The organism is Micromonospora sonchi, from assembly GCF_014646235.1.
GTDB lineage: Bacteria > Actinomycetota > Actinomycetes > Mycobacteriales > Micromonosporaceae > Micromonospora > Micromonospora sonchi.
The window spans coordinates 57,245-168,239 of record NZ_BMNB01000003.1; the positions used below are offsets into that span (position 1 = coordinate 57,245).

Consider the following 110,995-nt stretch of genomic DNA (forward strand, 5'->3'; position numbering starts at 1 on the left):
GTGCGCGAAGCGAGGTGACGACGTGGGGACGGCACAGCGACCGGCGCCTCGCGCTCACGACCAGGAAAGCGGGCAGAGGTGAGTGTCACGTCCCGCGCGGACGGCGCGGCGCCGGAGCGGACCGGCCTACGGGTGGCGTACGGCGGGACGACGTACCCGGCCGAGGAGATCGCCCGCGGTGCGGCCTACGAGTTGTTCAGCGCTGACGAGGCAGCCGGATTCGAGTGGATGCCCCGGCCGAACTCGACGCTGCCGTGGCGACGGTTCGTGCACGTCACCGAGGTCACCGCCGTGCACGGGGCGACCGAGCCGGTTGAGGCACCGGAGGCGCCGCTGATGGTGCCGCTGCATCGCGAGCGGGGCTGGTCGGAGGTGCACCGGCTCGCCCAGCAGCCGGCCGCCGCGGACGATCCGCTGGTCGCCACGGTACGGGCGTCGGCGAGCCTGCGGCGGGGAACGCGGATGATGAAGATCCTCTCCGCCCGGCAGCTCGCCGGATACGTGCGGGGTTGGCTCCCGCACGGCTTCTGCTATCGCGAGCACGACGTGGCGCACCTGCGCACCCCCGCGACCACGGGCGTGCTGCGTACCGACGGCGGCGACGGCCGGGACGGCGGGGACGTGACGTACGCGCTGCGGTGGCGCGCCGCCGACCCGGGCGACTACGACGTGCCGGCGGGCGCCGCGTACCGGGGCCTGGCCGCGATGAATGCCCGCGACCGGTTGGGACCGGCAGTGCTGGGCACGGGTTTCACGCCGAGCAGTCATCACCTGCTGCCCGAGTTCGTCACCCGCGACTTCGCCGAACTGCCGATGCCGGCCAACGCCACCCTGCTCGCGTACCCGGCCGAGGGTGTCGAGGTGATCCTCTACGTCTACCAGGCGGAGCAGCACGGCTGGCTGCGCATGGTCGGGTCGCAGTGGCGGCACCTGCTGGCGGCGGTGCCCGGGCTGTCCCCGGAGCAGGAGTACGTGCCGATCGGGGATGCGCCACGATCGACGCGGCTGGTCGGCACGTACGCGGGCGGGGAGTACGAGGCGGTGGCCGACCCCCCTGACGGTTTTCGCGTGCTGGCGTTGACCCGGGCCGCCCGGTACCCGGTCGACTCGGCGAGCCGGCGGCTGCGGCTGGCCGCCTGGCGCGGGGTGCCCTGCCTGGTGCTTCGTGAGGAGTCGGGTTGGCTACGGCTGCGCTTGCGCCGCCCGGATCCGGACGCGGTGGCCGCCCTCGGGGCACAGTGCTACGAGCGGGGCGTCTACGAGACGTGGGCACCGGGCGCCGAGGTCATCGCCGACCAGATCGTGGACCACCCGTATCTCCTCTGACGGCGGATCGTGCGCGGCGGCGGGCCAGCGCCGGGCCCGGCGGATCGTGCGCGGCGGCGGCCAGCGCCCGGACGGCTGCCGATCCGCAGGAATACCGGTCCTCGGCCGGGGAAGGCTCGGTCTCCCGCCCCTGGACAGGAGGACGCGATGCCCTTCATCACCGTCGGCACGGAGAACTCCGCGCCCATCGACCTGTACTACGAAGACCACGGTTCCGGCCAGCCGATCGTGCTGATCCACGGGTTCCCGTTCAACGGGGCGACGTGGGAGAAGATCTCCGGGCCGCTGCTCGCCGCCGGATACCGGGTGATCACGTACGACCGGCGCGGTTTCGGCAATTCGGCGCAGCCGGCTCTCGGGTACGACTACGACACCTTCGCCGCCGATCTCGACGTGCTGATGACGGAACTGGACCTACGTAACGCGATCCTGGTCGGCCACTCGATGGGCACCGGCGAGGTGACCCGCTACCTGGGCGCGTACGGCTCGGACCGGGTGGACCGGGCGGTGCTGCTGGCGCCGCTGGCGCCGTACCTGAAGCAGGCGCCGGACAACCCGGAGGGTGTCGACCCGAGCCTCTTCGAGGGGTTCAAGCAGGCGATCATCGCCGATCGGTTCGCCTACCTGACCCAGTTCTGCAACAACTTCTTCAACTACGACGAGAACAAGGGCAGGCTGGTCAGCGAGGAGGCGTACCGGGCGCACTGGGAGATCGGGGCGCGCGCCTCGGCGAAGGGCACCCACGACAGCGTGGACGCCTGGGGCACCGACTTCCGGGCCGACGTGTCGCGGATCGACGTGCCGGTGCTGATCGTGCAGGGCGACAAGGACATGGTGTTGCCGTACCCGAAGACCGGGCAGCGGCTTCAGCCGATGCTTTCCGACAGCCGGCTGGTCACCCTCAAGGGCGCCCCGCACGGCACCCCGTGGACCAACGCCGACGAGGTGAATCAGGCGATCATGGAGTTCATCGGGTCGCCGGCGATGGCCCGCGCCTGACCGGTCCCGAGCCTGACCGGTCTCGGCCGGTGACGCGACGGGCGCGACCTCCGCCGAGGTCACGCCCGTCACGCGGGTGCGGGTCAGCCGCCGAGCCGGGCCAGTTCCTCGTTGACGATCGAGGGGTCGAGCTTGCGGAACACCGGCTTGGGCGCCGCGAGCGGCCGGCCCACCTCGATCGGTACGGACTCCCACCGCGCGCCCTGGGTGTAGTCCCCGGTCAGCACCGGGTAGCCCGGCCCGCCGTCGAGGTCGGCGACCTCCTCGATCACCGGCATCGGGGCGTGCACCCCGGTGCCGCCGAGCAGCTCGTGCACCTTCTGCGCGGAGTGCGGCAGGAACGGGGTGAGCAGTGTGTTGGCGTCGCTGACCACCTGGAGGGCGACGTGCAGGATGGTGCCCATCCGGGGCTTGTCCGCCTCGCCCTTGAGCTTCCACGGCGTCTGCTCGGAGAGGTACTTGTTGGCCTCGGCGACCACCTTCATCGCCTCGCCGATGGCCTGCTTCTGCCGGTGGTGGGCGATCAGGTCGCCGACCGTGGCGAAGCCGGCGCGGGCCACGGCCAGCAGCGCCTCGTCGGCCTCGGTGAGCCCGTCGGGGCCGACCGGCGGGATTGCGCCGAAGTTCTTCGCCGCCATCGAGACCGACCGGTTGACCAGGTTGCCCCAGCCGGCGACCAGCTCGTCGTTGTTGCGCCGCAGGAACTCGGCCCAGGTGAAGTCGGTGTCGTTGGTCTCCGGGCCGGCCACCGCGATGAAGTAGCGCAACGCGTCGGCGTCGTACCGCTCGAGGAAGTCCCGGACGTAGATGACCACCCGGCGGGAGGAGGAGAACTTGCGTCCCTCCATGGTCAGGAACTCGCTGGAGACCACCTCGGTGGGCAGGTTGAGCCGCCCGAGCTGGCCCGGCTCGCCGTCGCGGCGGCCCTCACCGGAGTAGCCGGCGAGCAACGCGGGCCAGATGATCGAGTGGAAGACGATGTTGTCCTTGCCCATGAAGTGGTAGGTCCGGGCGCCACCGCCAGCTCCGCTGGCAGACGCGGCAGCGTCCGCGCCGTCCTTCGAGTGCCAATACTTCCGCCACGCCTCGGGGTCGCCGGTGCGGCGGGCCCATTCGATGGACGCGGAAAGGTAGCCGATCACCGCGTCGAACCAGACGTAGATCCGCTTGTCGGTGCGCTCACGCCAGCCGTCGAGCGGGATGGGCACCCCCCACTCCAGGTCGCGGGTGATGGCCCGGGGATGCAGGTCGTCCAGCAGGTTCCGGGAGAAGCGCAGCACGTTCGGGCGCCAGCCCTGCCGGGTGTCCAGCCACTGCCGCAGGACGTCGGCCAGGGCGGGCAGGTCGAGGAAGAAGTGCTCGGTCTCGACGAATTCCGGCGTCTCACCGTTGATCTTGGATCGGGGGTTGATCAGGTCGATCGGGTCGAGCTGGTTGCCGCAGTTGTCGCACTGGTCACCGCGGGCGCTGTCGTAGCCGCAGATCGGGCAGGTGCCCTCGATGTACCGGTCGGGCAGGGTCCGGCCGGTGGACGGCGAGATGGCACCCATGGCGGTCTTCGGCACGATGTAGCCGTTCCTGTACAGCCCCTCGAACATCTCCTGCACCACCGCGTAGTGGTTGCGGGTGGTGGTGCGGGTGAACAGGTCGTAGGAGAGGCCGAGGCCACACAGGTCCTCCACGATCACCCGGTTGTACCGGTCGGCCAGCTCACGCGCGGTCAGCCCCTCGGCGTCGGCCTGCACCTGGATCGGGGTGCCGTGCTCGTCGGTGCCGGAGACCATGAGCACGTCGTGGCCGGCCATCCGCATGTACCGGGCGAAGACGTCGGAGGGAACGCCGAAACCGGAGACGTGGCCGATGTGGCGCGGGCCGTTGGCGTACGGCCAGGCGACCGCCGCGAGAACGTGACTCATGACCAGCAAGCGTAGTGACCCGCCCGGGGTGGCCGCGAACCAATACGGGTGCGCGGCCCGAGTCGGGCCGACCGTCAGTCCGATTTGTCGCCGACACGCTGTCTGAGCTGCCCGATCGGGCGTGCCCGTCGGTGTCCAATGAACCGCGTGACTGGCAGCAGAGCCGCCCGCAGCCCCGAGGACGGCCTTCCCACCGAGCCCTGGCCGGATCCGGCCGCGCCGGCGCGTACCCAATCGGTGGCGCCGCCCCACCCCCGGACCGTGCCCGCGGGCGGCGAGGAGTCGGCCGGGCCGGAGCTGGAACCGACCACCGGCGCGCCGGTGGACGCGCTGCCCCGTCGGGTGCCGGTCCGGCCGGCCGGCGGCCGGCACATCCCCGACGCCGGCACGCCCGACGACGACGTGTTCTGGGCGCCCATCGAGGAGGTGCACTGGGACGGTACGCCGGTGCGGCCGGAGGCGCCCGGCGACGGCGGCTCGCGGTGGCGCCGTGTCTGGCGGGGGCGCCGTCGCCGGGCTACCAGCAACCACCCCCCGGATCCGCTACCGGGGCTCGCCGCGCTGATCGGGCTGAGCCTGGCGGCGGCCTTCTTCGCCTGGGTCAGCGCCGGTCCGTTCTGGGTGGCGATCGGGCATGCCACCCCGGGCACGGTGGTCGTGACGGGGTGCTCCGGCGGCGGACTGACCCAGCGGTGCCGGGGCATCTTCACCGCGGCGGACGGCACGTTCCGCAGTCACGGGGTACGGGTCAGCGGGGTGCCGGCGCACCGAACAGCGGCCGGGGGGAGTCTGCCGGCCCGGGTGACCGGCCCGGACGGTGGCATCGCGTACGTCGATCGCGGGTTCGGCGTCCACCTGCGTTGGCTGCTCGGCCTGCTGGCCGTGCTCGGTTGCGGCGTGGGCATCGCGCGGTGGACCGGCGCGACCCGGCTGCCCGAGCCGCGCGCCCGGCGCTGGGCCGTCATCGCCTCGCTCGCCGGCCCACTCATGATCACGATCGGCTTCCTGGCCGCCGCCTGGTAGCCGGCTGCCGGCGTTCGGCAACCCCGGCAGCCGGTGTTAAAAAGGGGCCCTTCCTCTACCGGAGGCGTTAATAAGGGGCCCTTCCTTACATCTGATGCACGACGGTGTACACGTCGCGGCGGCGCAGGTTGAGGGCGCTCGCGACGGCGGTGATCGCGTCGCGTCGGCTGAGGCCCGCGGCCTCGCGTTCGGCCACCGCGGCGCGCAGCGCGTCGTCGTCGGGGCGGGTCGCGGGCGCGGCCGGGGCACCGGCCACCACGAGGGTGATCTCGCCGCGCGGGTCGCTCTCGGTGGCCCAGCGTGCCAGTTCGCCGAGGGGTCGGCGCAGCACCTCCTCGTACGTCTTGGTCAGCTCCCGGCAGAGCGCGGCGGGCCGGTCGGCGCCGAACGCGTCGGCCAGGGCGGCCAGGGCGGCGGCGACCCGATGCGGTGCCTCGAAGAGGACCAGGGTCCGCTCCTCGGTGGCCAGCGCCCGCAGCCGGGAGCGGCGTGCGCCCGACGCGCGTGGCAGGAACCCCTCGAAGCAGAACCGGTCGCAGGGCAGCCCGGACAGGGCCAGGGCCGTCGTGACGGCGCTGGGCCCGGGGGCGGCGGTGACCGGGACGCCGGCGTCCAGGGCGGCCCGGACCAGCCGGTAGCCGGGGTCGGAGACGCTCGGCATCCCGCCGTCGGTGACCAGGGCGACGAGCTGCCCGGCGGCGAGCATCTCGACCAGTTCCGGGGTACGCCGCTCCTCGTTGCCCTCGAAGTAGGAGACGATCCGCCCGGGGATCGTCACGTCGAGGTCGCGGGCGAGCCGGCTCAGCCGCCGGGTGTCCTCGGCGGCGACCACGTCGGCGGCGCCGAGGACGTCGCGCAGCCGGGCGGAGGCGTCAGCGGGATTGCCGAGCGGAGCGCCCAGCAGCACCAGGCGACCGGAACCGGTCATTTCACCCACAGGTCCGCCACTCCTTCATCGACGCTCGTACCGGATTCAAGGACGACGTATCTCGTTGGCCCCTTTGCAGCCTACGATCGCCGAGTGACGAGCGCGTCGACAGCACAGAGCGCCAGCCCGGACCAGCCGGATCCGGTGGTCGAGGCGGCCACTGCCGGCTCCACCGACCCGACGCCGCGTGGCGTACCGGAGATAATCCGGCGCCGGCTGGCCACCGTCGAGGGTCGGGTGGACGGATACTCGTGGCTCGCCACCCTGGTGGTGGTGGCGATCGCGGCGATTGTCCGCTTCGCCAACCTCAGCCATCCGCCCGGCAAGATGTTCGACGAGATCTACTATGCCCGCGACGCCTGGGCGCTGATCGACAAGGGCGTGGAGTGGAACTACAAGGACGGCGGTCCGTCGTACGTGGTCCACCCGCCACTGGGCAAGTGGTTGATCGGCTTCGGCGAGTGGGCCTTCGGCTACTCCGACGCCGAACACGGCATCTCGGTGCCCGGACACCTCTGGACCACCTCGCCGGAGTTCGGCTGGCGCTTCTCGGCCGCGCTCATCGGCACCCTGTCGGTGCTGCTGCTGGTCCGGATCGGCCGCCGGATGTTCCGCTCGACGGTGCTCGGTTGCGCCGCCGGTCTGCTGCTCGCCCTCGACGGCTTCCACCTGGTGCTGTCCCGCACCGCACTGCTCGACATCTTCCTGCTCTTCTTCGTGCTGGCCGCGTTCGGCGCACTGGTGCTCGACCGGGACGCGACCCGCCGACGCTGGGCCCACGCCCTGGCGGCGGGGATCGATCCCACCGCACCGGGGCGCGCCGGTCGCCCCCCGGGCGGGTGGCGGAACTGGCCCTGGTGGCGGTTTGCGACCGGGGTGCTGCTCGGTTGCGCCTTCGCGGTGAAGTGGAGCGCGCTCTTCTTCGTTCCGGCCTTCGCGCTGCTGATGCTGCTCTGGGACGTCCGCGCCCGCCGCTCCGCCGGGGTGCCCCGGCCGTGGCGGGCGACCATGCTCGACGGGTTTCCGCAGATGGTGCTCGCCGGCGTGCTGATGCTGGTCACGTACGTGGCGACCTGGTCGGGCTGGCTGTTCAGCCAGGAGGGCTACTACCGGCTCGCCGAGCGGTATCCCGGGGCGGGGCTCAGCGACACGCCGGTGATCGGCCCGCTGTGGAACCTGGTGCAGTACCACCAGGCCGCGCTGGGCTTCCACAGCCAGCTCGACGATCCGCACAAGTACCAGTCGTGGCCGTGGCAGTGGCTGCTGTTGGGCCGCCCGGTGGCCTTCCACTGGACCGGCGAAGGCAACTGCGGGCAGGCGAGCTGCGCCGAGGAGATCCTGCTGCTCGGCACACCGCTGCTGTGGTGGTCGTTCCTGGCCGCGCTGGTGGCGCTGGTCTGGCTCGGCCTCGCCCGGCGGGACTGGCGGGCCGGCACCATCCTGCTGCTCGTCGGCGCGGGGTTGCTGCCGTGGTTCTGGTTCGCCCTCGACGGCCGGACGATGTTCTCCTTCTACGCCGCCCCCGCGCTGCCGTTCCTCGTGTTGGCGGTGGTCTACGTGCTGGGCGCGATCGCCTCACCGGCCGGCCCGCGCGATACCCGACAAGTGGGCGGTGCCGACGACGAGGCCAGCCGGGACCGCCAGCTGATCGGCGGGGTGATCGTCGGGGCGTACCTGGTGCTCGTCGTCCTCTGTTTCGCCTACTTCTATCCGATCTTCGTCGGCCAGGCCATTCCGTACGACGAGTGGTCGACACGGATGTGGTTGGACGGCCGCTGGATCTGACCACGGTGACGGCCCCGGGTCGACGCCCGGGGCCGTCCGTGTGCGAACACGATGAAGGGCCCACCCGCCGAGCGCGTGGGCCCTTTCGGACACAAAAGGGCGCGCCCCGATCGCCTGCCACGGGGGAAGCGGGCGATTGGGGCGCGCATCAGCAGCTTAACCACCCATGACCAGCGGCACAACGGGCGGCGTGGGTCAGATTTCCGACCAACATCGATCAAGGCGGAGATTGCCGTCGCCGACCACCACCGGGTGACCGGCCACTGACCCTGTGCTCACTCCTTCTTCGGTCGAGGGGGCAACCAGCCGAAGAATCGTTCCTGCAGCGTGATCGACCCGCGACCCCTCAGGTCCTCGGCGGCGGCCGCCAGGCAGGCCCCGAGGTAGACGCTGAGCATCGCCCGGTCGGCCCCGTACTCGCTCAGGAGCCGGTCACGTTTGACCTCGCAGGGCCAGTCCGCGCCGCAGGACCCGCACGTCCAGTCGGGCGACACCGGGGCGTGCTCGCCCGGTGCCGCCGCGGCGCTCCCGTCCCCCTCGGGCACCGTCACACCCGTATGATCCGCATTCGTCACGCTTCCTCCGCCTCCACCCTGGACGGCGGACGAGCACCCGCCGTCGATCACACATCACCCCCACACCAACCCAGCAGCGTCCGGAGACGCCCCGGCGTTACTCCGTCGCGCGGTCGGTCACCGCGATCGCCGCGCTTCACCACCAGGAGCATTCGCCACCGCCGATCGGCCTTACGTGGCCGAACCGGGTTGCCGGTACGCGGTAGCGTCAAGCGGTTCGCGACCGCCATCAGGTGCCCGAGGAGTACGGTGAGCCACCCCCAGCCCCCACCGGGGCCGCACGACCCCTACCAGCCGAGTCAGCCGCCCATCTCGGGTATGCCGTACCCGCAGGGCGCTCCCGAGCAGACGAGCGGCCCCTATCCGCCCAGCGTCCCGTACCCGCCGGGGGGCGGCTACCCGCCGGGAGGCGGCTACCCGCCGAGCGGTCCGTACCCGCCCGGTGGCCCCGGCGCTCCGCTCGGCCCACCGCAGCCGACCGGCGGCGGCCGGAAGGTGCTGATCGTGGTGATCGTGGTGGCGGTCGTGGCGCTGCTCTGCTGCGTCGGCGGCATCGCCGCGCTCGTCGTCGGATTGAAGCAGACCGCCGACCAGGTGTCCGAGGCGCTGCCCACCCCGGCCGCCAGCTACGCTCCGCCGGCGCCGGCGACCAGCGCGCCAGCCCGGAGCACGCCGCCCACCCCGTCCGAAACGACCACGCCGGCCGACCGCGGCGAGACGTTCAACATGAAGCCCGGCGACACCCTGGTCATCACCGACGACGACGGCACCGTCGAGGTCACCGTGACGAAGTTCCGTACGGTCACCAAGGCCTGCCAGTCGTTCGCACCCAAGCCCGAGAAGGGTCGGTACCTGATCGCCGACGTGACGGCGAAGGTGACCAAGGGCACCGGGTCGATCAACCCGTTCTACTTCGAGTGGGTGGCCGACGACGGCACCACGGTCAACGGGCTGGTCGGCGCGCTCTCCGGCTGCGGAGACCCGCTCGGTTCGGGCAACGAACTGCGGACCGGCAGCAAGCGTTCCGGCACCGTGGTCTTCGACGTCGCCGACACCAAGGGCACCCTGGAGTACCAGCACCTCTTCGAGACCGCCGGCTCCTGGAAGCCGTAGCCGGCACGCCATCGAAGGCAGAGGAGCGGACCGGCGCGTTTGTCCTGATTGGACCTCGCTACACTCCGCCCGGTGATCAACAAGAGATGGTCGTCAGCCGTCCTGCTGGGGCTGCTGGCGGCAACCACGCTGGCCGGCCCGGTGCCGGCCTCCGCCGACGACGACAGGGCGGAACCTATCGCCGAGCCGCCTCGCGTCCAGCTGGTACTGGACGTGAGCGGCTCGATGCGGGCCACCGACATCGACGGACGCAGCCGGATATCGGTGGCGCAGCAGGCGTTCGGCGAGGTGGTGGACGCCCTGCCCGACGAGACCCAGCTGGGCATCCGGGTGCTCGGCGCCACCTACCGGGGCAAGGACAAACAGCAGGGCTGCCTGGACACCCAGCAGATCGTGCCGGTCGGCCCGGTGGACCGCGAGGCGGCCAAGGCGGCCGTTGCCACGCTGCGCCCGACCGGGTTCACCCCGGTCGGGCTCGCCCTGCGTGAGGCCGCCAAGGACCTGGGCACCGGCAGCACCGCCCGGCGAATCGTGCTGATCACCGACGGCGAGGACACCTGCGCCCCGCCGGACCCGTGCCAGGTGGCGCGGGAACTGGCGGCGCAGGGCACCACGCTGGTGGTGGACACCCTCGGCCTGGCCCCGGACGAGAAGGTACGCAAGCAGCTGCTCTGCATCGCCGCCGCCACCGGCGGCACGTACACGGCGGCGAACAGCGCCAACGACCTGACCGATCGGCTCAAGCAGTTGGTGGACCGGGCCCGTGACACGTACGCCACGACGCCGGCGAAGGTCGACGGCACCGAGGCGTGCCCGGACGCGCCGCTGCTCGCACCCGGTGTCTACACCGACCGGGAGAGCTTCTCCGAGCACCGCTGGTACCGGGTGCCGGTCCGGCCCGGACAGGAGCTGCGCGCCTCGGTCAGCATGGCGCTCGACCGGCCGGTCAACCTGGACTACGGCGTACTGCTGCGGGCCACCGCCGCCGACGGCCGGGAACTGGTGCGCGGCGTGGACGCGGGCAGCGGCCGTATCGACGTGATCTCGGCCGGTCTGCGCTGGTCGGCCGGGGCCGACGACGAGACGGACGAGCGCGATGCGGACGCGCCCACTCCCACCGCCCCCGCCGTCACCACCGTCTGCCTGGTGGTCAGCAACATGTTCGCGCCGCAGCCGGGCACCGCCAAGAACCCCGGCATGCCGGTCGAACTCACCGTCGACGTGGTCGCCGCGTCACCCACCCCGGATGGCCCGGACCTGGGCCGGGGCTGGGTGCTGCTGCTCCTGCTGACCGTGGCCGGCCTGCTCACCGGGCTCGTCGCTGGCTGGCTCACCCGCTGGTGGGTGGCGACCTGGAGGGAGAACTGAGGATGCGTACCCACTCGGCAACCCTGACCGCCCGGCTGGCCGCCGGCCTCGCGCTGGCCCCGGCCGCGCTGCTGGCCGGCGTCGCCCTGGCCCCGGCCGCGGCGCTCGCCGCGCCCACTCCGATCCCCTCGCCCGGTGCCGTCACCGTGACCAAGGCCGGCACCTCCTTCCTGAGCGCCACCCCGGTCGCCGCCGGCCAGCCGGTACGGGTCGGCGCGTCGACCGGCGAGTACCTCTACTGGTCGTTCCCGGCCGCCGCAGGCGAGACCCACGAGATCAACGCCACGGTCTCCCTCGCCGCGAACCGCAGCGGCCGGTCGACCTGGGCCGTCGAGGTCTTCGACGGCCTACGTCGCCGGCAGGCGTGCACGGCCGGCGCGCAGACGCCGACCGCCGACGCCTCGGCGAGCACCGTGGCGATCGGTTGCACCCTGCGCCGGGTCCGGCCCTGGGCCGAACCGTGGTCCGCCGATCCGCTGCCCGGCACGTACTACGTCCGCCTGACGGTGGTCGACGTGCCGGAGCCCGACCTCGGCCTGCCGATCGACGTGGACCTGCTGATCTCCACCACCGGCGACGCCGACACCTCCCCGGAGGACGGCAAGCTGGAGGCGCCGCTGGTGCCGCCGGCCAACGCCGGCACGGTGCTCGACGCGGTGCCGACGGCTGCCCCGGAGGACTCCGACGACGACGGCTGGAACCTCGACCTGACCGGCTGGCTGCCCGAGGCCGGCTCCCGTTGGGTCTGGACCACCGCCGGCGGCATGCTGGCTGCGGTGGCCGGCGTGGTCGGCTTCGCCCTCACCCGCCGGTCCGCCCGGCGAGTCGTCAGGTGACCCTCCCCACCGGATGAGCCCCGCCGGCAGGTCGCGCCCAGGTGCCCGGGAGTGACCTGCCGGCGGCCCTCGTCGGACAGACCCTGATGCGCCGATGCGCGGGTCGGGGTGGCAGGTGGGCCGCTCGATCGGCTAGCCGTCGGATCTGATCTGCTGGGTGATCGACGGGTCGGTGATCTCGGCGTCCTTGGCGAGCAGCATCGCCTTGCTGAGAATGACGGCCAGCATGCCGTCCCCCTCGAACGGCAGGAACTGCTGCTCACCGGCGCGGCCGGCGGCCCGGTCCGGCACGATGCAGAGATAGCTGTCGTTCGGACTCATCAGGATGTTGCCCGACCCCAGGTGAATCCGGTACGTGCGCAGGTCGCCGTCGACCACCAGGAACCGGCCGTCGACACGGGCCCGTCGACCCACCGCCAGCCGGGGCAGCAGCCGGGTCAGCAGATCGCGCCGGGTCTCGGCGGTCGCCGACAGTTCCCCGAAGCTGTACGACGACCAGTATTCCCGGAACCGGCCCTGCGGGCCGCCGTCCGACCAGGTCGGATCATTGCCGACGCTGGCAACCCCGACGAACAGGTCCACGTCGCGCATGATCTCGCTGAACACCAGCGGCGGAACCTGGTCCAGCGGCAGCGGGTCGGCTGGTCGGGCCTCGGTCCACCGAGCGCCCGTGTAGCCGCCACCGGAGGCGTGTGACCAGTTCTGCGCGGCACCGATCGGATAGAAGCGCACCTGATCGGTGACGAGCCGAAGGTACGACCCGCTCTCGGTGGTGTCGTCGCCGTACTCGCCGCCGACTCCCTCCACCCAGTACTCGGCGCGCAGGCCCCAGCCGGGCAGCTCACGGCCGGTCGCCGGGTACGAGTCGTCGACCATCAGCCGGAGCCGGTCGGTCCAGCCCCGGACCGCGGCCAGCGCATGGTACTGGTGTTGGCGCAGGATGTGCCCGGCGAACCGGTTGGAGTAGGTGCCGGTGGCCTCTTCGGCCGGGGTGAGCAGGTAGACCTCGCGATGTGCCTGCTTGAACGGCTGGACGATGCGGTGCCGCTCCAACCACTCCCGCCAGCCGACGACCTCCGGCACCGGCCGGCCGATCGGGTGCCAGATCCGCACCTCGGCATCGTCGGCGGCGGTCACCGGGGTGTCGTCCACCGTACGCAGCGCGCCGTCGGCCCAGCCGCAGGGCACCCCGTCGACCAGCCAGAGCAGCCGGCGGGCCAGCGCGCCGACCAGCGGATGGTCGAGGTAGCGCTGCCGCCAGGTGGCCAGGCTCCAGGTGCGCTGGGCCAGGAAGAGCGCGTCCAGCCGGGCCGTCTGGGCGGCCAGCATGCCCGTGATCTCCTTGACGAGTCCCTTCAGCGCGGTCAGCTCCGCCGCGTGGTCTCGGCGGACCGCCGCCGGTGGGCTCTTCACCTTCCGCCCGGACTCGTTGTGCCAGGTCAGGGTGGCCCCGGCGGACCCGATCAGCAGCTCCACGCGGCACCCGCCGAGGCTGACCTCGTGCCGGCCCACCTCGGTCAGGCCGTAGTCCGGGACGGCCAGCTCCTCGATCTCGTCCCGGCCGACGCCGAGCGCCGCAGCTCGGGCGTCCAGCGCCTTGTCGATCTCCTTGCGGGTGCCCTTGTGGGTGACCCGGGCCGACAACCGGGCGAGCTGCGCCAGCGCCGCCTCGCCGTCGAGCCGCCCGAGCACCCCGACCGCCGCGTTGGCGACCTTCGGGCAGGCCGGCCCGATCCCGGGCAGCCGGCGCAGCATCACCTCGGCCAGGCCACCGATCCGGCGGACCTGCTCGGGCGCCGGGTCGGCCCGCTCGACCAGCCAGAGCAGGCCGCGCAGCAGGTCCGCGTTGATGGCGGACGGTGGGTGTTGCGGGGTACGGGAGGCGGCGATCAGCCACCGATCGAGGACCTGCCTCGCCTCGACCGGGTCGAACCCCGCCAGCTGCCGGATCGCCTCCTTGGACCAGCCGGCCGACGGCCGAGCGGTGGTGGCGGTGCTGGCGTGCCCGACCAGCCGCTGCCAGGCCGGATCGAGGGTGGGCAACTCGGTCAGGATCTGCTCGGCCCACGGATCGTCCTGGTCGAGATGCGGCCCGGTCAGCCCGACCACCAGTTGCCGCAGTCGTTGGCTCTCGTCGGACCGGTCGACCAGCACCGCCACCAGGTCGGCGGAGAGCGGACCGGTGGCGGCCAGGCCCCGGGCCACGGTCTCCAGCGCGGCCGGCGACAACGAGTACGGCTCCTCGACGGCGTACGCGGCGAGATCCTGAAGCTGCTCCGGCGTCAGGTCGGCGGGCAGTCGGCGGGACAGCTGCCCGATCAGCTCCAGCACCGACCAGATCCGCGTCTGTTCCCGCCGGTGCACGCCGATCATGGCCAGCATCAGCCGGGACACGTCCGGCCGGGACAGCGCGCGCAGCGCGGCGGACACCTCCGGATCGTCCCCACAGCGCCGGGCGTGCGCGTAGAGGTGCTCGGCCAGCGCGGCCAGGTCGTTCGCGGCGACCAGGTCGCGGGCGCGGGTGGCGTACCAGACGGTGTCGGTGGTGGTGGTCATCAGCCACCCACCAGCGGGACGAGCTTCAGGAAGGTGACCTCGGTGTCGCGGCGCAGGTCGACCTCGTCGTCCAGCTCCTCCACCTGACGGTCGCCGACCAGCACCACGAAGCCGTTACGGGTGAACGCCTCCTCGGCGAGGGCAACCTGCCGCTGCGCGTCGACCCGGCGGTGGGACCGCTCGGCCGGCTCACCGTTGAGCGTCCGCTCGATCGAGGTGGGCTGCACCAGCAGCCGGCGCGGTGCCGGGGTGGCGGCGTTGTGCTCGGCCACCTCCTGGTGGATCCGCCGCCGGATCAGCTCACGCAGCGTCAGCCGCTCCTCGAAGATCCGCAAGGCCCAGGCCGGGGTACGCGCACCGGCCGTGCTCTCGTCCACAAAGGTCACCGTCGCCATGCCGCGGGAGTCTAGGCACGCCCCCCGACACTCACGTCAGTCCAGCGCGAAGGTGGCCGACGCCCGCCCGGCCGCGTCCGAGACGCTCTCCAGGTACAGCAGCCCGTCGCGGTGCCGCACGTACTGGCCGGGGAAGTTGACCGACTCCAGCGACAGCTTCGCCGCGTCGGCCAGACCGGCCCGGCGGGTGAACGTCGCGTCCTGGCGGAACAGGTTCGAGCCGTCGTTGCGCTCGACCCAGAGCTGATGGTTGCGGTGCCGCAGGTAGTAGCCGGGATAGTTGGTCGACTCCAGCGAAACGGCCGTCGGATCCGCCAACCCGCCGACGATCCGGAACTGGGAATCGGCCAGGTTGGTGACGTTCGGCTCCAGCCGCACCCGGAACTCCCAGTGCCGCAGGTAGCGGTCCGGCAGGTCGTGCGAACGCAGCCGGACCGGAGTGACGCCGTCCGGCACCGGTACGCCGAAGTTCGGCGTACCGTCGGCGTTCCAGTAGACCCGCTGGATCCGGGTCCGCCGGTTCGGGTCGCTCAGCGGATCGTAGCCGTTGCCGAGGTACCGCTCGTAGTTGCGGGAGTGGTAGACGATCACGTCGCTGCCGTCCTCGGCGACGGTGAAGGAGTTGTGCCCCGGGCCCCACTGGCCGGTCCGGCTGTCGCTGGCCAGCACCGGCGTGGCGCGCTTGGACCACGAGGCCGGGTTCAGCAGGTCACTGCCCGCCGAGGCGGTGAGCAGCCCGACGGCATAGCTGGCGTCGGTGGCGCTCGCCGAGTAGGTCATGAACACCCGGCCGTTGCGGATCAGCACCGCCGGTCCCTCGTTGACCCGGTAACCCCGGGTCTCCCAGGCGTACGTGGGGGTGGCGATCAGCGTCGGGGTGCCCGCGTACGTCCAGGGGTTGACCGCGCGGGCGAGGTAGATGTTGGAGTTGCTGCCGGCGTACTCGGCCCAGGCCAGGTAGCGCTGGCCGTTGTGCACGAAGGTGGTCGCGTCGAGCGAGAAGCTGCTGCGCGCCGGTTGGAGCTGTCCACGCTCGACCCACGGCCCGTCCAGCGGGTTCGCGGCGGTGCTCTCCAGCACGTACGGCCGGATGGCCCAGATGTCGTCGGTCCGGCCGGCGGCGAAGTAGACGTACCACCGGCCGTCGATGAAGTGGATCTCGGGTGCCCAGATGTGCGCGCCCATCTCGCCGGTGCTGTGCCTACGCCAGATCACCCGCTCGGTGGCGGTGGCGAGCCCCTGGAGCGTGGTCGCGCGGCGCAGCACGATGCGGTCGTACTCGCCGACGGTCGCGGTGAAGTAGTAGTAGCCGTCGGTGTGCCGGTAGACGTGCGGGTCCGCGCGCTGCTCGGCCAGCGGGTTGGTGAAGGTCACGGCGGCGGCGAGCGCCGGGGCGGCCGGTGCCACCACTGCGACGGTGGTCGCCGTGACCAGGGTGGTGAGGGTGGCCGCCAGCTTCCTGCCGAGGAGCTTCAGTCGCATGTCTCGTCACCCCTCGTTACCGTGCCTCGCAAACCGTCAACTGATTGATAACGTTCACATCCCGGCGACGTCAAGAGATCGACGCGCAACGGTCATTGTTCGGTCGGGCCGGTGGTGCCCGGCACCCGATGCCGGGACATGTCCGAGTCACCAGGGGACGACGCCGTCGTCGTTGAAGAACGAGCCGGTCGGGCCGCCGTCGGGCAGGGTGGCCAGCCGGATCGGAGTTGCCGCCGCCTCCCGGGGTGACCGGCCCTGGAAGCCGGTGAAGTCGGTCGCGACCAGGCCCGGACAGGCGGCGTTGATGAGGATGCCCGTACCCGCGAACTGCCGCGCGTAGTGCACGGTGAGGGCATTGAGGAACGACTTCGTCGGCGAGTAGGCCGCCATGACCGGGCCGACTTCGATGTTCGGGTCCGTTTGCCAGGTCAGTGATCCGACGCTGCTGGAGATGTTGACAATGCGCGGGGAGGCGGAGCGCCGCAACATCGGCAGCATCGCGTTGGTCACCCGGATCACGCCGTAAACGTTGGTGTCCACGACCGCGCGGACGACGTCGAGGTCGAGCGTGGTCGGATCCTGCACCCATCCCGGTCCGGTCTCTCCCGAGATGCCGGCGTTGTTGACCAGGACGTCGAGGCGTTGAATCAGTTCGGCGGCCTCGGCGGCGCTCCGGTCGCTGGTGACGTCCAGGGGGACCGCGAACGCGTCCACTCCATCGACAAGCAGCTTCTGCACGGCCGCCTCGCCCCGCGCACGGTCGCGGGCCCCCACCCCCACCCGGTAACCCCGCGCGCCCAGCCCGGCCGCGATCTCGTATCCGAGTCCCTTGTTCGCGCCGGTGATCAGCGCCGTCTTCTTGTCACTCATGGCGCCGATGGTGGCTCGGCAACAGGTGCCGCCGTTACACCGTTTGGGTGCGCTGTCATACCCGTCCGGTATCACCGCAGTATCGTCGTTTCGTGGACACGCTGGAGACCCGTGAGCTCAGGTACTTCGTCACGGTCGCCGAGGAACTGCACTTCAGCCGGGCAGCCGAGCGCCTCGGCATTGCTCAGCCGCCCCTGTCCCGGGCGATTCAGCAGCTCGAACGGCGCCTCGGTGTCACCCTGCTGGAACGCAACCGCCGGGGCGTCACCCTCACCGGCGCGGGTCAGGTGCTGCTCGACGAGGCCCGTGCCATCCTCGACGCGACCACCGCAGCCGCCCGCCGTACCCGCCGGGCCGCGTCCGCCACGAACCACCTGACGTTGGCGACGAAGGCCGGCGCGAATCACGAGCTGTTGCGGAAGCTGCTCGAAGCCCATGCCGCCGAACCTGGCGCGGTCGAGGTCGACGTGCTGCTGTGCGGCATGGGAGAACAGGCGCGAATGCTGCGCGACGGCCGCGCCGACGCCGCCCTCATGCAGCGGCCCTTCGACGATCTCGCCGGGCTCGACACCGAGGATCTGCTGATCGAACAACAGATCGCCATCCTGCCCGCCGGGCATCCTCTCGCCGGGTGTACGTCTCTGACCATGGCCGACATCAACGACGTACCGGATCTGCCGGTCGCCCGCTGGCCCCGCCAGGACGGCAGCTACGAACCCGGCCCGGGCCCCGAGATCCACGACCAGTCGCAACTGGCTCAGCTGATCGCCCTCGGGCGCACCATGGCCGTGCTCTGCGCCTCGTCCCGATCGTGGCTCTGGAACGCGCACGCCGCCGTCCCCCTGACCGACGCACCGCACGTCACCACCGTGCTCGCCTGGCCCCCGCACAGCCGCTCCCGGACCGTCGCCGGGCTCGTCCGCACCGCAACCCAGCTCCGACAAGAGCCCACCCTGGCGGCGTGAACGCGGCCGACTGGATACCGCTCGATCGCCTCACCTGGTCGAGCCGTCCTCAGGCCGGACCGGTTCGACCGTTCAGGCGGTGGCGCCGCCGTCGACGGCGATCGACGCGCCGGTGATGTGCCGTCCGCCGTCGCCCACCAGGTGACTGACCGTGGCCGCCACGTCGGCCGGTGCCGCGTACCGGCCCAGCGCGATGTGCGACCGCTGCGCGTCCGCGTCGGTGCTGTCGGCCGGGTTCATGTCGGTGTCGGTCGAGCCGGGCAGGACCAGGTTGACGGTGATTCCGCGCGGGCCGAGTTCGCGGGCGAGGGCCCGGGTCAGCCCGTTGACCGCGCTCTTGGTCATGGCGTACGCGCTCACCCCGGGGGCCGGGACGCGACTGGCGAAGCTGCTGCCGATGTTGACGATCCGCCCGCCCTCGCCCATGTGACGTACCGCCGCCTGGGTGGTGAGATACACCCCGCGCACGTTCACCGCGACGGCCCGGTCCAGGTCGTCGAAGCTGACCGACTCGATCGGCCCGCCCGCGAACACCCCGGCGTTGTTGACCAGGATGTCCAGCCGCCCCAACTCGGCGACGGTCCGCTCGACCGCACCCACCACCGCCGCCGGGTCGGCGCTGTCCGCGCTGATCGACAGACCGGTGCGCCCGTACGCCTCGATGTCCGCCACCACGGCCTTCGCACTCGTCTCCGCGGCGCGGTAGGTGAACGCGACATGGATGCCATCCTCGGCCAGCCGTCGCGCGACGGCGGCACCAATACCACGGCTGCCACCCGTGACCAAGGCAACCCTGCCGGCAAGTCGGACCGTCATGTCGCAATCCTGACAGTCGACTCAGGACATACGCCAATCGGGGCGCTGGTCCGCTGATCTCCAGCGCCCCGATCAGGGACGACTACTCGCAGCCCAGCCCATCTTCGTACTGCGCGGGGGGCTTCCCGGCGGCCACCTCGTCGGCGACCTTCCAGAAGACCTCCGGCCAGGCGCCCTCGTCCTTCATCTGGTGCAGGGCCTGCCACTTGTGGCTGCTGCGCAACGCCTCAGCGGCCCGCTGGAGCGCGGCATCGTCGCCGGCTTCCTTCGCACGCAGCCATTCGGCGATCCACCCGCAGCCGACCCGGCCGATCACCTTCGCGCCGAACTGGTAGGCGTCGTTGGTGCCCAGGTCGTTCAGGGAGGTGGGGTCGAAGCCGGGAGGCAGTGGCACGTCGGCGAGTATCTTGGCCGTCTGCTCGCTGACCCGCTCCGGTGTGACGATCTCAGCCGGAAGCGCGGCGAGCCACGTGCGGGCGTCGACGCGGACCACGTCGGCGAGAACCCGGTCGAACTCGCTCCGCGTCCAGGTGCTGCCGGTACGCAGCTCGACGAAGGAACCGTCACGGGGACGGAGCATGACGGCGAAGTCGCTTGCGCTGTACCGGAACAGGTCGGCCGGCCAGCCATCGACCTTCACCGGTTCCGGCTCGCTGACGTGGAGCCGATCCTTGTGGTAGCCGTCGTACTGGTCGGCCGGATACCAGTTCATCTCCAGATACCGTCCGCCGTTGCTGAAACCGATGGTGCCTACCTTCTCGGCGAAGCCGTACACGGTGGTCGCCGTCCAGCCAGGCTGGTCGATCAGCAGTCGCGGGTTCTCCTCGGCCGCCTTCAGCACCATCGCCGAATAACTGGTCGGGTCCATCGCCTCCGTAGCGGTAGGCGGGGTCACCGGCTCGTCCGACCGGTCGCGCAAGGCCGAGACGACCAGGACACCGGCGAGAAGAGTGGCTGCGACGCTCGCGCCGGCGAGGCCGCTCAGCACGGCGCGGCGCGGGCGCGGGCGCCTGCCCGGCGGTTCGGCGACGGCTTCGAGAGTCGGTACGGACATGATCTCCTCCAGGAGGCTCTGCGCGGCCCCGTCGAGGTGCTTGATGATCTCCGGTCGGTAGGGGTCGGCGTCTCGGACCATCCGGTCCATCTGCTCGTCGGTCATCTGCCCTCCTCCCAGGTGCCTGCTGGCATGACGTCGAGTACATGTCCGGGCGGGCCGAGATCGTCACCGACGAGATCTCGGAACCGGGCCCGGGCACGTGACAGCCGGCTGCGGACCACAGCCGGGCTGACGCGCAGAACCGCGGCGGCCTCACGCGGCTCCAGCCCCTCCCAGAAGGTCAACATCAACACCTCCCGGTCCAACTTCCCCAGCCGAGCCAGCGCAGCCTGCACGGTGAGTCGTTCGGGCACCTGGCTGCCCGGGTCGACGGCGACGGCGAACCGGATTCGTTGCCGCAACCGGTCCCCCAGCCGGTCCCGGCGCGCTCCGGCGCGATGGTGGTTGGCCAGCACCCGCCGGGCCACCCCGTACAGCCACAGCCGGACCTCTGCCTCGGGCGGCAGGTCACGGCTGCGCCGCCAGGCGACGAGAAAGGTGTCGGCAACCACGTCGGCCGCGTCCTCGGGCTGCTCGACGCGCCGCATCGCGTACGCCAACAGCGGCTCGAAGTTGGCCGCATAAATGCGTCGGAAGCGTTCCTCGTGCTCGATCCCGGAGCCCACGCCTACTCCATGTCCGGTCGAGCACCGATCGTGACATGCCTGGCCCACCCCGTACGCCAAAAAGGCCGTCTCCGACGGGCGGAAACGGCCTTTGAGCTGGGTGGAGCTGAGGGGATTTGAACCCCTGACCCCCTCGATGCGAACGAGGTGCGCTACCGGTCTGCGCCACAGCCCCTCCGCCGGCGGACCGGCGTCGGTCCCACCCGGCTGACACCGGGCGGGCCGGCGACAAGGCTAACAGGTCGACCACCCCCGTCGCGAACCGCCCCGCCCGCCGGATCTAACAAGATCCACACAGTTTCGCTGAAGATGCGGCCTCGACCACCGTCGGAGGCAGCAACTTCGGCGAAGTTGCGGGTCGTGCACCTGCCGGTCCCGGGCGACATCGCGGTGCCACGCGGGCTAGAGATCAAGTCCCGCGGCCGCCTGAGATGTTATTGGGGGAGACCGGCGATAGGTGGTGGCGGCGAGATCCAGGGGTGGCGGCGCCGTGCCTGGGGGTGGGTGGCACGGGTTGCGGCATCTCGGGGTGTTCGGGTGCTCAGGGCGGGCACGGGTTGCGGCATGTCGCCGTCTTCCGTCCTTCGAATGGCACGGGTTGCGGCATGTCGCCGTCTTCCGTCCTTCGAATGGCACGGGTTGCGGCAGGTTGGGCCTTCCGGGCCGCTTGAGACCGCGAGTTGCGGCGCCCTGCGAAAAGGCCGCGAGTTGCGGCGCCCTGCGGAAGGGCCGCGAGTTGCGGCGTCCTGTGGCACGCGACGGGGCCGGTTACGGACGTGTCTCATCGCCCAGCCGCCGACGTGACAGGATCCGCCCCGCCGCCACCGCCCTTGCTTACATGCCGCGGCCGGCTTCGTAGGGGCGGCCGCGGAGGCCGCCGGTGCGGCGGTAGGAGACCGAGCCGCCGCTGGCCGCCGCCGGCAGGTCGGCGGGGCGGTCCAGGCCCATGGCGGTACGGCGGACGGACTCCCGCTGGGCGGCCAGGCGGCGCTGCGCCTCGCGGCGGGCGGCGGCGCGGCGGGCCTGTTCGCGGCGTACCTCGGCCTGGCGGGCGGCCAGCCAGGCGGCCTCGCGGGCGCGGGCGCGGCGTCGGCGGCGTTCGGCCACGGCGCGGGCGCGCAGGTGGACGACGTACACGATCAGCAGGGTGGCGGTGACCGCGAAGCTGATCCAGAACCCGGGACCGACCACCACCACGCCGACCAGTTCGACGCCGTTGAGCAGGACCAGCGCGGCGAGCACCCGGCGACGGCGGTAGATGGCGGGGGTGTGCGGGCGGCGCCGGTCCGGACGGTGACGGGGCCGACTCGCGGCGGGCGGCACGGCGCGCAGCCGGCTCTGCCGACCGGGGCGGCCTGCGGCGGGTGGTCCGGAAACCGGCGCGGCCAGCCCGCCCGAGCGGGCCTCCTCGTTGAGGGTGACCACCAGGCTGCGAGGTGCGTTGACCGGGCGCCGACCCGGGACAGTGCGGCGCCGTCGACGTCGCTCGAGCACCCGCGCCGTCGACTGCGCCCGCTCCGCCACCAGCCGCTCGGCGGCGTCGTACCGGCGGACCAACGCCGGGGCGAGGGCGAGCAGACCGGCGGCGGCGAGGACGGCGAGGAGCACCGAGGTCGGCACCCTCACCCCTCCCGTCACCGAATTCGGAGCAACCGCCGCCCGGCCGCAGGATCTTCCACCGGCCGGCGCCGGCGGCGTGAATCGTGCAGGTCGGGCAGCGCTTGCCGCAGCTTGCAGTTACCTGAGGTTACGGGTCACCGCCCCTGGAACAACCGCGCCGCGCCGATCCCGGACGTGGGACGCCTCACCGGGCGTTGGCGCGCAGCCGGTGCCAGCGGGCCAGCAGGCCGCCCTCGGCGGCGACTTCCTCACTGGTCATCGCGTACCCGATGTGATCGCGCCAGGCACCGTCGATGTGCATGTAGCGCGCGTGGTACGCCTCCTCGCGGAAGCCCAGCTTCTCCACCACCCGGCGGGACGGCCGGTTCTCCGGGCGGATGTTCACCTCCAGCCGGTGCAGGCCACCGGGGCCGAAGGCGTGGTCGACGGCGAGCGCCAGCGCGGTGGGGATCACCTCACGGCCGGCCACCCGGCGGTCCACCCAGTATCCGACGTAGCCGGAGCAGAACGCCCGGCGCACGATGTTGCCCACGTTGAGGTGGCCGACGAACCGCTCCGCGCCGCCCTCGCACAGGCAGACCGCGAACGGCATCCCCTCGCCGGTACGCGCCGAACGCCGCTGGTCGCGGTGGATCCAGCGGAAGGTGGCCGGCGAGTTCAGCTCGGCCCAGTCACCGGCCAGCGACGATTCCCAGGGGGCCAGCCAGTCGCGGTTGGCGCGACGCACCTCCGACCAGGCGGCCGCGTCCGAACGCCGGTAGGGCCGCAGCAGCACCGGACCGTCGGCGAGCACCACCGGCCAGCCGGGTGCCCGTCTGAACCGCACCGATCCTCCAACCCCGAGCGTCAGCGGCGATTCACCGTCGGCGGTCCAGCAGCAGCACGTCCACGGTGGAACCGGCGGCGGCGGCGGTCACCCGCTCGCCAAGGACCAGAAGGCCATTCGCCTCGGCCAGGCCGGAGAGGGTGAACGGGCCGCCGTCGAGCGGCTGGACAGTGTATCCCCCACCACGCCGTTCGGCGACGTGGGCGGGCCGGAACTCGCGCAGCCCGGCCGGTGAGGAGACGGTCTCCAGCAGATGCGCCCGTACGCTGGGGCGAAACACCGGCTCGGCGCCGGCCAGCAGGTTGATTGCCGGGCGGGCCAGCACCTCGAAGCCGATCATCGCGGCGCCGGGGTCGCCCGGCAGGCACACCACCGGCACCTCCTCGGCGCCGACGGTGCCGAACCCGAGCGCGGTGCCCGGGTAGAGCGCCACATCGGTGAAGGTGACCGGGCCGCCCCGGCCGCCCTCCCGACGGGACAGGATCCGGCGGACCATGTCGCCCGGCCCGGTGCCGGTGCCGCCGGTGGTGATGATCAGGTCGGCGCGCAGGGTCTGGTCCTCCAGCAGCCCGCGCAGCCCTTCCGGGTCGTCGTCACAGATGCCCACCCGGTACGCCAGGGCGCCCGCCTCCGCCGCCGCGGCGGTCAGCGCGTGCGAGTTGGCGTCCACCACCTGGCCGGGCTGGCTGCCCCGGCCCACGTCGACCAGTTCGTCGCCGGTGGCCACGATGACCACCCGTGGGCTGGGGCGGACCACCACGTGCCCGATCCCGGTGGCGGCGAGCACGGCGACCAGGGCCGGTGAGACGTACGTGCCGGAGCGGGCGAGCACGTCCCCGGCGGCCACCTCCTCGCCGGCCCGGCGTACCCCGTACCCCCGTTTCGGGACGCGGAAGATCTCCACCGCGGCCATGCCCTGGTCGGTCCACTCCACCGGCACCACCACGTCGGCGGTGATCGGCAGCGGCGCGCCGGCGGCGACCGAGAAACACGAGCCGGGGGTGAGCCGGACCGGCCGCCAGCTCGCCGCGCCGAGATCACCGACCACGTTGAGCCGCACCGTGCGGCCCCCCGGCCCGCCGGACTGGGCCGGGACGTATCTCACCCCCCGGGCCCCGCCGGCGATGTCCTCCCAGCGCGCCGCGTACCCGTCGACGGCCGCCTGGTCGAAGGCCGGGAAGGCGTGCGGTGCGACGACGTCCTCGGCGAGGACGTTGCCGTACGCCTGGGTGAGGTCGAGGTCGAGCGGAGGCAGCGCGCGTAACCTGCGCAGCACGCTGCCCAGGTAGTCGGCGAGCCGCGTCAACCCGTTTTCGGCCGCCTCGGCGTCGGCCGGCGCGGTCATGTATTCGGACCGCCCGACGCGTCGGTGTTGACGAAGTCGGTCAGCCACTTGCGGAACTCGGTGCCCAGGTCCTCGCGTTCGGCGGCGATCTGGACCACGGTCTGCAGGTAGCCCAGCGGCATGCCGGTGTCGTAGCGGGTGCCCCGGTAGACGATGGCGTGCACCGGTGTGCCCTCGGTACGCAGCAGTTCCATCGCGTCGGTCAGCTGGATCTCCCCGCCGCTGCCGGGCGGGGTCCGGCGGATGGCGTCGAAGATCTTGCCGGGCAGGACGTAGCGGCCGAGCACGGCGAGGTTGCTCGGCGCCTCCTCCGGTGTCGGCTTCTCGACCATGCCGGTCACCTTCACGACCTCGCCGATGTCGGTCAGCTCGGACTCCGCCGGCTCGACCGAGGCGATGCCGTACCGCTTCGTCTCGGCCGGGTCGACCTCGAAGAACGCGAGCACCACGCCACCCGTACGGGCCTGGAGTTCCAGCATGGCCGGCAGCAGCGGCTCGGAGGGCTTGACGAACTCGTCGCCGAGCAGCACCGCGAAGGGCTGGTCGCCGACGTGCGACTCGGCGTACCCGACCGCGTGGCCGAGGCCGAGCTGCTCCGGCTGCCGGCAGGTGTAGATGGCGGCCAGTTCCTCGGTCCGCTTGACGGCGGCGAGCAGGTCGGGCTTCTGCGCGAGCCGCTCCTCCAGGTCGGGGCGGCGGTCGAAGTGGTCCACCATGGATGTCTTGCCGCGGCCGGTGATCAGCAGGACGTCGCCGATCCCGGCCTGGGCGGCCTCCTCGACGATGTACTGCAACACCGGCCGGTCGACCACCGGTAGCAGTTCCTTCGGGACCGCCTTGGTGGCCGGCAGGAACCGGGTCGCCAGACCGGCGGCCGGGATGACCGCCTTGACGGCACGGGGGCGGCCGGTGGCGGCGGCCGTTGAGGGGTTCGCTGAGTGCTCCGACATGTCGCGAGACTATCGGCCAGGGCCGTAACTCGGCGGGTGAGGACCAGAAGACGCGCCGCCCGCCTGACCGGTTCTGCCGGTGCCGGCAGAACCCACCGCGGTGGGTTCGCCGCCTCGGTGGGCGCGTGCCGCCCGCCAGGTGTCCCGGCCAGCGGCCTTGGCCGCGTAGAGCGCCTCGTCCGCCGCCTCCAGCACCCGCGGACCGGTGTCGGCGTGGTCCGGATAGACGGCGATGCCGATGGAGACCGTGACCGGGATCGACTCCCGGACCCCGGCATGTCCGACCACCGGGACCGGGGCGGTGCGGATGGCCGCGCCGAGCCGTTCGGCGACGATCGCCGCGCCGCGGACGTCGGTCTCCGGCAGCAGCACCACGAACTCCTCCCCACCCTGCCGGAAAGCGAGATCCACCTCCCGGATCTCGCCGCGTACCCGGCTGGCGAACTCGACCAGCACCGTGTCACCGGCCGCGTGGCCGTAGGTGTCGTTGACCTTCTTGAACCGGTCCAGGTCGAGCACGAGGACGCTCACCATCCGACCGAAGCGGCTGGCCCGTTCCACCTCCCGTCGCAGCGATTCGCGCAGGTAGCGGTAGTTCCACAGCCCGGTGAGCGGGTCGGTGAGCGACAGTCGCTGGGTCTCCTCGTGGACGCGTACGTTGTGCACCGCCACCGCCGCATGCCCGGCGAAGGTACGCAGGGTGGCCAGGTCGTCGTCGTCGAACTCCTCCCCACCGAGCCGGTCGTAGAGGGCGAGCACGCCCAGCGCCGGCGCGGCCTTGGCACCGGTCGCGGTCGGCGGGCCCTCGGTGGGTCGCGCCGCCGGGCCGGCCAACGGCACCGCGATGTACGTCCGGCAGGGCGGCTCGCTGGGCGGCCCCACGTCGGCCGCCAGGCGGCCCCGGCAGGGTTCCCCGGTCACCGCGACCGCGCCGATCACCCCGCTGCCCAGCGGCACCCGGACCGGTCCGGTGCCGGGCCGCTGCCCGTCGAATCCCTCGGTGCATTCGGCGACGAGGCCGTCGTCGGACGCGGTGAGCAGCACCGCGCCAGCCCGGGCACCGATCGCCGCGAGCGCGCTGTGCAGGATCACCCGCAGGATCCGCTGCAGGTCGTGGGTGCTGGCCAGGGTGTCGCCGAGCACGGCAAGGTGCCCGCGCAACTGGTTCCGGCTGCTGGCCAGCGCCGCCAGATAGCCACCGGTCTCGCGGGTCAGCCGGTTGACGGCGTCGGCCAGTCGACCGATCTCGTCGCCGTCGCGTACCGGAATCCGGGCGGTCAGGTCACCGGCGACCACCCGGTCCACCGCACCGGCCAGTTCCACCAGCGGTCGGGTGGCCACCCGGGCCAGCCGCCAGGCCACGACCACCCCCAGCAGGGCGGCGAGCAGCACCACCCCGACCAGTACCGCGTACAGGCCGGGCGGCTGGTCGCTGGGCACCGAGAGCACCAGCGGCAGCGGCTGCCCGGCGGCCGGGCCGGCCCGGCGGAGGTAGCGGCCGTCGGTGGTGCTGGTGACGCGATCGTCGCGCAGGGACGCGGCGGCGGCGAGCACGGCCTCCCGGCCGCCGGGAGACTCGGTGCTGTGGGTCACCCGCGCCGGTGGGACGGCGTTGTCGAGCAACGTCACCGCGACCCCGGTCACCGCCGCGAGCCGCGCCACGAACGCCGGGTCCACCGGATGCGCCGCGGCGACCGTACCCAGCGCCGCGCCGGTGGTGTCGCGTAACTCCACCCGGACCACCAGCGCCCCGACGGGGCCGCCGAACGGCGCCGATGCCGCGCAGTCCCGCCAGGGCGCCGGCGGCGCGTTCGGGGTGGCGTGGCTGACCCGACCGGTCACGTCGGTGACCTGCACGGCAGCGGCGAGGCCCCGGTTGACCACCTGGGCGGCGACGCCGGCGTGGTCGGTGGTGACGGCGACCGCGTCCGCCGCGGCGCGCAGTTGCTGGCAGAGTGCGTCTATCGAGGTACGCACGGCTGCGGCGGCCACCGCCAACCGCTCGGTGGCACGGCTGCGATCCACCGCCGCCACGGTGGCGGCGACGAAGGCGCCGCCGAGCAGGACCGGACCGAACGTCACAGCCAGGAAGGCTGCGGTCAACCGCCCGCGTAGCGTCAACACCTGCCCCCGGAAGTTGCGACCGTCGCCTGCGATGCTGACACAGAGCAACCGAGATGGAGGCGTTGCGTGAGGAGTGTTGCGTGCCGGAATTTGCGCAGGACGCGGAAGTGACCCATGAGGCGAAGCGGGAGCGGAGGGTCTGGCTGCTCGCCCGCCGCCGGGCCCTGCCCGAGGCCGTCCGGCGGGACGCGGCGGCGCGGGTGCAGGCCGAGCTGGTCGCCCTGGTACGCCGCCTGCGGCCGGGCCGGGTGGCCGCGTACGCGCCGGTCGGCACCGAGCCCGGCGGACCGGACCTGCCCGCGGTGCTCGCCGACGCGTTGCCGGCCGGGGCGCAGTTGATCCTGCCGGTCCTCCGCGACGACCTGGACCTGGACTGGGCGGCGTGGACCGGGCCGGCGGCGATGGTGGCCGCCGGCCGGGGCATCCGCGAGCCCGCCACACCCCGGCTCGGGGTGACCGCGATCGCCGCCGCCGAACTGGTCGTGCTTCCCGCGCTGGCGGTGGATCGTCGCGGCGTACGCCTCGGCCGGGGCGGCGGCTCGTACGATCGGGCCCTGGCCCGGTTGGCCGCGGCCGCCTGCACGGTGGTGCCGCTGTACGACGGCGAACTGCTGGACGTGCTACCCGCCGAGCCACACGACCGGCCGGTACGCGCGGTGGTCACCCCGACCGGTGGTCTGCACCAGCTGGCGCCCCCCTCGGGTGTCGTACCCCACACTTCCGCTGGACGAATCGGGGGACGATGACGCACCATTGGCACTCGAATACGTCGAGTGCCAATCGGCTGTGCCAGATCCGGAGGAGAACGTGCCCACGTACCAGTACGCCTGCACCGCGTGCGGTCACCAGCTCGAGGCGGTGCAATCCTTCTCGGACGACCCGTTGACCGACTGCCCGGCATGCGAGGGGCGGCTGCGGAAGCTGTTCAATTCCGTCGGCGTCGTGTTCAAGGGCTCCGGCTTCTATCGCACCGACTCCCGCAGCTCCGACTCGGAGACCGCGTCGGGCACCGCCACGAGCAAGTCCGAGAAGTCCGACTCGTCGTCCTCCGGCTCGACGACCTCGACCTCCTCGTCGACCGGCTCCACCGGCGGCTCCTCGGCCGGAGGCGCGAGCAAGGCACCGGCCACCGCCACCACCTGAAGCAGCAAGGAAGGGCCCCTTATTAACGCCTCGTGCGGTAAAGGGGCCCCTTCTTAACACCTGCCACCGCTCAGCACGTGCCGCCGAAAGCGCTCAGCACGTGCCGCCGAAGCCGGCGCTTCGCTCAGTCCCAGTGCGGCGGGCGCTCGGCGAGCAACCGGTCGTCGTTGCCGCCCGCCGGCTCACCCCAGCCACGGTCGGTGTCGTCGGAGGTCTGCTCGGGCAGCACCACGAAATCGTCACTCAGGTCGACGGTGCGGTCGTCGTCGCTCCGCCTGCCGGTATCCCGCGTACTCACGAGCGGCAAGGGTAACGCAGCCCGCGGCGGCGCGGCCTGACCGCCGGGTAGCGCAGCAGTTGGTAGCGTCGCAGGGCGTGACGCCCCCCCGCTCCGGCCCGGCACCCGACGATCAGTGGCGCCGACCCGATTCCGGCGCCGGGTCAGCGCCCGGCGTCCCGGCTGGCCACCCCGCCCCGGCAGATCGCCCCGCCCCGGCGGGTGGCAGCCCCGGACAACCGCCGGCGCTCGGGCCGGCCGGCTACCTCGGGCCACCGCCCACCATCGCTCCGCCGGCCGGCTGGCGGCCGGAGGTGCACCTTCGGCCGAACCCGCCCCGGCAGCTCCCGGCGCAGGACATGACCGCCCTGGATGCCCAGGAGCAGCGAGCGCAGCGGGTGACCTGGGCGGTGGGCCTGGTCGCCGCCGCCGTCCTGCTGCTGCTGGTCTGCCTGCTCTGCTCCCGGGCGCTGCGCTGAGCCAGCAGACCGGGCCTAGTCGAAGGTGTTGCCCCAGACCATCTCGGCACCCGAGTGGCCGGCCAACCAGGTGTAGACGACGGCGAGCACGCCCAGCCCCACCACCACGACCGACAGCACCGGCGGCACCCAGCGCGGCAGCTTCGGTGCCCGGGGGTGGCCGCTGGTCGCCACCAGCAGCAGGATGACGGCCACGGCGAGCCCCAGCGTGTAGCGGAGCAGCAGTCCGCCGTACTCGGCGTGCTCGTTGATCTTTTCCAGGATCTCCCCCGAGAAGCCCCGGGCGATCTGCTGTTCCTGGAACGCCTCGCCGGATTCCTCGGCGATCCAGGCGGTGACCGGCGCGACCACCGCCAAGGCCACCACCGCCCAGTCCAGCCGCGACCGGAACCGCGGCAGCGCGATGTAGGCGACGGCGAGCAGCACCAGCAGCGGAACGAAGACCACGACCGCGTGTACGACCAGCACGTGCCCGGGTAGACCCAGCACCTTCTCGAACATCGGACCTCCGGCGGTAGGTGGTGATGGAACGTCAGGGTACGGCGGTGCCTTCCGCCCGCCCAGGACTCTTCTGGTCACACGCGAAACCGATCGGCCGGGTTCAGCCGGATCGATGCCGGTCGGGCCCGCCGGGCGCCTGAGGGCCGGTTGTCGCGCCACGAGCGCCGTGCTGTCATTGACGTATGTGCGCAGGGGAGGAACTTCTCCGGTCGCGCGGCCTGCGTGTCACCCGGCCACGCCTCGCCGTGCTCGATGTCCTGGCCGAAGGGGGCCACCTGGAGGTCGAGGAGATCACCCGACGGGTACGCCAGCGCCTCGACTCCGTCTCCACCCAGGCGGTCTACGACGTGCTGGGCGCCCTGTCCCGCGCCGGTCTGTCCCGCCGGATCGAGCCGGCCGGCAGCCCCGCCCGCTACGAGGCCCGGGTTGGTGACAACCATCACCACGTGGTGTGCCGAAGTTGCGGCGAGATCGCCGACATCGACTGCACGGCCGGCAGCACCCCCTGCCTCGACCCGGGCCCGGCCCACGGCTTCCAGGTGGACGAGGCGGAGGTGACCTTCTGGGGGCGCTGTCCCGCCTGCCAGGCCCGCCGCGCCGCCGACGACTGACGCGCTCAGCCCTGGGTCGGGGGGCGTTCCACGGAGGCCCACGGGTCCTTTTCCGGTGCGGCGGCACCGGCGGGGCAGGTGCGCCGGTAGTCGCACCAGGCGCACCGCGGCCCGGGCGTGGTCGGGAAGGCGTCATCGGGGTCGGCGCCGTCGGCCACGGACCGCTCGGCCGTCATGATGTCGCGAGCGGTCTCCTCGGCCCGGGTCACCTGCCGCGCCAGCGACTCGGCGCTGTGCTCGTGCGCCGCGATCGTGCCGCTCGGAAGGTGGTGCAGTTCGACCCGGCGGCAGGGCCGACGGAACACCCGCTCGGCCGCGTACGCGTAGAGCGCCAACGCCTGCGAGCCGCGCGCGTCGTCGGTGTCCAGCGCGGCACGACCGGTCTTGTAGTCGACGATGGCCAGCTCCGGGCCGTGGGTGCCGGCGCGGGCGTCGATCCGGTCGGCACGGCCGTTGAACGCCAGCACGCCGGTTTTCACCGCCACCACCCGCTCCACCCCGACCGGTTCGTCGGCCGGATCGAGCCCGTCGACGTACGCCTCAAGCCAGCCCAGCGCCCGCCGGTAGACGTCGCGTTCCTGCTCGTCGTCGCGGTAACCCTCGCGCACCCAGGTGCCCTTGAGCAGCGTGGGCAGCACCTCGGGGCGACGCCGGTCGGGCGGCAGGGCGTACCAGTTCTTCAGGGCGGTGTGCACGCTGGCACCGAGCGAGTTGTGTGCCCACGGCGGCCCCTTCGGCGGGGCCGGGCGATCGACGTAGGAGTAGCGGTAGCGCCGCGGACAGTCGGCGTACGCGCCGAGTTTGCTCGGGGTACAGACGAACAGCCGCTCCGGCATGCCCTCGAAACCGAGCTGCTCGGGCTGCGCGTCGCGGGGTCGGGGCGCACGACCGCCGGCGGGTCGTCCGGTCGGGGAGGTTCGTCGCACGCCGATGATCCTGCCATCCGCCCCCGACACTTGCGCCGGCCGGTCAGGCCGCCCCGGTGAAGTCGGCCACGAAGGCGAAGATCGCGTCCGCGATGAGCTGCACGGCGATCGCGGCCAGCAGCAGGCCGGCGATCCGGGTGACCACCTCGATCCCGCCGGGACGCAGGACCCTGACGATCCCGCCGGAGAACCGCAACACGATCCAGACCGTCAGCATCACCGCGACGATGGCGATGGCGATGGCGAAGTGGTCCCCCGCCGACTCGGCCTGCTGCACGAAGAGCATCGTCGCCACGATCGCGCCGGGCCCGGCCAGCAGTGGCGTACCCAGCGGCACCAGGGCGATGTTGGAGGTGGTCTGCTTGGTCGGGTCGTCGGTCTTGCCGGTGAGCAGCTCCAACGCGACCAGGATCAGCAACAGCCCGCCGGCCGCCTGCAACGCCGGCAGGTCGACGTGCAGGTAGGCGAGCAGGGTCTGGCCGGCCACCGCGAAGACCACGATGACACCGAGCGCCAGTGCGACCGCCTGCCAGGCCGCCCGGTTACGCTCCCGCGCCGACAGCGGCCCGGTCAGCGCAAGGAAGATCGGCATCATGCCCGGCGGATCCATGATGACCAGCAGGGTCACGAAGACCCCGCCGAAGAGATTGAGATCCACCCGGTCACCGTAGCCGCGACGGGCGGCATCGAAACCCAGGTCAGCCCGAAGCGACCTCGATCACGCCGGACGAGGCGGCGACGATCCGCTCGTACGCCTCGGATTCGGTGGTGAAGGCGCCCAGCCGGACGGTCTTGTGGGTGCCGTGAAAGTCCGACGAGCCGGTCACCAGCAGGCCCAGCTCGGCGGCGAGGCCGCGTACGTGCGCCCGCTCGGCGGGCGAGTGGTCCTCATGGTCGGCCTCCAGTCCGGCCAGACCGACCGCCGCCAGCTCGGCGATCAGCTCGTCCGGCACGACCCGGCCGCGCCGGGTGGCCCGGGGGTGGGCGAACACCGGCACGCCGCCGGCCGCCCGGACCAGCCGGACGGCCCGGAAGACGTCGATGTCCTCCTTGGGCAGCCGGTACCGCTCCCCCAGCCAGTCCGGTCCGAACGCCTCGCTGGTGGTGGCGACCAGGCCGGCCCGGATCAGCGCCCCCGCTATGTGCGGCCGGCCCACCGTCCCGCCGCCCGCTCCGGCCAGGATCTCCGGCCAGCTGACGTCGATGCCGTCGGCCCGCAGCAGCGCGACGATCCGCTCGCCCCGTTCCGCGCGGGCGATCCGTACCCGGGCCAGCTCGGCGACCAGCTCCGGAAAGTCCGGATCGAAGAGGTACGCCAGCAGGTGCAGCGGCACCGGCGGCTGTTCGCCGGACCAGCGGCAGGACAGTTCGGCGCCCCGTACCAGCCGCGGCCCGCGCGGCAGCGCCCGCAGCGCCGGCTGCCAACCGGCGGTGGTGTCGTGGTCGGTGATCGCCACCACGTCCAGCCCTTCCTCGGCGGCGGCGTGCACCAGCTCGGCCGGGCTGAGCGTGCCGTCACTCGCGGTGGAATGGGTGTGCAGGTCGATCCGGGCGATCATCGCCCGAGGCTACCGGGCTTCGGCCTCAGTCGCCGCTCACCACTACCGGGCGTATCCCGTCGGGAAGGCCGGCAATGACGAGTGGATCGGCGGGTCGACCGGCGGTCACCCGGTCGACGTCCATCCGGACCAGGCGGCCGGCGGCATCGGCGTAGTAGGCGGTGCCCGGCGCGCTCCAGATCACCTCTCCGGTGGCCGCCGGCCCCGCCGGAACCGGATCGACGGACGGGTCGAGCCGACGCAGGTCGACCAGTACCACCCTTTCCTGCCGCCCTGACCTCCCGTTGACCAGTAGCCAGCGTCCGTCCGGCGACACCGCGCCCGGCCCGTCACCGCCCAGCTCCGGACCGCATTTCGAGCCGGTCGGGGCGAGGCCCGCCGGGTTGAGCACGATCACGCAGGTATGCCCGGGCGACTCCCCGGTGACCTCACCGACGAGGCGCCCGTCGGGCAGCGTGCCGAAGATTCGGGTGCTGACCCGGTCGGTGCCCGGGTCGAGCTGGCCGGGTTGCAGACGCCACAGCACGTGCCCGGGACGGCCGGGAGCGAGCCGCACCAGGACGGCACCGCCGACGAACCGCAGCGGCACGGCTTCGGCCGGCGCCTCGGCGCGTACGGTGGTGATCAGCTCCTTGTTCACGACCCTGGCGACGGCCAGCGCCGTGCCCTGCTTCCAGGCGACCTGCTGGCCCTCCTCGTCCAGGACGATCTCGTCGGCGCCGCCGAGCAGCACCCGGGCGGTGCCGTCGGGTGCCACCGCCCAGAGGTAGCGACCGGCCAGGCTCGGTGGCCCGATGACCAGCCAGCCGCGATTGTCGGCCAGGCGGTGCGCGCGCTCGACCCGGCCGGTGTCGACGAGGGCTATCCGTCGTCCCTGCGCGGTGGCGATCGTCGCGTCCAGCACCAGGTCGACGTCGGCGAACGGGGTCTTGGTGTCGGGGCTGGTCGTCGGGCTGGTCGGGGCCCCGGTCACCGTCGACTCGAGGTCCGGCTCACCGATCACCACGGTGCCCCCGGCCGGCGGCCGTTCCCCGCTCAGTTGCATCGCCGCGGCGGTGGCGAGAACGACCACCATCGCGGCCAGACTCGTGCCGGCCGCGGTCCGGCAACGTTGGATGCGGTTCGCCCGGCGGATGATCGCTGTGGCTGGGTCGCCGGCGGGGACACGCGGCGTCGCCGCCTGCCGGACCAACACCTCCCGGACGGCATGTTCCAGTTCGTTCTGCCCCACGTTCAAGGAACGGCTCGGAGCCCTCTCCTGGTTGTCACGGTCTCCGGAACCAACGCTCACCGACGCTCTCCCGCCAGGGCGCCGCTCGGCTGCGCGACGACCGGCGGCCGCTGTCCGGGCCGACCGGAAAGATCACCGGTTGGCCGGGGCGCCGGCTGCACCGCGTCGGCCACGCCGTCCGGCGCGGCGACCGGCTCGGCCAGGGCCGTGGCGCCGAGGGCCGAACCACCGGGCCCGCCCCGCGGCGCTTCACCGGTTCGCCGCGCCGCGGTCGGCCCGGATCGGCCGGCCGTCGCCATTCCGCCGGGACGGCGGGTCACCGCCGACGCGCCGGGACGGCGGGTCACCGCCGACGCGCCGGAACGGCCGGTCACCGCCCGCGTGGCGTCGGCGGGCGGGGCCTCGGAGCCGGGGAGCACGAACGCATCCTCGGTGCCGATACGCCGACGCAGGGTGGCCAGCGCCCGGGAGGTCTGGCTCTTGACGGTGCCCGGTGAGATGTCGAGCAGGGCGGCGGTCTGCGCCTCCGACATGTCCTCGTAGAAGCGCAGCACCAGCACGGCACGCTGGCGGGCGGGCAGTGCGCGCAGGTGCCGCCAGAGCACGTCCCGGTCGAGTTGCTGCTCGATCACGTCGGCGGCGGCTCGCTCGGGCATCACCTCGGTCGGGCGCTCGCCGTGCCAGCGGCGTCGCCACCAACTGGTCGAGGTGTTCACCATGACCCGGCGGGCGTACGGCTCGATCGCCTCGATCCCGCCGAGCCGTTTCCAGGCCAGGTACGTCTTGGTCAAGGCCGTCTGGAGGAGGTCCTCCGCGGTGCCCCAGTCCCCGGTGAGCAGGTACGCGCTCCGCAGCAGCGCGCCGGAGCGGGCCGTGACGAAATCACGGAACTCGTCCTCCAACGGGTCGCTGTCGGCCACGCGCCACCTCCGTTCCTGGTTACGTCCAGGCAGCCTGCCATGCCGAACCAAGCGGGTCGAGGGCGAGAGGTTTTACGGCAGCTCCGATGTGCGGCCGAAAGATTTCAAGCGCCGTCGTCGGCCTTGGCCTCGTCCTGCTCCTTGCCCAGCCGCGCCTCGACCGCCTGCGGCTCGTACATCTCCTCGACGACGCGCAGGTAGAGCTCGTTGGGGTTGGGCAGGTTCTTCACCTCGCGCAGCGCCTGCTCCTGACCGGCGGACTCCAGCACGAAGGTGCCGTAGTTGAGCGCGCGGCCGGCCGGCGACTGCTCGTACTTCATGTCGGTGACCCGGGTCAGCGGCATCATCGCGACCCGTCGGGTGATGATGCCGTTGACCACCATGACCCGCTTGTTGGTCAGGATGAAGCGGTCGTACCACCAGTCGGCGACCCGCCAGGCCACCCAGCCCATCACCGCGAACCAGAGCAGGACCGCGATCGTGGTGAGCGCCCCGACGTCCTGCCCGGCGAGGAAGCCGGAGAGGTAACCGAGCACGAAGGTGGCGGCGATGCCGACGATGAGCGGGGTGGTGAGGTGGATCCAGTGCCGCTTCCACTCACCCCGGTAGCGCTCGGTCGGGAAGAGGTAGCGCGCGACCAGCGAGCTGGGTTCGTCCTCCAGCGGTAGGACCCGGCGCGGGGTCATCCCACTGGCATCGGCTCGCAGCCCCGCCAACTCCTCCTCGGAGATCTGCGGCGGCTGGTAGCCGGCCTCGGGGTCCCGCACCCAGGCTCGCCCCGACCGGCCGTCGCCGGGGTAGTCCGGCCCGTCACCGTAGCCCGCGTCGTCGGAGAAGACGGGGTTGTCGGAACGGCGGGGGCCGGAGCCGTAGCCCGGACCGTCGTCGGGATCGATCCGGGGGATCGGCTCGGTGTCGCGCTCCCGGCGGGCCCGGTCGGGGTCGTCGGGATCGAAGGGTGGGCCGGCGGGGCTTCCCATCGGCGGCTAGGCGACCAGGCTGGTGAAGAAGTCGCCGAAGCCCTGGGCGATGTCCATGATCCCGCCGCCCAGTGACTTGAACACGTCTGCGGCGGAATTTGGCCGGTAGGCGACGAAGAAGATCAAGAATGCGATTCCGGCCCAGGTGAGGACCTTCTTGACCATGGCGGGCCATCCTCTCGCGCGGCGCCGGGTCCCATTACCGCAGCGGCACCCAGAGTATCAGCGTGGTGTCTTACCGTGAATATCTGCGTCCGTTCTCCGACATTCCGGGGGGCTTGTCAAGCCTTCCCGTGCAGATACGGAGACGGTGCGCCGTACACGAGCCCGGATGGCATCCACTCGACCAGGTCGTGCAGCACCACGTCCTCCGCGAGCAGATGCCCCGCACTCGCCGGCCAGGCTATCGCATACAGCCACAATCCCCGAGCCTCGCCGGCGTACGCGCTTCGATCTGTCAACGAATTCACCAGCCACAGTGGAGTGGGATGGCCGCCCACCCGGATCCCCGCCCGCCCGACATGCCCGGGATGCCCAGGCCCGGGCTCGGTCAACGCCTCGGCCAGCTCCGGTCCCGCGTCCGGGCCGGGCACCCCCGCGTACCGCGCCCCCAGGCCCACCCCCGGATCCTCGGCCACGAAGACCAGGTCGGCGGGGCCGCCACCGAGCGGCGCCGGGCCGGCGCAGGCGACGGCGGTCGCGCGCACTCCGAGCCGTTCGTCGCCGGCCCAGGCCACGCCGGTCGTGGTCCAGCCCGGCGGCAACGGCCACGGGCACCACAGCGGCACCGCCGGCCGTCGCCGTTCCCCGTCCGCCTGGATGCGCTCGACGACGCTGGCCACGATCTCGGCGCCGATGCGCTCCGGCACGTGCAACGGTGCCACCGGACCGCAGTCGAGGCACCGGGACTCGGCGTGCATCAGATCCGGCGGCCGCACCGATCCACCACATCTGGGGCAACTCACCGCAACACTCATCACCCCACCGTCACCCCGGACCGGCGAGCCGTCAAGCGGAGCGGCCTCATTGCCGTGCCGGATCGGCCCACCGCCGGTCCGGCACGGTCCGCCGCCCGGACCGGCTTTCGGGGCGGTCGCTCAGTCCGGCGGCGGGCCGGCGTACGCGCGGATCCACGCGTGCATCGCGATCCCGCTCGCCACGCCGGCGTTGATGGATCGGGTCGAGCCGTACTGGGCGATGGAGAAGAGCTGGTCGCAGGCGTCCCGCGCCGCGTCCGACAGTCCCGGACCCTCCTGACCGAACAGCAACGCGCACCGCCGGGGCAACGTGGTGGTCTCCAACGGACGGGAACCGGGGAGGTTGTCGATCCCGACCAGCGGCAGGCCCTGCCCGGCGGCCCAGGCGGCGAACTGCTCGATCGTCTCGTGGTGCCGTACGTGCTGGTAGCGATCGGTGACCATCGCGCCACGCCGGTTCCACCGGCGGCGACCGACGATGTGCACCTCGGCGGCGAGGAACGCGTTGGCGTTGCGCACCACCGTGCCGATGTTGAAGTCGTGCTGCCAGTTCTCGATCGCCACGTGGAAGTCGTGCCGCCGGCGGTCCAGGTCGGCCACCACGGCCTCCCGCCGCCAGTACCGGTAGCGGTCGACGACATTGCGCCGGTCGCCTTCGGCGATCAGGTCCGGGTCGTACCGAGGATCGTCCGGCGGATCTCCGGGCCAGGGCCCCACGCCGACGTCGAGCTGCTCACCGGTCACGATCACGCAGGTTACGCCCCGGCCACCGGGCCCGCGTCGCCCGCCGTCCGGACCCGCCCGGCACCCGGAAGAAAGCGCGCGCGGGACGCTAACGGAGTCCCAGCGCGACGCCGAGCCGGTCGAGGAGACGGCGTTCGACGGGGGCCAGCGCCGCGCCCGGAAACGCCGCCGATGCCGTGACGCAGACCCGGGCCGCGACCGACTGCACCCATTGCCGGTACGCCGCCGAGTCGGCCGGGTCGGCGCGACGGTCGAGCACCCGGACCACGGTGCGGCAGGCGGCGAGCACGTCAACGAGATCGGTGCGCGCGGCGGAGAGCGGCGCGCCGTCGTGCCGGGCGTAGATCTCGGCCACCACGGCCCGGACGAGGTCGCTGTCGAAGGCCCGACCGGCCGCCACCGCGTCCAGTCCGGCGACACCGGCGCTCACCCCCCGGGCCGGTCGTCCCGGACCGGGCTGGGCAGCGGCCACGATCACCCGGCCCGGCAGGCCGGTCAGCAGATCCCACTCGGTCGTCGAATAGGGGCCGGCGTTGGCGCTCATGGCGGGACCTCCGGCGCCAGCATATGCGCCCGGGCGGGACCCGAACCTGCTTCCGCCGGGAACCCGTGCTCGCGCGTCGAGCGAAAGGTGCGATGCCCGCCTCCGCGGCGTCCTCGATCAGGTGATCGGCACCGCCACCCGGACCGCCGACCGGGTCCGGACGCAATGAGCGGCGGGGCCCTCCCCGGCACCCGCCGCCCACGCTCTGATGCTTCAAGATTCTGCCGTACGCCCGTCCGGTCGCACAGAGACCCGCGTCACATTTATCTTTTTGTTACATTACAGAGAGTGATTGATCATCTTCCATCAAGCGATCTCTGCAGGTCGGATCGGCGCTCGTCAGCGCCGAAGTTACCTGCTCGTAGCGTGATCAACGATCAATCGAGGTGGAAACGCTCCCATCACGGCTGGTGACGCAAATGCGACGTGCATTTGCAGTTTGCGCGCCACCCGCAGGACCGACGGTGATCGATGCGGACAAAGCCCCCAACGGGTCCGGGCAACCGGGTTTCGGGGGCAGCGGGGCGGGAATGCGATAGGTCGCGGCCGGGTTCAACCAGACGTAGGTGTTCCGCGTGATCGGAGAATTCGCATGGCAACCGTCGAGCTGACCACGGCCAACTTCGACCAGGTGACCGAGAGCGATGGCATCGTGCTGGTCGACTTCTGGGCCGAGTGGTGTGGCCCCTGTAAGCGATTCGCCCCGGTCTACGAGCGCTCATCGGAGAAGCACTCCGACATCACCTTCGGCAAGGTGGACACCGAGGCGCAGCAGGAACTCGCCGCCAAGTTCGACATCCGGTCGATCCCCACGATCATGGCCGTCCGCGACGGCGTGATCGTCTTCGCCCAGCCGGGTGCGCTGCCGGAGTCGGCCCTGGAGAACCTCATCGAGCAGGTCCGCGCGCTGGACATGGACGACGTACGCAAGAAGCTCGCCGAACACAAGCACTGACACCGCGTACCACCGGCGGCCAGGCCTCGGTCGGGACCTGGCCGCCGTTGCTGCTGCCCGGCATGGCCACTCCGCCCCTCGGCACGGCTGGGACACGGCCCTCCGTTGGCAAGCGTGCCGTATCTTCTGTCTCCGATGGATACGTTGACGAGCCGTGGCCGCGCGGTCCGGGTGGGAGCCACCGCGCTCGCCCTGGCCGTCCTGCTGGCCGGCACCCTGTGGGGCGACGACGACCACTTCCCGTTCGGCCCCTTCCGGATGTACTCCACCTCTGATGCGCCGAGCGCGGACGCCCGCGACACCCGGGTCGAGGGGATGGACCGCACGGGCAGGCTGGTCGACCTCGGGGAGCGCGCGACCGGCATCCGCCGAGCCGAGATCGAGGGCCAGCAGGCGCGCTACGTCGCCGATCCCGACCTGCTACGGGAGGTGGCCGAGGCGTACACCCGACGAAACCCGGACGCCCCGGAGCTGGCCGAGGTCCGCATCGTGATCCGTTGGCACGACATCACCGACCGCCGGCCCACCGGCCGGTGGTTCGACGAGACCGTGGTCCGCTGGCAGGTCATCCCGTGAGCCGCTGGTTGACCGAGCCGGTGCCGCGCGGCCGCGTCGCCGCCTTCCGCACCCTGGTCTACCTCTTCATCGTCGGCGACCTGCTGATCTTCACGCCCTGGGTACGTTCCCGCGTCGACGTCTCCGGTGACCTGTACCAGCCGCTCTTCGTCGGGCGCGTACTGCCGCTGCCGACCCCCACCCCGGCACTGGTGAACGTGATCTTCTGGGCGTTGCTGCTGCTCGCCCTGCTCGCGGCCACCGGTCGCGCTCCCCGGCTGCTCGGTTGGACCGTCTTCGCGCTCTACCTCGAGTGGATGATCGTTGCGATGAGCTACGGGAAGGTGGACCACGACCGGTTCGCCCTGCTCGTCGCGCTGGCCGTGCTGCCGACCGCGGGCCGCGCCCGACACGGGGATCAGACCAGGAGCGAGGCCGGCGGCTGGGCGTTGCGGGTCACCCAGATCGCGGTGATCTGCACCTACTTCCTCGCGGCCTGGGCAAAGTTCCGCTTCGGTGGCCTGGACTGGGCGATCGGCTCGGTGCTGGCCAAGGCGATCATCCGACGCGGCACCGAACTGGCCGACCTGATCGCGCAGGTCCCCCACCTGTTGCTCGTCGCCCAGTTCGGCATCCTCGCCTTCGAACTGCTCAGCCCGTTGGTCTTCGTGCTACCCGACCGCTGGCGGCTCGCCACCGTGGGGTTCTTCTACTCGTTCCACCTGGTCACCATCGCGACCATCACCATCTCGTTCGCCCCGCACCTGGTCGCCATGGCCAGTTTCCTGCCCCTGGAGAAGATTCGTCCGCTGGTCGCGCTGCGGGGGCTCCTGGCCCGCCGATCCGGCCACGGCAGGCCCGGGGCCGCCGCGCCAGCGGCCACCCCGGCCGACGGCCGACCAGAGGAGGTCCCCGCCGGTCAGCCGCCCGGCGGGCCGTAGAGACGCTCCCGGTCCGCCTGCGGCAGGGAGCAGGCTGCCGTACCGCCGGGCATCCGGTGCCGGTTGCGGGCCACCCAGCGGTACACAGGCCAGGCGGCGGCGCGTACCGGCGCGAAGCGGAGCCCGGCCCCGGCGATCCGCCAGACCCGGCCGCTGCTGCCCAGCAGGGCGGCGATGGCGTCCGGGCCAGCGGCGCGGCTGCCGTCGAGCCCCACCCACTGCACCGCCTCGTCGCACTCGGCCTCGGTCAGCCCGAGTTCGTCGAGATCGGCGAACTGCCAGGGCAGCACCCGGGCACGGGTCGGGATCCGGCGCTCGACGAACTCGGCACAGCGGGTGCAGAACGCGCAGTCCCCGTCGTAGACGAAGGTCGACCTCTCCATGCCTCCATCCTCCACCGTCACGGCCCCGATCCAGGCTCCGGTGTCTGCCGCGCCACTTGCACCGATGTCGTACGTATGTTCGAATAGGGCTCATGCGCTGGGAGAACCTCACCGCTCCCCCGGTCGAGGAAGTTCCCGGCCGGGCAGCGCCGGCGGCGCCACCCCTGCCACTGGCGCTGCCCGGCGCGATCGTCCGCACCTTCGACACCCCAGCCTTCGCCGGCATGACCTTCTACGAGGTGCGGGCCAAGTCGATCCTGAACAAGGTCCCCGGCACCTCCCGCGTCCCCTTCGAGTGGACGATCAACCCCTACCGGGGATGCAGCCACGCCTGTGTCTACTGCCTGTCCGGTGATACGCCGATCCTGATGGCCGACGGACGCACCAGGGCAATGCGGGATCTGGAGGTGGGCGATCGCATCTACGGAACGGAACGGCAAGGCGCATACCGTCGTTACGTCGTGACCACCGTCCTTGCGAAGTGGTCGACGGTAAAACCGGCATACCGAGTCGTGCTGAAGGACGGAACGACCCTGGTCGCGAGCGCCGATCACCGCTTCCTCACCGAACGGGGTTGGAAACACGTCACCGGCACCATGAGCGGAGAGGGGCAGCGACCGTACCTCACCACCAACAACCGCCTGATCGGCACCGGGCGCTTCACGACCGGGCCCAAGGAAAACGAGGCCTACCGCCGCGGCTATCTCTGCGGCATGATTCGCGGCGACGGCCACCTGGGCACCTACGTGTACCCGTACGGCACCGTGCACAGGTTTCGGCTCGCGCTTGCCGACGAGGAAGCACTGCAACGCACCCAGCATTACCTGTACGGGTTCGGGGTGCCCACCAAGTCCTTCTCCTTCACGCCCGCAAGGTCGAATCGCCGAGCGATGAGAGCCATCCGTTCCAGCAGCGAAGCGAAAATCAACGTCATCCGAGATCTGATCGCGTGGCCCGGGCGGCCCGACGACGACTGGTACCGAGGTTTCCTGGCGGGCATTTTCGACGCCGAGGGCAGTTGCAGCGAGGGTATCCTGCGGATATCCAACGGTGACGACGCCATCCTCGCCCGGGCAGCAGACGCGCTGCGCCACATCGGCCTGTCCGCCGTGCTCGAGGACCGTGGGCTGGCTAACCGGGTTCGCACCCTGCGGGTCACAGGTGGCCTCATCGAACGACTGCGATTCTTTCACCTCACGGATCCCGCCATCACCCGCAAGCGGTCGATCGAGGGAGCGGCGGTGAAGTGCCGAGCCAGGCTCAGTGTCACCAAAATCGAACCGCTGGGGCTGGACCTTCCCCTCTGGGACATCACCACGGGGACCGGCGACTTCATCGCAGATGGGGTAGTCAGCCACAACTGCTTTGCTCGAAACACGCACAGCTACCTTGATCTGGACGTGGGGGCGGACTTCGACCGGCAGGTGGTCGTCAAGGTCAACGCGGGCGAGTTGCTGCGCCGGGAGTTGTCCGGGCCGCGCTGGCGGGGCGCGCACGTCGCGATGGGCACCAACGTCGACTGCTACCAGCGGGCCGAGGGGCGTTATCGGCTCATGCCGCCGATCATCGAGGCGCTGCGCGACTTCGCGAACCCGTTCTCGATCCTCACCAAGGGCACCCTGATCCTGCGGGATCTGCCGCTGCTGCGTCAGGCGGCCCAGGTCACCCGGGTCGGTGTGTCGTTCTCGGTGGGCTTCCTCGAGGAGGGGCTGTGGCGGTCGGTCGAGCCGGGCACCCCGAGCCCACAGCGACGGCTCGACGCCGTACGCCAGTTCGCCGACGCCGGCTTCGAGGTGGGGGTGCTGATGGCACCGATCCTGCCCGGCCTCAGCGACTCCGACGAGTCCATCGACGCCACCGTCGCGGCGATCGCCGCCGCCGGGGCCACCAGCGTGACACCGCTGCCGCTGCACCTACGACCCGGCGGCGCCCGCGAGTGGTACGCACACTGGCTGGACCGGGAACACCCCGACCTGGTTCCCCGCTACCGGGAGCTGTACGCCTCGGGTGCCTACGCGCCGCAGCCGTACCAACGGGAGTTGGCCGCACGGGTACGCATCGCCGCCCGCCGCCACGGCCTGCACCGCCCTGACCGGGGTGACCACCGTCGGGCGTCGCCGCCCACCGCGCCGGAGCCAGTGCAGCTCAGCCTGCTCTGACCGGCAGCGCGCGTCGGCGCGTCGGCGCGGTGGCACGGTGGCGCGGCGGACGGTGGGCCGTGGCGCGGTGGCACGGCGGATGGTGGGGCGGCGGCACGGTGGGCGGTGGTACGGCGGACGGTGGGCCGTGGCGCGGTGGGCGACTGGCGGGCGGAGCCGGCACGGCACGGTTACAGTCGGCGGGTGCGTTCCCCTGAGCAGATCCTCGCCGACTCCGCCGTGATCGCCGTCGTCGGCGCCTCCCGCGACCCGAGCAAGGCCGCGCACCGCGTACCGGCCGAGATGCAGCGGTACGGCTGGCGGATCGTTCCGGTCAACCCGACCGCCGACGAACTGTTCGGCGAGCCGGTGTACCGATCACTGGCCGACATACCGCACCCGGTCGACCTGGTCGACGTGTTCCGTCCGGCCGAGGATGCCGTCGACGTCGTCCGCCAGGCGGTGGCGATCGGCGCACCCGCCGTCTGGTTGCAGCTCGGGATCGTCTCTCCCGAGGCACGCCAGATAGCCGAGGAGGCCGGCATCGACTATGTCGAGAACCGCTGCCTGGCCGTCGAGCGAGCCGCCGCCAATCTCACCCGACTGGGCTGAACTCGGCCGCTCGGCGGGGCCGGGCGGATGCCGTTGCGCCCGGACCGGTGAGCGACGCCAGTCGCCGCATCTCGGGACATCCCAGCCGGTGAATGGCACGGATTGCGGAGTCTCGGGCTGTCCCTGACTTGTGGCGGGCGGTGACCCGAAGGTCGTCATGTCGGTCTCGGGCCCTGTCGAGCTGAGAGCGCGAACGGATCGCGGTGACCGGCGGGCGGGCGGGTGGCGGCGGCTGGGGGTGCGTCATGGCGGTGACCGGGCCTGCCGCTCGGCTGAAGCGTCGTGATAGCGCAAACGGGTCAGCTCGACAGCAGCCGACAGCGACATCCTCTGGGCCCAGCGAGGTTGACAGCGGACATTTCCTGCCAAAAAGGCTCGGTGCGGCGGGTAGCGTCCGGCAGTGTGAGCCAGCCGCCAGAACCGGACCAGCCGCCGTCGCCCTACGAGCCGCCGTCGGGCGAGCAGCCGCCGTCAGGCGAGCAGCCGCAGTACGGGCAGCCGTGGGGTGAACAGCCGCAGTACGGGCAGCCGGCCTACGGGCAGCCGTCGTACGAGCACCCGGGGCAGCCGCCGCACGGCCAGCAGTGGGGGCAGCAGCCGCCGTACGCCCCACAGGTGCCCTACGGGCAGTACGGCCCGCCGGCACCGCCCGGCGGCGGTCGTGGCACCAACGTGCTGGCCGTCCTGTCGCTGGTCTTCGCGTTCGTCTTCGCGCCCGCCGGCATCGCCCTCGGACATCTGGCCAAGCGGCAGTTGCGCACCAGCGGCGAGGAGGGCGACCAGTTGGCCACCTGGGGCCTGGTCCTCAGCTACATCTTCACCGGGTTCTACCTGGTGTTCTGCTGCGGCTGGCTCGCCCTGGCGCTCTGGGCCGGCTCGGACGGCACCCGCACCTGAGCCAACGGCGTCCGCTCAGCGGAACCGGGCCTCCCGCACGCTGTTGCCCCCGTCGACCACCAGCATCTGACCGGTGATGTAGGACGCCGCCGGTGAGCAGAGGAAGGCGATCGCGGCAGCCACCTCGTCCGGCGTGCCCGGGCGACCCACCGGCGTACCCAGGCCCTGCTTGATCTCCGCCAAAGTGGAGGCGGCGGTGTAGATGGTGCCCGGGGCCACCGCGTTGACCGTCACCCCGTCGGCGATCATCTCCATCGCCAGCGCCCGGGTCAGCCCCACCACGCCCGCCTTGGCGGCCGCGTACGCCGCCTCGGTGGGCAGCGCGTTGACCGGACCGGCCGTCGCCGCCAGGTTCACGATGCGGCCCCAGCCCCGCTCGGCCATTCCGCCGATGAACGCCCGGCTGCACAGGAACGCGGTGGTGAGGTTGCGGTCGATCTCGCCACGCCACTCGTCGTAGCTGAGCTGGGCGACCGGACGCAACACCTCCGGGCTGGCCCGGCTGGCCAGGCCGGCGTTGTTGACCAGGACCTCCACGTCGCCGAGCTGTTCGGCGACCGCGTCGGCCAGCGCGCCGACCTCCGCCTCGTCGGTGAGGTCGGCGACGAACCCGATGACGCCGAGTTCGCCGGCGCGCTCGTGGATGCGTCGGGTGGTGGAGACGATCGCTACCCGGGCGCCCAGGTCGGTCAGCCGCCGCGCGGTGGCGTACCCGATGCCGTCCGGGCTGCCCGCACCGGTCACCAGGGCGACCTTGCCGTCCAGCCGCATGGTCACCGGATCGGGCAGCGGGGCCGGTGAACCGTCGCCGCCGGGCCCCGGTGCCGTGCCAGCGCGGGAGCGTCGCGCCACGCCGGGCCTGCTCACGTCCCGCCTCGTTCTGCCGCCGGACCGGTCCGCCGCACGCGCGTCAATGCCCATGCCGAGATCCTGCCCTCTGCCGGGGCGTCGAGCAATGCGGCACCCGTTACCGGGCGCGTCGAGGGTTTCCCGGTGATGGCTACCCTGACTGGGTCCGAGCATCGTGACGAAAGTGAGCCCGATGACACAGCCCCCGCCGTCCGGCGGCTGGCCCGACCCCGCGTCGACCGGCCAGCCTTCCAGCCCGCCGGCCGATCCGACCCTGCCGGTGAGCCCTCAGCCCGTACCGCAGCAACCCGCCGGGTACGACCCGCCGACCGTCCAGTACCAGCCGACCGACCCGTACGCCGGGACGCAGGCCGCCCCCGCCCCGGGCACCGCGGGGTACCCGCCCGCCGGCTACCCGCCGCCGCCCCAGCCCGGCTACGGCTATCCCCAACAGCCGGGCTACGGCCATCCCCAGCAGCAGACGAACACGCTGGCCATCGTCGCCCTGGTCCTCTCCCTGGTCGGGATCGGCTCGTGCATCACCGCGCCGATCGGCGCGATCATGGGTCATGTGGCCATGCGCCAGATCCGGGAGACCGGCGAAGGCGGCGAGGGCATGGCGAAGGCGGCCATCATCGTCGGCTGGATCCTCACCGGCCTGCTCGCGCTGGTGATCATCGGTTACGTCGTGGCGATCGTGATCGCCATCGCGAACTCGTCCACCGCCTGAACGCCGAGGCGCCCGCCCCGACTCCGGTCCGGGTGGGCCCTTGGGGTGGTCACCCGGGCGGTGTGAAGGTCGAGGTACGCCTCATGCCGGCGGCCCGACCCTTGGCCGCGATCACCAGCGCCATCTTGCGGGACGCCTCGTCGATCATCTCGTCACCGAGCATGACCGCGCCGAGCATGCCGCCCGCCGCCGAGGTGTAGTGCTCGTACGCGTCGAGGATCAACTCGGCGTGGTCGTAGTCGGCCTGATCCGGCGAGTAGACCTCGTTCGCGGCGTCGATCTGCCCGGGGTGCAGCACCCACTTGCCGTCGAAGCCCAGGGCTGCCGAGCGCTTCGCTGCCTCGCGGAAGGCGTCCACGTCCCGGATCTGCAGGAACGGGCCGTCGATGGCCTGCTTGTCGTGCATCCGGGCGGCCATCAGGATCCGCATCAGGATGTAGTGGTACGGGTCGCCCGGGTAGTCCGGGATCAGCCCGCCGACCGCCAGCGACCTCATGTTGATCGAGGCCATGAAGTCGGCCGGGCCGAAGACGATGGTCTCGACGCGGGGCGAGGCGGCGATGGCGTCGACGTTGACCAGGCCGGCGGCGTTCTCGATCTGCGCCTCGATGCCGATCCGGCCCACCTGGAGGCCGAGCGTCTTCTCCAGTTGGGTGAGCGTCAGGTCCAACCACTGCACCTGGACGGCGTCCTGCACCTTGGGCAGCATCACGCAGTCGAGGTTGGCGCCCGCCCCCTCCACGACGTCGATCACGTCCCGGTACGTCCACGGCGTGGTGAGGTCGTTGACCCGTACCGCCCGGGTCTTTCCCGCCCAGTCACCCTCGTTGAGCGCCGCCACGACGTTCTTGCGGGCATCCGCCTTGGCCAGCGGCGCGACCGCGTCCTCCAGGTCCAGGAAGACCTGGTCGGCCGGCAGGCCCTGGGCCTTGCCGAGCATCTTGACGCTGGATCCGGGCACGGCCAGGCAGGACCGGCGGGGTCGCCCAACAACAGCCATCGATTGCGCTCCTTCCGGTACGGCCCGATCCGGCGATCGCACAGGCACGTGTGACGCCACGGTAACCTCATGCCGTGACCGGGGCGAATGAACCTGTGGACGAACTCACTGAACGTCGGCTGGTGGTGGTGACCGGCGCCAGTTCCGGGATCGGGCTGTCCGCCGCGATCGGCCTGGCGTGTCGGGGCGACCAGGTGGTGCTGGTCGGTCGCGACCCGGCCCGGTTGCGCGCCGCCGCCGACGAGGTGCGCGAGGCGTCCGGGGAGCGGCCCGAGGCGTTCCGGGCCGACTTCGCCATGCTCGACGACGTACGGCAACTGGCCGAGCGGCTACGCGCCGCGTACGACCGGATCGACGTGTTGGCCAACAACGCGGGGGCGATCGCGCTCCACCCCGTCACCACGATCGACGGTTTCGAACTGTCCATCCAGGCCAATCACCTGGCCCAGTTCCTGCTCAGCAACCTGTTGGCCGACCGGGTACGCCGGGTGGTGGTCACCGCCTCCGCCATGCACCGCAGGGGCGTACTCGACCCGGACGATCTCAATGCGCAGCTGCGCCGCTACCGACCGTTGACCGCGTACGGCACCAGCAAGCAGGCGAACATCCTCTTCACCGCCGAGGCGGCGCGGCGCTGGCCGGCGGTCGCGTCGTACTGCTTCCATCCCGGCGTGGTGCGGACCCGGTTCGGCAACGAGAGCCGGGTGGTGGCCCTGGGCATGCGGCTGCTCCCGCTGCTGCGCAGCCCGGAGAAGGGTGCACAGACCCTGGTCTGGCTGGCCAACCAGAACCGATCCCGGCTGGTCGACGGCGGCTACTACGCCGACTGCCGGCTCCGTCGCCCGCTTCGCAAGGCGGCCGACTCCCAGCTCGCCGCCCGTCTCTGGACGGCCAGCGCCGCCGCGGTCGGCCTGCCTGTCAGCGGCGGCGCGGCAGGCTGACCGGCCGACCTCAGTCGCGTACCGGTGTCGCGACGGTGGTGGGGGCGGACGAGGCGCGGCGGGCCGTCCGGGCGCTGGAGAGCACCACCACGGCGACGCCGGCCAGGAGCAGCGCCAGACCCGGCAGGGTCGCCGGGGCGGGCAGCTGTCCCAGCCAGGCCCAGCCGATCAGCGCCGCCCCGGGCACCTCCAACAGGATCAGCACGCTGATCGTGGTGGCCGGGATCCGCCGCAGCGCATAGCTGAACATCGAGTGACCGAGCAGTTGGGCCCCGGCGACCAGGGCCAGCACGGCCAGCCAGGTCCCGGTGTCGAAGCCGCCCAGGGGCACCCGACCGACCAGGCAAACCACCAGCAGGATCAGCGCGCACACGCCGTAGCAGATCGTGGTGTAGGTGGTGGTGCTGACGGTGGCCCGGGCGCGCTCGCCCAGCGCGACGTAGACCGCCCCGAACATGCCGCCGGCCAGCGCCAGCAGGTCTCCGGCGAAGGCCGCGCCGGAGACGGTGAAGTCGGCGCCGGTGGCCAGCATCGCGCCGACGACCGACACACCCACGCCGGCCCACACCCCCAACGGCAGCCGCCGGCCCTGGGCCCGGGCGATCAGGCCCTGCCAGACCGGCTGGGTGGCGACCAGTGCCGTCGCCGCGGCGACCGAGGTCAGCTTCGCACTCGGCATCCAGGTGGCGAAGTGGGCCGCCAGGGCCATCCCGGACAGTACGCAGAACATGGCGTCCCGCCGCCCGGCACCGGCCAGCCACCGGAACTCGGCCCGCCGATGGACCAACGCGAACGGGCTCAGCGCGGTGACCGCGATCAGGTTGCGCCAGAACGCCACGGCCAGGGCGGGGGCGGCGGCAAAGGCGATCAGCGGGGCGGACGAGGAGACGGCGACGACGGCGAGCGTCAGGGCTCCGGTGGTGAGCAGGTCCAGCGGTGGCCGGTGCGGTTCGGCAGGCACGAGGTGAAATCCTCACACGTCACCGGCCGGCACATTGCGTCAGGGGTCGCTCACGGTCCCGCACAGCACCGCCGTGACCAGGCATTATTCGACGTGCGTCAGCGGCGCCGGACCCGGTGCAACCGGAACGGCCGCCGGGTCGGACGGACCACCGGTGCCGGCCGGGGCGGTTCCGCGAGTGATCCGTCGGGCAGCTCCGCGCCGTGTATCGGCGCTCCGTCGGGCGCCAGCCGGAGCAGGGCGCAACCGTCGGCGGCCCAGCGGGCCACCAGGTCCACGGTGGGACCCGACGCGTTCAGCCGCTTGGCGCCCACCAGCGGGGCCAGCGTCTCCCACTCGTCGGTCCCCGGGGCCACCCGGGTCACCCGCGCCGGCCAGGTCACGATCCGGCCGCCGTGGTCACCGCGGAGCGTCACCTGCGCCTCGTCGGCCTCGGCCAACCCCGGCGCGGCCTGCTCGCCGGGCCCGGTGACCACGAACAGCGCGTTCTCCAGTGGCACGCACCACAGGGCGAACGACGGGCCACCGGCCACCGCGACCCAGGCCACGGATGCCTTCTTCATCGCTTCGTCGACCAGGGGAATGCGATCGCGCTCGTCGGTCACCAGGACATCCTCTCGTACTCGCCCGTCGACGTCGGCGACGTCAGCCGACGAACGGCGGGACCAGGATCTCTCCGCGCGCCACCGCCATCACCTGGCCGGCGACGGTGGCGCCCACAGCCACCCCGCCGTCGGCGGTGACGGTGCAGGCCAGCGACGACGGCCGGCCCATCTCGACACCCTGTTGGACGGTGTACGACGAGGTTCGGTCGGCCGGCAGCAGGCCGCTGGCGACCAGCCACACCCCCAGGCCGAGCGCGGCCGATCCGGTCGCCGGGTCCTCGGGCACACCGAGGCCGGGAACGAAGACCCGAGCGTGGGCGGTTTGCGCGGCGGCGTTCCAGGAGAAGACGCTGACATGCTCGATCCCGTACCGCCGTGCCGCCGCCGCGTCGACCTGTGCGCGGGCGAGGGCGTCGGGGCGCACCGGCAGGAACGGGAACTCCAGGCCGCAGCCGGCCACCCGGGGCGGCGGGCCGCAATGGTCCTCGGCGGTCAGTCCGGCCACCTCCAGCAGCGGCTCCGGATCCAGTTCGGGGCCGAGGGTGGGGCTGCCACCGGTCAGCGTCGCGCCGCCCTCGGTCACGTCGATCGGCAGCACTCCGGCCTGACACTCCTGGGTGATCTGCCCCACACCGAACAATCCCCGCCGGCTGGCGGTGACCGCCGCGCCGACGCTGGGATGACCGGCGAACGGCAGTTCCTCGGTGGGGGTGAAGATCCGGGCGCGGTAGGTGGCACCGACCTGGGTGGCGGGCAGCACGAAGACCGTCTCCGACAGGTTGAACTCCCGGGCCAACTGCTGCATCTGCTCGGTCGCCAGCCCCTCGGCGCCGAACACGACCGCGAGCGGGTTCCCCGCGTACGGACGGTCGGTGAAGACGTCCACGATCTCGTAAGCCAAGGTCGACATGTTGATAAACCCTAGGCCCTTAGGCTGGTGCGCGTGAGCACGCCGATCCGGGTATACCTCGCCCGTCTCGCCGGAGTGGCCGTCTTCGATCCCAATGGCGATCAGGTTGGCCGGGTCCGCGACGCGGTGGCCCGGCTGCGTCCGGCCCAGCGGCCGCCCGAGGTGGTGGGGCTGGTCGCCGAGATGCCGATGCGTCGGCGGATCTTCCTGTCCATCAACCGGATCACCTCCATCGATGCCGACGCGATCGTGCTGGGCAGCGGCACGTTGAACCTGCGCCGGTTCGAGAAGCGTCCGAACGAGCTGCTGGTGCTCCAGGAGTTGCTGGACCGCCGGGTGCAGGTCGAGCCGGAGGGCCGGGCGGCGACGGTGGTGGACGTCGCGATGGAGCGCAGCCGTGGCGGCGAGTGGTCGCTCATCCGGTTGGCCGTCCGTGAGCAGACCGGCCGGCTCGCCCGTCGGGGCAGCCTGCAGCAGGTCGAGTGGGAGAAGGTACGCGGGCTCAGCGGTGTCGCCGACACCCGCGGCACCGCCAACCTGCTGGCCATCCTGTCGGACATGCGCCCGGCCGACCTGGCGAACGCGTTGCAGGACCTGCCCGACGCCCGACGTAACGAGGTGGCCGCGGCCCTGGACGACCAGCGGCTCGCCGACGTCCTGAGTGAGCTGCCCGAGCGCGACCAGGTGGAGATCCTCGCCGCGCTGGGCCGCCGGCGGGCCGCCGACATCCTGGAGGAGATGGATCCGGACGACGCGGCCGACCTGCTCGGCGAGTTGCCCCCGCCGGAACAGGACGTGCTGCTCGACCTGATGGAGCCGAACGAGGCCAATCCGGTACGGCAGCTGCTGAAGTACACCCCGGGCACGGCCGGCAGCGTGATGACCTCCGAACCGGTCATCCTGCCGCCGGACGCCACTGTGGCGGAGGCGTTGGCGCGGATCCGGGAGCCGCAGCTGTCCCCGGCGGTGGCCGCGCAGGTGTTCGTGGCCCGTACGCCGATGGCCACCCCGACCGGCCGCTACCTCGGCATGGTGCACTTCCAGCGGCTGCTCCGCGAGCCGCCCGCCGATCTGCTCGGCGGGGTGGTGGTCAACGACATCGACCCGTTGCGCCCGACCACTCCGCTACCGGAGATCACCCGCCGGATGGCCACCTACGACCTGGTGGCCATGCCGGTGATCGACCGGAACAACCGGCTGGTGGGCGCCGTCACCGTCGACGACGTGCTGGACCATTCGCTGCCCCGGGACTGGCGGGATCGCGCCGGCGCGAGCACCACCTCGGAGGCGACGATGAACCCGGCCACCGCCACCAGGGAGCGCCGCGATGGCTGATCAGCGACGCGCCGAGCGGCTGGACCTGCCTCGGGAGCCGCGCGGGGTGCGGCTGCCCCGGGTCGATCAGGAGACCTTCGGCCGGTGGGCCGAGGGCATCGCGCGCGGTATGGGCACGGCGCTCTTCATCGTGTACATGACCCTGGTCCTCGCGCTCTGGTTCGTCTGGAACACCCTCGTCCCGGAGGGCCTGCGCTTCGACCCGTACACCTTCACCTTCCTCACGCTGATCCTCTCCATCCAGGCGTCGTACGCGGCACCGCTGATCCTGTTGGCGCAGAACCGCCAGTCGGACCGGGAACGGGTGGCGCTGGAGGAGGATCGGCGCCGGGCGACCATGCAGAAGGCCGACACCGAGTACCTGGCCCGGGAGATCGCCGCGCTGCGGATCGCGTTGGGCGAGGTGGCGACCCGGGACTTCGTCCGCTCGGAGCTGGTCCGGCTGGCCGAGGAGCTGGACGAGGTGACGCTGCGCCGGCGGCGGCTGGAGCGCCGGCAGCGGACGGAGGCCGTCCCGCGTACCGGTGACGGCGACGGGCTCGACGAGCCCCTCGACGAGCTGGATGACGACCACCCCGGTGGCGGAGCCCGCGACCAACCCGGAGGAGCCCGCGACCAACCCGGTGACGGAGCCCGCGGCGGCCCCGGGGCGGGGCGCCCGCCGGAGAGCTGATCGACTCGTCACACCGGGCACCGCTGGTCCGGTCCCGGATCCCGACCGACGTAGCATTGCGGGCATGTCAGCTCCCGTCAGCACCGTCAACGACGCCGTCCAGGCCGCCCTGGCCACCGTCAACGACCCGGAGATCCGCCGGCCGATCACCGAACTCGGCATGGTCCGCTCCGCCGAGGTCGGCGAGAACGGTGTGGTCCTGGTCGAGCTGCTGCTCACGGTGGCCGGCTGCCCGATGAAGGACAAGCTGCGCACGGACATCACCGACGCGGTGAGCACGGTGAGCGGGGTCACCGGCGTCGAGATCGAATTCGGTGTGATGAGCCCCGAGCAGCGCCAGGAACTCCAGGCCAAGCTGCGCGGCGGCGCGACCGAGGAACCGGTCATCCCCTTCGCCCAGCCCGGCTCGCGCACCAGGGTGTACGCGGTGGCCAGCGGCAAGGGCGGCGTGGGCAAGTCCAGCGTGACGGTGAACCTGGCCGCGGCCCTGGCCGCCCGGGGCCTCTCCGTCGGTGTGGTGGACGCGGACATCTACGGACACTCCGTGCCCCGGATGCTCGGTGCGGACGGCCGTCCCACCCGGGTCGAAGACATGATCATGCCGCCCCAGGCGCACGGCGTGAAGGTCATCTCGATCGGCATGTTCACCGACGGCAACGCCGCCGTGGTCTGGCGCGGCCCGATGCTGCACCGCGCGTTGCAGCAGTTCCTCGCCGACGTCTACTGGGGCGACCTCGACGTTCTCCTGCTCGACCTGCCTCCGGGCACCGGCGACGTGGCCATCTCCCTGGCCCAACTGCTGCCCAACGCCGAGATCCTGGTGGTCACCACGCCGCAGGCCGCCGCCGCCGAGGTGGCCGAGCGGGCCGGCGCGATCGCCCTGCAGACCCACCAGCGGGTGGTCGGTGTGATCGAGAACATGTCCTGGCTGGAGCTGCCGGACGGTTCCCGGATGGAGGTCTTCGGTGCCGGCGGCGGTCAGACCGTGGCCGACTCGCTGACCCAGACCATCGGCGCACAGGTGCCGCTGCTCGGCCAGGTGCCGCTGGACACCCGGGTCCGGGAGGCGGGCGACGACGGAAATCCGATCGTGCTCGCCGAGCCGGACTCACCGGCGGCGAAGGCGCTGGACCAGGTCGCCGACCGGCTCGCGCTGCGACGCGAGTCACTGCTCGGCAAGCCGCTGGGCCTCAAGCCGGCCGGTCGCTGACCAACCGGGCCGGCCCGCACGCCCCGGCCATCGGCGCAACCGGTGGCCGGCGGACCGGCGGTCAGGTCATCTCGTCGTAGCCGGCTGCGCGGGGAGCCGGGGCCGCGCCGCCGGCCGGTGCGGAGCCGGACGATGAGGCAGCGGGCGTACGGGGATCCGCCGCGGTAGCCACCTCCTTGAGGTCGTTGTGCACGTTCGTGACGTCCGCGCGGAGGTCGTCGTAGATGCCCTGCAACGGCTTCCGGATCGCCTGCTCGTCCTCTTCGCTGAGCAGGTGCTTGCGGATGAACGCCTTAGGGTGCAGATCCTCCAGTTGGATGTCGGTGCCGAGTTCCTTGCTCAGGTCGCTGGTGGCGTTGCGGGCCATGTTGCGCAGATTTCGCACCATGCGCAGCCCGTCGGCGATCACCGCCGGCAGCCGGTCGCCGAAGATCAGCAGCGCCAGCAGCAGCAGCGCACCGACCTCCCACACGTTCAGATTCTCGAACACGCTGGGCCTCCTCCCCGGCTACCGAGGCCAGGGTACGCACGTCGGGCCCCGGTCAGAAGAGGGCGAGTGGTCACTTCACATCCGCGGCGAGGGTCACCGAGGCGTTCTGCCGCGTGCTGCCCCGGCGGTACTCGACGGTCACCACCGAACCGGGCGCGTACTTGCGGACCAGGGCGATCAGGTCGGTCGGCTCGCTCATCGGGCGGCCGTTGAGCTTCAGGATGACGTCACCGGCCTGGAGCCCGGCGCCGGCCGCCGGCCCGGACGGCTCGACCGCCGCGAGGCGTACGCCCGAGCCGCCGCTGCCCGAGCCGGGCCCGCCGACCTGGGCGCCGATCACCGTACGGCGGGCCTTGCCGGTGCCGATGATGTCCTGGGTGATCCGCTTGGCCTGGTTGATCGGAATGGCGAAGGCGAGACCGATGTTGCCCGCCTCCTGACCATCCGACACCAGCGACTTGATGGTGGAGTTCACCCCGATCACCCGCCCGGCCGCATCGACCAGCGGTCCGCCCGAGTTGCCGTGGTTGACCGCGGCGTCGGTCTGGATCGCGGCATAGTAGCGTGTCGGCCCGCCGGGCTCACCGGCCTGCATCGTCCGGTCCAGGGCGCTGACGATGCCGGCGGTGACCGTGTTGGCCAGCGAGAGCGGCGAGCCCATGGCCAGCACCGGGTCGCCCACCGCCAGCGCGTCGGAATCGCCGAACTCGACCGGGCGCAGCCCGTTGCGGGAGACCTTGATCACCGCGATGTCGGACTCCGGATCCTGGCCCACCACCCTCGCCGAGGCGGTACTACCGTCGTTGAAGATCACCGACGCCCGCCCGCTGCCGCCCGCGACCACGTGATCGTTGGTGATCACGTGCCCGTCGGCGCTGGCGATGAAGCCGGAGCCCTCGCTCGTGCCACCCACCCCGGCCACCCGGACGGTCACCACGCTGGGCAGGACCCGCTCGGCGACCCCGGCCAGCGACTCCGGCGGCCGCTGCGCGAGCGTGGGGGCCGAGCCCTCAGGGGCGCCGAGGACCGGCACGACCGCCCCGCCACGGACGGCGAAAACGTACCCGAGGGCACCACCGAGCGTGCCGGCCAGCAGGGCGCTGACCAGCGTGATGAGCATCAACTGGTGCAGTCTCGGCCGCCCGGACGCGTCCGGGTCGGTGACCGGTTCCGGCTCGGATCCCGGGGCCGGTGCCACCGGTATCACCACCGCCGCCGGGGCATGCGGGTCCCGCCACGGATCGGCGAGCGCGTCCGACCACCATGGCGACGCCGCCGCGGGACCGCTCTGCAACGGCGACGCGGCCGGCCAGCCGCCCTGCTGCGGGGTCGCCGACGAACCCACCGGCGGGTGCCCGGGCCCCGGCTGCCCCGCCGGTACGCCGCTCCCGCCGGGCTGGCGCCAGTCCCAGCCGTCGGTCACTCGGTGCCTCCCACTCCGTCCCCGGTATCCACGTCCCACGATCGAGCGCCGCCCGTGAGCGGTCGACGGGACACCGCTTCCAGGATTGCACGGATGCGCTCCGCGGGTCAGGGGTTGTCACTGCGGGTGGATGCCCGGCTGCGGCCCTGGCGGGCCGCCTCTAGAGTCACAGTGCCCACCCGCCCCGCACATCATGCTCGCCGCCCGGAGGTGTCCCATCGCCACGGTCGCCGGTTCCGGCAGTTCGACGAACCCGACGTCGCAGTTCACCGAGTCGTACGTCACGGAGGATCTCGTGCTGCGCACCGCGCGCAGCCTCGCCCGCGAAGTCGGTCTCGACGCGGTCACCCCCGGCGCGGGTGCCGCGTTGCGCCTGCTCGCCGCCGCCGGCAACGCCCGTGCGGTGGTCGAGATCGGCACCGGTACCGGGGTCAGCGGCGTGTGGCTGCTGCGCGGCATGCGCGCCGACGGGGTGCTCACCACCATCGACGTCGAGGTGGAACACCAGCGGATCGCACGCCGCATCTTCGCCGAGTCCGGATTCGCCGCCGGCCGGACGCGGATCATCACCGGTCGGGCGCTGGACGTCCTCCCCCGGCTCGCGGACGGCGCGTACGACCTGGTCTTCGTCGACGCCGAGGCGACCGGCTTCACCGCCTGCGTGGACGCCGCCCTGCGGCTGCTGCGCCCGGGAGGTGTGCTGGTGCTCAACGGCGCGTTCGCCGGGGGCCGGATCGGCGACCCGGCGGCACGCGACGCGGACACGGTGACGGTGCGCGAGACGGTCAAGGCCATCCGCGAGTCGGAGCACTGGATTCCGGCGCTGCTGCCGGTGGGCAGCGGGCTGCTCGCCGCAGTCAGGTGCTGAGCCACCCGGTCAGGCGAGCGTGGCCAGCCAGCGCAACAGCCCGCGTACGCCCCAGCCGGTCGCGCCCCGGGTCAGTTCCGCGTCGTCCCGCTCGCACCAGGAGGGCGCGGACATGTCCACGTGCAGCCATCGCTCACGCAGGTCGCCGGTGAACTCCCGCAGGTAGAGCGCGGCGAGCACGGACCCGGCACCCTGGGTGGGCGCGCTGTACAGGTCGGCCGAGTCGCTACCGAGGTGCTCGACGTAGTCGGCGGTCAGCGGCATCCGCCAGGCGGACTCACCCGCCGCGTCGATCGCGGCCAGCAGGTCCTTGGCGAGCTGGTCGTTGTCGCTGTAGAGGGCACCGGTACGGGTGCCGAGCGCGACCGCGTTCGCCCCGGTCAGGGTGGCCAGGTCGATCAGCAGATCCGGCTTGAGCTCCTGCACGGCGTACGCCAGCGCGTCGGCGAGGACCAACCGCCCCTCGGCGTCGGAGTTGGTCGTCTCGCTGGTCAGCCCGCCGTAGTGGCGGACGATGTCGCCGGGTCGGAAGGCGTCGCCGCTGACCATGTTCTCGGCCATCGGGACGAGCGCGGTGACCCGGACGGGCAGCCGCAGCGCCGCTGCGCCGAGGGTGGCCGCGATGACGGCCGCCGCGCCGGCCATGTCCTTGCGCATCAGCTTCATCGCCGGCACCGGCTTGATCGAAATGCCGCCGGTGTCGAAGGTGATGCCCTTGCCGACCAGCACCACGTGGGTGGCGGCCTCGGCCGGCTGCCAGTCCAGTTCCACCAGGCGCGGGCCGCTGGCCGAGCCGCCACCGACGGCGAGGATCCCACCGAATCCCTCGGCGGCCAGTTGCTCCGGCTCGCGCACCCGCAGGCCCAGCCCGGGCAGCTCGGCGGCGGCCTCGGCGACCTGGCCGGCGAACCACTGCGGGTTCTTGACCGAGGAGGGGGTGTTGGTGAGGTCCCGGGCCAGCCGGGTCATCCGGGCGGTCGTCCGGGCCAGTTCCACCGCCTGCTCGTGGGCGTCGGGATCGGCGACCGCCAGGTCGACGCCGGTCAGCGCGGGGGCATCGGCGTCGGCGCCCAGCCGGAACCGGTAGGAGCCGAGCAGCAGCCCTTCGACAAAACCACGGACCGCCTCCGGCGACACGCCCGCCGGCATACTGAATGTGACATACGTCTCATCCTTGGCCGCTCGGACCAGCGCCGCCCCCGCCGACCGCCAGGCGGCCTCGTCGCCCTCGCCGATTCCCACCAGCAGCAGCCGGGTCGGAACAGCACCCGGTCGCAGCTGGTCGCGGACCTCACCGGCCCGGCCGGTCAGCCGTGCGAGGGGGGCCAGCGCGGCGGCGGTGTCGGCCACGCCGTCGGGCAGCGCCACGGCGGCCGGAACCGGCTCGGCCGGCGCGTCGTCGACGCCACCCGGTCGGACGGGCAGGGCCACGGTGGCGAGCCGGTCCGGCTCGGCGGTCAGACGGATGGCGAGCACGCGGAGCCGTACCTCCTGAAGAAGATCGCGGGTCGGACGCCCACGAAATGGTGTGGAGGCCCTGAGCCACCGGCGGTACCGGTGGCTCAGGGCCGGACGAAACCGTCCGCGGCGGCGAACGTCGCCAACGGACCGGCCTTGATCAGCCGGTGGCCGCCTTCAGCGCGTCGCTGAGCGCCGTCGCCTCGTCGGGAGTCATCTCGACGACGAGCCGGCCACCGCCCTCCAGCGGAACGCGCATGACGATGCCCCGGCCCTCCTTGGTGACTTCCAGCGGACCGTCGCCCGTCCGCGGCTTCATCGCCGCCATGTTGTCTCCCCTCAGACCTCTACGCCAGGGTCGGTGGGTTGCCCCACAGCCACTTAGTCATGACCACCCGCACAGCGCGCGGGAGTTGTCGACCAACGATTTTCCCTGATGAACACCGCCGGACCCAAACTGAAGCAGCATTGATGTAACAGCATCTAGCTTATCCTGAGACGGCCTGTCACAATGTGCGGTCATGCAGGCACGGTCGGCACTCTTCGACCTGTACGGCGACCACCTCCGGCCCCGGGGTGGCCGCGCACCGGTCGCCGCCCTGGTCAAGCTCCTGGCACCCCTCGGGATCGCCCCACCAGCCGTCCGGACGGCGGTCTCCCGAATGGTCCGCCAGGGCTGGCTCGAACCGCTGAAGCTGGCCTCCGGACCGGGCTATTCGATCACACCGAAAGCGGCTCGCCGATTGGACGATGCCGCCTCCCGGGTCTACCGCACCGGCCGGATCACCTGGGACGGCCGATTCGACCTGCTGGTGCTGGACGCGCCGACCGCGCGCCGGGAGCGTCAACGACTCGCCGGCAACCTGCGCTACCTCGGCTACGGCACGCTCGACGAGCAGACCTGGGTCGCCACCCGGCCGGCCGAGGACGTCGACCTGCTGCTCAGCGAGGCGGGCGTGCGCTTCGAGCGGTTCAGCGCCGCGCACGCCGCCGGCACTCCCGGCGCGATGGGCCTGGTCCGCCGGGCCTGGGACCTGGCGGAGATCGGCCGGGCGTACGAACGCTTCGTCGCCGAGCAGCGGGCGGCGCTGGCCGGGATCACCGTCCGCAGCGGCGACGAGGACGCGTACGCCGCCCGGTTCCGGTTGGTGCACGCGTGGCGTACGTTTCTCTTCCGGGACCCGCAGCTGCCCCCGGCCCTGCTGCCCGAACGCTGGCCCGGCATCGCCGCGGCGGGCTTCTTCGACCGCCACGCGGCCCGGCTCCGGCCGGCCGCGGACCGGTACGTCGAGCAGTGCCTCGACGGCGGTAACCAGCCAGCCCGACCGAAGGATCGCCAGACGTGACCGACCCGCTGCTCGTGGACCGCACCGACGCCGTCGCCACCCTCACGTTGAACCGCCCGACGGCCATGAACGCGCTCGACGTGGCGCTGAAGGAGGCGCTGCGGGACGTCCTCGCGCAACTGGAGGCCGATCGGAGCTGCCGGGCGGTGGTGCTCGCCGGGGCCGGCGGGTCGTTCTGCGCCGGCCAGGACCTGCGCGAGCACGTGGAAACCCTGGAGACGGGAGCCGGCAACCCGCTGGACACCGTCCAGGCCCACTACAACCCGATCGCCGCCCGGCTGGCCAGCCTGCCCAAGCCGGTGGTGGCCGCGGTCCGGGGGATGGCCGCCGGCGCTGGCGCCTCGCTGGCGTTCCTGGCCGACATTCGGGTCGGCGGCCCGTCGACCAGCTTCCTGATGGCCTTCGCCAAGGTGGGGCTCGCCGCCGACACCGGCGCGTCCTGGACGCTGCCCCGGCTGGTCGGCCACGCCAAGGCCGTCGAGCTGCTGATGCTGGCCGAGCCGGTACGCGCCGAGGAGGCACGCCAGCTGGGCCTGCTCAACCGGCTGGTGGACGACGACGAGGGCGTACTGCCGGCCGCCCAGGAACTCGCCGCCCGGCTGGCCGCCGGCCCGACCGTGGCGTACGGGGCGATCAAGCGTCAGCTTTCCGTGGCCGACGCCGGCACCCTGGCCGACGCGCTGGCCGCCGAGGCGCAGGCGCAGACGATCTGCGGCGGCACCAGCGACCACCGGGCGGCCACGATGGCCTTCGTCAACAAGCAGAAGCCGGTCTTCGAAGGCCGCTGAGCCGCTCGCGTCAGTCGTCCTCCTCCTCCGGATCCTGGTTCGCCTCCGCGCCGAGCACGAACGCCTGCATGGCCAACTCGTCGCCGGAGGGCGAGACGAAGGCGGGCAGCTCGCGCGGGCCCAACTCCTGCACGTACGCCCAGAACAGGCGGACCGCCTCGGCCGGTGAGTCGGCCTCGATCGGCAGGTCCAGGCTGACCAGCCAGGAGCGCCGCTGCGGCGGCGGGCCGAGCCGGTCGACCAGCTCGCGGAAGGTGCCCGGATCGAGGGCGGTCACCGGGCCGCCGAGGGCCAGCGCGTCGGCCGGCACCGGCTCGTCAAAGGCCCGCCGGGTGTACGCCACCACCAGCGCCTCGGGCCCTCGGTCGGACTGCGGGTCGTCCGGGTCCTCTGGGCGCCGGACGGTCGGCGCGGCGACCCGGCCCACCGCCACCAGCCGAGGCGGCTCGTCGGCCAGCACCGCGACCTGATCACCCGGGCGGGGCAGGGTGGCGTCCTCCAGCCCGGTCAGCTCCAGCGTGTCGTGGTGGACGAGCCGCTCGGCGTCGTATCGCCCGGCGGGCAGCAGGACCGCCCAGGTGCCCGTACCTTCCGCGTGGCTCGCTCCGTTCACCCGGCGTGCGGTGTCGGTTGTCATGGCTTCATCCCATCACGCCCGCCCCGGACGGCACGACGTGGCAGCCCTCGAGGTGGTCGTCGACCATCCCAGTGGCCTGCATCAGCGCGTACGCCGTGGTCGGGCCGACGAACCGGAAGCCCCGCTTCTTGAGCGCCCTGGCCATCTCGGTGGAGGCGTCGGTCAACGCCGGCACCTCGGCGTGGCTGGCGGGCCGGGCCCGTCCGGCCGGGGCGAAGGACCAGAGCAGCGCGGACAGCCCCTCGGGCAACTCCAGGGCGACCCGCGCGTTGGCGATGGCCGCCTCGATCTTGGCGCGATTGCGGACGATGCCCGCGTCGGCGAGCAGCCGGGCCACCTCGGCCTCGCCGTAGCCCGCCACCGTGGCGATCCGGAAGTCGTCGAAGGCCCGCCGGAACGCCGACCGCTTGCGCAGGATGGTCAACCAGGACAGCCCGGACTGGAACGCCTCCAACGTGATCCGCTCGTAGAGCGCGTCGTCACCACGCAGCGGGTGCCCCCATTCCGTGTCGTGGTAGACCGCGTAGTCGGGGGTGCTCGCCCCCCAGGCGCAGCGGGCCAGCCCGTCGGCGCCGATCACCAGGTCAGTCACGCCGTCCAGGCTAGGCCCGCCCCCCGACAACCTGATGATCGACACCACTCCGGGCTGATGATCGACACACCTTCGGCGAGGTTGCGGTGTCAGCATGCCCGTGAGGCAGCAACTTCGCCGAAGTTGCGGTGTCAGCGTGCCGGTGAGGCAGCAGTTTCCCCGAAACTGCGTGGATCACTCAGGGTAGGCGGCCCTGCTCGACCTGGCGGGCGAAGCGCCGCAGCGCCTGGGTGAGGCTGAACTTCGAGCCCGGCCAGAGCACCGGCCAGGCCACCCGGCCGGCCGGGCCGCCCGGCACGTGGAACCACTCGTGCCAGACCACCTGGCTGCGGCCGTTCGCCAGCGGGGTGCAGCGCAACACACCCGGGCCACGCAACAGCTTTCCGCAGTGCACCACGCCGATCTCGTACGGTGCATCCACCCGGACCACGCGCATCTCGTCCCGCAGCACCGCCGGGCCGAGCGTGGTGACGGCCTCGATCAGGCTGCCCTCACCGCCATCGCCCTCGACCACCCGCACCTTGGTGAACGGAATCCAGTCGGACTGCCGTTCCCAGGCCAGCAGTGCCGCGAAGACGTTCTCCGCCGGAGCGTTGACGATCACGGTGGCGGTGACCTCACCGGCACCGGGCCGAGCCGCCTCGCGGAGATCGTCGGGAATGTCCGCTTCGCTCACGTCGACTTCGAGCGGACCGCGGAAGCGTCCGGCTCGTCCTTCGGCGCCCCGACCTGAGCGTCCGCCGCATCGGCCGGCGCCACCTCGCCATGCCCACGGTCGCCGAGCCCGGCGCCATCCGGCCGGTCGGTGGCCGGTCCGGCGTCGGCCGCCGTCGCCGCGGAGTCCCCGCCCGTCGTGACAGCGGCGAACTCGGTGCCGCTCTCCGGCGTGGGATCCACCGCCAGCGCGGCATCGGCCGACTCGGCCGGCGCGGCCTCCGCAGCGTCCCCGGCGACCGGCTCAGCGTCCCCGGCGACCGGCTCAGCGCCCCCGGCGACCGGCTCAGCGCCCCCGGTGACCGGCTCGGCGGCCCGGCCGGCGGACTGCTCGCGGGCCCGCCGCAGGGCGTCGGCCTCGGCCGTCTGCCCCTGCCGCAGCGCTGTCACCTCGGCTTCCAGGACCCCGATCAGCTCGGTCTTGTAGCCGATGTCGTACGCCGCCCGCCGCATCGCCTGGTCGACCTGAGCCATCCGGTATCCGCGCAACGCGGTGTCGAAGCGCACCTCGCCCACGTCCGACTCGCGTAGCGGACGGTCGCCGGGCAGCGGCACCGCCCGCCCGTCCGCCTCGGTCGGCACCAGGCCGGGATCCCGGCCGCCGACCAGTGCCGTCACGCCGAACACGACCGCCGCGACGGTGACCGCCACGACCAGCACGAGCAGAAGCTGACCCATCCACTGATCGTGGCACGCCGACGGGAACGGGGCGACCCCACTCGGCGCGCCGTACCGGACGGAACCGGGGCTCTCGGCGACCACCGGATAGCGTCAGCGGTGCGCGGCGGCGGGATCGGCCGGCGGCGTACGGCGTGAAGGAGGCGACGTGGCCGGGGTGCTACGGCTCGGTGGGCGGACGTTCGGCCCCGACGACCTGGTGGTGATGGCGATCGTCAACCGCACCCCGGACTCGTTCTTCGACCGGGGCGCGACATTCGCCGCCGACAGCGCCCTGCGTGCGGTGGAGCGCGCGGTGGATGAGGGCGCGGAGATCGTCGACATCGGCGGGGTGAAGGCCGGGCCGGGCAGCGAGGTGGACGTCGCCGAGGAGATCCGGCGTACCGTCGACATCATCGCCGCGGTCCGGACCGCCTTCCCGGAGCTGGTCATTTCCATCGACACGTGGCGCGCCGAGGTCGCCGTGGAGGCCGTGGCGGCCGGCGCGGACCTGCTCAACGACACCTGGTCCGGAGCTGATCCGGCGCTTGCCCAGGTCGCCGCGCGGACCGGCGCCGGCCTGGTCTGCACACACGCCGGCGGGCTCAGCCCACGGACCCGACCGCACCGCGCGGCCTTCGACGACGTGGTGGCCGACGTCGTACGAACGGTGACCGGGCTCGCCGACCGCGCGGTCTCGCTCGGGGTCCGCGCCGACGGGATCCTCGTCGACCCGGCGCACGACTTCGGTAAGAACACCCGGCACTCGCTGGAGATCACCCGGCGGCTCGGGGAACTGGCCGACACCGGGTGGCCACTACTGGTCGCCCTCTCGAACAAGGACTTCATCGGCGAGGCGTTGGACCTGCCGGTCGGCGAGCGGTTGGAGGGCACCCTGGCCGCCACCGCGATCTCGGCCTGGCTGGGTGCCCGGGTGTTCCGGGCCCATCAGGTTCGCCCGACCCGCCGCGTCCTCGACATGGTCGGCGCCGTCGCGGGCACCCGCCCACCCGTCCTCACCCGGCGCGGCCTCGCCTGACGGTTGGCCGGCCGATGGAGGTGGTCGGTGCCCGGGGCGACGGGTCGGGTCAGGTCCAGGTGAGGATGCGGCGGCGCCAGGCGTAGAGCAGGCCGAGGGCGAGGACGGCGACGAAGACCGCCATCTCGGCCACGGTGACCAGCCCGAAACCGGGTCGGTCGAAGACCAGTGCCCACGGGAAGAGGAACACCGCCTCGACGGCGAAGACCACGTAGAGGTAGGCGTACACGTAGTAGCGGATCTGCATCTGCGCCCAGTCGCCCCCGACCGGGTCGACGCCGCACTCGTAGCTGGCCCGTTTGCCGGGTGGGTCCGCCGGCCGGGCGGGCCGCAGGACCCGGTTGGCCGCGAACGCGACGGTCAGGAACAGCACGCCGGCGAGCAGCAACAGCCCGAGCGTCGCGTACGAGCCCAGGTAACCGGTCACGGTCGGTCAGCCTACCGTCCAGGCCGACCCGGTGCGGCGTCGTGAACTTGTTTTCGCGGCAACCGTGCTGCCGTCGGGCGAGACCGGTGCGCCGATCACCGGTACGCGGAACAGCCCGCCAGCGTCAGCGTTGGCGGGCGGCGGTGATCTGGATTACGGCGAGGTGGACGAAACCCCCCAAGAGCATGCATAAACCCTCACAATCCGATCCCAGTCGACGGACCTGCGGGCAAAGGGCGACCCCGATCCGACGTAGGCTCTCAGGTGAGGAACGACAGCGGGCCGGACGGTCACCGGACGGCCGGGGCAGCGGTGCGTCAAGGAGGTTCCCGTGGCCGGGCAAGACGGGGTCACCAGCCAGTTCAGCCGGCCGCGGCGCGGCACGCAACGAAACGAGGTGCGGCTGTGAGCAAGCAGATCCGCCAGCTGGACCGGGTCGTCATCCGGTTCGCCGGTGATTCCGGCGACGGCATGCAGCTCACCGGTGACCGGTTCACCTCGGAGACCGCTCAGATGGGCAACGACATTTCCACGCTGCCCAACTTCCCGGCCGAGATCCGGGCGCCCGCCGGCACCCTGCCGGGTGTCTCGAGTTTCCAGGTGCACTTCGCCGACTACGACATCCTCACTCCCGGCGACGCGCCGAACGTGCTGGTGGCGATGAACCCGGCGGCGCTCAAGGCGAACCTCGTCGACCTGCCCCGGGGTGCCGACATCATCGTCAACACCGACGAGTTCACCAAGCGCAATCTGGCCAAGGTCGGATACTCGAGCAACCCGCTCGACGACGACACGCTCGCCGGCTACGCGGTGCACCCGGTGGCGCTGACCTCGATGACGATCGGCGCCCTGGCCGAGCAGGACGTGTCCAAGAAGGACGCCGAGCGGGCCAAGAACATGTTCGCCCTCGGTCTGCTCAGCTGGATGTACTCCCGGCCGTACGAGTCGACCCTGCGGTTCCTGGAGCGCAAGTTCGCCCGGCGGCCCGAGTTGGTCGCGGCGAACGTCGCCGCATTCAAGGCCGGCTGGAACTTCGGCGAGACCACCGAGGACTTCGCCGTCCGGTACGAGGTCAAGCCGGCCAAGATGCCGCCGGGCACCTACCGCAACATCACCGGCAACGCCGCGCTCTCGCTCGGCATCGTGGCCGCCGGGGTCCGCTCCGGCCTGCCGGTCTTCCTCGGCGCGTACCCGATCACGCCGGCCTCGGACATCCTGCACGAGCTGAGCAAGCACAAGCGGTTCGGCGTCACCACCATGCAGGCCGAGGACGAGATCGCCGCGATCGGCGCGGCGCTGGGCGCGTCGTACGGCGGCGCGCTCGGGGTGACCACCACCAGCGGGCCCGGCGTGGCGCTCAAGGGCGAGACGATCTCCCTCGCGGTGGCGCTGGAGTTGCCGCTGGTCATCGTCGACGTGCAGCGGGCCGGGCCGTCCACCGGGATGCCGACCAAGACCGAGCAGGCCGACCTGAACATGGCCCTGTTCGGCCGGCACGGCGAGGCACCGGTGGCGGTGATCGCCCCGAAGTCGCCCTCCGACTGCTTCTACGCCGCGCTGGAGGCGGCGCGAATCGCACTGACCTACCGCACGCCGGTGATCCTGCTCTCCGACAACTACGTCGCCAACGGTTCCGAGCCGTGGCTGCTGCCGGACGTGGACACCCTGCCGGACCTGCGGGTGGAGTTCGCCACCGCGCCGAACGGCGAGGACGGCACCACCTTCCTGCCGTACCTGCGCGACCCGCAGACCCTGGCTCGGCCGTGGGCGATTCCCGGCACCCCGGGCCTGGAGCACCGGATCGGCGGGCTGGAGAAAGCCGACAAGACCGGCGACATCTCGTACGATCCGGCCAACCACGACTACATGGTGCGGACCCGGGCCGCCCGGATCGACACGATCCCGGTCCCGGACGTCGAGGTGGAGGACCCGGACGGGGACGCCCGGGTGCTGGTGCTCGGCTGGGGCTCGACCTACGGCCCGATCGGCGCCGCCTGCCGGGCCCTGCGCCAGCGGGGCCTGCCGGTCGCGCAGGCGCACCTGCGGCACCTCGCGCCGATGCCGGCCAACCTGGGCGCGGTGCTGCGCTCGTACGACCGGCTGGTCATCCCTGAGATGAACCTCGGCCAGCTCGCCCACGTGATCCGGGCCCGCTACCTGGTCGACGCGATCGGCTACAACCAGGTCCGTGGTCTGCCGTTCACCGCCGCCGAGCTGGAGACGATGCTGGAAGAGGTCCTGAAGAATGTCTGAGCCCGTCGCCCTCAAGCTCACCGCGAAGGACTTCAAGTCCGACCAGGAGGTGCGCTGGTGCCCCGGCTGCGGTGACTACGCGATCCTGGCCGCCATACAGCAGTTCATGCCCGAGCTGAACATCCCCCGGGAGAACACGGTCTTCATCTCGGGCATCGGCTGCTCGTCGCGCTTCCCGTACTACATGAACACCTACGGGATGCACTCGATCCACGGGCGGGCCCCGGCGATCGCCACCGGCCTGTCGGTCTCCCGCCCCGACCTGTCGGTGTGGGTGGTCACCGGCGACGGCGACGCGCTCTCCATCGGCGGCAACCACCTGATCCACGCCCTGCGCCGCAACGTCAACTTCAAGATCCTGCTGTTCAACAACCGGATCTACGGCCTGACCAAGGGGCAGTACAGCCCCACCTCCGAGGTCGGCAAGATCACCAAGTCGACGCCGGTCGGGTCGGCGGACGCGCCCTTCAACCCCATCTCGCTGGCCCTGGGCGCGGAGGCCACCTTCGTCGGGCGGACCATCGACTCCGACCGTAAGCACCTCCAGTCGGTGCTGCGCGCCGCCGCCGAGCACGAGGGTTCCGCCTTCGTGGAGATCTACCAGAACTGCAACATCTTCAACGACGGCGCATTCGAGCAGCTCAAGGACCCGGCGACCCGGGACGACCACCTGATCCGGCTGGAGCACGGTCAGCCGATCACGTTCGGCAAGGACGGCCAGTTCTGCGTGGTGCACCCACCGGGTGGTTTCGGTCTGGAGGTACGCGAGACCGCGTCGACCCCGGCCGAGGAGATCGTCGTACACGACGCGAACTTCGCCGACCCGGCGTACGCGTTCGCGCTGTCCCGGCTGCCCGGATTCGACCTGCGCAACACCCCGATCGGCGTGTTCCGCTCGGTGCGCCGACCGTCCTACGACAGCGTGGTGCAGGACCAGTTGGCGGAGGCGAAGGCGAAGGTGACCGAGCCCCCGGAGCAGCAGCTCGCCGGCCTGCTGGCCAGCGGCGACACCTGGACGATCAGCTGACCTTCCCCGGCGGCACGACCGCCGGGGAAGATCAGGGCAGGGTGTTCGCGGTGGGGCGGTCGTCGCGTACGTGCACCAGCAGGTCGCCGGTCTCGACCACCGCGCCCGCCTGGTCCGCCAGGGTGACCACCTTGCCCCGGCGGACCAGCGCGATGACGAGCGCGTCCAGCTCACGAGGGTTCCGACCGACCTCGTGGCGCTCGGCCGACCGCATCGCCAACGCCATGCCCTGACCGGGGGTGAGCAGGTCCTCCACCACGTCGATCAGCGGCGGAGCCGTGGTCGACAGGCCGAGCAGCCGGCCGGCCGTCGCCGAGGACACGATCACGTGGTGCGCCCCGCTCTGCTTGAGCAGCGGGGCGTTCTCCGCCTCCCGGGCGGCGGCGATGATCCGGACCTGGCCGGCGGTGATCTGGCGTGTGGTCAGTGCCACCAGGACCGACGAGTCGTCGCTGTCGGTGGCGATGATCACGGCCTTGGCGGTCCGTACGTGTGCCTGGTTGAGCACCGAGGATCGGGTCGCCGACCCCTCGACGGCGACGAGGCCGTTCGAGGTGGCCTGCCGCAGCGCCGAGCCGTCGCGCTCCACCACGACGATTCGGGACTTGTCGAGCCCGTTCTCCATCAGGGCGGAGATGGCGCTGCGCCCCTTCGTCCCGTAGCCGCAGATGATGATGTGGTCCTTCACGCTCTTCTCCCAGCGGTGCTGGCGGCGGCCGGTCCGGTACTGCTCGGTCAGCACCTCCAAAGTGGTGCCGACCAGAATGATCAGGAACAGCACCCGGGCCGGGGTGATGAACAGGACGTTGACCAGCCGGGCCGCCTGGGTGGCCGGCACGATGTCGCCGTACCCGGTGGTGGAGAGCGAGACCACCGCGTAGTAGAAGCAGTCCACCAGGGTCATGCCGTCACCGTTGACATCGCGGTACTGGTCCCGCTCCAGGTAGACCACGGTGACCACGGCGAGCACCAGCCCCACGGCGGCGGCCAACCGCAGGCTCAGCGCGCCGAGCGGGCCGCGCCGCTGCGCGGGAAGATGGATCACCGCGGAACCTGCCCCGCCTCCGTCGCCTGCACGCCCACAACATAGCCCCTGGCGGGGAATCCGCACGGCCGGGCGGCGAAGGAGGCGGGACGGCATGTTCGGCGGCGGCGGGGCATCATGGGGAGGTCAGCCAGGACCGGCGGAAGCGAGGCCCGGCATGTCGTTGCTGCGACGGGTGATCGGTGCGGTACTACGCCGGGAACGCCAACGTCAGGGCCTCACCCTGCGGGAGCTCGCCCAGGCCGCCGGCGTCTCCGTGCCGTACCTGTCCGAGGTCGAGCGGGGGCGCAAGGAGGCCTCCTCGGAAGTGCTCGCGGCGATCTGCCGCGCGCTCGGCCTGTACCTCTCCGACCTGCTGGAGGAGGTCCGCGACGAGCTGCGCCGGGTCGAGCGACGGCTGCCGGCCGCACCCCAGGCCGGCTACCTACCAGCCGGGCGCCGGGTTGCTCCCGTCGGATTCGGTACGGAGGGCTCGGCGCATCCCGTCGCTCGCCTCGACGGCTCCGGCTTCGGCGCTCCGTCGCTCACCAGCCGCTGGTTCGGTGGACCCGCTTTGGGCGGTGGACGCAGGTTGACCGGTGGCCTCGCCGCCGTCGGGCACGACGGCGGCAGCCTGATCGGCGGTCTCCGGGTCTTCGTGTTCGCCGCTCCGGTCGCCCCCATCGGCACCATCGCCCGCGGCTGGTCGCCGCGTCGGCATCCGGTCGCCGGTCGTTCCCGTCCACGGTGCCGTCGGCGGCCCTGCCATCCGTTCTGCCGTGGGCGGATCTGCCGCCGGCAGAACCGCTGGAAGCAGGCCGCACTCGCCGCGCAGGCTGGGTGAGCCGGTACCCGGGCGAGAAGACGTCGCCCACCGGCGTGTGGAGGTGTACGACATGATCACCATGCTGGACGACGGCCAACGGACCTTCGGCGACCAGGTGTTCGAGCGGCTGCTGCGGGAACGGATCGTCTATCTCGGCAGCGAGGTGACCGACGAGATCGCCAACCGGATCTGCGCTCAGATCCTGCTGCTCGCCGCCGAGGACCCGGAGCGGGACATCAACCTCTACATCAACTCGCCGGGCGGCTCGGTGAGCGCGGGCATGGCGGTCTACGACACCATGCGTTTCGTCCCCAACGACGTGGCGACCCTGGCGCTCGGTCTGGCCGGCTCGATGGGTCAGTTCCTGCTCTGCGCGGGCACGGCCGGCAAGCGGTACGCACTACCGCACACCCGGATCCTGATGCACCAGCCCTCCGGCGGGATGGGCGGCACCGCCTCCGATATCACCATTCAGGCGGAGAACATGCTGCACGTGAAGCAGACCATGCTGGAATTGATCGCCCAGCACAGTGGGCGCACCCTGGCGGAGATCCAGCGGGACTGGGACCGGGACCGCTGGTTCACCGCCGAACAGGCCCGCGACTACGGCCTGATCGACCAGGTCGTCACCGCCGCCACCCAACTCGCCTGACCCCCACCACCACCCCCCACCCCACCCCTCCCACCCCCTGCCTCCCCGCTGGCTCCAGCCCGACGTCGTCGAGGGTCACCCGTCATCCCCAGCCCTCGTCGCCCCCAGCCCCCGTCGCCCCAACCCTCGCCGACCCCCGGCGCCCGTCGATCATGCACTTACGGTCGCCTATATGCCCCCTTTCAGCCCTTTTGCGGCGACGAAAAGTGCAAGATCGGCGCGGAGGGGCGGGAAGGGCGGGAAGGGCGGGAAGGGCGGGAGGGGCGGGGGTGGGGGTGGGAGGGGTGAGGGCGGGAGGGGTGGGGGTGGGGGTGGGGGTGGGGGTGGGGGTCTTTGTTCTTTCGCACTGATCGCGTCGCGACTGGTGACGTGGTGTTCGGCAGTTCAAACTCCGCTGTTGTCACGAATTCGCAGTGCGAAAATCACCGCTCCTTCATGACTGATCGCACTTTGCCCATCCCTCGGCCGCCCGCAGGATTGACGTCAACCGATCAGCCGGTGGAGGCAGCCGACATGGACGAACGGTACGACTCGTACTGCGCGGTGGACCCGCTCTTCTACGATTCGCTCGCCAGTGCGGACACCGAGACGCCCGGCTACGCCGCGAACCGGCCGGCGGCGCCCGGATGGGAGCGCGAGGTCAAGGACGACTGGTTGGTCCACGCACCGGTCGACGGCTTCCTCCCCGAGCAGGGCTGGAAGATCCACGTGTCGGCCCGGTTGGACAACGCCGAGCGTGTGCTGGCCCGGGTGATGGACTACTGCCAGCCCCGAGGAATTCCGTTCAAGCACCTGCGCGGGCCGCAGCTGCTGCTCATGCGCAACAGCAAGTACGCCCGCCGGGGCAGCAGCGGCAAGTTCATCACCGTCTACCCCCGCGACGACGCCGAGCTGGAGCTGACCGCCAAGGAGCTGGCCGCGCTGCTCGACGGCGAGCCGGGGCCGTACATCCTCAGCGACCTGCGGTACGGCGACGGCCCGGTCTACCTGCGCTACGGCGGCTTCGCCGCCCGGTACTGCCTTTCCCCCGACGGTCAGGTGGTGCCCGCGATCGAGGACGCCACCGGCGCCCTGGTCCCCGACCGCCGGGACCCGGTGTTCCACGTCCCAGACTGGGTCACCCTCCCCGACTTCCTCACCCCGCACCTGGCCGCCCGCAACGCCGCCAGCACCACCGACCTGCCCTACCGGATCGAGAAGGTGATCCACTTCTCGAACGGCGGTGGCCTCTACGAGGCCCGGGACACCCGCACCGGTGACCGGGTGGTGCTGAAGGAGGCCCGCCCGCACGCCGGGCTCGACGCCACCGGCGCCGACGCGGTGAGCCGGCTGCGCCGGGAGGCCGAGGTGCTGCACCGCCTCGCGGACGTGCCGCACGTGGTACGGGTCCACGACGAGTTCAGCTTCGGCGGGCACGAGTTCCTGGCCCTGGCGTACGTCGCCGGCCGTCCGCTCAACAAGGTGGTCGTCGAGCGGTACCCGCTGGTCCACCTCGACGCCGACCGCGCCGCGTACACCCGGTGGGCCCTCGACGTGCACCGGCAGGTCGCCGAGGCGGTGGAGGCCATCCACGCCCACGGCGTGGTCTACGGCGACCTGCACATGTTCAACATCATGGTCGGCGAGGACGGGCAGGTGACCCTGATCGACTTCGAGGTGGCCACCGACGCCGACGCCGACGCCCGCCCGGCGCTGCGCAACCAGGCCTTCGCCGCCCCCCGGGACCGGACCGGCCCGGACGTCGACCGGTACGCCCTGGCCTGCCTGCGCCTGGCCCTCTTCCTGCCGCTGACCGCGATGCTGCGGTTGGCCCCGGAGAAGGTGGCCCACCTGGCCGACCTGGTGGTGGAGCAGTTCCCCGTCCCCCGCGAGCCGTTCGATGAGTCGGTCGCCGTGATCCTCGGCGACACCGCACCCACCCGCCGCCGGACCCCCGACGCCGTCCGGATCGAGCCGGACGACTGGCCGGGACTGCGCGAGCGGCTGGCCACCGCGATCACCACCGCCGCCACCCCGCACCGCGAGGACCGGCTCTACCCCGGCGACATCCGCCAGTTCGCCGGCAGCGACGGCGGGCTGAACCTGGCCCACGGGGCGGCCGGGGTGCTCTGGGCGCTGCACGCCAGCGGCGTGGCCATCGATCCCGCCCACGAACACTGGCTCGTCGACCGGGTACGCGAGCCCGCGTCGGGCAGCCGGCTCGGCTTCTACGACGGGCTGCACGGCATCGCGTACGTGCTGGACCGGCTCGGGCACCCGGCCGAGGCGCTGCGCCTGCTCGACCGCTGCCTCGACGAGCCATGGGCGGGCCTCGGTGCCGACCTGATGAGCGGCTTGTCCGGCGTCGCGCTGAACCTGACCCACTTCGCCGGGACGACCGGCGACACCCGGTACGCCGACGCCGCCCGGCGGGCGGTCGACCTGGTCGTGGACCGGCTCGGCGACGTCGACTCGGTCGCCGAGGTGAGCGGGGGCGCCCACCCGTACGCCGGTCTGCTCCGCGGCGGCGCCGGGGTGGCACTGATGCTGCTGCGCCGGTACGACCTCGACCCCGACCCGGCGCTGCTCGACCACGCCGCCACCGCGCTGCGCCAGGACCTGCGCCGGTGCGTGCGACGCGACAGCGGCCACCTGGAGGTCAACGAGGGCTGGCGGACCATGCCGTACCTCGCCGAGGGCAGCGTCGGCATCGGCATGGTGCTCGACCAGTACCTGCGGCACCGCCCCGACGACGAGCTGCACGAGTCGGCCACCGCGATCCGCCGCTGCGCCGACTTCCCGTTCTACGCCCAGTCCGGGCTCTTCGCCGGACGCGCGGGCATGGTGGCCTACCTGGCCGAACGGGGCGAACTCGACGCGGCCCACCGGCAGGCCCGGCTACTCGCCTGGCATGCCCTGCCGTACCGGGGGGTGACCGCGTTCCCCGGCGACCAACTGCTGCGGCTCTCCATGGACCTGGCCACCGGCACCGCCGGCGTACTGGCCGCCATCGCGGCCACCCGGCCGGAGCACCCCGTCCACCTGCCGTTCCTGACTCCAATGCCTGCGGCGGCGCCCACGCCCGGCGCTGCCCTGGCCGGCGACTGACCGGCCCACCGAACTCCCCGGGTCACCCCGGGGCGACCCCGACCCGACGATGCCCGAGAGGAGGTGCACCGACATGGCTCTGCTCGACCTCCAGGGGATGGAGCTGCCGACCACCGAGAACTACGGCGGCGGCAGCCAGGCCAGCCTGCTGCTCTGCGGCGACAGCTCGCTGAGCGTCACCACCTGCAAGTGACCGACGGCCGTCGATTCCGACGGCCACCTCGCGATCCGACCGTCAAGTGAGAAGGAGAACGTCATGGCTCTGCTCGACCTCCAGGGAATGGAACTGCCGCCCACCGAGAACTACGGCGGTGGCAGCCGGGCCAGCCTGCTGCTCTGCGGCGACAGCTCGCTGAGCGTCACCACCTGCAAGTGACGATCACCGCTCCTGGCCCCGGACCGGCTCACGCCGGCCCGGGGCCGCGGCCCGTGCAGCCGGACCGGCTGCTGTGGCGGGCCGTGCGGTCGGCCGGCTGGTGGACCCCGGCGCTGGCCGCGGTGAGCCTGGTCGGGGTGGCCGCGCAGCTCACTCTGCCGGCCGCCCTGGGCCGGGCCGTCGACGCCGCCGTCGGCGGCACCGGCGACCCGGACCGTCGGTGGCTGGCCGTGGTGGTCGGCCTCGTCCTCGTCCTGGTCGGCACCGACGCGGTCGGCGACTACGGCACCGGCGCGGCCGGCGCACGGTCCGTGGCCGACCTGCGCCACACGCTGATCCGGCACCTCCTCGCCCTCGACCCGCGCACCGCGGCCCGCCATCCGGTGGGCGACCTGGCGGGCCGGCTGGTCGGTCAGGTCACCGACGCGGGACAGGCGGCGCCGACGCTCGTGCTGGCCGGCACGGTGCTGCTGCCGCCGCTGGGCAGCCTCGTCGCGCTCGCCCTGATCGACCCGTGGCTCGGTCTGACCTTCGTCGTCGGGCTGCTGCTGCTCGGCGTCCTGCTACGCGGCTTCGTCACCGACGCCTCCGCCGCCGTCGCCGGCTACCAGCGCGCGCAGGGCAGGCTCGCCGGCCTGCTGGTGGAGGCGCTGGCCGGGGCACGGACCATCGCCGCCGCCGGCACCACGGACCGGGAGACCGACCGGATCCTCACCCCGGTCACGGAGCTGCACCGGCACGGTCGGCGCACCTGGGCCGTGCTGGCCACGGCGGCCACCCGCGGGGCCGTGCTCAGCCCGCTGCTGCAACTTGGGATCGTCGCCGTCGGTGGGCTGTCGCTGGCCGCCGGCCGGCTGACCCCCGGAGACCTGCTGGCCGCACTCCAGTACGCCGCGCTCGGCGCCGGCCTGGGCACCGTGGTCAGCGCCCTCAACCAGGCCGTGCAGGTGCGCGCCGGCAGCCGCCGGGCCGCCGAGGTGCTTGCCGAACCGGTCCGCCCCCACGGCCACCGGACGCTGCCTCCGGGACCCGGTTACCTTGAGCTGCAAGACGTGGGCGTACGTAGTGCCGACGGGCGGTGGCTGCTCGACCGGATCGACCTGCGGGTGCCCGGCGGCGCGCTGCTCGTCGTCGTCGGCCCCTCCGGCGCCGGCAAGTCGCTGCTCGCGGCCATCGCCGGCCGGCTGCGCGACCCGGACCGTGGCGCGGTACGCCTGGACGGGGTGCCGCTGCCCGAGCTGACCGAGGCGGCCCTGCACACGGCGGTCGGTTACGGCTTCGAGCGACCGGTGCTGGTCGCCGAGACGGTGGGCGGTGCGGTGGGTTGCGGCGTGGACCCGGTGCCGCTGGCCCGGGCGGCGGCCATTCACGAGTTCGTCGAGCGGCTGCCCGACCGGTATGACACACCGTTGGCCGAGGTCGCCATGTCCGGCGGGGAGCGGCAGCGGCTGGGGCTGGCCCGTGCCCTGCGGGCCGAGCGGCTGCTGGTCCTCGATGACGCCACGTCGAGCCTGGACACGGTGACCGAGTACCGGGTGATCCGAGCGCTGACCGACCGGTCCGACCGGCGTACCCGGATCGTGGTCAGCCACCGCGTCGGCACGGCAGCGCGCGCCGATCTGGTGGCCTGGATGGACGCCGGCCGGATCCGGGCCGTCGGGCGGCACGACGTGCTCTGGAACGACCCGGACTACCGGGCGGTGTTCCAGTCGTGACATCGGTCGGTGCGTTCACCCGGGCCACGCTACGAGCGCAGCGGGCGGCACTGGCGCGGCTCGCGGCCTGGTCACTGGCCGAGGTGTTGCCGGCGGCGCTGGTCGGGCTGCTCACCGCGCGTGCCGTGGACGACGGTTTCCTGGCCGGCCGGCCGGCGATCGGGCTGCTCTGGCTGGCCCTGCTCGGGATCGCCGTGCTCGTCGGCGCGGTCGGCACCAACCGGACGTACGCCTGCCTCGGCGACCTGGTGGAACCGTTCCGCGACGACCTGCTGCGGCGGGTGACGGCGGGCGCGCTGGCCGGCGCGACCGGCGGCCGGGTCGACGACGCGGCGGTCGCCCGCCTGACGCATCAGGTGGAGATGGTGCGCGACACCTGGGCCGGGCTGCTCATGGTGGTCCGCGGCTTCCTCTTCGCCGCGGGGGCCGCCCTCATCGGCCTGTTCTCCCTGGCCGCGCCGGTGGCGCTGCTGGTGGCGGTGCCGGTGCTGGCTGGGCTGGGGCTGTTCGCGGCGGCGCTGCCGGCGATGATCGCCCGGCAGCGGGAGTACGTACGCAGCGACGAACGACTCGGCCAGGTAGCCGTCGCCGCCCTCGCCGGCCATCGCGACGTCACGGTCAGCGGCGCCCGGGAGCAGGTGACCCGCTGGGTCGGCGGCCACATCGACGCCCAGGCGCGGGTGGAGCGCCGGCTGGCCACCATGGCCGCCACCCGTGGCTTGAGCCTGGCCGTCGGGGGCTGGCTGCCGGTGCCGGTGGTGCTCCTCGCCGCTCCCTGGCTGGTCCGGCAGGGCCTCGGGCCGGGCGCCCTGCTCGGTGCCCTGGTGTACGTCGTCCGCGGGGTGCAGCCCGCGCTGCACACCCTCGTGCAGGGCATCGCCGCCGGAGGACTCCGGTTCACCGTCACCCTCGACCGGCTGCTGCGCACCAGCGCACCGGCCGCAATGGCCGACCCGGTCGTCGCGGTCGATCCGGCCGTCTCGGTCGATCCCGCCACCGAGGCGGCCGAGACGGCTCGGGCCGCGCTATCGGCGGCTTCCGCGCTGTCCCTGCGCGCGGTGACCTTCCGGTACGGGCCGCACGCGGACCCGGTGCTCGATGACTTCGACCTCGACCTGCCGGAGGGCGACCACCTGGTGATCGTCGGGGCGAGCGGGGTCGGCAAGTCCACCCTGGCCGGTCTGATCGCCGGGGTGCTGCGCCCGCAGTCCGGGACGGTCCACATCGGCGGCCGGCAGGTGGCCGGCGCGAGCCCCGCCGACCTGGCCCGCCGCCGGGTGCTGATCCCGCAGGAGGCGTACGTCTTCACCGGCACGGTCCGGGACAACCTCCGTTACCTGCGCCCCGACCTGACGGACCGGGCGATCATCCTTGCCGCCGCGCGACTCGGGCTCTCCGGGCTGGTGGAACGGTTGGGCGGCCTGGAGGCCACGCTGCACCCGGACGGACTCTCCGCCGGGGAACGCCAGCAGGTGGCGCTACTGCGCGCCTGGCTCGCCCCGGCGCCCGTGGTGATCCTCGACGAGGCCACCTGCCACCTGGACCCGGCGGCGGAGGCACGGCTGGAGACGGCCTTCGCCGAGCGGCCCGGCACGCTCCTGGTCATCGCGCACCGGGTCAGTTCGGCGCTGCGCGCCCGCCGGGTGCTGCTGCTCGACGGCCGGCGGGCGCACCTGGACAGCCACCAGGGGCTGCTGGCCCGGTCGGTCGCGTACCGGGAGTTGGTCGGCTACTGGGCGGCCGGAACGCAACCGGTCAGATCCACCCCGACTCGCGGGCGATCCGCACCGCTTCCAACCGGGTCCGCGCCCCGGTCTTCGCCATGACTCGGGAAAGGTGGTTGCGCACCGTGCCGGGCGACAGCACCAGTTTCTCGGCGATCTCCCGGACCGGATCGCCCTCGGCGGCGATGTCCAGCACCTCCCGTTCCCGGAGGGTGAGTGGACTGTCGGTGACCTCGAGCGCCGCCACCACCAGGTCCGGGTCCAGCACCACCTGACCGCGGGCGAGTCGGCGTACCCCCTCGGCGATGTGTCCCGGGGCCACGTCCCGGCTCAGGAAGCCGATCCGTTGACCGTGCTCGGCGAGCACCGGGGGGACGCGGGCGGCCCGCCGCTGTTCGAGCAGGACCAGCAGCCATCCGCGCCGGTCATCGGCGGACGCGCTTTCCGGTCGGGCGTCTGCGATGTCGGTCAGCTCGTGCAGCGGCACGAGGTCGGCGTCGATGACCGCGACGTCGGGGCGTTCGTCCCGGAGCGCGGTACGGAGGGCGTGCGCCGTGTCCGCCTCCCCGATGACGTCGATGCCGTGCTCAGCCGCGAGCAGACGGGCGAGGGCCCCCCGGAGCAGCCCACCCTTCAGCGCGAGCAGCGTGCGGACCATGGCGACTCCCCAACATGCCCCCGACCCTGACGTGGCGTACGTGAACAATGACGCACGGTCGAACTAGCTTATTGAAAGTTGCGCCTGCCCGATAGACGGGGTGTGCGTGTCGCAGCCCGGCACGCCGGAGGTGGATGTCCTCTTCTCAGATCCAGCAGGCGTCCCGGGCCCGCTGGACCGCCTCCCAGCGGTTCCGCGCGCCGGTCTTGCGCAGCAGCATCGACAGATGGTTGCGCACCGTACCCGGAGACAGGTAGAGCCGCGCCGCGATCTCCCTGGTCCGCAGCCCTTCCGCCGCGGCGACCGCGACCTGGCGCTCCCGCTCGCTCAGCGGGTTCACCGCGGCGTCGAGGGCGGCGAGCGCCGTCAGCGGGTCGATCATCCGCTGCCCACGGGCGACTGCCCGGAGCAGATCGAGCATCTCCTCGGGCGGGACATCCTTGGCGACCACCCCCCGCACCCGGGCCCCGAGCGCCTGCCGCAGCGTCCGAACGGTACGGCGGGCGGTCAACGCCACCACGGCACAACCGTCGACATCGAACGCGTCCGCCGACGCCGAGGTCGCGCCCACCGCGTCGAAGTCGATCAGCAACAGGTCGGGTCGCCGGGCCGCGAGGACGCGCTCCACGTCCCCGTCCGGGTCGACCTCCCCCGCCATGACGAAGTCGGGTGTGGCGTCGAGGAGCGCGACCAGGACCGTCCGCAGCAGGCCCGGATCGGCGACCATCGCGACCCGGACCCGCGCCGGAGCGCCGCCAGCGGACTCCCCGGTGGAACCGGCAACATCCGGCACGTCAGCCATGCATCTACTGTGCCCGATGCAACCGCATGTCACACGGCCTGCGCCACCGTGTCGACACCTCCGCGTCAGCCGTTCGAAACTCCAGATGTTCACGACATCCAGATGATGGGCGTATGCTTTCGGGGTGCTTCCCGTGAGAAGGACCCGATGGTTCGGCTGACCCGAACGCAACAGCAGAAGCGCACCCGTGCTGCCGTGCTCGCGGCCGCCGTCGAGGAGTTCGCCGAGCACGGCTATGCCGAGGCCAAGGTCGACCGCATCGCCGCTCGCGCCGAACTGACCCGCGGCGCCGTCTACTCGAACTTCCCCAGCAAGCGATCGCTCTACCTGGCGGTCCTGCTCGACTCGCTGCCCGGCCGGGCAACGCCCGGCACCGTCCCCGCCGAGCCGGTCGACCTGGCAGGGGGCGCGGAGGCGTTCGCGCGGGTCTGGCTCGAACGGCTACCCCTGACCGGCGACGCACCCACCGCCGGCAAGCTGGGATCCCTCTGCCTGACCGGCGTCTTCGACGACGAACCCGGGCGCACCGCCCTGGCCGAGGTGACGAGGCTGGAGAGCCTGCTGCTGGCCATCGCGCTGGAATCCTGCCGAGCCCGGAACGCGGGCCGACGGGTACGCCTGGCCGAGTTGATCCTGACGTTGCTGAACGGGGCGGGTCACCTCGCCCAGACGGCACCCGGCTTCGGCGACCCGTTCGACGTGGCGCGCGCCTGCCGGCACCTTGCCGATCTCGACGGGGACGACACCTGGGATCCGCCCCACCTGCCCTACGTCGCTGCCGCGTCCGCGTGCCGCGACACCTGGACGCCGCCCGTGGGGCTGCTCGACGAGATCACCGGCCGTCCCACGCATCTGGACCAGGACGGTCTGGTCGTCGTCCTCGGCACCGGCCGGCTCAGCGCGGCCGAGGAAGCGGTCCGCGCCGCCCGCCCCGGCGATACCGTCACGGTGACGGTCGTGACGACAGACCCGGCCGAGAGCGGCGCACTCGTCCGGCTGCGGATCATGGATACCGTCGCCTGCCTGCGTCGGGTCTTCGGTCCGGCGTTCACGCCGGCCCTGCGCCTCGTCCTCGACGACCAGGCCGCGCTGGCGGCCGCCCTCGGCGTCGAAGCCGCCGAGCAGACCGAAGCCGCGGTACGCCTGCGAGCCGGCCAGATCGTGGCCCGAGCCCACGGCCGGGGCGCTGCCTACGCGGCGGCGACCGCCCTCGCTTCGACCGAGCCGCGACCCGAGTCGGAGAATCGATGACGAACTCCAGCGCGCCGATCGTGCTGCACACGCTGCGCTGCATCGGCTTCGCGGAACTGTCCCGGGTGGCCGACGCGGCCGGGATTTCCGAGGCGGACGCGGAATCCCACCTGATCGATCTCGCCGTGGCCGGGTGGGCGACCCGCTCCACCGGAGAGTTCGGCGCGTGGGGCCTCACCGAGGCGGGCCGGGCCGAGGACGCCCGGTGGACCGCCGAGGAGTTGACCACGGCCGGCACCCGGGGCGCGGTGTCCGCGGCGTACGAAAAATTCATGGTGCTGAACCCGGAACTGCTGGATCTCTGCTCCGCGTGGCACCTGCGCCCCCTGGACGGAGCCACGGTGCCCAACGACCACTCCGACAGCGCGTACGACGCTCGGGTCCTGGACCGATTCGTCGACCTCGACGGGCGGGCCGACCTCGTCTGCGCCGACCTGGCCGCGGCGCTGCCCCGATTCGCGCGCTACCGGGCCCGGCTCACCACGGCGCTCGACCGGGCCCGGTCCGGCGCGCTGGAGCACCTGACCGACCACATGGACTCCTACCACACCATCTGGTTCCAGCTGCACGAAGACCTCCTCGCCACCCTCGGCCTGCCCCGCCGGTGAGCGCGATCCCGATGACGTACGTCCATCCCCTCGCCACCGACGTCGACGGGTCGGCGGACCTGCTCGGCGCGAAGGCACACGGCCTGCTCGTACTGCGGCGGCTGGGCCTGCCGGTGCCGCCGGGCTTCGTCATCGACACCCGCGCCGGCCGCGCCTTCCTGAAGGACGGGCGGTTCCCGGAAGCCCTCGACGCCGAGTTGGCCTCGGCCGTCCGGGGCCTCGAAGCCGCCACCGGACGCCGCCTCGGCGACCGCGACCGCCCGCTGGCGGTCTCGGTGCGTTCCGGAGCCGCCGTGTCCATGCCCGGCATGATGAGCACCATCCTCAATCTCGGGCTCGCCCCGACAGGCGCCGAGGACACCATGGGCCAGCTGCGCACGGCGGTGGAAACCGTCTTCTCGTCGTGGCGCACTCCGCGCGCCACCAGCTACCGGGAGCTGCACGGCATCCCGCACGACCTCGGTACCGCCGTGATCGTGCAGGCCATGGTCTTCGGCAACCGCGACCGGCACAGCGGAAGCGGAGTCGCCTTCAGCCGCGACCCCGACACCGGGAAGCAGACGCCCTACGGTGACGTGCTGTTCGGCCGGCAAGGCGACGACGTCGTCTCCGGAGAGTCGACCACCCGACCGCTGGCCGAACTCGCCCACCGGGCACCGGCGGTCTGGGGCGACCTACGGGCCGCCCTGCACCGGATCGAACAGCACCACCGCGACGCCTGCCACGTCGAGTTCACCTTCGACAGTGGGCAACTGTGGCTGCTCCAGGTGCGCGCCGGCGGCCTCACCGGTCGCGCCGCGATCCGCGTCGCCGTCGACCTCGCCGACGAACACCTCATCGACCGCCGTACGGCGCTCCGGCGCGTCTCACCGCACCACCTCCGCCTCGCCCACACCCCGCACATTCCCAGCGATGGCGGCTTCGACATTCTCGCCCGGGGCCGGGCCGCCAGCCCCGGCGTCGCCACCGGCCGCATCGCCGTCACGGCGGACCGAGCCGTCCGCATGGCGGCCGACGGCCCGGTCATCCTCGTACGCCCCACCACCTCGCCGCTCGACCTGCCCGGCCTGGCCGCCGCCACCGGCACCATCACCAGCCGAGGCGGACCCACCAGCCACGCGGCCATCGTCGCGCGAGCCATGGGCAAACCCGCGGTCGTGGGCGCGACCGCACTCACCGTCGACCCCATGACCCGGTGCGTACGAGCCGGCGATCGTGTCCTGCCCGAGGGAACCGTTCTCACGCTCGACGGCAGCAGCGGAGAGATCATGCTCGGCGACCCCGGCACCGTCACCGCCACCACCGACGCCCACCTGCACCGCCTGCTCGACTGGGCCGACACGATCAGCGGGGATCGGTCCCAGCGCTCCGACGAGCAACGCCTCACCGACGCCCAAGCAGTGGTCGCAGGTGCGGGTCACGCGACGCGGCGTACGAGCTCGCCCTCGTCAGCCCCGTCCATGCCTGCTCTCCCACCCGGTAAGACGACGGGCTCGACCGGCTGGGGTCCCGATCTCGGGTGACCGTCGTCATCCTCGGCGCTGCTGTTGTCCCCCGCTGCTGCGACCGAACGGATTCCGCCTGGTGGCTGTCAGGTAGAGCGGGAAGAACACCACCCACAAGATCAGACAGCCCAGGAACCATGCCTCCGGAGTCTCCACCCGGAAAGACCCGAGCGAGACGGAAACCCGCTCCCCGTGACTCAGTCGCTTCTTGGCGTCCGCGTAAACCCATACGTCAAGGGCAAGCACCACGAGCAGGAGGAGGATCGACAGCAGCGGGGCGGGAGGTATCCCTGTCATTCGGCCTGCTCCCGATTGGTTGGTCACAGAATGAAGTCGCCATGGTACCCAGTTCGGCCTGGCGCCCTGCCGGAATTCGACGGGCGGTGATCGATGCCGGAAAGCATCCCGAGGGCCCACCAGATCGTCTCATCGACCTCGGCAAACTCCAGGCACTGCATAGCCCGGGTCGCCCAACGGTCGACCTCGTCGCGCGGCTGGCTTACGCGTTCGAAGTAGGCCGGATCCTCCACCTCAGGCATGACAACGGTCGTGCCCCTGTTGTCCTCGCCCAATGGCACGCTAATTGCACGCCGGGCTGCTGTGCGCGTAGTCGAAGTGGTGGCCTACAGACCCGGCCTCGTGAATACCGACCATGGCGCGCCCAGCGGGTAGCCGAGGAGTGGAGCAGGCATGTCGACCGAACCAGAACCGGGCCTCGCGCCCCAGGACGCGAGACCCCGCAAGACCCAGGTCGATCCCATCATGATGGATTCCATGGAGGTCACCAAGGACGGGCGAAACTGGCGGATCGGTACGGCCGGCGACATCGCCTGGATCGCTGGCAAAACCACGGAAGGCTTCTCGATCACCGCAGCGATACCACCGGTGTTCGACGCCTACGCCACCTTCTACCCGCCCGACGACGTGAGCATCCAAGCCCATGAACACGCTGTGATCGACGTACTCACCCAGCACACCCCTGACCAGCCCTGGTGGCTGGGCTATCTCGACACGGGCGCCCACAACACCGTCTTCCCCCTCGCACCGAAGGTGTCCCTCTACTGGAACTGGCCCTACGTGCTGGTCAAAGCAGGACCCGAACAAGCCCTCACCTGGCGAATCGGCCACATGCGCGCCGGCAATGGATCGCTACCCGATCTGTTCTTCCCTGCAGACCACTCCTGGCTCGTCTCCGCCCTCTGGGACGACACCTGGACCGACATCGGCGGGACCACCACACTGATCACCGCCCTGCACGACAATCCGCTGGTCAACGCTCGCCGGATCGGGACCGACGAAGACGCCCTGCCGCCAGGACTCACGCGCGACTAGTCACACGCGCAACTCAACATGCTGGCGGATCTGCGAGGAGGGCCGGGGTTCGGGGCGGAGCCCCGAGGTCGTCGCCTCTGGAGCCGGAGCGCCCCTGCCGGCGGCGCACCAACCGCAACCCGCCCGCCGGCCGCCAGCCGCCGACGGACCCGGCGTCGTGTTGCGTGGCCGGCGTGGAGCGGCAACGGAGCGTCGGACGCGCGCCCAGACGGCGGCGCGTGTGGCCCGTCTAGGGCCGCCGCCCTCCCCACCGTCCCGTGTATCAGGCTGCCGCCAGCTTCACCCAGCCACTACGATGACCTGGGCATCGAAGGTCTTGCACCTCCAACCGGAAAACCCGCGCCTCGTGGCGCACTTGATAGACGTACAGAAACTTTGAACCATTTCGCCGGCAGCCCGCCGGATCGAACAAGCGTTCGACTGCGCTGCTGCTGGTGGAGTTACGTGGTCGCTGGTGGAACGGGAGCTGGGGCCGGATGGCCCGGCGAGACATCTGGCTGCTGTTTGACGGTCGGCTCTGGCGGGTGCGGGGTCGCCTTGGTGGTGACGAAGGGCGGGAGGTCTCCTACGACTTCACCGACGAGGGACCCGCCCGGACGATGGTCGACCGGATGATGAAGACCTTGGCCGGTGCGTGACGTGATCCAACCGGGGCGGTCCGGCAGGAGTCGAACCGCCGACGCATTGGCTAGTTTGTGGTTCAGCATCACCCCCGCGACGCAGACGAGGTGCCATGACAGGTTCAGCCTTCGTAAGCACACTCGATCGTGTGTCCGGAGAGACCCCGTGGTGACCTTGCTCCTTTTGCTAGCCGTTGTGTCCCTCGCCATGACGGGTTCAGTACACCTGCTCGCCCACTTCAGGTGGAGACGACGCCCGCAGGACGTGCACGAGGGCAGGCCCGAGGCCTTTCCGGAGGGCTTCTATCGGGAGCCGCTCCGTCCGGATGACCGATACCTCGGCGCCGTCGTCCACTTCGGCCTGGCAGCCCTCGCTTTCGCAGGGTTCACAACCCGGCTGTTGAAGATCTGGTGATCCCCCAAGTGGCGCGACCGGTACAGGTTGGGCCAAGCCCGCAGGGTCGCGCGCCTACTCGGAACTACCCCCGCCAGATCCTCGGCTTCCCGCCTGTCCTTGCCGCCAACGACGGGCCGGCCGACCGCTAATATTCCGCGACCTACGACAACCAGCCGCTTTCAATGGCCTACGGCTGCACACGCTTGCCGATCAAGCATCGTGCGTATTGCCAGCTCACGGATCGTTTTCCCTGATCTTCAAGGTGCCCCCGGCAGGATTCGAACCTGCGACACACGGTTTAGGAAGGCGAGTCAGCCAAGCCGCCCACTGTCGCTGCCACCTGCGCGTCCGGGATGTCCATCGGCGCGGCCCTTCAAGATCATTGCAAGCACTCTGCACGGCGCTGCGGACGCCCGAGGACGGCCGGAGGCCGCCCGCAGGGCAGTCCGCAAGCGCACTACCCCTGCCTTGCAAAGATCAAGACTTCTGTCGGCCGGCGTCGGCGGCTGCCGCTGACCTGTTCGCCGTGTCGCCTGCTGTCAACCCCGGACCGCGTCCGCCGGCAGGCTTGGCTGTACGGATGGCATGGTCTGGACACTTTGGAGGAACGTGCTTACCGCTGCGCGCGATCGGTGCGTCTACCAGCTCGACCGCAGGATCCAAACACGACCGCGCGCGGATGTGTAGGATCGCGCCCGCTCTATCCGGCCGGTAGCCTGGGAGGATGGGGTACCCGTATGAGGATCTGGACGACAGCCAGTTCGAACGACTGGTAGTGCAGTGCATGCGGATGCTCTTCGGGGAGGGAGTCCAGTCCTTCGCGGCCGGACCCGACGGCGGACGGGATGCGCGGTTCGACGGCACCGCCGCTAGGTTCCCAAGCACGGCCGATCCTTGGATTCGAATCACGATCGGCCAAGCCAAGCACACAAACGCTACCAATGCTCACTTTAGTGACAGCGACTTCAGTGGGCCCGGTGAAAGCTCCGTGCTATCAGAGGAAATCCCACGGATTCGGAAACTGGTAGCGGATGACGAGCTACATAACTATATCTTGTTCAGCAATCGACGTTTGGGTGGCGTGACAGCTCCGCTCATCACGGACCGACTGGCTAATGAAACGGGCCTAGCTAGAAGCCGGATATTCCTTGCAGGAGTGGAATATATCGATGATACGCTTCATGCGCATCCGGATATTCTTCGCCGAGCTCGAATCGACCCCATAGACGGCCCACTCCTCGTTTCGAGTTATGAGCTCGCTGAGGTCATCCTCGAAATCGCGAAGGGGCTAGAGGCAACGCCACCACCTGACGATGCCCCCGTGGTCGATCGTGTCACGTATGACGAAAAAAATCGGATTAACGGCATGACGCCCGAGTTTGCGAAGTTACTCAAAAACCGATACCTCCATGAGACACACAGGATCGGGCGCTTCTTGGCTGATCCGGCCAACACTGACGCGCTACGCCTATATGAAGGGGCCGTCGAGGAATTTCAGCTCAAGATAGTTGCGAGCCGCAGAGATTATCAGTCATTCGATAGGCTCTTTAACTACCTTGTCGACTTCCTCTTCAAGAGAGACGGAGTTCTGTCGCGAAATCGACGGCTGACTCGTGCGATGATTTTTTATATGTACTGGCACTGCGATATTGGGGAAACTCCAGATGCTCAGGCCCAATAAGCATTCTCACCCGGACCAAACGGTCTTAGCCGCCTCGACGGTGCTGCTTGCCGAGTTGAGACGAAAGCGGGCAGTGCCTTATGGTGACCTGAAGGCGGTTCTAGATAAAGCGTCTCGCGGCTCCGACTTTCTCTTCACTCCCGCAATGAATCTGCTGTACCTGCTTGGCTTGGTGGAGTATCGCGCCACGGCCGACCTTTTCGAATATGCGGGGAAATAATGAGACTTCAGAGGCTCTATTCGAACAGGCCAGAGGTTTTTGCGCCGGTAACCTTCAACGAAGGCCTCTCTGCCGTGCTGGCCGAAATTCGCGTGCCGGCAAACAGACTTCTGGACACGCACAATCTCGGCAAGTCCACCCTAGCGGAACTAATTGACTACTGCCTACTGAAGGGCAAGAGCAACAGCTTTTTTCTTTTCAAGCATAGGTCTCTGTTCGCAGCGTTTACCTTCTACCTGGAGATTGAGTTGCCCGGTGGTGGATACCTAACCATCGGGCGTCCGGTCGATCCAGGATCCAAGATCGACTTTAAGCGGAGTGAATCATCAATCGAGGACATAACGGCACTTGATGCCCCGGATTGGGATCATCTTGCATTGCCGTTCGATCGCGCCAAGATGCTTCTCGACGGCATGCTGGCTATTGACGCGCTCCGCCCTTGGGGTTTTCGCAAGGTAGTCGGATATCTGATCAGGTCACAGCGAGACTACCTAGACGTTTTCCAACTGGGTAAGTTCTCTGGCAAGCACCAGGACTGGAAGCCCTTCGTGGCGCATCTAATTGGGATGGAGTCGGGCCCAGTTATTGAGCTCTACCAGAAGAGGGAAGAACTCAATGCAGCTACATCCGATCTCGCCACCCTGACTCGCGAGTGGAGCGGCGAGGATGTCGATCCATCTGTGCTCGACGGCTTGATTTCGGTCAAGAGACGCGACATCGATGCAAAGACGGCTGCTCTTTCCTCCTTCAACTTCCAAGAGGAGGACACCCGCGCAACGTCTGAATTGATCGACCAAACCGAGTCGCAGATTGCTGCCCTGAATGAGGAGAGTTATCGACTCAATCAACTTATACAGCGAATTGCCGAGTCATTAGACGAAGAGCAAGTACTCTTCCGGCCAAAGGATGCCGAGGATCTGTTCCGCCAAGCTGGGGTCTTCCTGGGCGATCAGATCAAGAGAGAGTATGAGCAGCTCATCGCATTTAATCGGGCGATCACCGAGGAGCGTCGCGAGGCACTTCAGGAGCAGCTAGCCGAAGGCCAAGCGAGGCTCGTAGAGATCCGTAAGGAGCTTGAGACGCTCAATCTGAGGCGCGCTCAGTCTCTTGAATTCCTCAGGAATTCCGACTCGCTTGACAAATACAAGAGCCTTTCGGTTGAACTGGCAGACCTTCAGGGTGAATTGGGGTTCCTTGAGGCTAAGCGAACCGCAGCCGCGAGACTCACGGACCTGCGGCGTCAGCAACGAACCTTGGCGGAGGAGTTCGGCCATCTTGAGACTGCCGTCGAAACTCAAATCGACGAGATTAGCCGGAACGAAGGAAGCCGATTCGCGCGGCTGCGCCGATACTTCACGGAAATTATCTATGAGGTGCTGGGACAGAACGCGATCATTGCGATTAGGATGAACAACCAAGGAGGGCTTGACTTCACGGCTGAGTTCATAGGAAGTGCCGGAACGGCAACGAGTGGCGACCGTGGAACGTCATATAAGAAGCTTCTCTGCATTGCCTTCGACCTCGCATTTCTTCGAACGTACCTAGATGTCCCGTTCCCTCGCTTCGTTTACCACGATGGCGCATTGGAACAGTTAGAGCCCCGTAAGCGGGAGAAGCTGGTCGGCGTCTTTAGAAAGTATGCAGATCTCGGACTCCAGCCAATTGTCTCGCTTCTCGACAGCGACCTTCCTCTGCCCATCGGTGCCGGTCCTCAGACGCTCTCACCTGAAGACGTCGTTATCACACTCCACGACGAGGGCCAGGATGGGCGTCTATTCAAAATGCCGACCTGGTAGTTCATCGCTCGGCAAGGGCCGATCTGTTCGTTCGCAGCTCATCCTCGCCATCCCGTCTGCCGCCGACCCACACTCCGTGGAGCGGGCCAGGGCCAGGGCGACAAGGTGGAGCGCCCTACCGGACGTACGACCTTGTCGCCCTGGCCCTGGTCTGCTCGGCTTGCCTGGGTCGGTGGCTGGCGGGATGGCATCCCACCCCCAACCACCCCACAACCGCAACCGTTCGGCAATTCCATCCTGGAGTCGTCTGGCCCCCGCCGGAGGCAGCTCTAACCCCAACCCCACCCCACCCTTCCGCCCCTTCCTCACCATCACCCCTTCCCCACCGCGGACCCCGGGAGCGGCTGAAGGAATCCGTTCGGCAACTCGCTCTGGCCGACCGCAGACCGGTCTGCGGTGACACGTCACAAGGTGGGAAGAGACCGGAGGGGCGACGTGTCATTCTGGTCCCGGTCAACCTTCGGGACTCGTCACCGGGTCCACTTCACTAACCCAGGGGTGACCCGCGGGGCGGGGCGTGGGGTTCGGGCCGTCTGACTTTCCGCCCCGGCGCCCTGCGCCGGGGCGGCGGCTCCGCAGGAGCCGTTTGCCGCGCCCCGGCCCGCGCCGCGCGGAGCGCCTTGATCCTATTGAGAGTAATTCGGCAGTGGTGACAGCGTGACGGCATGTGCGTGATCCTCATCAACCTGGCCGGATTGCGGGCCCCGCAACCTCCCGCCCTGCAAGTGCTGGGCTACCGTTCGTGGCGTCCCCACCTCGGGCACTCATCTGGCTGCCGCCCCTACTGGCTGTCGTGGTCGCCACTGAGTCCACAAGCGTCACGTGTGGCTCTGGCTTCCGTCTCTCGCCTGCAGGCTGGACAGACAGGCGATACCTGCCGGGAGCGCATAACGCCTGGCCAACCATGGTCCACCCGACAGTCCCTCCGGCTATGAGGCGCCGGCTGCCCGCTGGGCAGCCTGGTAGTCGTCAAAAGCCTTCGCCGCCATATAGATGGCGGCGAAGAGAACCTCGGCTTCCTCCAAGGCCAGCTTGATGTTGATGCGATGTGGCCCGAGCCTGAACTCGCCGGTGGCTGGGTCGTACCCTCCACCCCAGTGATCGCGGGCTGCGGCTACTGCACCGTCTCGCCGCTTCTGCTCACGTTGACGATTGCCTTCACCCAGGGCGTAGTCATGAAAGTGGATCAGGATGTCTCGGGCTGCGATTGCACCCGAGACCTTGGTCAAGAAGCGCTCCCTGGCGGCCTCTAGTTCCGCCCGAGCTGTTGGGCAGCAGTCGAGCAGCGTGCCCTTCAGCATCATGCTGGCGGCGTACTCGACCTGGCGCAGGGCAACCGCGAACTGCCGGGCGTCGATCTGCCGCGAGTCAAGCAGCCACAGACCTGACTCCCGCTCGTCAAGGCGGCGCGCGCACAGCCGGAGTGTCCAGACCCACCACTGCGCCTCGGAGACGGCGATGGCCTCCGGGTGATGTGCTGGCGACCAGGGCTCGGGGATCGCCGCCGCTTCTTCAGTCATCCCAGCAGTCTGGCTAAGCGGCCGCGCCGTGTGTAGCTAGATAGCGCGAAGCTCGCCACGCGCATCTGCCCGCGCCCGATCGCGATCAAATGCAGGCCGCGATGTAGCACCACCGCGAGGACTAGCACAGTGCCGGGTAGGCGGCGGGAGTCTCACCCGCCGCCCCCCACAGATCCGGACGTAAGCCTCTCGGCTTATCCGGCTCGTGCCGTTCAGGTTGTCAGGTCGTGTATCGCAGCGCCCAGTGCGCGAACAGGTCGGGCGACCGTTGTCGGACACCTCGTAGCCAGGCTCGCGCTCGGTCGTCGCTGCGTTTGAGCCGCTTGTACTTCCACTTCGCCCAGCGCATCAGATGGCGATCTATGCGCTTGCCGATCGGGTTCACCGCGCTCGGGTAGAACACGGTGAAGTAGTTCAACCAGCCCCGAAGGACAGGGTTGACCTCTTCGGCGAGGTCTGCCAGGTTGCCGGTCGTGCGTCGATGCAGCCGCCAGGACGCCACCTTGCGGCTCATATCGGTCAGTTTCCCCGGGGCCACCGCGGGCAGGAACCCGGTCCGGGCCTTCCCGCGGATCTTGTCCCATGCCTTCCGGGGACGAAACGCGTACCCGCAGAACGTGAACGTCACCATCTCATAGTCCAGGCGGCGTCGGTCATCTTTGCAGTACACGATGCGCGTCTTGTCGGGGTGCAGCTGCAACCCGATGTCCGCGAACCGGCGATCGATCGCCTGGCGCACCTGGTGCGCCTGGCGCTCGGTCACGCAGTGGACCACCACATCGTCTGCGAACCGCTCGAACCCGATCCCGGGAAACTCCCGGTCCATCCAGGTGTCGAAGCCGTAGTGCAGGAAGATGTTGGCGATCAACGGGGAGATCGGTCCGCCCTGCGGTGTTCCCTTGCTCCGGTGGGTCAGGGTTCCGTCGGGCATCTTCATCGGCGCTTTCAGCCAGCGCTCCACGTAAAGCATGACCCATGGCTGGGTCGTGTGACGCGCCACCGCCTTGAGCATCAGATCCCACGGCACGGAGTCGAAGAAGGCCTTGACGTCCATGTCGACGACCCAGTCCTTCTTGAAACACCGCTGCCGACACACCCGCACCGCGTCCAGCGGGGACCGTCCGGGACGGTAGCCGTAGGAGTCGTCGTGGAATACCTTCTCCACCTCCGGCTCCAACATCAGCACCGCCGCGGTCTGCGCCACCCGGTCGATCACGTTGGGTATGCCCAGAATTCTGGTTCCACCCTTCTTGGGGATCTCCACCGCCCGGACCGGACCAGGAAAGTAACTGCCCGACGACATGCGGTTCCACAGCCGGTAGAGGTTGTCAGCCAACCTCGTCTCGAACTGTTCGATCGTCACGCCGTCGGCCCCGGCCGCTCCGCCGTTACCTCTCACCTTCAACCACGCGGCCCAGATCAGCCGCTTGGGGATGTCATGCGACTTTCCTGCCAACCCTGGCTGACTCACGCGGTTCCTCCCTTACGGTTGACCGCCCGCGCCAGCCTGAACGACCCCACCCCTTGGCTCCCCGACCCACTGCGATACGCAGGCGGTTCACAGCTACTACGGGCGAGTCCGCCAGCGTCCCCGCATCGGTACTCTGCTCCTCGCGGTTTCCGCCACTTGGAGTCCTCCCTCTCGCCGCCGGTCACCCGACGGACGGTATCGGGGTCCGCCTTCACACGTTCCATACGAGAGCCTGGACCGGGCTCATGCTGCCTATATGCCGGACACCACCTGGGCAGTAAGCGGATATCCCCCAGGCTCTTCCCGAGACTCACCTCCGGCCTCGGTTTTGATGTCATCTGACTGAGTTTCGACACGTCAACGACAGAGAACTCGACGTTCATCGCTCATCTTCCCGGTCCACACCTGACGCGATCATGCCGCGCCTTTTCCAACGACGCTCAGGACGACGGTCTTCAGCCAACGCCCCTCGTGGTGGTTTGAAGCCTGCTTCCGCAAGCCGGCTCCGGAGGGCCAAACAACCTCCATCTCTCGTACAGCACCGCAGTCAGCGAGGCCGCCATCCATGCTTGCCTCGATTTCCGCGTTCGTGTTCGCAAGACGTGATCTCAGCGACTTTGCGGTAGGTATTTGTACTCGAAGTGGGTGAGGTGCAGGGCTGCGGCGACGATGTCGCCGGTTCGGTGTGGGCAGATGGTCGTGTGGCGTAGCGTCTTCCAGCGTCCGATCAGGATCGCGAAGCCGCGTTCTCCTTGCCAGCGCAGGCCGCGTAGCAGTCGGTTGTAGGCGCGGTTGTCGGGTGCGAGCGGGCTGCCGTCGGTGGGCTGCTTGATCGGGGTTTTGATGCCGTGGCCTGTGCTTTCGTAGCCGGAGTCGGCCAGGGTGGGTAGGTCGAGTTCGGCGGCGGACCAGTTCAGGGCGGCGGTGACGCCGAGTTCGCGGGCGCAGCTGGTGTCGTGTAGGTGTCCGGGCATCGCCGTTGATGTCCAGATCGGTAGACCGTCGGGGCGCATGACGGCTTGGATGTTCGCGCCGAAGTCGCGGTGTTTTCCGGAGTACCAGGCGTCGATCACCTCGCCCCTGACTGACAGAGTGGTTTCGGTGAGTCGGTCGCAGTCGAACAGTTTGCCGTCGAGGATGACGTGTGACCAGCCGTCGGCGGCGGCCCGGCGCAGGGCGGTGTGTAGGTCGGCCGCTTGGGCGGCGAGGACGGCGATGCCTTCGTCGCGGTAGCGGTAGGCGGTCGCCCTCGAGATGCCGAAGCCGGCAGCCAGGAGGGTCATGTCCTCGGCCTTACGGAACCAGACGAGCACCATCAGCGCCTGGTAGTAGCAGGTCAACGCCCGAGTGCCACGGCGGGTGCCGCAGGCGCGGCGCTGGGCGTACAGCAGACGCGCGAGGTACTGCACGAGTTCCCTCGGGACGTCGACCATGGCACGATAGGCAATCACGTGGAGCCCTCTCGAAGACGTGGATCTGTCGCAAGAACCTGTCTATCGATGGCTCCACGCCTGTTTCCACTGCCGCCCGCCTCGCCGGCCTTCGTCCGTGTCGCGCCAATCAACCCTTATGCGTTGCTGAGATCACCTCAGTAAGTGTCGGGATAGTGACAGATGGCAAACGGCTTGCTGTTGCGGTAGGGGATTCAGCCGATAATCCACTAGTGACTCCTCAACATCGACATCTCGATCTGCCCGATACTGAGCAGGCACGCCTATTCAACTCCCTCGACCCTGCACCAGCGTTGGCCATGCCGCCGGGAGGATACGCGCCGCTTACGCGCCCTAGGCCGAGTCGTTTGCCCTTTGAGGCCATGTCGCCGTATGACTTCGAGGCGCTCATTGCAGAGGTAGCCACGATGGTGGACGGCCACCGGGAGGCCCGGCTGTACGGCAGGTCCGGCCGGGCTGACGATGGCCGGGATGTGATTGCCACCGATGACGGTATGACCTATTTCGCATACCAATGTAAGCGTGTGGCGCAATTCGACGGAGCTGCCCTGCGACGCGCGGTCACCGCGTTCGAGGTCCGGCAACCTTTCGTCGTCACTAGTTTCATCGTGGTTATGGCATGCATTGTCGACGCAAAAGACATTGAAACCGATTTGATTGAACTTCGCGCTGCGCGGCCAGGTCTCGATATTCAGGTCCGAGACGGCTGGGATCTATCCAGGTCGCTACGAGAATTTCCGACCGTTGTCGAAACCGCGTTCGGGCCCGCCATCCGCCGGGACTTCTGCAATGAGGAGGATTCATCGACAGCGTCGAGTAATCGTCCAATGACTGCCACGGTGGCGGAGGGCGGTATTTCTATTCAGGCTGGCCGAGACATAAACGGAGCAATACATTTCGGGCAAAGCAGTGGAAGGTGACGACAACTCCGGCGCCGATGCTGGGGCAATGATCGCCGAAGCTGGCCCCAATGCAACAATCCTCCAGGCGCGCCGTGATCTGAACGTTACCTACGTGCGTGCTCGCGTGCCTCGCGTAGTGGTTAGTTCCAGAGACATTTATGTCGCCGTTCATGCCTTCAGTCCACCGCAAGGCTATGAGCGGGCAGAACATATCCTTTGGCGCGGGCATGGCGCGGGCGTAGTTGTGCTGATGGGGGAGCCCCGCACAGGGCGGCAAACTTGCGCGTTGTCGGTGTTGTGTCTCGGTAATGCTCAACCCGTCCATAGGCTGAACGTGACCTGGGGAGAGCATGATTTCCCTGATCTCCCGCGAGAAGGCAATGCTCGGTACTTGCTTGACATTACTTATGCAGAGGAATTATCTGACGATTTTGCCGCCAATCTGCGTGACTATGGCCGCGAACTAGAGGCGGTGAACGCAAAGCTAGTCGTCATCGCAAGCACCGCAGTCTGGCAACAATACGCCGACGAACTTGCCGACATTACGGAGTCTATTGGCCAACCTCAGGTCCTCGACGTTGTGCGGGTCCGGTTGGATTATGAGGCGCGACGCACTACCATGCCTGGGGGAGAGCTCCTAGATGTCCAGGCTCTGGCGGGGATCGTCGAAGCGTTGAAGGACAGCGATGCCCCGCCAGACTACGGCGTCAGCCTCGCACTTGATATAATCGCGCATGCGGAATCGCAAGAGGAATTGCTGCGCTTTGCCGCATCATGGAAGCGCTGGAATCGATACATTGTTGACCATCTCGCCAAGGACGTGCCGGGTAGTGCGGGCGAGCGAATTTTGCTTATAGCCGCAGCGGTTCTGGGCGGAGCAACGGTTGAAACGCTTTCGGAAGAGGCCGGCGCTCTGAGTGAGAAGCTTGGCATAGCGGTTGATCCTACGAGGGTCCTTGAGGGTGCCGACATACGTCAACAGCTCTCCAAGGTGGGGGCGCGTCGAATCGGCGACCGGATTTATTTATCGGCCCGAGCTGCGGACCATGACGAAGTTGTTGACTATCTTTGGGAGCAAAGGCCTAACATTAGGAAGGCACTTTTTGCCTGGATCACCGACATGTCGGTGCGCAAACCTACTGACAGCGCTGAGAGCCGTCGGCTTATCGAAGTAGTTCATCGCCTTGCATCCCGCCATCGATGGGTATCCGCAATCGATGTGCTCTTCAACTTGTTGAGCGGTAATCGTGATCAGAATCGGCGGGCTTATGCGGCTCTGGCTGGGCTTTTAGAGGATCCGCACGTCGGCCAGGCATTACAGAAGCGCCTTTACGATTGGGCTGGCGGCAGCCGAAATCTCGTCGAAGTAGCCCGGCTCTGTGGCGGCAAGGTTGGCGACAATTCGTTCACCGTTGCCGTCGTGCGGTTGCGTCGCGTTGCTAGTCGTGCGCAGACTGCTGCAGTCCGACTGGCTGTACAAGATGCACTGCGTTCTCATGCTGAGAGGACGAAACTGACTAGGGTGCTTTCGGTAGTTGAACAATGGCCCCAGCATGAGAGAACCATCGCGCTGACAGGGCTTCTCGATCCAGAGTGGCTGCATGCGGCGGGCCATCTCAGTACCCGTTCGGGCACCCAAGGTGAGCTAGGCCTTCTTGACCCCCTGGCTGATGCATGGCTGTGGCTCATCAACGACCCTGCTGCGGGCGAGTTCAACACGGAACTTATTCGTGGTTGGGGACGACTAGCAGATGTCTATCCGGCAACTCACGCTCTAGCCGTGGAACTGCTTGCGACTGTCGTTGGGGCTGGTCAATCCAATCCCCCTATAGCGACCATATTCCAGCAGCTATCCCCCGATATGTCTGCGGCAGTCATTGACTGCCTGAAAGGCAAGCATGGCATTGAGTCGGTCGGAAGCAGAACAGACATTACGGCTGAGATCTGACCGCGCCGTCGCAGTTCAGCCTTTTCCCAATTAAAGCTGGCTGCATCCTCATATGGCGTCGGCCTGCGTCTCGCAATTTAGGGTCGCAGGGTGGAGGCAGGCTCAAGGTCAGCGATCTTGCGGCAGATCGCGTTAGTCGGACGGGTTGAAAGAAGCACATACCCGCCGCTGCACCTGGCAGCCATCCCGTCGGCCTTCGTTTGCACATCGTGGACCGGGTAGGCCCCACCTGCTCGGCTCTCCCGGACGGAAGTTGTCGGGATGGCACCACCATCCCAGAGCGCCCGAGCGCCCCGCTGGCACTGCCTGTGTCTCGACCAACGTGAAGCCCCGGATCCGTCATCGATCGTGGCGGCCCGGGGCTTCTTCGTATGTTGGGCCGCCGGCGGTCTATCACGGCCGCGTTGGCGGCCGAAGGCCAGAGGCGTGGCGGCGGACCATCGCCCAGCCCAGGTTCGGCGGCGCGAGCGGCCTGCGAAGCGGGCCGCCTTGACTCGTCCATGAAGCGTTCACGCCCCTTAGATTGCGTCACCGTGCTCTGCGTAGGCTGAGCCTCCAGCGCTACAGGCCGCAATCGCGGTGCGGATCCTACGGGCGAGTCGAGGCGGTCCGTGCTGTTCCAGCGCCTCAGCAGCCACGTAGCGCCATTCAGTGAGTTCCGCGTCCTCAAAGCGGATGGCAAGTTCCTGCTGAGCAGTCAGAGTTCCGCCGTCGAAGATGAAGAGGAGTTTGTCGCCTTCGTTCTCGGCGGGTGCCCAGTCCACGACCAGCATCGGGCCGATTGGGGTGGTGAGGCCAAGTTCTTCTTCGACTTCGCGAATGCAGGCGGAGCGGGGTGATTCGCCGGGTTCGACGTAGCCGCCGGGGATGTCCCAGTGATTCTTGTAGGCGGGGCGTACGAGGAGCACGTGGCCTTCGTTGTTGAGGAAGAGGGCGCCGGCGGCGACGCGTGGGGTTGCCATGGGTGGCGTCTCGTTGGCCGTCACCAGGACAGCGTAAACGGGCTGGGGTCAGTCGAGCACCTTGAGCCGGCGGGCGAGGCTGACCAGTTCGGTGGAGGGTTTGCCGCGTTGCCGGCGGACCCAGGTGAGGGCGAGTTGGCGGCTGAGGAAGTGGTGGCGGACCTGTTCGGGTGCCATCTGTTCGGCGTCGAGCAGCATGGATTGTGCGTCGTCGACCCGGTTCCACGAGCTGTAGGCGCGGGCGACCTCCAGGGCGTGACGGACTCGGCGTTCCATGGGTAGGCCGGTGGTGTCGACGCGGGGGCCGAGGTCGATGGCGACTTGCAGGTCTCCCAGCTCGGCGGCGGTGGCCACTCGATGGATGGCGACGTTTGTCGGGCCGAACGCGGTCCAGAGGTGGTTGGCGTCGGCACCGAGTTTGCTGGCGGCCTGGTCGGCTGCGGTGAGGAAGGTTCGGGTGGTGGCGGCGTCGTCGGCGCGTGCGGCGGCCATGGAGCCGGACAGGAACAGGGTGCCGTAGACGGACAGCAGCGCGGGCGTGGCCTTGCTGAGGTGGGGTTCCAGGTAGGCGGCGGCGTCTTCGGTGAGGCGTACGGCGTCGGTGTAGCGGCCGGTGGCGTGCAGTGCGTGGCCGACGGATCGGAACAGAGAGCCGGTGATGAGCGGGTCACCGGTCGGGCGGACGGCGGACAAGCCGCGGTCGGCGGCAATCCAGGCGAGGTCGCTCTCTCCGAGTTTCGTGAGCTGGGTGGCCGCGAGCTGGTACGCGAGGCCGAGGAGCCGGCGGGCGTCGTCCTGGTCGTCACCGTCGTGGTAGTCGGCGGCGACCTGAGCGCGGTGAAGCAGGTCGGGTAGCCGGCCGGTGACGTACCCGAACCGCGAGTCCTGGTAGGCGTCCCAGAGCGCCCCGACTTCCTTCGTGAGCACGGCGACGCTGGGTGGTTCCGCATCGGTGCCGCCGCCGAAGGGGGCGAGAGCGCGGTAGTTCATCAGGGCGGCGCGGAGCGCGGGCACGGTGTGAGTGCCGCTGTCCGTGGTCCAGTCGAGCAGGGAGGGTTCGCCGAGCAGGTCGCCGAGGGAGATGTCCAGGGCTTCGGCGAGCGACTTGATGACGGACAGGCGGTCCAGGTCGATCCGGTTGTTCTCGACCTTGCCGAGCCAGTCGGCGGTACGGCCGATGAGTCCGGCGAGAACTTCTTGCGACAGGCCGCGTCGACGGCGGTACCAGGCGACGCGTTCGCCGATGGTCAGGGTGGTGGTGGTCCCGCGCATGGATTCACTGTCTCCCCTCGGTCGGCGGCGAACCCGGAAGGTTTTTCCGGGTCGCTGGGTGGTTCGTGCCACAACCTGTGTGCATGACGGGGCTGAACGCATCGACCAATTGCCAATCGTGCTCCGGTGCGGGCTGGAAGTACACCCTCGCCCGTTCCGAGGTCCGGACGATCGGCCGGGGAGCGGAGCGGACTCGCTCGCTGGCCCGCCGGTCCTGTCTGGACTGTGCGGGGTCCGGTCGTTCGGTGTCCTGCTGAGGCTGGCCCGGGGTGGGTGCTGGCATGGGACCGCGACCCGAACGACGGTCCCAACTGAGCCCGCCCGCCTCGGCGCCCCGCAGGTCACGTTCGCTTCCGCCGGGGGTTCCGGCACCCGGTGACCTGGTGCTGTTGGACCGTCGGGCGTCGGTGCAGTTTGGCGGTGACCGGGCGCTGTGGCTGCGGGTGTCCGCGATCTCGGATCGGCCGACGTACGACGGCTGGGTCTGGCTCACCGGCTACGCGATCAACCCGGCCACGGGGGAGGCGTTGGCGCGGCGAGAGGTCTTCGCGCAGATCGCCGGCCTACAGATCATTCCCAACCCGCCAACGACGGTGCGGCGGACGACGAGGAGGCGTGGTGTTTGACATACGGGTACGGCTCGGCGCGGTGATGTACATCGACGCTGTTGACCGCTACCGCCCCGCCGACGGACCGGTGACGTTGCGGGTGACCGGGGTTCGCCTGGTGCTCAACCGCCCCGAGCGGGAGCAGTGGATCTGGGTCGAGGGCACCAAGGTCACTCCACGCCACCAGCGCGGTGAACGCACACAGGTCCTTGTACCGACTCGGCTGTTCGCGCCGAAGGATGCGGCCCGGTGACCACGTACCTGTCGGGAGCGGCGCGGGATCAGTTGCGGGCCGCGCAGTCGCAGCTTGACCGGCACACGCCGTCGAGCGCGGACGGGCGCTGCCCTGCCTGCCGCGTGGACGAGCCGTGTTCGCAGCGACGGGCGGCGTTGCGGGTGTTCGGACGGTACGGCTGCCTGCCTCGGCGGTGGCCCGGCGCGTCCCGTCCGGAACGGGTGCAGGCGTCGTCGTGGTCGGGATGGCTGACCGCTGCGGTGGAGGGTGTGACGGCCGAACGGCTGAGCTGACTTGTTCTGTCATGCAAACAACTCATAAGCTGCTGTAATACATGCAGCGTTCATAGGTGGGGTGCCCGCGATGGCGTACGAGATTCCGACGCCGAAATACCTGCGCGTGTTGAACACGCTGCGGAAGCGCATCGAGGATGGCGAATACGCGCCCGGTGCGGCACTGCCGTCGGAAAACCAGCTCTCCAACGAGTTCGGCGTCTCTCGGCCGACGGTCCTCAAAGCGCTGGGCATCCTCAAGCAGGACGGCTGGATCGAGTCGCAGCAGGGCAAGGGCAGCTTCGTACGCGGCCGACCCGCCGCCGGCCGCACCTCACCCGAGTACGCCCGCGACGCCGTCGAGCTGGACGAGACCGGCGACACGGAGATCCTGCACGTCGGCCCGGTTCTCGCCACGCCCCGCATCGCGGCCGAGTTGAAGATCCCCGAGGGCACACCGGTCTACGAACGCCGCCGCCGCACCGTCACGGAAGTCGGCCCGGTCGATCTGATCTCCACCTTCGTGCCCGTAGACATCGCGGTCGGCACCGACATCACCAAGCCGGACCCCATCCCGGGCGGCCTGCTCGACCTCATCGCACGGCAGAAGGGCCTACGGGCCGACTACGCCACCGAACGCATGACCGCCCGCCGCGTCAGCCCCGACGAGGCCGACGCCCTGGACGTGCCGGCCGACGAGCCGGCAATGAGCGTCGTCATCACCGTTCACCAAGCCTCCGGCGATCCCATCATGACCTCGGTTTTGGTCATGCCCGGCAGCCGCCACGAGATCGAAGACACCTACGCCGTGTCCTGACTGGATCAGCTCCACAGATCGCCGTAGAAGTCCTCGTCATCGTCGTCTGGTGGCAGCGGTGTTTGCCACCAGAGGTCGATCAGGAACATCTGAGCGTCGTCGCGCCCGTGTCGGTGGACCCGGACGCCATAGACGCCGGCTCCTTGCGGGAGCGTGATCTCTGCCGCCGCTCCGGCGGTGATCTGCTCAACGAGTAGTTCTCCGGTAGGGCAGTGCACCTGAAGCTGTCGACGCCCGTCCCACGAGCCACGATCGAGATCGGGCTCACCGCTCCATATCCGTAGCTCAAGGCCCACCCTCAGCGGGTCCGAAGGCGCTCGCACGGTGACTTGGTACGTGGACGCGCCGGCGACCTGATCCTGTGAATCTCGGTACGACTCGCCGTCGTCGCCGGCATCACACCATGCATCCCGTAGGACGAAGTGACCATAAAGGATGCTGACCGCCGTTCGATGCACGGTGACAGGTTCCATGTCTCGCAGGCTGACACCACCGTCCGACACTCCTATGTGAACGCAGCTCACCGAAACCCTTGCTTGTGCTTACAAGCTGACGTAGCTTGTTAACTCAACCGGTTGTCAGGGTGACGGCTGGTGAGGCTAGGAGGCTTTCCACGTGGTTCCGATGACGTTGAAGGTGCCTGTCCCGTCCGAGTACGTCTTCCCCGCTGGGGCGCTGTGCCTGGGCGTGTCGCCGCAGATCGATTTTGAGCGGCGTGGTGAGGCGGATAACCAGGCGCGGGATAAGGAGACCGGGGAGCGGGTTTGGGTGGTGCGGGTGATGGACCTGGACCCGGAGGCCGGGAAGTTCGGTCGGTCGACTGAGGTGAAGGTGAAGGTGGTTGCGGCGCAGCAGCCGGTGCCGCCGCCGTCCACGGTGCCGGGTTATCCGCCGGCTGTGGAGTTCGAGGGCCTGACCCTGACCCCGTACGTCGATTCGCAGCGGTGCAAGCCGGGCCGTTCCTCGGGTGACTGCCGTTCCCGGATGGCGTACTCGCTGCGGGCTTCGGCTATTCGTCCGGCGTCGGTGGTGCCGGGCTCGGCGGCTGCCTGATCGCTTCGTTTTGGCGCGCGGGGCGGGTCGTTTCCCCGCCAAGAGTCCCGGCCCGCTCCCGCGCTTTCCCATCCCTCGTGTGTGAAGGAGGGCGTGATGCCCACCGTAGTTCACCCTGCCCTGATCGCAGCCGTGCCGCTGCTGGTCGGGGCGCTGCTGTTGGTGGCCCGTACACATCTGACTGACCTGCGGCACGCGCTGCGGGAGGTGGAAGCGGCGTTGCGGTCGCTGCTGGGGTTGCCGCCGGCTTCCGGTCTGGTCTACGCGATCCGCTGCCCGCGCTGCTGCCGGTGGGTGAAGCCGCGTCGGTTTGACCTGCGGCGTATGTCGTGCCGGTCGTGCATCGCCACGTTGGGCCGAGGTCGTCGTGGGGGTGGCGTGTGCCTCTGATCAACGTCATTCCGGGGGACAAGATCCCCGTGGCGCCGATGAATGTGCGTCTTCCCGCGTGGCGGGTGCCGGGCTGGCTGCTGGTGTTCTGGTGGCTGGCCCGGGGCCTGTTCCGCCTCACCGTCCTGGCCGTCCGCTACTGGTGGCTCACTGGCCCGGCCCTGCTCGCGCTGTGGATTCGGGCCGAGTTCGGTGGCCTGGTCCTGGCCGGCGTCGTCACGACAGTTGCGGCCGGCTGTGTCGGGTGGTGGCGGTGGCATCCGGTGTCGTGGCTGCGCTTCGGCTGGTACCCCCTCGTCGCCCGGGTCCGGACGTTGGCGGTGTATCGGCCTCGGTGGGCGTCGGTGATGGCCACCTGTGGGCTGGCGACGGTGTTCGGTGGTGACCGGTACGTGCCTCGCCTGCTGCGGGTGCAGTGTGATCGGTGGGGCGATGAGCTGACCGTACGGATGCTTCCCGGCCAAATCCCTGACGACTGGGGCCAGGCCGCGGAACGCCTCGCCTACGCCTTCCGCCAGGACACCGGGCAAGCACGCTCCACCGATCGTCCTGACCGGGTGGTGGTCCGGTTCATGCGCCGCGACCCTCTCGCCGGCACCGTCGCACCTTTGCCCGTGGCGGACGTGCCCGACCTGGGCGGGCTGCCGCTCGGGGTGCGGGAGGACGGCGAGCCGTATCGGCTGCGGCTGGCCGGCTCACACGTGCTCGTCGCCGGGGCGACCGGGGCGGGCAAGGGCTCGGTGTTGTGGTCGCTCATCCGGTCCCTGGCCGGCGGCATCCGCTCCGGACTGGTCGAAGTGTGGGCGTTCGATCCCAAGGGCGGGATGGAGCTGGCGGCCGGGGTGCCGCTGTTCGCCCGGTTCGCCTACGACGACGCCGACGGCATGGCCGGCGCCCTCGATGACGCCGTGAAACGAATGCGGATGCGGGCGGCTCGGCTGCGCGGTGTCACGCGGCAGCACGTGCCGACGGTCGAGGAACCGTTGCTGGTCCTGGTCATCGACGAGTTGGCCGCGTTGACCGCCTACATCACCGACCGGAAGGTCCGGGATCGGATCAAGGAATCCCTCGGCCTCCTGCTGTCCCAGGGCCGCGCGGTCGGCGTGCACCTCGTCGCCGCACTCCAAGACCCTCGCAAAGACGTGCTGCCGTTCCGGGACCTGTTCCCGACCCGCATCGGGCTGCGGCTGACCGAACCGGAGCAGGTGGACATGGTCCTCGGCGACGCCGCCCGCGACCGGGGCGCGCTGTGCGACCGGATCCCCGAAACGTCGCCGGGGGTGGGGTTCGTCGTCCTCGACGGCGTCCGCGAACCCGTCCGGGTCCGCTTCGCCTACCTCACCGACGACGACATCCGCTCCCTCGGCCGCACCTACCGCCGACTCGACCACGCGCAGGAGGTGACGGCGTGAAGACCAACGCGCAACGGATTGAGGGCGGCGTCCTGGTCCTCATCGTCCTCGTCGTCGGCGGGCTGGCCGGGGCGGCGTCGTTCACGCACGTGCATGACTGGACCATGGCGAACTCGCCTGCCGGTACGGGGGACTGGTTCGGCTGGGCCAACGCCGCCATCTCCGAACTCCTACCCCTGGCAGCGCTGCTGACCATTCGGCAACGTCGCCGCACGGGCGGCCCGATCGGGTACCCGATGTTTCTGCTCGTCTGCGCCGTCGCACTGTCCCTCGCCGCGCAGCTCGCCGTCGCCAAGCCGGGCCTGTCCGGCTGGCTGTTGTCCGCCGTCCCGGCGCTGGCGTTCCTCGGCCTGTCCAAACTCGTCTTCTCCACCGCGCCGGTACTGGCGCCCGTCGACAAGCCGACCGACGAACGACGCGGCGACGGGCCGACCGGAGGCGACGCGCTGCCGGTGCCATCCAACGACGACCAGGCGACGGGAAGTGACGCGCCGTCGGTACGGGTCAACGACGACCAGGCGGCGGCCGTCGTTCGGGACGTCGACGAGGAGCAGCCTCGGCCGGTGGTCCTGCGGCCGGTGCCGTCGATCGAGCGGCGTCCCGGGCTGGTGCCTGTCCCGGCGGCGGCGTTCACCCCTCGCAACGGCACCCCTGCCGGTTCGGGAGGTGACCAGTGAGCCAACTCGAACTGATCCCCACCGCGGCCCCGGCCCCCGACGCTGTCGAGCGGCCTCGGCCGGGGTCGCGGGCCGACCGGATGCGCAAGCCGCTCGCCAAGGAGGCGCTCAAGCATCTCGCCGAACAGCACGGCGTCTGCGTTCGTCCCCTGGCGCTGCGCCGCACGGACACCGTGACCGGCGTGACCGAGGTGGTCGAGGTGCCCTGCGGGGCGACTCTCGCCGTCAAGTGCAAGCCGTGCGCGGAGCGGGGCCGGCGGCTGCGGATCCAGCAGATCCGGGAAGGCTGGCACCTCGCCGACGAACCCGCCATCCGCCCCGACAAACCCGGGGAAGACGCCCTCGCCCTCGTGCGGGTGCGGGCACACCTGGAATTCGAACGGGAAGCACTCCAGTACCAGCCGATGACTCCCGACGAGCGGGTCACCCGCCTAGCCGAGATCGACGCCGCCATCGCGGAAGTGGACGAGGCGTTGGGAGAGACGAGCCTGCGCGGGCACCTCACCCCGAAAGACCGCGACGAGCGGCCCCGCCGGAAGCGGTCGACCAGGCGGCGTCAGGACTCACCCGACCTGCCCCGGCTGCCTGTCGACCCGCGCACGGTCGGCCGGGCCTACGCCGGGCGGGCCGGCAAGACCCACCGCCCGTCCATGCTCGTCACCCTGACGCTCGGCTCCCACGGGCCGGTGCACTCGCACCTACGACGCGGCCCCTACATCGCGCCATGCGAGTGCGGCCAACGGCACGGGCCGCACGATGACGTGCTCGGCACGCCGGTCGACCCGACTGCGTACGACTACCGGCGGGCCGCCCTGGATGCGATCCACTTCGCGCGGGTTCTCGACCGGTGGTGGCAGAACGTGCGCCGGGCGGCCGGCTGGAACGTCCAATACGCGGGCGCCGTCGAGCTGCAACGCCGCCTCGCCCCACACGCACACTTCGCCATCCGCGGCACCCTCCCGCGCCGGCTGCTCAAGCAAATCGCGGCAGCCACCTACCACCAGGTGTGGTGGCCGTCGTTCAACGAGGCGGTCTATCCGGTGGACAGGCCGCCGGTCTGGGACGTCGACCGCCAGGCGTACGTCGACCCGAAAACCCGGGAGCCGCTACCGACCTGGGGTGAAGCCCTCGACGCCCTGGAGGAACCCGACAGCCGACCCGCCTACGTCGCCCGCCTCGGCCGCATCGACGCACGCGGCATCGAGCAGGGCACCCGCGACGCGGAACGGTCCATCCGGTACGTGACCAAGTACGTCACCAAAGACCTCACCGACCAGGCCCGGCCACGCTCCGACGCACAGAAGGCGCACTTCGACCGGCTGCACGCGGAACTGTCCGTGCTGCCCTGCTCGCCGACCTGCGCCAACTGGCTCCTCTACGGCGTCCAGCCCGACGGCGTCAAGGCCGGCTTGACCCCTGGCCGGTGTACCGGGAAAGTCCACCAACGCGCCACCCTCGGCTTCACCGGCCGGCGCGTCCTCGTCTCCCGGCAGTGGTCCGGGAAGACCCTCGCCGACCACCGGGCGGACAACCGGGCCTGGGTCCGCGCCATCCTCGCCGGCGGCATGGCCGACACCGAGGAACACGACCAGGCCGCCGACGAGGCAGACGAGTCGACGCGATACCGGTTCGAACTCGCCCGCCCCGAAGACCCCGACGTCCCACCGCTGGAACACCGACTCTTACGCGCCATCTCGGCCCGCATCCGGTGGCGGGCAGACCTCGACACAGCAAGGCAACGAACAGCCAGTGCCGATTCGGCTACCGCTGCTCCCCTCTCCCCTGCTGCTTGATGATCTGGAGGACAGAACCCCTCATGGAAAGTGAGCTGCTGACCGTTCCGGAAGTCCTTGCCGTCCTCAACGGAGTGTCACGGCGAACCTTTTACCGCTGGCGTGAGCTGGGCATCGCCCCGGAGTGCATCAAGCTGCCCAACGGTGAGCTGCGCATTGAACGGCGGGACCTGTGGGCGTGGCTGAAGCAGCACCGGGAGGCGGCGTGAAGTCGCGCGAGGTGCGTATCCGGGGCATTCAGGTCAACGCGCTGGCGGGCCGCAAGAAGTCGTACACCGTTCGGTGGGTGGTGGGAACGGGGCCGAAGTCGCGGACGTTCAGCACCCGGGCGCTGGCGGACAACTTCCGGTCGGACCTGATGCAGGCGGCGAACCGGGGCGAAGCGTTCGACGGTGACTCCGGTTTGCCGGAGTCGATGGTTGCGCCGAAAGAGTCGGTGAGCTGGCTCGGGTTCGTCCGCCGGTACCTCGACATGAAGTGGCCAGCTGCGGCGGCCAAGTCCCGGGAGAGCACGACGGATGCCCTCGCGTCGGTCACGGCCGCGCTGGTGCGGGACATGGCCGGGCGGCCTGATCCGGTGGTCCTGCGGCGGGCGTTGCGGGAGTGGGAGTTTCCGCCTGCGTCTCGGCAACTCGATCGGCCGGCGGAGGTCGCGGCGGCGTTGCGCTGGTTGGAGCGGGCTTCGCTGCCACTATCGGCGCTGGCGGAAGCCGCGGTGGTGCGGCCAGCGTTGGACGCGCTCGGCCTTCGGATGGACGGCCGGCCGGCGGCGGCGTCGACGACCAGGCGGCGACGCTCGGTCTTTTACAACGTCCTTCAGTACGCCGTCGAGCTGGAGCTGTTGGACTTCAACCCAGTCGACAAGCTGCGGGTGCGGTCGAGCCGGCGGAAGCTGTCCGGCGAGGTTGACCGCCGAGTCGTGGTGAACGTCCGCCAGGCGCGGGAACGGCTCGTCGGGGTCACGTACGTCGGGCAGCGTGGCAAGGACGGCCGGCGCGGTGAGCGCCTGGTCGCCTTCTACGCCTGCCTGTACTTCGCGGCGCTGCGGCCGAGTGAGGCGCTGGGCCTGCGGGAGCGGGACTGCCACCTTCCGGCGAAAGGTTGGGGCCTGCTGACGTTGGAGAAGTCCCGGCCGGCGGCGGGGAAGCGGTACACCGACAGTGGCGAGGTGCACGACGATCGGGGGTTGAAGCACCGGGGCGACGCAGAGGCGCGGGAGGTGCCGATCCCGCCGGAGCTGGTGGCGATCCTGCGGGCGCACATCGACCGTTTCGGGGTGGGCGTCGACGGGCGGCTGTTCCGCAGCAGGCAGGGCAACGTGGTGGCGTCCTCGACCTACTCACGGGTGTGGGAGGAGGCGCGGCGGTTCAGCCTGCCTCCGGACCGGGTGGCCTCTCCCCTGGCCGGTCGCCCGTACGACCTGCGGCACGCCGGGGTGTCGCTGTGGCTCAACGCCGGGCTGCCGGCGCCGGAGGTCGCGCAGCGTGCCGGGCACTCGGTCGACGTCCTGCTCAGGGTGTACGCCAAGTGCCTCGACGGGGACCGCAGCCGGATGAACGAACGCATCGAGGCGGCGCTCAACTGATGACGGTGCACCGTACCCGGAACTCTGCAAGCCAGCCGCGCACCTGTTCATCGTCATGCAGGTACGGTTCACCCGGCCCGTGGCGAAGATCGATGCCGGAGAGCATCCCGAGTGCCCACCAGATCGTCTCATCAACCTCGGCATACTCCAGACTCTGCATAACCTGGGTTGCCCAACGGTCGACCTCATCGCGCGACTGGCTGCCGTCGAGGATGGCTGTGAACCGGGCCTCGACGTCGGCGCGGCTGGGCGGTGTCGGCTGGCCAATCATCACGACCATGATCCTGCCAAACAGCCCGCGTCTGCTGGCCCCCTCGGACGTACCGCTGAGCTGGGCAAACAGCCTTGCCGATACGTCCAAGATCATTGCACGTATTCTGCACGGACGGCTGCAAACGGCGGCTTCGGGTGGCATTCGGCTGCACACCTCGGAGGATCGATGGGGAAGCGTGTCCGCAGGCCAGAGGGCGTTTATGCTGATCTTCAGGGTGCCCCCGGCAGGATTCGAACCTGCGACACACGGTTTAGGAATCGGTTCCCGAACATGAGGCTGACCTGCCATCCGGCACCAACATGCAGGTCAACCCGCATGCTGTAGCGACACCGAACGGCACCCAGCAGCACGCAAGGCGCACTTTGTGACCCCATGGGGTCACCGGATCCCGCTATCTTCTACACCATGGCGGCACTCGAAAAACGCGGCACCAACTACCGGGTCTGCTGGCGGCTCGGCGGCAGCCGGACCGGCGCCAGACAGTCGGCGACGTTCACCGCACCCAAGCCTGCTGCGGCCAAAGAACTCGCCGAACGGGCCAAGAAGTTGGTGGAAGCGCACGAGCATCGCATCACCCGCGACGAGGTGCTGCGCGCCATCCTCGGCGAGGACGACAACATCCCCGACGGGGCGGTCACCCTCGCCGAGTGGGTGAAGTTGTGGGAAGCCGACCGCCGGCCGGTCAACCCGGACGCGCCCGGCTTCGATGACATTCAGGCGGACACCCTCGCCGGCTACATGCAGGTGCTCAACGTGCGGGTGCTGCCCTACCTGGGCCACAAGTACCTGCACGAGATCACCGAGAGTGTGCTCAAGGAGTGGGTGAAGACGCTCAAGGCGACGCGGGTTCGCCGCACCAAGGCGCAGCCGGGTGGGCAGCCCATCTCGGCGAACTCTGTGCGTGCCGCCCACGCGGTGCTGCATCTGGTGCTCGGCGCGGCGGTGCCCCGGTTCATTCCCGCGAACCCTTTGGCCCGTCCGGCGGGGACGCGGAAGAACCGGGTGGGGTTGCCGAAACCAACGCCGTTCGAGGGCATGTTTTTGACCCCCACCGAGGTTGACCGGATTCACGCCTGCTGTGATCCGCTGATCCAGGACTTGTGGTTTGTGCTCGTCAACACCGGCCTGCGGTTGGGTGAGGTGCTGGTGTTGCGGGTGCAGGACGTGACGGTGGACGGCCCGGAGCCGGAGATCAGGGTGCGGCGGGCGTTGAAGAAGGGCGACCGGATTGGGTTGCCGAAGTCGGCGAAGTCGTTTCGGGTGGTGTCGACGTCGACTGAGGTGGCGAAGGTGCTGGCCGCGCGCTGTAAGGGCAAACGGCCCCGCGATCTGGTCTTTCCGTGTCCGGGGAAGAAGAAGCGTCGGGGTGCCGAGCCGACGTGGGCGGAGAACAACCTGAATCGGCGGCATTGGATGCAGGCGGTGGCGGAGGCTATGCGCTGCGATGTTCATCCTCCGCCCGCGCCACCGAAACCGAAGCGGGGTCCGGTGCGCAAGCTGCGGCCGGAGGAGGTGTCGACGTGCGGCTGCCCCGGTGTGCTGCGTCGCCGTCCGAGGTTGCACGACGGGCGGCACACGCACGCGAGTGATCTGATTCGCGCCGGCTGGCAGTTGCATGAGGTGCAGGACCGGTTGGGGCATGCGTCGCCGTTGACGACGTTGACGATCTACGCGCATGCGTGGAAGGGCAAGTACCGGGCACGCCTGGATGATTTGGGTGCCCGGCGGATAGCTGCCGAGGATGAGGATGGCTAGGAGGCTGCCCGGCCGCGTTCGGCGGCGTCGCGTTGCTCTGCCTGCCTGAGTTGTTCGATCTGGTCGAGGATCGACTGCGCCCAGGCTTTCAGGTGTTCGGAGATGTCTGGGTTGGTGGCGAGCTGCCGTAGTTCGGGTTCGTGTTCGGCGAGCAGCGGGGTGCGTCGTGGGGCGGCGGCGGTGGGTCGTTCGTTGCCGTTGAGGATGGCGTCGATGGTGCCGTCGGGCCATTCGAGGACGCGTTCGAGGGCGCGCAGGTTGCTGCTGCGGTAGCTGGCTTGTGTGGCGTTTTCGATGTTGCGGAGGGTGGCGGTTGATGGGCCGCCGGCAGCCTGGACTTGCGCTTGGGTGAGGCCGAGTTGTTCGCGGCGTCGTTGGACGTGTTGGCCTAGTCGGCGCCAGTCGGGGCTGTGGTCTGCCACGGCAACCATCCTCGCGGAAAGGTTCGGAAAGGTCCAGTTGCCATTACGTGGCATGGCCCGTTGTGCGGTCGGCACAGTCGTCATCGTGCAGCCCCCCAGCTGTCTGATTCAACTTCGTGAGTATCCCTCTAACCACGGAGGGCTACTAGACCCTGATTTGACCACATGGCCGTCGACCCACCTCGGCTTTCCCTTGCTTTCCTGCGCTAGCTAGCGCAAGATAGCGCTATGCCCAGATGGATCCCACCGCAAGTCAGCCTCCGGGCCCTCCGCGAGTGGCGCGGGCTCACCCTCGAACAGCTCGCCCACGGCATCCGCTCCCAAGGCGTCGCCATCAGCACCATCCACATCAACAACGTGGAACTCGGCAACAAGCAGACCACCGCCACCGTCATGACCGCATGGGCGCGAGTCCTCGGCATCGACCCCCTGCACATCCGCACCGACCGTGAGGTCCGCCAGTACCTCGACGCCGTCGACCAGGACCGGCAGCCCGCGCTGGAAGCCGCATGACCGGCATCGACGGCCCCTACACGCTGCCGGAAGTCGCCGCGATGACCGGACTGTCGCTGCGGTCGATCGAACGCGGATGCCGTAACGGCACCATCGAGCACATTCCGATCGGCGACGGCACCGCACGTCAACACCGCCGCATGTACCTGCACCAGGTCAACCTGTTGATCGAGCAGCGGTCGCGGCGGTCGGTGCAGGCCGCCCCGCCTGTGTCGTCGCCTGATGACGATGTGGCGGCGGCGATCGCCGCGTCCCGGAAGCTGCACAGCCGCCGAACTGGCAGGCATGCCGCATGACTCGCTCATTGCGAAAGCGGGTCACCGCACCAGACGGACGCAGCTACTCCGGCCGCTGGCCCCAACAAATCCCCCACACCGGCGAAGGGCCGTTCATCGCCGCCCTAGCCCGCACCGTCAACGGAGCCTGCGAGGTCGTGCTTCCCGTCGGCCGCGCTGATGTCGCCACCAGCACCACCATTTTCGAGGTGGAGCCCGCAGCCAGATGGCGTGCCGGGCTGCGTCAGGTGCTGGCGTACGCGGGCCAAACCGGGCAGCGTCCCGCGCTCGCCCTGTTCGGCGCCGCCGACTACCTGAAAATCTTCCTGTTCATCCGCGATCGGCTTCCTGGCACATCGCTGTGGGTGTACCGGGGGCATTGGGTTGAGGTCAGCAGCCGAGCCAAGGCCCGGTTTGCGCATCGGCCGGAGTACGACGTGCCGCCGGCATTCGGCGAGCTGGCGTCGGTGCCGCTGCCGGATGTGCACCCGTTCGATTCCCACGTGTCCCCCGATGTGATCGACCCGTGGGAGCGGGCGCGGCGCGCAGCGCTTTTCGAGCGCGCACATCTCGCGGGTGTGGAGATGCGGAGGGCTTCCGCATGAAAGCCGAACTCATCGTTCGCCCCGGCGGGGTGGCTAGGCGGCTCCGCACGATGCCCGGCCACTTCACGGTCGACCGGGTTGGCGACTGGATGCCGGTGATCGCCGACGGCGAACCGGAGGCAATTCGGCTGCTGGATGAGCGCGAGTACGCGCTGCGGGTCCGGCAGCAGATCGACCCCTAACGGGCTGGACGCCCACCGGATGCGACCCGGCGAGCGTCCGACTAGCCCGCACGTGACCAACCGATTGGAGCAAGCCACGTGACTATTCAAGTAGAGCACACCGGCCGAAAGGCCGATGCGCCGCCCGTCGTGACGCTGCGCACCCTGGACGACTTCCGTAACCACCCGCGCCCGCTGCCGTCGTGGTCGGATGAGGCCGCTTGGTCTGACCCCGGCGCGGTGCCCGCCATCCTCGCCGGTGAGGTGTGGGACGGCGGTTGGGTTCCGTCCGGTGACTACGCCCGCCCCGAGCCGACCCGCGCCGACCTGGTGGCTACCTATGGGCATCGGGATCCGGACCGACTGGCCGCGAGTTTCGCCCCCGACGTGGACGTTGAGGTGGCCCGCCGGTACGCGGCGTTGGACGCCCACGCCGTCCGCGAGGTGGCGGCGTGACTCGCATCGACCCGAACGGTGTTCCGACGCGCGCTGAGGCTGTCCG

118 protein-coding genes and 1 tRNA gene (1 of these 119 only partly in view) are annotated in these 110,995 nt (G+C 70.5%); 64 read left to right on the forward strand and 55 right to left on the reverse strand.

Annotated elements, in window-relative coordinates:
- Positions 1-78: 78 nt before the first annotated feature.
- Positions 79-1,326: a hypothetical protein gene (locus IEY61_RS04010; protein ID WP_189040874.1), complete on the forward strand. Its 1,248-nt coding sequence runs from the start codon at positions 79-81 to the stop codon at positions 1,324-1,326.
- Positions 1,327-1,473: 147 nt separating this feature from the next.
- Positions 1,474-2,325: an alpha/beta fold hydrolase gene (locus IEY61_RS04015; RefSeq protein WP_189040875.1), complete on the forward strand. Its 852-nt coding sequence runs from the start codon at positions 1,474-1,476 to the stop codon at positions 2,323-2,325.
- An 83-nt stretch (positions 2,326-2,408) separates the two neighbouring features.
- Here the strand turns inward: IEY61_RS04015 and metG are convergent, their stop codons facing one another.
- Complete coding sequence (gene metG, locus IEY61_RS04020; protein WP_189040876.1) at positions 2,409-4,241, reverse strand: methionine--tRNA ligase; 1,833 nt, start codon at positions 4,239-4,241, stop codon at positions 2,409-2,411.
- A gap of 138 nt (positions 4,242-4,379) precedes the next feature.
- Here metG and IEY61_RS04025 point away from each other — a divergent pair, with 138 nt between their 5' ends.
- Complete coding sequence (locus IEY61_RS04025; RefSeq protein ID WP_229705669.1) at positions 4,380-5,264, forward strand: hypothetical protein; 885 nt, start codon at positions 4,380-4,382, stop codon at positions 5,262-5,264.
- 85 nt (positions 5,265-5,349) lie between these two features.
- Here IEY61_RS04025 and rsmI read toward each other — a convergent pair whose 3' ends face one another.
- Positions 5,350-6,192 carry a 16S rRNA (cytidine(1402)-2'-O)-methyltransferase gene (gene rsmI, locus IEY61_RS04030; protein ID WP_189041190.1) on the reverse strand — a complete coding sequence of 281 codons (843 nt, stop codon included), beginning with the start codon at positions 6,190-6,192 and terminating at the stop codon, positions 5,350-5,352.
- A 93-nt stretch (positions 6,193-6,285) separates the two neighbouring features.
- Here rsmI and IEY61_RS04035 point away from each other — a divergent pair, with 93 nt between their 5' ends.
- Positions 6,286-7,977, forward strand: coding sequence for a dolichyl-phosphate-mannose--protein mannosyltransferase (locus tag IEY61_RS04035; protein WP_189040877.1), 1,692 nt, complete (start codon positions 6,286-6,288; stop codon positions 7,975-7,977).
- 275 nt (positions 7,978-8,252) lie between these two features.
- On the opposite strand, the gene IEY61_RS04040 is transcribed toward IEY61_RS04035, so the two are convergent.
- On the reverse strand, positions 8,253-8,528 hold the full coding sequence (locus tag IEY61_RS04040) for a hypothetical protein (protein WP_229705670.1): 276 nt from the start codon (positions 8,526-8,528) through the stop codon (positions 8,253-8,255).
- Between the two features lie 273 nt (positions 8,529-8,801).
- On the opposite strand from IEY61_RS04040, the gene IEY61_RS04045 reads away from it, so the two are divergent.
- From IEY61_RS04045 to IEY61_RS04055, 3 genes are all read left to right on the forward strand, one after another.
- A complete protein-coding gene (locus tag IEY61_RS04045; RefSeq protein WP_189040878.1) occupies positions 8,802-9,665 on the forward strand; it encodes a DUF4352 domain-containing protein in 864 nt (287 codons plus the stop codon).
- 72 nt (positions 9,666-9,737) lie between these two features.
- Complete coding sequence (locus IEY61_RS04050; protein WP_189040879.1) at positions 9,738-11,033, forward strand: vWA domain-containing protein; 1,296 nt, start codon at positions 9,738-9,740, stop codon at positions 11,031-11,033.
- A gap of 2 nt (positions 11,034-11,035) precedes the next feature.
- Complete coding sequence (locus tag IEY61_RS04055) at positions 11,036-11,869, forward strand: peptidase (RefSeq protein ID WP_229705671.1); 834 nt, start codon at positions 11,036-11,038, stop codon at positions 11,867-11,869.
- Positions 11,870-12,001: 132 nt separating this feature from the next.
- Here IEY61_RS04055 and IEY61_RS04060 read toward each other — a convergent pair whose 3' ends face one another.
- The 4 genes from IEY61_RS04060 to IEY61_RS04075 form a co-directional block, all read right to left on the reverse strand.
- Complete coding sequence (locus tag IEY61_RS04060; RefSeq protein WP_189040880.1) at positions 12,002-14,425, reverse strand: DUF4132 domain-containing protein; 2,424 nt, start codon at positions 14,423-14,425, stop codon at positions 12,002-12,004.
- On the reverse strand, positions 14,425-14,820 hold the full coding sequence (locus IEY61_RS04065; RefSeq protein ID WP_189040881.1) for a hypothetical protein: 396 nt from the start codon (positions 14,818-14,820) through the stop codon (positions 14,425-14,427). The genes IEY61_RS04060 and IEY61_RS04065 overlap by 1 nt, the downstream gene beginning before the upstream one ends.
- Positions 14,821-14,856: 36 nt before the next feature.
- The gene (locus IEY61_RS04070) at positions 14,857-16,302 is read right to left on the reverse strand and encodes a family 43 glycosylhydrolase (protein ID WP_189040882.1); all 1,446 of its coding nucleotides are present in this window, start codon (positions 16,300-16,302) and stop codon (positions 14,857-14,859) included.
- Positions 16,303-16,449: 147 nt separating this feature from the next.
- Complete coding sequence (locus IEY61_RS04075) at positions 16,450-17,172, reverse strand: SDR family oxidoreductase (RefSeq protein ID WP_189040883.1); 723 nt, start codon at positions 17,170-17,172, stop codon at positions 16,450-16,452.
- Positions 17,173-17,273: 101 nt separating this feature from the next.
- On the opposite strand from IEY61_RS04075, the gene IEY61_RS04080 reads away from it, so the two are divergent.
- The gene (locus IEY61_RS04080) at positions 17,274-18,137 is read left to right on the forward strand and encodes a LysR family transcriptional regulator (RefSeq protein ID WP_229705703.1); all 864 of its coding nucleotides are present in this window, start codon (positions 17,274-17,276) and stop codon (positions 18,135-18,137) included.
- A 72-nt stretch (positions 18,138-18,209) separates the two neighbouring features.
- Here IEY61_RS04080 and IEY61_RS04085 read toward each other — a convergent pair whose 3' ends face one another.
- The 9 genes from IEY61_RS04085 to IEY61_RS04125 all read right to left on the reverse strand — a co-directional run bounded on the left by IEY61_RS04085 (position 18,210) and on the right by IEY61_RS04125 (position 27,537).
- On the reverse strand, positions 18,210-18,953 hold the full coding sequence (locus IEY61_RS04085) for an SDR family NAD(P)-dependent oxidoreductase (protein WP_189040885.1): 744 nt from the start codon (positions 18,951-18,953) through the stop codon (positions 18,210-18,212).
- Between the two features lie 82 nt (positions 18,954-19,035).
- Positions 19,036-20,112 (reverse strand): hypothetical protein, encoded by a 1,077-nt coding sequence (locus IEY61_RS04090; RefSeq protein WP_189040886.1) that lies wholly within the window; start codon positions 20,110-20,112, stop codon positions 19,036-19,038.
- Complete coding sequence (locus IEY61_RS04095) at positions 20,109-20,675, reverse strand: RNA polymerase sigma factor (RefSeq protein WP_189040887.1); 567 nt, start codon at positions 20,673-20,675, stop codon at positions 20,109-20,111. Before IEY61_RS04095 ends, IEY61_RS04090 begins: the two co-directional genes overlap by 4 nt.
- 101 nt (positions 20,676-20,776) lie before the next feature.
- Positions 20,777-20,850, reverse strand: a tRNA-Ala gene (locus IEY61_RS04100).
- Between the two features lie 659 nt (positions 20,851-21,509).
- Complete coding sequence (sepX, locus tag IEY61_RS04105; RefSeq protein ID WP_189040888.1) at positions 21,510-22,301, reverse strand: divisome protein SepX/GlpR; 792 nt, start codon at positions 22,299-22,301, stop codon at positions 21,510-21,512.
- A gap of 178 nt (positions 22,302-22,479) precedes the next feature.
- The gene (locus tag IEY61_RS04110; RefSeq protein WP_229705672.1) at positions 22,480-23,121 is read right to left on the reverse strand and encodes a GNAT family N-acetyltransferase; all 642 of its coding nucleotides are present in this window, start codon (positions 23,119-23,121) and stop codon (positions 22,480-22,482) included.
- A 31-nt stretch (positions 23,122-23,152) separates the two neighbouring features.
- The gene (locus IEY61_RS04115; RefSeq protein ID WP_189040889.1) at positions 23,153-24,466 is read right to left on the reverse strand and encodes a molybdopterin molybdotransferase MoeA; all 1,314 of its coding nucleotides are present in this window, start codon (positions 24,464-24,466) and stop codon (positions 23,153-23,155) included.
- A complete protein-coding gene (locus IEY61_RS04120) occupies positions 24,463-25,416 on the reverse strand; it encodes a UTP--glucose-1-phosphate uridylyltransferase (RefSeq protein WP_189040890.1) in 954 nt (317 codons plus the stop codon). The genes IEY61_RS04115 and IEY61_RS04120 overlap by 4 nt, the downstream gene beginning before the upstream one ends.
- A 9-nt stretch (positions 25,417-25,425) precedes the next feature.
- Entirely contained in the window at positions 25,426-27,537 is a 2,112-nt protein-coding gene (locus IEY61_RS04125) for a GGDEF domain-containing protein (protein WP_189041198.1), read from the reverse strand.
- 83 nt (positions 27,538-27,620) lie between these two features.
- Here IEY61_RS04125 and IEY61_RS04130 point away from each other — a divergent pair, with 83 nt between their 5' ends.
- Positions 27,621-28,286 (forward strand): 5-formyltetrahydrofolate cyclo-ligase, encoded by a 666-nt coding sequence (locus IEY61_RS04130; RefSeq protein WP_229705673.1) that lies wholly within the window; start codon positions 27,621-27,623, stop codon positions 28,284-28,286.
- Between the two features lie 61 nt (positions 28,287-28,347).
- Positions 28,348-28,683 (forward strand): FmdB family zinc ribbon protein, encoded by a 336-nt coding sequence (locus tag IEY61_RS04135; RefSeq protein ID WP_189040892.1) that lies wholly within the window; start codon positions 28,348-28,350, stop codon positions 28,681-28,683.
- 124 nt (positions 28,684-28,807) lie between these two features.
- Here the strand turns inward: IEY61_RS04135 and IEY61_RS04140 are convergent, their stop codons facing one another.
- Positions 28,808-28,990: a hypothetical protein gene (locus IEY61_RS04140; protein ID WP_373293099.1), complete on the reverse strand. Its 183-nt coding sequence runs from the start codon at positions 28,988-28,990 to the stop codon at positions 28,808-28,810.
- A gap of 68 nt (positions 28,991-29,058) precedes the next feature.
- Here IEY61_RS04140 and IEY61_RS04145 point away from each other — a divergent pair, with 68 nt between their 5' ends.
- Positions 29,059-29,439 (forward strand): hypothetical protein, encoded by a 381-nt coding sequence (locus tag IEY61_RS04145; RefSeq protein WP_189040894.1) that lies wholly within the window; start codon positions 29,059-29,061, stop codon positions 29,437-29,439.
- Between the two features lie 15 nt (positions 29,440-29,454).
- Here IEY61_RS04145 and IEY61_RS04150 read toward each other — a convergent pair whose 3' ends face one another.
- Positions 29,455-29,940 carry a DUF2231 domain-containing protein gene (locus IEY61_RS04150; protein ID WP_189040895.1) on the reverse strand — a complete coding sequence of 162 codons (486 nt, stop codon included), beginning with the start codon at positions 29,938-29,940 and terminating at the stop codon, positions 29,455-29,457.
- 182 nt (positions 29,941-30,122) lie between these two features.
- Here IEY61_RS04150 and IEY61_RS04155 point away from each other — a divergent pair, with 182 nt between their 5' ends.
- Positions 30,123-30,551, forward strand: a complete 429-nt coding sequence (locus tag IEY61_RS04155) for a Fur family transcriptional regulator (protein WP_189040896.1) — start codon at positions 30,123-30,125, stop codon at positions 30,549-30,551.
- Positions 30,552-30,556: 5 nt separating this feature from the next.
- Here IEY61_RS04155 and IEY61_RS04160 read toward each other — a convergent pair whose 3' ends face one another.
- The 10 genes from IEY61_RS04160 to IEY61_RS04205 form a co-directional block, all read right to left on the reverse strand.
- Positions 30,557-31,387: a RecB family exonuclease gene (locus IEY61_RS04160; RefSeq protein ID WP_189041200.1), complete on the reverse strand. Its 831-nt coding sequence runs from the start codon at positions 31,385-31,387 to the stop codon at positions 30,557-30,559.
- Between the two features lie 133 nt (positions 31,388-31,520).
- Positions 31,521-32,135: a MarC family protein gene (locus IEY61_RS04165; protein WP_189040897.1), complete on the reverse strand. Its 615-nt coding sequence runs from the start codon at positions 32,133-32,135 to the stop codon at positions 31,521-31,523.
- A 40-nt stretch (positions 32,136-32,175) separates the two neighbouring features.
- Positions 32,176-33,036 (reverse strand): PHP domain-containing protein, encoded by an 861-nt coding sequence (locus IEY61_RS04170; RefSeq protein WP_189040898.1) that lies wholly within the window; start codon positions 33,034-33,036, stop codon positions 32,176-32,178.
- A gap of 25 nt (positions 33,037-33,061) precedes the next feature.
- Positions 33,062-34,327 carry a hypothetical protein gene (locus tag IEY61_RS04175; protein ID WP_189040899.1) on the reverse strand — a complete coding sequence of 422 codons (1,266 nt, stop codon included), beginning with the start codon at positions 34,325-34,327 and terminating at the stop codon, positions 33,062-33,064.
- Positions 34,324-35,187 (reverse strand): SigE family RNA polymerase sigma factor, encoded by an 864-nt coding sequence (locus IEY61_RS31015; protein ID WP_229705674.1) that lies wholly within the window; start codon positions 35,185-35,187, stop codon positions 34,324-34,326. The genes IEY61_RS04175 and IEY61_RS31015 overlap by 4 nt, the downstream gene beginning before the upstream one ends.
- Before the next feature lie 104 nt (positions 35,188-35,291).
- Positions 35,292-36,167 (reverse strand): PH domain-containing protein, encoded by an 876-nt coding sequence (locus IEY61_RS04185; RefSeq protein ID WP_189040900.1) that lies wholly within the window; start codon positions 36,165-36,167, stop codon positions 35,292-35,294.
- A 6-nt stretch (positions 36,168-36,173) separates the two neighbouring features.
- Positions 36,174-36,332 (reverse strand): hypothetical protein, encoded by a 159-nt coding sequence (locus IEY61_RS04190; protein ID WP_007455302.1) that lies wholly within the window; start codon positions 36,330-36,332, stop codon positions 36,174-36,176.
- A gap of 116 nt (positions 36,333-36,448) precedes the next feature.
- Positions 36,449-37,144, reverse strand: a complete 696-nt coding sequence (locus IEY61_RS04195; protein WP_308424546.1) for a DUF6758 family protein — start codon at positions 37,142-37,144, stop codon at positions 36,449-36,451.
- Between the two features lie 120 nt (positions 37,145-37,264).
- Positions 37,265-37,888, reverse strand: coding sequence for a TrmH family RNA methyltransferase (locus IEY61_RS04200; RefSeq protein WP_189040901.1), 624 nt, complete (start codon positions 37,886-37,888; stop codon positions 37,265-37,267).
- An 88-nt stretch (positions 37,889-37,976) separates the two neighbouring features.
- Complete coding sequence (locus IEY61_RS04205) at positions 37,977-38,432, reverse strand: hypothetical protein (RefSeq protein WP_229705675.1); 456 nt, start codon at positions 38,430-38,432, stop codon at positions 37,977-37,979.
- 592 nt (positions 38,433-39,024) lie between these two features.
- Here IEY61_RS04205 and trxA point away from each other — a divergent pair.
- The 3 genes from trxA to IEY61_RS04220 all read left to right on the forward strand — a co-directional run bounded on the left by trxA (position 39,025) and on the right by IEY61_RS04220 (position 40,883).
- Positions 39,025-39,387 carry a thioredoxin gene (gene trxA / locus IEY61_RS04210; protein WP_189040902.1) on the forward strand — a complete coding sequence of 121 codons (363 nt, stop codon included), beginning with the start codon at positions 39,025-39,027 and terminating at the stop codon, positions 39,385-39,387.
- A 135-nt stretch (positions 39,388-39,522) separates the two neighbouring features.
- The gene (locus IEY61_RS04215; RefSeq protein WP_189040903.1) at positions 39,523-39,963 is read left to right on the forward strand and encodes a hypothetical protein; all 441 of its coding nucleotides are present in this window, start codon (positions 39,523-39,525) and stop codon (positions 39,961-39,963) included.
- Complete coding sequence (locus tag IEY61_RS04220) at positions 39,960-40,883, forward strand: HTTM domain-containing protein (RefSeq protein ID WP_229705676.1); 924 nt, start codon at positions 39,960-39,962, stop codon at positions 40,881-40,883. Before IEY61_RS04215 ends, IEY61_RS04220 begins: the two co-directional genes overlap by 4 nt.
- On the opposite strand, the gene IEY61_RS04225 is transcribed toward IEY61_RS04220, so the two are convergent.
- Entirely contained in the window at positions 40,862-41,266 is a 405-nt protein-coding gene (locus IEY61_RS04225) for a thiol-disulfide oxidoreductase DCC family protein (RefSeq protein ID WP_189040904.1), read from the reverse strand. The two genes, IEY61_RS04220 and IEY61_RS04225, sit on opposite strands and share 22 nt — an antisense overlap.
- Before the next feature lie 92 nt (positions 41,267-41,358).
- On the opposite strand from IEY61_RS04225, the gene IEY61_RS04230 reads away from it, so the two are divergent.
- The 3 genes from IEY61_RS04230 to IEY61_RS04240 all read left to right on the forward strand — a co-directional run bounded on the left by IEY61_RS04230 (position 41,359) and on the right by IEY61_RS04240 (position 44,913).
- Positions 41,359-43,425 carry an intein-containing Rv2578c family radical SAM protein gene (locus IEY61_RS04230; RefSeq protein ID WP_189040905.1) on the forward strand — a complete coding sequence of 689 codons (2,067 nt, stop codon included), beginning with the start codon at positions 41,359-41,361 and terminating at the stop codon, positions 43,423-43,425.
- A gap of 183 nt (positions 43,426-43,608) precedes the next feature.
- Positions 43,609-44,016, forward strand: coding sequence for a CoA-binding protein (locus tag IEY61_RS04235; protein ID WP_189040906.1), 408 nt, complete (start codon positions 43,609-43,611; stop codon positions 44,014-44,016).
- 402 nt (positions 44,017-44,418) lie between these two features.
- Entirely contained in the window at positions 44,419-44,913 is a 495-nt protein-coding gene (locus tag IEY61_RS04240; protein ID WP_189040907.1) for a DUF4190 domain-containing protein, read from the forward strand.
- Between the two features lie 15 nt (positions 44,914-44,928).
- On the opposite strand, the gene IEY61_RS04245 is transcribed toward IEY61_RS04240, so the two are convergent.
- Positions 44,929-45,765 carry an SDR family NAD(P)-dependent oxidoreductase gene (locus IEY61_RS04245; RefSeq protein WP_373293100.1) on the reverse strand — a complete coding sequence of 279 codons (837 nt, stop codon included), beginning with the start codon at positions 45,763-45,765 and terminating at the stop codon, positions 44,929-44,931.
- A gap of 190 nt (positions 45,766-45,955) precedes the next feature.
- Between IEY61_RS04245 and IEY61_RS04250 the strand changes: the two genes are divergently transcribed.
- Positions 45,956-46,492, forward strand: a complete 537-nt coding sequence (locus IEY61_RS04250) for a DUF4190 domain-containing protein (RefSeq protein WP_189040909.1) — start codon at positions 45,956-45,958, stop codon at positions 46,490-46,492.
- Between the two features lie 49 nt (positions 46,493-46,541).
- Here IEY61_RS04250 and IEY61_RS04255 read toward each other — a convergent pair whose 3' ends face one another.
- Entirely contained in the window at positions 46,542-47,492 is a 951-nt protein-coding gene (locus IEY61_RS04255; RefSeq protein ID WP_189040910.1) for an HpcH/HpaI aldolase/citrate lyase family protein, read from the reverse strand.
- Positions 47,493-47,587: 95 nt separating this feature from the next.
- Here IEY61_RS04255 and IEY61_RS04260 point away from each other — a divergent pair, with 95 nt between their 5' ends.
- Positions 47,588-48,433, forward strand: a complete 846-nt coding sequence (locus IEY61_RS04260) for an SDR family NAD(P)-dependent oxidoreductase (RefSeq protein WP_189041204.1) — start codon at positions 47,588-47,590, stop codon at positions 48,431-48,433.
- Between the two features lie 10 nt (positions 48,434-48,443).
- Here IEY61_RS04260 and IEY61_RS04265 read toward each other — a convergent pair whose 3' ends face one another.
- The 3 genes from IEY61_RS04265 to IEY61_RS04275 form a co-directional block, all read right to left on the reverse strand.
- On the reverse strand, positions 48,444-49,394 hold the full coding sequence (locus IEY61_RS04265; protein WP_189040911.1) for a DMT family transporter: 951 nt from the start codon (positions 49,392-49,394) through the stop codon (positions 48,444-48,446).
- A gap of 98 nt (positions 49,395-49,492) precedes the next feature.
- Entirely contained in the window at positions 49,493-49,957 is a 465-nt protein-coding gene (locus IEY61_RS04270; RefSeq protein ID WP_189041206.1) for a hypothetical protein, read from the reverse strand.
- Between the two features lie 82 nt (positions 49,958-50,039).
- Positions 50,040-50,909, reverse strand: coding sequence for a PhzF family phenazine biosynthesis protein (locus tag IEY61_RS04275; protein ID WP_189040912.1), 870 nt, complete (start codon positions 50,907-50,909; stop codon positions 50,040-50,042).
- Positions 50,910-50,942: 33 nt separating this feature from the next.
- On the opposite strand from IEY61_RS04275, the gene IEY61_RS04280 reads away from it, so the two are divergent.
- From IEY61_RS04280 to IEY61_RS04290, 3 genes are all read left to right on the forward strand, one after another.
- Entirely contained in the window at positions 50,943-52,244 is a 1,302-nt protein-coding gene (locus IEY61_RS04280; protein WP_189040913.1) for a magnesium transporter MgtE N-terminal domain-containing protein, read from the forward strand.
- Complete coding sequence (locus tag IEY61_RS04285) at positions 52,237-52,917, forward strand: DUF1003 domain-containing protein (protein ID WP_189040914.1); 681 nt, start codon at positions 52,237-52,239, stop codon at positions 52,915-52,917. The genes IEY61_RS04280 and IEY61_RS04285 overlap by 8 nt, the downstream gene beginning before the upstream one ends.
- Before the next feature lie 64 nt (positions 52,918-52,981).
- Positions 52,982-54,127 carry an Mrp/NBP35 family ATP-binding protein gene (locus IEY61_RS04290; protein ID WP_189040915.1) on the forward strand — a complete coding sequence of 382 codons (1,146 nt, stop codon included), beginning with the start codon at positions 52,982-52,984 and terminating at the stop codon, positions 54,125-54,127.
- 61 nt (positions 54,128-54,188) lie between these two features.
- On the opposite strand, the gene IEY61_RS04295 is transcribed toward IEY61_RS04290, so the two are convergent.
- Both IEY61_RS04295 and IEY61_RS04300 read right to left on the reverse strand, forming a co-directional pair.
- Complete coding sequence (locus IEY61_RS04295; RefSeq protein WP_189040916.1) at positions 54,189-54,617, reverse strand: twin-arginine translocase TatA/TatE family subunit; 429 nt, start codon at positions 54,615-54,617, stop codon at positions 54,189-54,191.
- Between the two features lie 70 nt (positions 54,618-54,687).
- Positions 54,688-56,040, reverse strand: a complete 1,353-nt coding sequence (locus IEY61_RS04300; RefSeq protein ID WP_189040917.1) for a S1C family serine protease — start codon at positions 56,038-56,040, stop codon at positions 54,688-54,690.
- A 193-nt stretch (positions 56,041-56,233) separates the two neighbouring features.
- Here IEY61_RS04300 and IEY61_RS04305 point away from each other — a divergent pair, with 193 nt between their 5' ends.
- Positions 56,234-56,908 carry an O-methyltransferase gene (locus IEY61_RS04305; RefSeq protein ID WP_268240622.1) on the forward strand — a complete coding sequence of 225 codons (675 nt, stop codon included), beginning with the start codon at positions 56,234-56,236 and terminating at the stop codon, positions 56,906-56,908.
- A 9-nt stretch (positions 56,909-56,917) separates the two neighbouring features.
- On the opposite strand, the gene IEY61_RS04310 is transcribed toward IEY61_RS04305, so the two are convergent.
- On the reverse strand, positions 56,918-58,384 hold the full coding sequence (locus IEY61_RS04310) for a leucyl aminopeptidase family protein (protein ID WP_189040918.1): 1,467 nt from the start codon (positions 58,382-58,384) through the stop codon (positions 56,918-56,920).
- 142 nt (positions 58,385-58,526) lie between these two features.
- Complete coding sequence (locus tag IEY61_RS04315) at positions 58,527-58,694, reverse strand: DUF3117 domain-containing protein (protein ID WP_189040919.1); 168 nt, start codon at positions 58,692-58,694, stop codon at positions 58,527-58,529.
- A 193-nt stretch (positions 58,695-58,887) separates the two neighbouring features.
- On the opposite strand from IEY61_RS04315, the gene IEY61_RS04320 reads away from it, so the two are divergent.
- Together IEY61_RS04320 and IEY61_RS04325 are read left to right on the forward strand one after the other, a co-directional pair.
- Entirely contained in the window at positions 58,888-59,712 is an 825-nt protein-coding gene (locus IEY61_RS04320; protein WP_189040920.1) for a PaaX family transcriptional regulator, read from the forward strand.
- Positions 59,709-60,500: an enoyl-CoA hydratase-related protein gene (locus IEY61_RS04325; RefSeq protein ID WP_189040921.1), complete on the forward strand. Its 792-nt coding sequence runs from the start codon at positions 59,709-59,711 to the stop codon at positions 60,498-60,500. Before IEY61_RS04320 ends, IEY61_RS04325 begins: the two co-directional genes overlap by 4 nt.
- A 10-nt stretch (positions 60,501-60,510) precedes the next feature.
- On the opposite strand, the gene IEY61_RS04330 is transcribed toward IEY61_RS04325, so the two are convergent.
- The 4 genes from IEY61_RS04330 to IEY61_RS04345 all read right to left on the reverse strand — a co-directional run bounded on the left by IEY61_RS04330 (position 60,511) and on the right by IEY61_RS04345 (position 63,121).
- Positions 60,511-61,137, reverse strand: coding sequence for a hypothetical protein (locus tag IEY61_RS04330; protein WP_189040922.1), 627 nt, complete (start codon positions 61,135-61,137; stop codon positions 60,511-60,513).
- 4 nt (positions 61,138-61,141) lie between these two features.
- Complete coding sequence (locus IEY61_RS04335) at positions 61,142-61,729, reverse strand: DNA-3-methyladenine glycosylase I (protein ID WP_229705677.1); 588 nt, start codon at positions 61,727-61,729, stop codon at positions 61,142-61,144.
- A 178-nt stretch (positions 61,730-61,907) separates the two neighbouring features.
- Positions 61,908-62,405: an SRPBCC family protein gene (locus IEY61_RS04340; RefSeq protein ID WP_189040924.1), complete on the reverse strand. Its 498-nt coding sequence runs from the start codon at positions 62,403-62,405 to the stop codon at positions 61,908-61,910.
- The gene (locus IEY61_RS04345) at positions 62,402-63,121 is read right to left on the reverse strand and encodes a DivIVA domain-containing protein (RefSeq protein ID WP_189040925.1); all 720 of its coding nucleotides are present in this window, start codon (positions 63,119-63,121) and stop codon (positions 62,402-62,404) included. The genes IEY61_RS04340 and IEY61_RS04345 overlap by 4 nt, the downstream gene beginning before the upstream one ends.
- 148 nt (positions 63,122-63,269) lie before the next feature.
- Between IEY61_RS04345 and folP the strand changes: the two genes are divergently transcribed.
- Positions 63,270-64,139: a dihydropteroate synthase gene (gene folP, locus IEY61_RS04350; RefSeq protein ID WP_189040926.1), complete on the forward strand. Its 870-nt coding sequence runs from the start codon at positions 63,270-63,272 to the stop codon at positions 64,137-64,139.
- A 49-nt stretch (positions 64,140-64,188) separates the two neighbouring features.
- On the opposite strand, the gene IEY61_RS04355 is transcribed toward folP, so the two are convergent.
- Positions 64,189-64,566 carry an NADH-quinone oxidoreductase subunit A gene (locus IEY61_RS04355; protein WP_189040927.1) on the reverse strand — a complete coding sequence of 126 codons (378 nt, stop codon included), beginning with the start codon at positions 64,564-64,566 and terminating at the stop codon, positions 64,189-64,191.
- A gap of 405 nt (positions 64,567-64,971) precedes the next feature.
- Between IEY61_RS04355 and IEY61_RS04360 the strand changes: the two genes are divergently transcribed.
- Positions 64,972-66,819 (forward strand): 2-oxoacid:acceptor oxidoreductase subunit alpha, encoded by a 1,848-nt coding sequence (locus IEY61_RS04360; protein WP_189040928.1) that lies wholly within the window; start codon positions 64,972-64,974, stop codon positions 66,817-66,819.
- Positions 66,812-67,846 (forward strand): 2-oxoacid:ferredoxin oxidoreductase subunit beta, encoded by a 1,035-nt coding sequence (locus tag IEY61_RS04365; RefSeq protein ID WP_189040929.1) that lies wholly within the window; start codon positions 66,812-66,814, stop codon positions 67,844-67,846. The genes IEY61_RS04360 and IEY61_RS04365 overlap by 8 nt, the downstream gene beginning before the upstream one ends.
- 31 nt (positions 67,847-67,877) lie before the next feature.
- Here IEY61_RS04365 and IEY61_RS04370 read toward each other — a convergent pair whose 3' ends face one another.
- A complete protein-coding gene (locus tag IEY61_RS04370) occupies positions 67,878-68,891 on the reverse strand; it encodes a potassium channel family protein (protein WP_189040930.1) in 1,014 nt (337 codons plus the stop codon).
- A gap of 157 nt (positions 68,892-69,048) precedes the next feature.
- On the opposite strand from IEY61_RS04370, the gene IEY61_RS04375 reads away from it, so the two are divergent.
- From IEY61_RS04375 to IEY61_RS04405, 7 genes are all read left to right on the forward strand, one after another.
- Complete coding sequence (locus tag IEY61_RS04375) at positions 69,049-69,714, forward strand: helix-turn-helix domain-containing protein (RefSeq protein WP_189040931.1); 666 nt, start codon at positions 69,049-69,051, stop codon at positions 69,712-69,714.
- 52 nt (positions 69,715-69,766) lie between these two features.
- A complete protein-coding gene (locus IEY61_RS04380) occupies positions 69,767-70,348 on the forward strand; it encodes a ClpP family protease (RefSeq protein WP_189040932.1) in 582 nt (193 codons plus the stop codon).
- A gap of 513 nt (positions 70,349-70,861) precedes the next feature.
- Positions 70,862-73,435, forward strand: a complete 2,574-nt coding sequence (gene lanKC / locus IEY61_RS04385; RefSeq protein WP_189040933.1) for a class III lanthionine synthetase LanKC — start codon at positions 70,862-70,864, stop codon at positions 73,433-73,435.
- A 73-nt stretch (positions 73,436-73,508) separates the two neighbouring features.
- Positions 73,509-73,628, forward strand: a complete 120-nt coding sequence (locus IEY61_RS04390) for a SapB/AmfS family lanthipeptide (protein WP_189040934.1) — start codon at positions 73,509-73,511, stop codon at positions 73,626-73,628.
- Between the two features lie 63 nt (positions 73,629-73,691).
- A complete protein-coding gene (locus IEY61_RS04395; protein WP_189040935.1) occupies positions 73,692-73,811 on the forward strand; it encodes a SapB/AmfS family lanthipeptide in 120 nt (39 codons plus the stop codon).
- A gap of 53 nt (positions 73,812-73,864) precedes the next feature.
- Positions 73,865-75,526, forward strand: a complete 1,662-nt coding sequence (locus IEY61_RS04400; RefSeq protein ID WP_189040936.1) for an ABC transporter ATP-binding protein — start codon at positions 73,865-73,867, stop codon at positions 75,524-75,526.
- Entirely contained in the window at positions 75,523-77,352 is a 1,830-nt protein-coding gene (locus IEY61_RS04405) for an ATP-binding cassette domain-containing protein (protein ID WP_189040937.1), read from the forward strand. The genes IEY61_RS04400 and IEY61_RS04405 overlap by 4 nt, the downstream gene beginning before the upstream one ends.
- On the opposite strand, the gene IEY61_RS04410 is transcribed toward IEY61_RS04405, so the two are convergent.
- A complete protein-coding gene (locus tag IEY61_RS04410) occupies positions 77,282-77,908 on the reverse strand; it encodes a helix-turn-helix transcriptional regulator (RefSeq protein WP_189040938.1) in 627 nt (208 codons plus the stop codon). The genes IEY61_RS04405 and IEY61_RS04410 overlap by 71 nt on opposite strands.
- A 145-nt stretch (positions 77,909-78,053) precedes the next feature.
- Positions 78,054-78,710, reverse strand: coding sequence for a response regulator transcription factor (locus IEY61_RS04415; RefSeq protein WP_189040939.1), 657 nt, complete (start codon positions 78,708-78,710; stop codon positions 78,054-78,056).
- Positions 78,711-78,857: 147 nt separating this feature from the next.
- Here IEY61_RS04415 and IEY61_RS04420 point away from each other — a divergent pair, with 147 nt between their 5' ends.
- The 3 genes from IEY61_RS04420 to IEY61_RS04430 are packed head-to-tail and all read left to right on the forward strand — an operon-like array spanning position 78,858 to position 82,092.
- On the forward strand, positions 78,858-79,961 hold the full coding sequence (locus IEY61_RS04420) for a TetR/AcrR family transcriptional regulator (protein ID WP_189040940.1): 1,104 nt from the start codon (positions 78,858-78,860) through the stop codon (positions 79,959-79,961).
- Entirely contained in the window at positions 79,958-80,569 is a 612-nt protein-coding gene (locus IEY61_RS04425) for a transcriptional regulator (protein WP_189040941.1), read from the forward strand. The genes IEY61_RS04420 and IEY61_RS04425 overlap by 4 nt, the downstream gene beginning before the upstream one ends.
- Positions 80,566-82,092, forward strand: a complete 1,527-nt coding sequence (locus IEY61_RS04430; protein ID WP_229705678.1) for a PEP/pyruvate-binding domain-containing protein — start codon at positions 80,566-80,568, stop codon at positions 82,090-82,092. The genes IEY61_RS04425 and IEY61_RS04430 overlap by 4 nt, the downstream gene beginning before the upstream one ends.
- Positions 82,093-82,394: 302 nt before the next feature.
- Here IEY61_RS04430 and IEY61_RS04435 read toward each other — a convergent pair whose 3' ends face one another.
- Entirely contained in the window at positions 82,395-82,613 is a 219-nt protein-coding gene (locus IEY61_RS04435) for a hypothetical protein (RefSeq protein ID WP_189041237.1), read from the reverse strand.
- A gap of 151 nt (positions 82,614-82,764) precedes the next feature.
- On the opposite strand from IEY61_RS04435, the gene IEY61_RS04440 reads away from it, so the two are divergent.
- The 5 genes from IEY61_RS04440 to IEY61_RS04455 all read left to right on the forward strand — a co-directional run bounded on the left by IEY61_RS04440 (position 82,765) and on the right by IEY61_RS04455 (position 88,120).
- Positions 82,765-83,406, forward strand: a complete 642-nt coding sequence (locus IEY61_RS04440) for a hypothetical protein (RefSeq protein WP_229705679.1) — start codon at positions 82,765-82,767, stop codon at positions 83,404-83,406.
- A gap of 434 nt (positions 83,407-83,840) precedes the next feature.
- Complete coding sequence (locus IEY61_RS04445) at positions 83,841-84,044, forward strand: hypothetical protein (protein ID WP_189040942.1); 204 nt, start codon at positions 83,841-83,843, stop codon at positions 84,042-84,044.
- 1,103 nt (positions 84,045-85,147) lie between these two features.
- Positions 85,148-86,104 (forward strand): ABC-three component system protein, encoded by a 957-nt coding sequence (locus tag IEY61_RS04450; RefSeq protein WP_189040943.1) that lies wholly within the window; start codon positions 85,148-85,150, stop codon positions 86,102-86,104.
- Positions 86,088-86,324, forward strand: a complete 237-nt coding sequence (locus IEY61_RS31930) for an ABC-three component system middle component 8 (protein WP_308424547.1) — start codon at positions 86,088-86,090, stop codon at positions 86,322-86,324. Before IEY61_RS04450 ends, IEY61_RS31930 begins: the two co-directional genes overlap by 17 nt.
- Complete coding sequence (locus IEY61_RS04455) at positions 86,324-88,120, forward strand: DUF2326 domain-containing protein (RefSeq protein ID WP_189040944.1); 1,797 nt, start codon at positions 86,324-86,326, stop codon at positions 88,118-88,120. Before IEY61_RS31930 ends, IEY61_RS04455 begins: the two co-directional genes overlap by 1 nt.
- 929 nt (positions 88,121-89,049) lie before the next feature.
- On the opposite strand, the gene IEY61_RS04460 is transcribed toward IEY61_RS04455, so the two are convergent.
- The 3 genes from IEY61_RS04460 to IEY61_RS04470 all read right to left on the reverse strand — a co-directional run bounded on the left by IEY61_RS04460 (position 89,050) and on the right by IEY61_RS04470 (position 92,544).
- On the reverse strand, positions 89,050-89,640 hold the full coding sequence (locus tag IEY61_RS04460) for a hypothetical protein (RefSeq protein WP_189040945.1): 591 nt from the start codon (positions 89,638-89,640) through the stop codon (positions 89,050-89,052).
- A 220-nt stretch (positions 89,641-89,860) separates the two neighbouring features.
- Positions 89,861-91,111: a group II intron reverse transcriptase/maturase gene (ltrA, locus tag IEY61_RS04465; RefSeq protein WP_229705680.1), complete on the reverse strand. Its 1,251-nt coding sequence runs from the start codon at positions 91,109-91,111 to the stop codon at positions 89,861-89,863.
- 608 nt (positions 91,112-91,719) lie between these two features.
- Positions 91,720-92,544, reverse strand: a complete 825-nt coding sequence (locus IEY61_RS04470; protein ID WP_189040946.1) for a transposase family protein — start codon at positions 92,542-92,544, stop codon at positions 91,720-91,722.
- A gap of 380 nt (positions 92,545-92,924) precedes the next feature.
- Here IEY61_RS04470 and IEY61_RS04475 point away from each other — a divergent pair, with 380 nt between their 5' ends.
- Entirely contained in the window at positions 92,925-93,482 is a 558-nt protein-coding gene (locus IEY61_RS04475) for a PDDEXK family nuclease (RefSeq protein ID WP_189040947.1), read from the forward strand.
- Positions 93,472-95,412: a hypothetical protein gene (locus IEY61_RS04480; protein WP_189040948.1), complete on the forward strand. Its 1,941-nt coding sequence runs from the start codon at positions 93,472-93,474 to the stop codon at positions 95,410-95,412. The genes IEY61_RS04475 and IEY61_RS04480 overlap by 11 nt, the downstream gene beginning before the upstream one ends.
- Positions 95,413-95,930: 518 nt before the next feature.
- Here IEY61_RS04480 and IEY61_RS04485 read toward each other — a convergent pair.
- Positions 95,931-96,398 (reverse strand): NUDIX domain-containing protein, encoded by a 468-nt coding sequence (locus tag IEY61_RS04485; RefSeq protein ID WP_229705681.1) that lies wholly within the window; start codon positions 96,396-96,398, stop codon positions 95,931-95,933.
- A gap of 24 nt (positions 96,399-96,422) precedes the next feature.
- The gene (locus IEY61_RS04490) at positions 96,423-97,646 is read right to left on the reverse strand and encodes a helix-turn-helix domain-containing protein (protein WP_189040949.1); all 1,224 of its coding nucleotides are present in this window, start codon (positions 97,644-97,646) and stop codon (positions 96,423-96,425) included.
- Between the two features lie 383 nt (positions 97,647-98,029).
- Here IEY61_RS04490 and IEY61_RS04495 point away from each other — a divergent pair, with 383 nt between their 5' ends.
- From IEY61_RS04495 to IEY61_RS04510, 4 genes are all read left to right on the forward strand, one after another.
- Entirely contained in the window at positions 98,030-98,272 is a 243-nt protein-coding gene (locus IEY61_RS04495; protein WP_189040950.1) for a hypothetical protein, read from the forward strand.
- Positions 98,265-98,507, forward strand: a complete 243-nt coding sequence (locus IEY61_RS04500) for a hypothetical protein (RefSeq protein ID WP_189040951.1) — start codon at positions 98,265-98,267, stop codon at positions 98,505-98,507. The genes IEY61_RS04495 and IEY61_RS04500 overlap by 8 nt, the downstream gene beginning before the upstream one ends.
- A complete protein-coding gene (locus tag IEY61_RS04505; RefSeq protein WP_229705682.1) occupies positions 98,504-98,782 on the forward strand; it encodes a hypothetical protein in 279 nt (92 codons plus the stop codon). The genes IEY61_RS04500 and IEY61_RS04505 overlap by 4 nt, the downstream gene beginning before the upstream one ends.
- Positions 98,783-98,852: 70 nt before the next feature.
- Entirely contained in the window at positions 98,853-99,578 is a 726-nt protein-coding gene (locus IEY61_RS04510) for a GntR family transcriptional regulator (protein WP_189040952.1), read from the forward strand.
- A 5-nt stretch (positions 99,579-99,583) separates the two neighbouring features.
- Here the strand turns inward: IEY61_RS04510 and IEY61_RS04515 are convergent, their stop codons facing one another.
- Positions 99,584-100,051 (reverse strand): hypothetical protein, encoded by a 468-nt coding sequence (locus tag IEY61_RS04515; RefSeq protein ID WP_189040953.1) that lies wholly within the window; start codon positions 100,049-100,051, stop codon positions 99,584-99,586.
- A 151-nt stretch (positions 100,052-100,202) separates the two neighbouring features.
- On the opposite strand from IEY61_RS04515, the gene IEY61_RS04520 reads away from it, so the two are divergent.
- From IEY61_RS04520 to IEY61_RS31020, 7 genes are all read left to right on the forward strand, one after another.
- Positions 100,203-100,631, forward strand: a complete 429-nt coding sequence (locus tag IEY61_RS04520; RefSeq protein WP_189040954.1) for a hypothetical protein — start codon at positions 100,203-100,205, stop codon at positions 100,629-100,631.
- A gap of 96 nt (positions 100,632-100,727) precedes the next feature.
- Positions 100,728-101,021 (forward strand): hypothetical protein, encoded by a 294-nt coding sequence (locus IEY61_RS04525; RefSeq protein WP_189040955.1) that lies wholly within the window; start codon positions 100,728-100,730, stop codon positions 101,019-101,021.
- Positions 101,022-101,059: 38 nt separating this feature from the next.
- Positions 101,060-102,433 carry an FtsK/SpoIIIE domain-containing protein gene (locus IEY61_RS04530; protein WP_229705683.1) on the forward strand — a complete coding sequence of 458 codons (1,374 nt, stop codon included), beginning with the start codon at positions 101,060-101,062 and terminating at the stop codon, positions 102,431-102,433.
- Positions 102,430-103,110 (forward strand): DUF2637 domain-containing protein, encoded by a 681-nt coding sequence (locus IEY61_RS04535; protein ID WP_189040957.1) that lies wholly within the window; start codon positions 102,430-102,432, stop codon positions 103,108-103,110. The genes IEY61_RS04530 and IEY61_RS04535 overlap by 4 nt, the downstream gene beginning before the upstream one ends.
- Positions 103,107-104,903 (forward strand): replication initiator, encoded by a 1,797-nt coding sequence (locus IEY61_RS04540; RefSeq protein ID WP_189040958.1) that lies wholly within the window; start codon positions 103,107-103,109, stop codon positions 104,901-104,903. Before IEY61_RS04535 ends, IEY61_RS04540 begins: the two co-directional genes overlap by 4 nt.
- 23 nt (positions 104,904-104,926) lie before the next feature.
- On the forward strand, positions 104,927-105,112 hold the full coding sequence (locus IEY61_RS04545; protein WP_189040959.1) for a helix-turn-helix transcriptional regulator: 186 nt from the start codon (positions 104,927-104,929) through the stop codon (positions 105,110-105,112).
- A complete protein-coding gene (locus IEY61_RS31020) occupies positions 105,109-106,488 on the forward strand; it encodes a tyrosine-type recombinase/integrase (protein WP_229705684.1) in 1,380 nt (459 codons plus the stop codon). The genes IEY61_RS04545 and IEY61_RS31020 overlap by 4 nt, the downstream gene beginning before the upstream one ends.
- Here the strand turns inward: IEY61_RS31020 and IEY61_RS04555 are convergent.
- Positions 106,481-106,855 carry a YxzC family protein gene (locus tag IEY61_RS04555; RefSeq protein ID WP_505820227.1) on the reverse strand — a complete coding sequence of 125 codons (375 nt, stop codon included), beginning with the start codon at positions 106,853-106,855 and terminating at the stop codon, positions 106,481-106,483. The two genes, IEY61_RS31020 and IEY61_RS04555, sit on opposite strands and share 8 nt — an antisense overlap.
- 312 nt (positions 106,856-107,167) lie before the next feature.
- Between IEY61_RS04555 and IEY61_RS31025 the strand changes: the two genes are divergently transcribed.
- Complete coding sequence (locus IEY61_RS31025) at positions 107,168-108,517, forward strand: tyrosine-type recombinase/integrase (RefSeq protein WP_229705685.1); 1,350 nt, start codon at positions 107,168-107,170, stop codon at positions 108,515-108,517.
- On the opposite strand, the gene IEY61_RS04565 is transcribed toward IEY61_RS31025, so the two are convergent.
- Positions 108,514-108,939 (reverse strand): helix-turn-helix domain-containing protein, encoded by a 426-nt coding sequence (locus tag IEY61_RS04565; protein WP_189040960.1) that lies wholly within the window; start codon positions 108,937-108,939, stop codon positions 108,514-108,516. The genes IEY61_RS31025 and IEY61_RS04565 overlap by 4 nt on opposite strands.
- A 228-nt stretch (positions 108,940-109,167) precedes the next feature.
- Between IEY61_RS04565 and IEY61_RS04570 the strand changes: the two genes are divergently transcribed.
- The 6 genes from IEY61_RS04570 to IEY61_RS04595 all read left to right on the forward strand — a co-directional run.
- Positions 109,168-109,452, forward strand: a complete 285-nt coding sequence (locus IEY61_RS04570; RefSeq protein ID WP_189040961.1) for a helix-turn-helix domain-containing protein — start codon at positions 109,168-109,170, stop codon at positions 109,450-109,452.
- Entirely contained in the window at positions 109,449-109,748 is a 300-nt protein-coding gene (locus IEY61_RS04575; protein WP_189040962.1) for a hypothetical protein, read from the forward strand. The genes IEY61_RS04570 and IEY61_RS04575 overlap by 4 nt, the downstream gene beginning before the upstream one ends.
- Entirely contained in the window at positions 109,745-110,332 is a 588-nt protein-coding gene (locus IEY61_RS04580; protein WP_189040963.1) for a hypothetical protein, read from the forward strand. Before IEY61_RS04575 ends, IEY61_RS04580 begins: the two co-directional genes overlap by 4 nt.
- Positions 110,329-110,514, forward strand: coding sequence for a hypothetical protein (locus IEY61_RS04585; protein ID WP_189040964.1), 186 nt, complete (start codon positions 110,329-110,331; stop codon positions 110,512-110,514). Before IEY61_RS04580 ends, IEY61_RS04585 begins: the two co-directional genes overlap by 4 nt.
- A gap of 78 nt (positions 110,515-110,592) precedes the next feature.
- The gene (locus tag IEY61_RS04590) at positions 110,593-110,949 is read left to right on the forward strand and encodes a hypothetical protein (RefSeq protein ID WP_189040965.1); all 357 of its coding nucleotides are present in this window, start codon (positions 110,593-110,595) and stop codon (positions 110,947-110,949) included.
- On the forward strand, positions 110,946-110,995 hold the beginning of the coding sequence (locus IEY61_RS04595; protein ID WP_189040966.1) for a hypothetical protein. The gene runs 154 nt beyond the window's last position; only the first 50 of its 204 coding nucleotides appear in the window; the start codon lies at positions 110,946-110,948; the stop codon falls past the right edge of the window. The genes IEY61_RS04590 and IEY61_RS04595 overlap by 4 nt, the downstream gene beginning before the upstream one ends.

Excerpts from the sequence above, each read along its gene's own strand:
- IEY61_RS04585 (WP_189040964.1), top strand. The coding sequence starts at position 110,329 with ATGAAAGCCGAACTCATCGTTCGCCCCGGCGGGGTGGCTAGGCGGCTC.
- IEY61_RS04545 (WP_189040959.1), top strand. The coding sequence starts at position 104,927 with ATGGAAAGTGAGCTGCTGACCGTTCCGGAAGTCCTTGCCGTCCTCAAC.
- IEY61_RS04425 (WP_189040941.1), top strand. The coding sequence starts at position 79,958 with ATGACGAACTCCAGCGCGCCGATCGTGCTGCACACGCTGCGCTGCATC.
- IEY61_RS04115 (WP_189040889.1), bottom strand. The coding sequence starts at position 24,466 with ATGACCGCGCCGGCCGACGCCGAGGCGGCCGAAAACGGGTTGACGCGG.
- IEY61_RS04155 (WP_189040896.1), top strand. The coding sequence starts at position 30,123 with ATGTGCGCAGGGGAGGAACTTCTCCGGTCGCGCGGCCTGCGTGTCACC.
- IEY61_RS04440 (WP_229705679.1), top strand. The coding sequence starts at position 82,765 with ATGTCGACCGAACCAGAACCGGGCCTCGCGCCCCAGGACGCGAGACCC.
- IEY61_RS04475 (WP_189040947.1), top strand. The coding sequence starts at position 92,925 with ATGTCGCCGTATGACTTCGAGGCGCTCATTGCAGAGGTAGCCACGATG.
- lanKC (WP_189040933.1), top strand. The coding sequence starts at position 70,862 with ATGGACGAACGGTACGACTCGTACTGCGCGGTGGACCCGCTCTTCTAC.
- IEY61_RS04090 (WP_189040886.1), bottom strand. The coding sequence starts at position 20,112 with ATGACCGACGAGCAGATGGACCGGATGGTCCGAGACGCCGACCCCTAC.
- IEY61_RS04315 (WP_189040919.1), bottom strand. The coding sequence starts at position 58,694 with ATGGCGGCGATGAAGCCGCGGACGGGCGACGGTCCGCTGGAAGTCACC.
- IEY61_RS04060 (WP_189040880.1), bottom strand. The coding sequence starts at position 14,425 with ATGACCACCACCACCGACACCGTCTGGTACGCCACCCGCGCCCGCGAC.
- IEY61_RS04190 (WP_007455302.1), bottom strand. The coding sequence starts at position 36,332 with ATGGTCAAGAAGGTCCTCACCTGGGCCGGAATCGCATTCTTGATCTTC.
- IEY61_RS04065 (WP_189040881.1), bottom strand. The coding sequence starts at position 14,820 with ATGGCGACGGTGACCTTTGTGGACGAGAGCACGGCCGGTGCGCGTACC.
- IEY61_RS04390 (WP_189040934.1), top strand. The coding sequence starts at position 73,509 with ATGGCTCTGCTCGACCTCCAGGGGATGGAGCTGCCGACCACCGAGAAC.
- IEY61_RS04470 (WP_189040946.1), bottom strand. The coding sequence starts at position 92,544 with ATGGTCGACGTCCCGAGGGAACTCGTGCAGTACCTCGCGCGTCTGCTG.
- IEY61_RS04575 (WP_189040962.1), top strand. The coding sequence starts at position 109,449 with ATGACCGGCATCGACGGCCCCTACACGCTGCCGGAAGTCGCCGCGATG.
- IEY61_RS04435 (WP_189041237.1), bottom strand. The coding sequence starts at position 82,613 with ATGCCTGAGGTGGAGGATCCGGCCTACTTCGAACGCGTAAGCCAGCCG.
- IEY61_RS04375 (WP_189040931.1), top strand. The coding sequence starts at position 69,049 with ATGTCGTTGCTGCGACGGGTGATCGGTGCGGTACTACGCCGGGAACGC.
- metG (WP_189040876.1), bottom strand. The coding sequence starts at position 4,241 with ATGAGTCACGTTCTCGCGGCGGTCGCCTGGCCGTACGCCAACGGCCCG.
- IEY61_RS31025 (WP_229705685.1), top strand. The coding sequence starts at position 107,168 with ATGGCGGCACTCGAAAAACGCGGCACCAACTACCGGGTCTGCTGGCGG.
- IEY61_RS04075 (WP_189040883.1), bottom strand. The coding sequence starts at position 17,172 with ATGAGTGACAAGAAGACGGCGCTGATCACCGGCGCGAACAAGGGACTC.
- IEY61_RS04455 (WP_189040944.1), top strand. The coding sequence starts at position 86,324 with ATGAGACTTCAGAGGCTCTATTCGAACAGGCCAGAGGTTTTTGCGCCG.
- IEY61_RS04185 (WP_189040900.1), bottom strand. The coding sequence starts at position 36,167 with ATGGGAAGCCCCGCCGGCCCACCCTTCGATCCCGACGACCCCGACCGG.
- IEY61_RS04225 (WP_189040904.1), bottom strand. The coding sequence starts at position 41,266 with ATGGAGAGGTCGACCTTCGTCTACGACGGGGACTGCGCGTTCTGCACC.
- IEY61_RS04570 (WP_189040961.1), top strand. The coding sequence starts at position 109,168 with ATGCCCAGATGGATCCCACCGCAAGTCAGCCTCCGGGCCCTCCGCGAG.
- IEY61_RS04490 (WP_189040949.1), bottom strand. The coding sequence starts at position 97,646 with ATGCGCGGGACCACCACCACCCTGACCATCGGCGAACGCGTCGCCTGG.
- IEY61_RS04530 (WP_229705683.1), top strand. The coding sequence starts at position 101,060 with ATGAATGTGCGTCTTCCCGCGTGGCGGGTGCCGGGCTGGCTGCTGGTG.
- IEY61_RS04275 (WP_189040912.1), bottom strand. The coding sequence starts at position 50,909 with ATGTCGACCTTGGCTTACGAGATCGTGGACGTCTTCACCGACCGTCCG.
- IEY61_RS04320 (WP_189040920.1), top strand. The coding sequence starts at position 58,888 with ATGCAGGCACGGTCGGCACTCTTCGACCTGTACGGCGACCACCTCCGG.
- IEY61_RS04230 (WP_189040905.1), top strand. The coding sequence starts at position 41,359 with ATGCGCTGGGAGAACCTCACCGCTCCCCCGGTCGAGGAAGTTCCCGGC.
- IEY61_RS04415 (WP_189040939.1), bottom strand. The coding sequence starts at position 78,710 with ATGGCTGACGTGCCGGATGTTGCCGGTTCCACCGGGGAGTCCGCTGGC.
- IEY61_RS04025 (WP_229705669.1), top strand. The coding sequence starts at position 4,380 with ATGAACCGCGTGACTGGCAGCAGAGCCGCCCGCAGCCCCGAGGACGGC.
- IEY61_RS04270 (WP_189041206.1), bottom strand. The coding sequence starts at position 49,957 with ATGAAGAAGGCATCCGTGGCCTGGGTCGCGGTGGCCGGTGGCCCGTCG.
- rsmI (WP_189041190.1), bottom strand. The coding sequence starts at position 6,192 with ATGACCGGTTCCGGTCGCCTGGTGCTGCTGGGCGCTCCGCTCGGCAAT.
- IEY61_RS04580 (WP_189040963.1), top strand. The coding sequence starts at position 109,745 with ATGACTCGCTCATTGCGAAAGCGGGTCACCGCACCAGACGGACGCAGC.
- IEY61_RS04460 (WP_189040945.1), bottom strand. The coding sequence starts at position 89,640 with ATGACTGAAGAAGCGGCGGCGATCCCCGAGCCCTGGTCGCCAGCACAT.
- IEY61_RS04205 (WP_229705675.1), bottom strand. The coding sequence starts at position 38,432 with ATGAGCGCCAACGCCGGCCCCTATTCGACGACCGAGTGGGATCTGCTG.
- IEY61_RS04365 (WP_189040929.1), top strand. The coding sequence starts at position 66,812 with ATGTCTGAGCCCGTCGCCCTCAAGCTCACCGCGAAGGACTTCAAGTCC.
- IEY61_RS04305 (WP_268240622.1), top strand. The coding sequence starts at position 56,234 with ATGCTCGCCGCCCGGAGGTGTCCCATCGCCACGGTCGCCGGTTCCGGC.
- IEY61_RS04160 (WP_189041200.1), bottom strand. The coding sequence starts at position 31,387 with ATGCCGGAGCGGCTGTTCGTCTGTACCCCGAGCAAACTCGGCGCGTAC.
- IEY61_RS04015 (WP_189040875.1), top strand. The coding sequence starts at position 1,474 with ATGCCCTTCATCACCGTCGGCACGGAGAACTCCGCGCCCATCGACCTG.
- IEY61_RS04515 (WP_189040953.1), bottom strand. The coding sequence starts at position 100,051 with ATGGAACCTGTCACCGTGCATCGAACGGCGGTCAGCATCCTTTATGGT.
- IEY61_RS04055 (WP_229705671.1), top strand. The coding sequence starts at position 11,036 with ATGCGTACCCACTCGGCAACCCTGACCGCCCGGCTGGCCGCCGGCCTC.
- IEY61_RS04520 (WP_189040954.1), top strand. The coding sequence starts at position 100,203 with ATGACGTTGAAGGTGCCTGTCCCGTCCGAGTACGTCTTCCCCGCTGGG.
- IEY61_RS04290 (WP_189040915.1), top strand. The coding sequence starts at position 52,982 with ATGTCAGCTCCCGTCAGCACCGTCAACGACGCCGTCCAGGCCGCCCTG.
- IEY61_RS04510 (WP_189040952.1), top strand. The coding sequence starts at position 98,853 with ATGGCGTACGAGATTCCGACGCCGAAATACCTGCGCGTGTTGAACACG.
- IEY61_RS04120 (WP_189040890.1), bottom strand. The coding sequence starts at position 25,416 with ATGTCGGAGCACTCAGCGAACCCCTCAACGGCCGCCGCCACCGGCCGC.
- IEY61_RS04380 (WP_189040932.1), top strand. The coding sequence starts at position 69,767 with ATGATCACCATGCTGGACGACGGCCAACGGACCTTCGGCGACCAGGTG.
- IEY61_RS31930 (WP_308424547.1), top strand. The coding sequence starts at position 86,088 with ATGCTCAGGCCCAATAAGCATTCTCACCCGGACCAAACGGTCTTAGCC.
- IEY61_RS04250 (WP_189040909.1), top strand. The coding sequence starts at position 45,956 with ATGACACAGCCCCCGCCGTCCGGCGGCTGGCCCGACCCCGCGTCGACC.
- IEY61_RS04085 (WP_189040885.1), bottom strand. The coding sequence starts at position 18,953 with ATGACGGTCCGACTTGCCGGCAGGGTTGCCTTGGTCACGGGTGGCAGC.
- IEY61_RS04255 (WP_189040910.1), bottom strand. The coding sequence starts at position 47,492 with ATGGCTGTTGTTGGGCGACCCCGCCGGTCCTGCCTGGCCGTGCCCGGA.
- IEY61_RS04330 (WP_189040922.1), bottom strand. The coding sequence starts at position 61,137 with ATGACAACCGACACCGCACGCCGGGTGAACGGAGCGAGCCACGCGGAA.
- IEY61_RS04410 (WP_189040938.1), bottom strand. The coding sequence starts at position 77,908 with ATGGTCCGCACGCTGCTCGCGCTGAAGGGTGGGCTGCTCCGGGGGGCC.
- IEY61_RS04345 (WP_189040925.1), bottom strand. The coding sequence starts at position 63,121 with ATGGGTCAGCTTCTGCTCGTGCTGGTCGTGGCGGTCACCGTCGCGGCG.
- IEY61_RS04285 (WP_189040914.1), top strand. The coding sequence starts at position 52,237 with ATGGCTGATCAGCGACGCGCCGAGCGGCTGGACCTGCCTCGGGAGCCG.
- IEY61_RS04395 (WP_189040935.1), top strand. The coding sequence starts at position 73,692 with ATGGCTCTGCTCGACCTCCAGGGAATGGAACTGCCGCCCACCGAGAAC.
- IEY61_RS04555 (WP_505820227.1), bottom strand. The coding sequence starts at position 106,855 with ATGATCTTGGACGTATCGGCAAGGCTGTTTGCCCAGCTCAGCGGTACG.
- IEY61_RS04150 (WP_189040895.1), bottom strand. The coding sequence starts at position 29,940 with ATGTTCGAGAAGGTGCTGGGTCTACCCGGGCACGTGCTGGTCGTACAC.
- IEY61_RS04215 (WP_189040903.1), top strand. The coding sequence starts at position 39,523 with ATGGATACGTTGACGAGCCGTGGCCGCGCGGTCCGGGTGGGAGCCACC.
- IEY61_RS04525 (WP_189040955.1), top strand. The coding sequence starts at position 100,728 with ATGCCCACCGTAGTTCACCCTGCCCTGATCGCAGCCGTGCCGCTGCTG.
- IEY61_RS04170 (WP_189040898.1), bottom strand. The coding sequence starts at position 33,036 with ATGATCGCCCGGATCGACCTGCACACCCATTCCACCGCGAGTGACGGC.
- IEY61_RS04450 (WP_189040943.1), top strand. The coding sequence starts at position 85,148 with ATGGGGTACCCGTATGAGGATCTGGACGACAGCCAGTTCGAACGACTG.
- IEY61_RS04420 (WP_189040940.1), top strand. The coding sequence starts at position 78,858 with ATGGTTCGGCTGACCCGAACGCAACAGCAGAAGCGCACCCGTGCTGCC.
- IEY61_RS04195 (WP_308424546.1), bottom strand. The coding sequence starts at position 37,144 with ATGAGTGTTGCGGTGAGTTGCCCCAGATGTGGTGGATCGGTGCGGCCG.
- IEY61_RS04070 (WP_189040882.1), bottom strand. The coding sequence starts at position 16,302 with ATGCGACTGAAGCTCCTCGGCAGGAAGCTGGCGGCCACCCTCACCACC.
- trxA (WP_189040902.1), top strand. The coding sequence starts at position 39,025 with ATGGCAACCGTCGAGCTGACCACGGCCAACTTCGACCAGGTGACCGAG.